Origin of the sequence: Acidovorax sp. NCPPB 3576, from assembly GCF_028473605.1 — a bacterium.
GTDB lineage: Bacteria > Pseudomonadota > Gammaproteobacteria > Burkholderiales > Burkholderiaceae_C > Paracidovorax.
On the sequence record NZ_CP097267.1, the window covers coordinates 57,672 to 168,878 of the forward strand.

At 68.0% G+C, this 111,207-nt stretch carries 109 protein-coding genes (2 of these 109 running past the window's edge); 53 read left to right on the top strand and 56 right to left on the bottom strand.

Annotated features, from left to right (window positions below):
* The 5 genes in view from M5C98_RS00305 to M5C98_RS00325 are tightly spaced (at most 14 nt apart) and all read right to left on the bottom strand, a layout consistent with a single transcriptional unit that may run on beyond the window.
* Positions 1-22: the 5' portion of a transposase gene (locus M5C98_RS00305; RefSeq protein ID WP_272550289.1), read on the bottom strand. It extends 1,742 nt beyond the left edge of the window; only the first 22 of its 1,764 coding nucleotides appear in the window; its start codon is at positions 20-22; its stop codon lies off the left edge, out of view.
* 14 nt (positions 23-36) lie between these two features.
* Entirely contained in the window at positions 37-954 is a 918-nt protein-coding gene (locus M5C98_RS00310) for a hypothetical protein (RefSeq protein WP_272550290.1), read from the bottom strand.
* 5 nt (positions 955-959) lie between these two features.
* Positions 960-1,277 (bottom strand): IclR family transcriptional regulator, encoded by a 318-nt coding sequence (locus M5C98_RS00315; protein ID WP_272550292.1) that lies wholly within the window; start codon positions 1,275-1,277, stop codon positions 960-962.
* Positions 1,274-1,483, bottom strand: coding sequence for a hypothetical protein (locus M5C98_RS00320; protein ID WP_272550293.1), 210 nt, complete (start codon positions 1,481-1,483; stop codon positions 1,274-1,276). Before M5C98_RS00320 ends, M5C98_RS00315 begins: the two co-directional genes overlap by 4 nt.
* Positions 1,480-1,683, bottom strand: a complete 204-nt coding sequence (locus M5C98_RS00325; protein WP_272550294.1) for a helix-turn-helix domain-containing protein — start codon at positions 1,681-1,683, stop codon at positions 1,480-1,482. The genes M5C98_RS00320 and M5C98_RS00325 overlap by 4 nt, the downstream gene beginning before the upstream one ends.
* Positions 1,684-1,826: 143 nt before the next feature.
* On the opposite strand from M5C98_RS00325, the gene M5C98_RS00330 reads away from it, so the two are divergent.
* The 16 genes from M5C98_RS00330 (at position 1,827) to M5C98_RS00405 (ending at position 12,489) form a co-directional block, all read left to right on the top strand.
* Positions 1,827-2,291 (top strand): helix-turn-helix domain-containing protein, encoded by a 465-nt coding sequence (locus tag M5C98_RS00330; RefSeq protein WP_272550296.1) that lies wholly within the window; start codon positions 1,827-1,829, stop codon positions 2,289-2,291.
* 27 nt (positions 2,292-2,318) lie between these two features.
* Positions 2,319-2,672, top strand: coding sequence for a hypothetical protein (locus tag M5C98_RS00335; RefSeq protein WP_272550297.1), 354 nt, complete (start codon positions 2,319-2,321; stop codon positions 2,670-2,672).
* Positions 2,669-3,160 carry a DUF4124 domain-containing protein gene (locus M5C98_RS00340; protein ID WP_272550299.1) on the top strand — a complete coding sequence of 164 codons (492 nt, stop codon included), beginning with the start codon at positions 2,669-2,671 and terminating at the stop codon, positions 3,158-3,160. Before M5C98_RS00335 ends, M5C98_RS00340 begins: the two co-directional genes overlap by 4 nt.
* A gap of 52 nt (positions 3,161-3,212) precedes the next feature.
* Complete coding sequence (locus tag M5C98_RS00345) at positions 3,213-3,572, top strand: DUF6232 family protein (RefSeq protein WP_272550300.1); 360 nt, start codon at positions 3,213-3,215, stop codon at positions 3,570-3,572.
* 10 nt (positions 3,573-3,582) lie between these two features.
* Positions 3,583-3,777 carry a hypothetical protein gene (locus tag M5C98_RS00350; protein WP_272550302.1) on the top strand — a complete coding sequence of 65 codons (195 nt, stop codon included), beginning with the start codon at positions 3,583-3,585 and terminating at the stop codon, positions 3,775-3,777.
* A gap of 118 nt (positions 3,778-3,895) precedes the next feature.
* Positions 3,896-4,411, top strand: a complete 516-nt coding sequence (locus M5C98_RS00355) for a hypothetical protein (RefSeq protein WP_272550303.1) — start codon at positions 3,896-3,898, stop codon at positions 4,409-4,411.
* A gap of 156 nt (positions 4,412-4,567) precedes the next feature.
* Positions 4,568-5,071 carry a glycoside hydrolase family protein gene (locus tag M5C98_RS00360; protein ID WP_272550304.1) on the top strand — a complete coding sequence of 168 codons (504 nt, stop codon included), beginning with the start codon at positions 4,568-4,570 and terminating at the stop codon, positions 5,069-5,071.
* On the top strand, positions 5,068-5,574 hold the full coding sequence (locus M5C98_RS00365; RefSeq protein ID WP_272550305.1) for a hypothetical protein: 507 nt from the start codon (positions 5,068-5,070) through the stop codon (positions 5,572-5,574). Before M5C98_RS00360 ends, M5C98_RS00365 begins: the two co-directional genes overlap by 4 nt.
* Positions 5,575-5,588: 14 nt before the next feature.
* Positions 5,589-5,921, top strand: a complete 333-nt coding sequence (locus tag M5C98_RS00370; protein ID WP_272550306.1) for a hypothetical protein — start codon at positions 5,589-5,591, stop codon at positions 5,919-5,921.
* Positions 5,918-6,238 (top strand): hypothetical protein, encoded by a 321-nt coding sequence (locus M5C98_RS00375; protein ID WP_272550308.1) that lies wholly within the window; start codon positions 5,918-5,920, stop codon positions 6,236-6,238. Before M5C98_RS00370 ends, M5C98_RS00375 begins: the two co-directional genes overlap by 4 nt.
* Positions 6,239-6,241: 3 nt before the next feature.
* Positions 6,242-6,787, top strand: a complete 546-nt coding sequence (locus tag M5C98_RS00380) for a DUF3486 family protein (protein WP_272550309.1) — start codon at positions 6,242-6,244, stop codon at positions 6,785-6,787.
* On the top strand, positions 6,787-8,247 hold the full coding sequence (locus M5C98_RS00385; RefSeq protein WP_272550310.1) for a terminase large subunit domain-containing protein: 1,461 nt from the start codon (positions 6,787-6,789) through the stop codon (positions 8,245-8,247). The genes M5C98_RS00380 and M5C98_RS00385 overlap by 1 nt, the downstream gene beginning before the upstream one ends.
* A 5-nt stretch (positions 8,248-8,252) precedes the next feature.
* Positions 8,253-9,746, top strand: coding sequence for a DUF935 domain-containing protein (locus M5C98_RS00390; protein WP_272550311.1), 1,494 nt, complete (start codon positions 8,253-8,255; stop codon positions 9,744-9,746).
* Positions 9,706-10,944: a phage minor head protein gene (locus M5C98_RS00395; RefSeq protein ID WP_272550312.1), complete on the top strand. Its 1,239-nt coding sequence runs from the start codon at positions 9,706-9,708 to the stop codon at positions 10,942-10,944. The genes M5C98_RS00390 and M5C98_RS00395 overlap by 41 nt, the downstream gene beginning before the upstream one ends.
* Before the next feature lie 99 nt (positions 10,945-11,043).
* The gene (locus M5C98_RS00400) at positions 11,044-11,589 is read left to right on the top strand and encodes a phage virion morphogenesis protein (protein ID WP_272550313.1); all 546 of its coding nucleotides are present in this window, start codon (positions 11,044-11,046) and stop codon (positions 11,587-11,589) included.
* 207 nt (positions 11,590-11,796) lie between these two features.
* Positions 11,797-12,489, top strand: coding sequence for an aspartate/glutamate racemase family protein (locus tag M5C98_RS00405; protein WP_272550315.1), 693 nt, complete (start codon positions 11,797-11,799; stop codon positions 12,487-12,489).
* Between the two features lie 39 nt (positions 12,490-12,528).
* Here the strand turns inward: M5C98_RS00405 and M5C98_RS00410 are convergent, their stop codons facing one another.
* Entirely contained in the window at positions 12,529-13,725 is a 1,197-nt protein-coding gene (locus tag M5C98_RS00410; RefSeq protein WP_272553395.1) for an MFS transporter, read from the bottom strand.
* A gap of 373 nt (positions 13,726-14,098) precedes the next feature.
* Between M5C98_RS00410 and uvrA the strand changes: the two genes are divergently transcribed.
* The 9 genes from uvrA to M5C98_RS00455 all read left to right on the top strand — a co-directional run bounded on the left by uvrA (position 14,099) and on the right by M5C98_RS00455 (position 20,842).
* Positions 14,099-17,191 (top strand): excinuclease ABC subunit UvrA, encoded by a 3,093-nt coding sequence (uvrA, locus tag M5C98_RS00415; RefSeq protein ID WP_442867212.1) that lies wholly within the window; start codon positions 14,099-14,101, stop codon positions 17,189-17,191.
* A gap of 118 nt (positions 17,192-17,309) precedes the next feature.
* Positions 17,310-18,203: a DUF6402 family protein gene (locus M5C98_RS00420; RefSeq protein WP_272550316.1), complete on the top strand. Its 894-nt coding sequence runs from the start codon at positions 17,310-17,312 to the stop codon at positions 18,201-18,203.
* A complete protein-coding gene (locus tag M5C98_RS00425) occupies positions 18,203-18,625 on the top strand; it encodes a hypothetical protein (RefSeq protein WP_272550318.1) in 423 nt (140 codons plus the stop codon). Before M5C98_RS00420 ends, M5C98_RS00425 begins: the two co-directional genes overlap by 1 nt.
* A complete protein-coding gene (locus tag M5C98_RS00430) occupies positions 18,622-19,026 on the top strand; it encodes a hypothetical protein (RefSeq protein ID WP_272550319.1) in 405 nt (134 codons plus the stop codon). Before M5C98_RS00425 ends, M5C98_RS00430 begins: the two co-directional genes overlap by 4 nt.
* A 3-nt stretch (positions 19,027-19,029) precedes the next feature.
* Positions 19,030-19,176 (top strand): DUF6402 family protein, encoded by a 147-nt coding sequence (locus M5C98_RS00435; RefSeq protein WP_442867213.1) that lies wholly within the window; start codon positions 19,030-19,032, stop codon positions 19,174-19,176.
* Positions 19,176-19,580: a hypothetical protein gene (locus tag M5C98_RS00440; protein ID WP_272550321.1), complete on the top strand. Its 405-nt coding sequence runs from the start codon at positions 19,176-19,178 to the stop codon at positions 19,578-19,580. Before M5C98_RS00435 ends, M5C98_RS00440 begins: the two co-directional genes overlap by 1 nt.
* Before the next feature lie 20 nt (positions 19,581-19,600).
* Complete coding sequence (locus M5C98_RS00445) at positions 19,601-20,023, top strand: hypothetical protein (protein ID WP_272553397.1); 423 nt, start codon at positions 19,601-19,603, stop codon at positions 20,021-20,023.
* Positions 20,023-20,421: a hypothetical protein gene (locus M5C98_RS00450; protein ID WP_272550323.1), complete on the top strand. Its 399-nt coding sequence runs from the start codon at positions 20,023-20,025 to the stop codon at positions 20,419-20,421. The genes M5C98_RS00445 and M5C98_RS00450 overlap by 1 nt, the downstream gene beginning before the upstream one ends.
* A gap of 28 nt (positions 20,422-20,449) precedes the next feature.
* On the top strand, positions 20,450-20,842 hold the full coding sequence (locus M5C98_RS00455) for a hypothetical protein (RefSeq protein WP_442867214.1): 393 nt from the start codon (positions 20,450-20,452) through the stop codon (positions 20,840-20,842).
* 26 nt (positions 20,843-20,868) lie between these two features.
* Here the strand turns inward: M5C98_RS00455 and M5C98_RS00460 are convergent, their stop codons facing one another.
* From M5C98_RS00460 to M5C98_RS00470, 3 genes are all read right to left on the bottom strand, one after another.
* The gene (locus M5C98_RS00460; RefSeq protein WP_272550324.1) at positions 20,869-22,332 is read right to left on the bottom strand and encodes a DUF1501 domain-containing protein; all 1,464 of its coding nucleotides are present in this window, start codon (positions 22,330-22,332) and stop codon (positions 20,869-20,871) included.
* A gap of 26 nt (positions 22,333-22,358) precedes the next feature.
* Positions 22,359-24,263 carry a DUF1800 domain-containing protein gene (locus M5C98_RS00465; RefSeq protein WP_272553401.1) on the bottom strand — a complete coding sequence of 635 codons (1,905 nt, stop codon included), beginning with the start codon at positions 24,261-24,263 and terminating at the stop codon, positions 22,359-22,361.
* 244 nt (positions 24,264-24,507) lie between these two features.
* Positions 24,508-25,527 carry an alpha/beta hydrolase gene (locus M5C98_RS00470; protein WP_272550325.1) on the bottom strand — a complete coding sequence of 340 codons (1,020 nt, stop codon included), beginning with the start codon at positions 25,525-25,527 and terminating at the stop codon, positions 24,508-24,510.
* Positions 25,528-25,750: 223 nt separating this feature from the next.
* Here M5C98_RS00470 and ompR point away from each other — a divergent pair, with 223 nt between their 5' ends.
* From ompR to M5C98_RS00485, 3 genes are all read left to right on the top strand, one after another.
* Positions 25,751-26,506 carry an osmolarity response regulator transcription factor OmpR gene (gene ompR / locus M5C98_RS00475; RefSeq protein WP_272550327.1) on the top strand — a complete coding sequence of 252 codons (756 nt, stop codon included), beginning with the start codon at positions 25,751-25,753 and terminating at the stop codon, positions 26,504-26,506.
* A complete protein-coding gene (locus M5C98_RS00480) occupies positions 26,503-27,924 on the top strand; it encodes an ATP-binding protein (protein ID WP_272550328.1) in 1,422 nt (473 codons plus the stop codon). The genes ompR and M5C98_RS00480 overlap by 4 nt, the downstream gene beginning before the upstream one ends.
* A gap of 137 nt (positions 27,925-28,061) precedes the next feature.
* The gene (locus M5C98_RS00485; RefSeq protein WP_272550329.1) at positions 28,062-29,168 is read left to right on the top strand and encodes a serine hydrolase domain-containing protein; all 1,107 of its coding nucleotides are present in this window, start codon (positions 28,062-28,064) and stop codon (positions 29,166-29,168) included.
* 58 nt (positions 29,169-29,226) lie between these two features.
* On the opposite strand, the gene M5C98_RS00490 is transcribed toward M5C98_RS00485, so the two are convergent.
* Positions 29,227-31,197 (bottom strand): methyl-accepting chemotaxis protein, encoded by a 1,971-nt coding sequence (locus M5C98_RS00490; protein ID WP_272550330.1) that lies wholly within the window; start codon positions 31,195-31,197, stop codon positions 29,227-29,229.
* A 105-nt stretch (positions 31,198-31,302) separates the two neighbouring features.
* On the opposite strand from M5C98_RS00490, the gene M5C98_RS00495 reads away from it, so the two are divergent.
* The 5 genes from M5C98_RS00495 (at position 31,303) to M5C98_RS00515 (ending at position 35,146) form a co-directional block, all read left to right on the top strand.
* Positions 31,303-31,626 (top strand): ArsR/SmtB family transcription factor, encoded by a 324-nt coding sequence (locus tag M5C98_RS00495; protein WP_272550331.1) that lies wholly within the window; start codon positions 31,303-31,305, stop codon positions 31,624-31,626.
* A 54-nt stretch (positions 31,627-31,680) separates the two neighbouring features.
* Positions 31,681-32,187 carry an arsenate reductase ArsC gene (locus M5C98_RS00500; RefSeq protein WP_272550333.1) on the top strand — a complete coding sequence of 169 codons (507 nt, stop codon included), beginning with the start codon at positions 31,681-31,683 and terminating at the stop codon, positions 32,185-32,187.
* Positions 32,188-32,194: 7 nt separating this feature from the next.
* Entirely contained in the window at positions 32,195-33,226 is a 1,032-nt protein-coding gene (gene arsB / locus M5C98_RS00505; RefSeq protein ID WP_272550335.1) for an ACR3 family arsenite efflux transporter, read from the top strand.
* Positions 33,216-33,929, top strand: coding sequence for an arsenical resistance protein ArsH (arsH, locus tag M5C98_RS00510; protein ID WP_272550336.1), 714 nt, complete (start codon positions 33,216-33,218; stop codon positions 33,927-33,929). Before arsB ends, arsH begins: the two co-directional genes overlap by 11 nt.
* Before the next feature lie 266 nt (positions 33,930-34,195).
* Positions 34,196-35,146, top strand: a complete 951-nt coding sequence (locus M5C98_RS00515) for an EamA family transporter (RefSeq protein ID WP_272550337.1) — start codon at positions 34,196-34,198, stop codon at positions 35,144-35,146.
* Positions 35,147-35,192: 46 nt separating this feature from the next.
* Here M5C98_RS00515 and M5C98_RS00520 read toward each other — a convergent pair whose 3' ends face one another.
* The 4 genes from M5C98_RS00520 to pyrF form a co-directional block, all read right to left on the bottom strand.
* Positions 35,193-36,158, bottom strand: coding sequence for a succinylglutamate desuccinylase/aspartoacylase domain-containing protein (locus M5C98_RS00520; protein ID WP_272550338.1), 966 nt, complete (start codon positions 36,156-36,158; stop codon positions 35,193-35,195).
* 5 nt (positions 36,159-36,163) lie between these two features.
* Positions 36,164-37,141, bottom strand: a complete 978-nt coding sequence (locus tag M5C98_RS00525; protein WP_272550339.1) for a Bug family tripartite tricarboxylate transporter substrate binding protein — start codon at positions 37,139-37,141, stop codon at positions 36,164-36,166.
* A gap of 131 nt (positions 37,142-37,272) precedes the next feature.
* A complete protein-coding gene (locus M5C98_RS00530) occupies positions 37,273-38,166 on the bottom strand; it encodes a LysR family transcriptional regulator (RefSeq protein ID WP_272550340.1) in 894 nt (297 codons plus the stop codon).
* Between the two features lie 41 nt (positions 38,167-38,207).
* On the bottom strand, positions 38,208-39,032 hold the full coding sequence (pyrF, locus tag M5C98_RS00535) for an orotidine-5'-phosphate decarboxylase (RefSeq protein WP_272550341.1): 825 nt from the start codon (positions 39,030-39,032) through the stop codon (positions 38,208-38,210).
* 76 nt (positions 39,033-39,108) lie between these two features.
* Between pyrF and M5C98_RS00540 the strand changes: the two genes are divergently transcribed.
* Complete coding sequence (locus M5C98_RS00540) at positions 39,109-40,026, top strand: DMT family transporter (RefSeq protein ID WP_272550342.1); 918 nt, start codon at positions 39,109-39,111, stop codon at positions 40,024-40,026.
* 86 nt (positions 40,027-40,112) lie between these two features.
* Here M5C98_RS00540 and M5C98_RS00545 read toward each other — a convergent pair whose 3' ends face one another.
* The 6 genes from M5C98_RS00545 to def all read right to left on the bottom strand — a co-directional run bounded on the left by M5C98_RS00545 (position 40,113) and on the right by def (position 44,669).
* Complete coding sequence (locus M5C98_RS00545; RefSeq protein WP_272550343.1) at positions 40,113-41,306, bottom strand: phosphoglycerate kinase; 1,194 nt, start codon at positions 41,304-41,306, stop codon at positions 40,113-40,115.
* 101 nt (positions 41,307-41,407) lie between these two features.
* On the bottom strand, positions 41,408-41,743 hold the full coding sequence (locus tag M5C98_RS00550) for an AzlD domain-containing protein (protein ID WP_272550344.1): 336 nt from the start codon (positions 41,741-41,743) through the stop codon (positions 41,408-41,410).
* On the bottom strand, positions 41,740-42,561 hold the full coding sequence (locus M5C98_RS00555) for an AzlC family ABC transporter permease (RefSeq protein ID WP_272550346.1): 822 nt from the start codon (positions 42,559-42,561) through the stop codon (positions 41,740-41,742). Before M5C98_RS00555 ends, M5C98_RS00550 begins: the two co-directional genes overlap by 4 nt.
* Entirely contained in the window at positions 42,558-43,625 is a 1,068-nt protein-coding gene (locus M5C98_RS00560; RefSeq protein WP_272550347.1) for a methionyl-tRNA formyltransferase, read from the bottom strand. The genes M5C98_RS00555 and M5C98_RS00560 overlap by 4 nt, the downstream gene beginning before the upstream one ends.
* A gap of 22 nt (positions 43,626-43,647) precedes the next feature.
* Entirely contained in the window at positions 43,648-44,163 is a 516-nt protein-coding gene (locus M5C98_RS00565; protein ID WP_272550349.1) for a hypothetical protein, read from the bottom strand.
* Positions 44,160-44,669 carry a peptide deformylase gene (gene def, locus M5C98_RS00570; protein WP_272550350.1) on the bottom strand — a complete coding sequence of 170 codons (510 nt, stop codon included), beginning with the start codon at positions 44,667-44,669 and terminating at the stop codon, positions 44,160-44,162. The genes M5C98_RS00565 and def overlap by 4 nt, the downstream gene beginning before the upstream one ends.
* A gap of 201 nt (positions 44,670-44,870) precedes the next feature.
* Between def and M5C98_RS00575 the strand changes: the two genes are divergently transcribed.
* Positions 44,871-46,079, top strand: coding sequence for a LysM peptidoglycan-binding domain-containing protein (locus M5C98_RS00575; protein WP_272550351.1), 1,209 nt, complete (start codon positions 44,871-44,873; stop codon positions 46,077-46,079).
* A 69-nt stretch (positions 46,080-46,148) separates the two neighbouring features.
* The gene (gene dprA / locus M5C98_RS00580; protein ID WP_272550352.1) at positions 46,149-47,333 is read left to right on the top strand and encodes a DNA-processing protein DprA; all 1,185 of its coding nucleotides are present in this window, start codon (positions 46,149-46,151) and stop codon (positions 47,331-47,333) included.
* A gap of 46 nt (positions 47,334-47,379) precedes the next feature.
* On the opposite strand, the gene argC is transcribed toward dprA, so the two are convergent.
* Positions 47,380-48,312 (bottom strand): N-acetyl-gamma-glutamyl-phosphate reductase, encoded by a 933-nt coding sequence (argC, locus tag M5C98_RS00585; protein WP_272550353.1) that lies wholly within the window; start codon positions 48,310-48,312, stop codon positions 47,380-47,382.
* Between the two features lie 167 nt (positions 48,313-48,479).
* On the opposite strand from argC, the gene sucC reads away from it, so the two are divergent.
* The 7 genes from sucC (at position 48,480) to M5C98_RS00620 (ending at position 55,676) form a co-directional block, all read left to right on the top strand.
* Complete coding sequence (gene sucC / locus M5C98_RS00590) at positions 48,480-49,640, top strand: ADP-forming succinate--CoA ligase subunit beta (protein WP_272550354.1); 1,161 nt, start codon at positions 48,480-48,482, stop codon at positions 49,638-49,640.
* 15 nt (positions 49,641-49,655) lie between these two features.
* Positions 49,656-50,552, top strand: a complete 897-nt coding sequence (gene sucD, locus M5C98_RS00595; RefSeq protein WP_092742583.1) for a succinate--CoA ligase subunit alpha — start codon at positions 49,656-49,658, stop codon at positions 50,550-50,552.
* Between the two features lie 127 nt (positions 50,553-50,679).
* Positions 50,680-51,372 carry a TerC family protein gene (locus tag M5C98_RS00600; protein ID WP_272550355.1) on the top strand — a complete coding sequence of 231 codons (693 nt, stop codon included), beginning with the start codon at positions 50,680-50,682 and terminating at the stop codon, positions 51,370-51,372.
* A gap of 290 nt (positions 51,373-51,662) precedes the next feature.
* Positions 51,663-52,469, top strand: a complete 807-nt coding sequence (locus M5C98_RS00605; protein WP_272550356.1) for a Stp1/IreP family PP2C-type Ser/Thr phosphatase — start codon at positions 51,663-51,665, stop codon at positions 52,467-52,469.
* Positions 52,470-52,523: 54 nt separating this feature from the next.
* Positions 52,524-53,186 carry an FHA domain-containing protein gene (locus M5C98_RS00610; protein ID WP_272550357.1) on the top strand — a complete coding sequence of 221 codons (663 nt, stop codon included), beginning with the start codon at positions 52,524-52,526 and terminating at the stop codon, positions 53,184-53,186.
* A 241-nt stretch (positions 53,187-53,427) separates the two neighbouring features.
* Complete coding sequence (locus M5C98_RS00615; protein WP_272550358.1) at positions 53,428-53,934, top strand: pilin; 507 nt, start codon at positions 53,428-53,430, stop codon at positions 53,932-53,934.
* A 56-nt stretch (positions 53,935-53,990) separates the two neighbouring features.
* A complete protein-coding gene (locus M5C98_RS00620) occupies positions 53,991-55,676 on the top strand; it encodes a PglL family O-oligosaccharyltransferase (protein ID WP_272550361.1) in 1,686 nt (561 codons plus the stop codon).
* Positions 55,677-55,693: 17 nt separating this feature from the next.
* On the opposite strand, the gene moaC is transcribed toward M5C98_RS00620, so the two are convergent.
* A complete protein-coding gene (moaC, locus tag M5C98_RS00625; RefSeq protein WP_272550362.1) occupies positions 55,694-56,209 on the bottom strand; it encodes a cyclic pyranopterin monophosphate synthase MoaC in 516 nt (171 codons plus the stop codon).
* Positions 56,210-56,377: 168 nt separating this feature from the next.
* Here moaC and M5C98_RS00630 point away from each other — a divergent pair, with 168 nt between their 5' ends.
* Entirely contained in the window at positions 56,378-57,925 is a 1,548-nt protein-coding gene (locus M5C98_RS00630; protein WP_442867306.1) for a M48 family metalloprotease, read from the top strand.
* Here the strand turns inward: M5C98_RS00630 and M5C98_RS00635 are convergent.
* The 3 genes from M5C98_RS00635 to M5C98_RS00645 form a co-directional block, all read right to left on the bottom strand.
* Complete coding sequence (locus tag M5C98_RS00635; RefSeq protein WP_272553403.1) at positions 57,893-58,249, bottom strand: phage holin family protein; 357 nt, start codon at positions 58,247-58,249, stop codon at positions 57,893-57,895. The two genes, M5C98_RS00630 and M5C98_RS00635, sit on opposite strands and share 33 nt — an antisense overlap.
* A 114-nt stretch (positions 58,250-58,363) precedes the next feature.
* Positions 58,364-58,849 carry a hypothetical protein gene (locus M5C98_RS00640; RefSeq protein WP_272550363.1) on the bottom strand — a complete coding sequence of 162 codons (486 nt, stop codon included), beginning with the start codon at positions 58,847-58,849 and terminating at the stop codon, positions 58,364-58,366.
* 110 nt (positions 58,850-58,959) lie between these two features.
* Positions 58,960-59,718 carry a TerC family protein gene (locus tag M5C98_RS00645; protein ID WP_272550364.1) on the bottom strand — a complete coding sequence of 253 codons (759 nt, stop codon included), beginning with the start codon at positions 59,716-59,718 and terminating at the stop codon, positions 58,960-58,962.
* Between the two features lie 525 nt (positions 59,719-60,243).
* Between M5C98_RS00645 and M5C98_RS00650 the strand changes: the two genes are divergently transcribed.
* Positions 60,244-60,681 carry a DUF3717 domain-containing protein gene (locus tag M5C98_RS00650; protein WP_272550366.1) on the top strand — a complete coding sequence of 146 codons (438 nt, stop codon included), beginning with the start codon at positions 60,244-60,246 and terminating at the stop codon, positions 60,679-60,681.
* Between the two features lie 93 nt (positions 60,682-60,774).
* Complete coding sequence (locus M5C98_RS00655; protein ID WP_272550368.1) at positions 60,775-61,086, top strand: DUF2007 domain-containing protein; 312 nt, start codon at positions 60,775-60,777, stop codon at positions 61,084-61,086.
* A 138-nt stretch (positions 61,087-61,224) separates the two neighbouring features.
* On the opposite strand, the gene M5C98_RS00660 is transcribed toward M5C98_RS00655, so the two are convergent.
* Both M5C98_RS00660 and purB read right to left on the bottom strand, forming a co-directional pair.
* Positions 61,225-61,785 carry a YaeQ family protein gene (locus M5C98_RS00660; RefSeq protein WP_272550369.1) on the bottom strand — a complete coding sequence of 187 codons (561 nt, stop codon included), beginning with the start codon at positions 61,783-61,785 and terminating at the stop codon, positions 61,225-61,227.
* Between the two features lie 86 nt (positions 61,786-61,871).
* Positions 61,872-63,251: an adenylosuccinate lyase gene (purB, locus tag M5C98_RS00665; protein WP_272550370.1), complete on the bottom strand. Its 1,380-nt coding sequence runs from the start codon at positions 63,249-63,251 to the stop codon at positions 61,872-61,874.
* Between the two features lie 103 nt (positions 63,252-63,354).
* Between purB and M5C98_RS00670 the strand changes: the two genes are divergently transcribed.
* Positions 63,355-63,969, top strand: coding sequence for a glutathione S-transferase family protein (locus M5C98_RS00670; RefSeq protein ID WP_272550371.1), 615 nt, complete (start codon positions 63,355-63,357; stop codon positions 63,967-63,969).
* A gap of 323 nt (positions 63,970-64,292) precedes the next feature.
* On the opposite strand, the gene M5C98_RS00675 is transcribed toward M5C98_RS00670, so the two are convergent.
* The 7 genes from M5C98_RS00675 to M5C98_RS00705 form a co-directional block, all read right to left on the bottom strand.
* Positions 64,293-64,901: a glutathione peroxidase gene (locus M5C98_RS00675; RefSeq protein ID WP_272550372.1), complete on the bottom strand. Its 609-nt coding sequence runs from the start codon at positions 64,899-64,901 to the stop codon at positions 64,293-64,295.
* A gap of 154 nt (positions 64,902-65,055) precedes the next feature.
* Complete coding sequence (locus M5C98_RS00680) at positions 65,056-66,258, bottom strand: HD-GYP domain-containing protein (RefSeq protein WP_272550373.1); 1,203 nt, start codon at positions 66,256-66,258, stop codon at positions 65,056-65,058.
* Positions 66,259-66,436: 178 nt separating this feature from the next.
* Entirely contained in the window at positions 66,437-71,449 is a 5,013-nt protein-coding gene (locus tag M5C98_RS00685; RefSeq protein ID WP_272550374.1) for a hypothetical protein, read from the bottom strand.
* Positions 71,450-71,650: 201 nt separating this feature from the next.
* A complete protein-coding gene (locus M5C98_RS00690; RefSeq protein ID WP_272550375.1) occupies positions 71,651-74,773 on the bottom strand; it encodes an efflux RND transporter permease subunit in 3,123 nt (1,040 codons plus the stop codon).
* 90 nt (positions 74,774-74,863) lie between these two features.
* Complete coding sequence (locus tag M5C98_RS00695) at positions 74,864-76,036, bottom strand: efflux RND transporter periplasmic adaptor subunit (protein ID WP_442867215.1); 1,173 nt, start codon at positions 76,034-76,036, stop codon at positions 74,864-74,866.
* A 74-nt stretch (positions 76,037-76,110) separates the two neighbouring features.
* A complete protein-coding gene (locus M5C98_RS00700; protein ID WP_272550378.1) occupies positions 76,111-77,586 on the bottom strand; it encodes an efflux transporter outer membrane subunit in 1,476 nt (491 codons plus the stop codon).
* A 17-nt stretch (positions 77,587-77,603) separates the two neighbouring features.
* On the bottom strand, positions 77,604-78,365 hold the full coding sequence (locus M5C98_RS00705; RefSeq protein WP_272550379.1) for a CerR family C-terminal domain-containing protein: 762 nt from the start codon (positions 78,363-78,365) through the stop codon (positions 77,604-77,606).
* Positions 78,366-78,565: 200 nt separating this feature from the next.
* Between M5C98_RS00705 and M5C98_RS00710 the strand changes: the two genes are divergently transcribed.
* Positions 78,566-80,416 (top strand): methyl-accepting chemotaxis protein, encoded by a 1,851-nt coding sequence (locus M5C98_RS00710; RefSeq protein ID WP_272550381.1) that lies wholly within the window; start codon positions 78,566-78,568, stop codon positions 80,414-80,416.
* Positions 80,417-80,491: 75 nt separating this feature from the next.
* Here the strand turns inward: M5C98_RS00710 and M5C98_RS00715 are convergent, their stop codons facing one another.
* The 4 genes from M5C98_RS00715 to M5C98_RS00730 are packed head-to-tail and all read right to left on the bottom strand — an operon-like array spanning position 80,492 to position 84,987.
* Complete coding sequence (locus M5C98_RS00715) at positions 80,492-81,388, bottom strand: amidohydrolase family protein (RefSeq protein ID WP_272550382.1); 897 nt, start codon at positions 81,386-81,388, stop codon at positions 80,492-80,494.
* Positions 81,385-82,566, bottom strand: a complete 1,182-nt coding sequence (gene ssuD / locus M5C98_RS00720) for an FMNH2-dependent alkanesulfonate monooxygenase (RefSeq protein ID WP_272550383.1) — start codon at positions 82,564-82,566, stop codon at positions 81,385-81,387. The genes M5C98_RS00715 and ssuD overlap by 4 nt, the downstream gene beginning before the upstream one ends.
* A complete protein-coding gene (locus M5C98_RS00725; protein ID WP_272550384.1) occupies positions 82,563-83,735 on the bottom strand; it encodes a sigma-54 interaction domain-containing protein in 1,173 nt (390 codons plus the stop codon). Before M5C98_RS00725 ends, ssuD begins: the two co-directional genes overlap by 4 nt.
* 40 nt (positions 83,736-83,775) lie before the next feature.
* On the bottom strand, positions 83,776-84,987 hold the full coding sequence (locus M5C98_RS00730; RefSeq protein ID WP_272550385.1) for an acyl-CoA dehydrogenase family protein: 1,212 nt from the start codon (positions 84,985-84,987) through the stop codon (positions 83,776-83,778).
* 429 nt (positions 84,988-85,416) lie between these two features.
* Between M5C98_RS00730 and M5C98_RS00735 the strand changes: the two genes are divergently transcribed.
* Genes M5C98_RS00735 through M5C98_RS00745 form a run of 3 tightly spaced genes read left to right on the top strand, consistent with a single transcriptional unit; the run spans position 85,417 to position 88,121 of the window.
* Complete coding sequence (locus M5C98_RS00735) at positions 85,417-86,415, top strand: aliphatic sulfonate ABC transporter substrate-binding protein (protein WP_272550386.1); 999 nt, start codon at positions 85,417-85,419, stop codon at positions 86,413-86,415.
* A gap of 7 nt (positions 86,416-86,422) precedes the next feature.
* Positions 86,423-87,265 (top strand): ABC transporter permease, encoded by an 843-nt coding sequence (locus M5C98_RS00740; RefSeq protein WP_272550387.1) that lies wholly within the window; start codon positions 86,423-86,425, stop codon positions 87,263-87,265.
* Positions 87,266-87,272: 7 nt separating this feature from the next.
* Positions 87,273-88,121 carry an ABC transporter ATP-binding protein gene (locus M5C98_RS00745; RefSeq protein ID WP_272550388.1) on the top strand — a complete coding sequence of 283 codons (849 nt, stop codon included), beginning with the start codon at positions 87,273-87,275 and terminating at the stop codon, positions 88,119-88,121.
* Positions 88,122-88,307: 186 nt separating this feature from the next.
* On the opposite strand, the gene M5C98_RS00750 is transcribed toward M5C98_RS00745, so the two are convergent.
* The 9 genes from M5C98_RS00750 to M5C98_RS00790 all read right to left on the bottom strand — a co-directional run bounded on the left by M5C98_RS00750 (position 88,308) and on the right by M5C98_RS00790 (position 97,532).
* Positions 88,308-88,970, bottom strand: a complete 663-nt coding sequence (locus M5C98_RS00750; protein WP_272550389.1) for a methionine ABC transporter permease — start codon at positions 88,968-88,970, stop codon at positions 88,308-88,310.
* On the bottom strand, positions 88,942-90,156 hold the full coding sequence (locus tag M5C98_RS00755; RefSeq protein WP_272550390.1) for a methionine ABC transporter ATP-binding protein: 1,215 nt from the start codon (positions 90,154-90,156) through the stop codon (positions 88,942-88,944). Before M5C98_RS00755 ends, M5C98_RS00750 begins: the two co-directional genes overlap by 29 nt.
* The gene (locus tag M5C98_RS00760) at positions 90,153-90,983 is read right to left on the bottom strand and encodes a MetQ/NlpA family ABC transporter substrate-binding protein (protein WP_272550391.1); all 831 of its coding nucleotides are present in this window, start codon (positions 90,981-90,983) and stop codon (positions 90,153-90,155) included. The genes M5C98_RS00755 and M5C98_RS00760 overlap by 4 nt, the downstream gene beginning before the upstream one ends.
* The gene (locus M5C98_RS00765) at positions 90,980-91,795 is read right to left on the bottom strand and encodes a MetQ/NlpA family ABC transporter substrate-binding protein (protein WP_272550392.1); all 816 of its coding nucleotides are present in this window, start codon (positions 91,793-91,795) and stop codon (positions 90,980-90,982) included. Before M5C98_RS00765 ends, M5C98_RS00760 begins: the two co-directional genes overlap by 4 nt.
* A 92-nt stretch (positions 91,796-91,887) precedes the next feature.
* Positions 91,888-92,718, bottom strand: coding sequence for a MetQ/NlpA family ABC transporter substrate-binding protein (locus M5C98_RS00770; RefSeq protein WP_272550393.1), 831 nt, complete (start codon positions 92,716-92,718; stop codon positions 91,888-91,890).
* Positions 92,715-94,094: an LLM class flavin-dependent oxidoreductase gene (locus M5C98_RS00775; RefSeq protein WP_272553404.1), complete on the bottom strand. Its 1,380-nt coding sequence runs from the start codon at positions 94,092-94,094 to the stop codon at positions 92,715-92,717. Before M5C98_RS00775 ends, M5C98_RS00770 begins: the two co-directional genes overlap by 4 nt.
* Before the next feature lie 66 nt (positions 94,095-94,160).
* Positions 94,161-94,985, bottom strand: coding sequence for a MetQ/NlpA family ABC transporter substrate-binding protein (locus M5C98_RS00780; protein WP_272550394.1), 825 nt, complete (start codon positions 94,983-94,985; stop codon positions 94,161-94,163).
* Positions 94,986-95,014: 29 nt separating this feature from the next.
* Complete coding sequence (locus tag M5C98_RS00785) at positions 95,015-96,280, bottom strand: SfnB family sulfur acquisition oxidoreductase (RefSeq protein ID WP_272550395.1); 1,266 nt, start codon at positions 96,278-96,280, stop codon at positions 95,015-95,017.
* Positions 96,281-96,290: 10 nt separating this feature from the next.
* Complete coding sequence (locus M5C98_RS00790; protein WP_272550397.1) at positions 96,291-97,532, bottom strand: SfnB family sulfur acquisition oxidoreductase; 1,242 nt, start codon at positions 97,530-97,532, stop codon at positions 96,291-96,293.
* A 386-nt stretch (positions 97,533-97,918) separates the two neighbouring features.
* Here M5C98_RS00790 and M5C98_RS00795 point away from each other — a divergent pair, with 386 nt between their 5' ends.
* Together M5C98_RS00795 and M5C98_RS00800 are read left to right on the top strand one after the other, a co-directional pair.
* Positions 97,919-99,112: an XRE family transcriptional regulator gene (locus M5C98_RS00795; protein WP_272550398.1), complete on the top strand. Its 1,194-nt coding sequence runs from the start codon at positions 97,919-97,921 to the stop codon at positions 99,110-99,112.
* Entirely contained in the window at positions 99,112-99,597 is a 486-nt protein-coding gene (locus M5C98_RS00800) for a DUF4411 family protein (protein ID WP_272550400.1), read from the top strand. The genes M5C98_RS00795 and M5C98_RS00800 overlap by 1 nt, the downstream gene beginning before the upstream one ends.
* A 147-nt stretch (positions 99,598-99,744) precedes the next feature.
* Here the strand turns inward: M5C98_RS00800 and M5C98_RS00805 are convergent, their stop codons facing one another.
* The 9 genes from M5C98_RS00805 to glnE all read right to left on the bottom strand — a co-directional run.
* Positions 99,745-100,515 (bottom strand): ABC transporter ATP-binding protein, encoded by a 771-nt coding sequence (locus M5C98_RS00805; protein ID WP_272550402.1) that lies wholly within the window; start codon positions 100,513-100,515, stop codon positions 99,745-99,747.
* Between the two features lie 17 nt (positions 100,516-100,532).
* Complete coding sequence (locus tag M5C98_RS00810; RefSeq protein ID WP_272550403.1) at positions 100,533-101,858, bottom strand: acyl-CoA dehydrogenase family protein; 1,326 nt, start codon at positions 101,856-101,858, stop codon at positions 100,533-100,535.
* Between the two features lie 33 nt (positions 101,859-101,891).
* Positions 101,892-103,223, bottom strand: a complete 1,332-nt coding sequence (locus tag M5C98_RS00815) for an ABC transporter substrate-binding protein (RefSeq protein WP_272550405.1) — start codon at positions 103,221-103,223, stop codon at positions 101,892-101,894.
* Positions 103,224-103,284: 61 nt separating this feature from the next.
* Positions 103,285-104,340, bottom strand: a complete 1,056-nt coding sequence (locus M5C98_RS00820; protein WP_272550406.1) for a branched-chain amino acid ABC transporter permease — start codon at positions 104,338-104,340, stop codon at positions 103,285-103,287.
* Between the two features lie 4 nt (positions 104,341-104,344).
* Positions 104,345-105,241 carry a branched-chain amino acid ABC transporter permease gene (locus M5C98_RS00825; RefSeq protein ID WP_272550407.1) on the bottom strand — a complete coding sequence of 299 codons (897 nt, stop codon included), beginning with the start codon at positions 105,239-105,241 and terminating at the stop codon, positions 104,345-104,347.
* Positions 105,241-106,158, bottom strand: a complete 918-nt coding sequence (locus tag M5C98_RS00830; protein ID WP_272550408.1) for an ABC transporter ATP-binding protein — start codon at positions 106,156-106,158, stop codon at positions 105,241-105,243. Before M5C98_RS00830 ends, M5C98_RS00825 begins: the two co-directional genes overlap by 1 nt.
* Before the next feature lie 122 nt (positions 106,159-106,280).
* Complete coding sequence (sfnG, locus tag M5C98_RS00835) at positions 106,281-107,435, bottom strand: dimethylsulfone monooxygenase SfnG (protein ID WP_272550409.1); 1,155 nt, start codon at positions 107,433-107,435, stop codon at positions 106,281-106,283.
* 47 nt (positions 107,436-107,482) lie between these two features.
* Complete coding sequence (msuE, locus tag M5C98_RS00840; RefSeq protein WP_272550411.1) at positions 107,483-108,061, bottom strand: FMN reductase; 579 nt, start codon at positions 108,059-108,061, stop codon at positions 107,483-107,485.
* Between the two features lie 433 nt (positions 108,062-108,494).
* Positions 108,495-111,207, bottom strand: the 3' portion of a protein-coding gene (gene glnE / locus M5C98_RS00845; RefSeq protein ID WP_272550412.1) for a bifunctional [glutamate--ammonia ligase]-adenylyl-L-tyrosine phosphorylase/[glutamate--ammonia-ligase] adenylyltransferase. Its footprint extends 110 nt past the window's final position; 2,713 of the gene's 2,823 nt are visible here — the last part of the coding sequence; the start codon falls outside the window, past its right edge; its stop codon occupies positions 108,495-108,497.

Here is a 111,207-nt window from a genome sequence, read left to right on the forward strand (position 1 = left end):
TCAGGGCAGGGCTCAGACTCATGGCGCAACAGCAGCTCAGTTCGCCTTGGCGGGGGTGGATGTGTTGACGGGGTTGGCCTTCGCCCAGCGCTCCCATTCGGGCGTGGTGTCCACCGTGGGCAGGTTGAATTCCTCGCGCAGAGCGTTCAGCTCAGCCAGGGCCTGGCCCACCATGCCGGCCATGTGCAGACTCTGGTCCTGCTCGGCGTTGTTCAAGGCGATGAGCGCCTGGCGCAGCCCGCCCTGGATCACGCCCAACAGCTCGGCCTGGATGTCGCCCGCTTCCTTAAGCACGCGTTTGAGCTCATCGGCCGGGGGAAGGCGCTTGATGAGGCGCACCTCTTCATGCAGCTCGGTGTTGACGGCCTCCTGCCGCTCGGCGCGGGCCTTGTGCTTCTCGGACTCGGAGCGGGCCTTGCGCACTGCGGCACGCAGTTCCTTGACCGACATGCCCCCCAGGTCGTCCAGCGCCAGCTCGCCGGTCTGACCCAGTTCGGAAAGGTCATCGAGCTGCTCGTCGTCGAGCGGCAGGAGTTCGACCAGCTTGGTCACGCCGAGCGCACCCAAATGCGTCGTTGACGACGCATTTGCAAATCGGCGCGTCACTGTCATGTAGCGCTGGGCAGTGACGGGAACGATGCCCAATCGCTCCAAAGCGGGTAAGAAGTGACCGTGCGGGCTTGCCTCGCGCAGCATCAGCAGATAGCCGCCCAGCTCGAAGATGCCGGCGCCGATGCGGCGAATAGCATCCTTTGCAGAGTTCTCCAGCACGGCCGGGTTGGTGGAACCTGTGTAGTTGAGCTGCAGTGCCAGCGCGGCCACCCGCTCGTTCTGCTGCGTGGCGGCCAGGGCCGTGCCGGCGGCCTGGCTGCGCATGGCTTCCATGTCAGCTGCGAAGCGCTCCTGGTCGATGGGGGCGTCTACGGCCGTAGCGGCCTTGGTGGTCTTCTTCATGGCGATCAATCGGGGTTGCGGGTGTATCGGTTGCGGGCTTCATCGACGCGGCGTGCGGCCGTGTCGATGGCGTTGAAAACCTTGATGGCCTGCTGCGGCAGGCGGGGCGTGAGGCGCCAGTGGCCAGTAGCGTCATCGCGCTCGGCCAGGCCTGCGGTGCGCAGGTTGTCCAGGTCTCGTGTGATAACGCTGGGCGAAGCCTTGAGCAGATCGGCCAGACGGCTGGGCGGGTAGCCGTGAACGACGTCGCCAAAGAGCGCCAAGGTGAGGTGCAGGATCCGCTGCTGGGCAGCGTTGGTGTAGTCAGTTGCACGGGTGGTCATCGCTGAGCCTTGCTGCCCTCGGCAAGCCCGTAATCGAAGCCGGCGCGCCACGCGTCGTCTTGGGCACTGCCCGCCGGGTAGTTGCTGGGTTGCGGCTCGGTTCCGTCGATCGCTTTCTCAAGACCACGCAGGGCGCCGGTCTTCCACTCCGGGCTGCGTGGGCAACGCCGGATCTCGGCGTTGTAGATGTGCTGAGCGGACTTCATGCGGATGCCCCTGCGCGATCGCGGCGCAGCTTGGGCCCGGCCGCCTTGGTGGGCCAGATCTTCTCCGCCGGCAGGCCGATGACCTGGACGATGTGCTTGGCGATCCGGTCGCTCTTGGCCTTGCCATTGATGACGTGCGACACCATCGATCGCGACACCTTCAGTTCTTCGGCAAGCGCTGTGGGCGTGGTGCCCTTCATTCGGATGGCTGCTTTGATTTCTTCTGGGTGCATGGTCTGTTACCCTTCGACTCAACTTGTTTAGGTGCAGCAGGGATTTGCTACGTTGAGTCGATTATGGGAAAGAAATCTTTCCCTTGCAACTAGTTTGTGGGAAATATTTCATGACCATTGGGGAGAGGCTCCGTTCGGAGCGAGAACGTCTGGGCTTAAGCCAGCCCAATTTCGCTGCCACCGTTGGCACAACCAAACAGACGCTGTTTTCTTGGGAGACTGGGAAGACCGCGCCTGACGGTTTTCAACTCGCGGCACTTGGTGCGATTGGCGTGGACGTGCTGTACGTTGTGAGCGGCGAAAGAGATCCAGCTGCTCCAGCGTTAGATGTGTCGGAGCGGGTTCTGATCGACAACTACCGCCGTTGCAACGGAGAAGCGAAGGCACACCTTGTGCAAACTGCTGCTCTCTTGGCCGCTGGTATTGCAGCGCCTGAGCAGCCAGTTCGTCGCAAGCAGCCAACTCCCTCAGCAGCTGTAAACATGCGCAACATGACTATGACCAGCAACTCTCCCGGCAGCGTTCAGGTCGGTTACGCAGGAGGCAAGGTTTCGGTCAAAGGCAAAGGGGGATAGATCTTGGGAGAGCTACCTAAGCAACTCTTGGCATGGGCCGCCAAGCTGTTGCCAAGAATGAAAAATGAAGGGGCCGGAGCTGTGCAGATTGGAAAGGTGGAGGGAAATGTTTCGACGAACCACTTCACCATCACTGTGATTGCACCGAAGCCAGAACCAGGACCAGAAGCTCCAGCAGCCCCCTTGTCTTTGACGTCTCCCGAGCAGCGCGAAGTGCTGCGCTTGATACGCCAACTGCAAGACAACAAAGGGGTGTTTCTCTTCATGGAAAGAACCTTTGGAACGCGGATGGTGATTGATTTGGAGCCTGCCCAGCTATTGCGCGTGCGGCGTTACGTCGAGACAATCCATCGCCGAACAAAAGGGAGGGAAAAGGCATGATCAAACTCACTCTGCTGATTGCAGCCATGGCAGTTGCACCCGCAACATGGGCTATCAACAAATGCACCGGTGCCGACGGAAAGACAGTTTTTCAGGATGCCCCCTGCGTGGGAAAAGGGGAGACTGTCAACGTAAAGCCAGCGAGCGGCAACGCTCCTGCAGCGTCTGCTCAGAGCCCGTTAAGCGCAGCCCAAAAGGAAGGGGCTTTTGGAGAGACCTGGCGGCGAAGAACCGATCTGGAACAGCATCTAATTCGCAATGCCCGGGCCGAATTGCAAACTCACTTTTTGCGTTGTGAGCAGCAGCAGCAAGCCCTTTCCCAGCGCAAAGCACTAGCCAACAACAATCTCGCTGGTGCAACCTTCGAGCAATCTATTTCGGCTGAAATGCAGGCAGCGGCGACCACCTGCGACACGAAGGCGCGAGACCTCCGCGCTAGATTGGAAAGCCTTGAAAAGGAACTGCGCGAATTGACAGCATCGAAGTAGCCGGCAATCACTGCCGCGACATAACCAGAATCTACAAGGGGGGAATTCAAAAATGGAAGAGCAAGTTTTCTTTGAACGCGAGGGCGTCAAGGTCACGAATGCAAGGTTCGTCGTAGGTGCGCAAACCTTCGCGATGAGCAACATCACCTCGGTCAATCCGGCGACGGAGCCGCCCAGCCGATTCGTACTCATCCTTGTACTGATCGTCGGGGTGTTGATCGCTTTCACCTCACCGATCTTTGGTGGCATCGTGGTGGCAATCTGTGCACTGTTCTTGTACCTGCAAAAGACCAAGTTCCACGTGATGCTGCACACCGCTGGCGGTGAGACCAAGGCGCTTACGACCAATGAGCTGGACTACTTCAACCAGGTAGTCGGCGCGCTGAATCAGGCCATCGTCCATCGCGGCTGATAGGGCTGCCATGTCCGACACAAGCGAGGAATACCTCAAGTTCAAAGCATGGCTGCAGCAGCCTGGATCACTCCCCGAGCCGCGACCTGAGTTGCAGGGGATGGCTGCTGTCCAGGCCATCATGGAGGGCAGCTTCTGGGCCGCCTGGCAGGCTGGATATCGGGAAGGTTTGTCGCAACGCTCAACTGGGGCGGAAAATGACTGAGGTGGTATGGGTGGCACTCATCAGCGCTGGTACCGCGCTGGTCACTGCCCTGTTGACCCAACTCCTAGCCACACGAGCAGCCCATAAACAAGCAGACCGTGCAGACAAGAGAGAAGCGTTGCAATGGCAACGAAGCGAGGCGTTAAGGCGGGAGGAACTGCAGCGCAAGGATGCACAGGACACGCTGACTTGGGAGCGTGCCGACGAACTACGAAAGCAGGCCCTGCACGACGCTCGTTTGCGTGAACTGTGGGGCCATGTACTGACGGCACGTTGGCAGGTGATGGATTCGCTGGAGCGGGTCTCGGTGAAGGGCAAGGCACTTCCCAAATCTGCCGACGTATCTGCTGCAGCATCGTCGACCAGCGCCGCAGCGCAAGCCTACGCCGCAGCGCTGCTTGGACTAGCAGCCGTGCGCCCGAGCGCGAAGGAGTTCTACGCCGCCACTGTGACGCTCGATTTTGCGTTGCGCGCAGTGCGCGAGAACCCTGGTAACGCTGATCAACTGTCAGCCCAGGTGACCGAAGCCGGGACAGCCTGGAATGCTTCATACAAGGTTTTGGAAAATGCAGTGGCGCAGATGGCTGATGGATTGGTAGAACCAAACACCGTGGGTGAAGTAGAGCAAGCGTAGGCCGTCGCGGAGTACGGCAGCGCAGTGCTTCACGATTCGTGTCAGTTCGAAATTCGGCATTGAAGACGATGCCCGTAGCGTAGGTCCATCACGCCCCTTCTGGACTTTTAAGCGCTTTACTTTCCGCACACTCGCGCGCGCGGCATCCTGCCGTGCATGGATAAAAACCGCACCACCGTCGCCGCTCTGGTCGTCTCCGCCGCTTCGCTGGTGGGCATCGCGGGCTATGAGTCTTATCGGGGCAACGCCTACCTCGATTCGGGCAATGTCGCCACCATCGGCTACGGTGCTACGGCGGGCGTCAAGCTCGGCGACACAACCACGCCGGCCCGTGCCCTGATCAGGCTGCACGGCGACGTTTCCGAGCACGCCCGGGCCATTCAGCGGTGCATCAAGGCACCGCTTTTTCAATACGAATTCGATGCGTATCTGAGCCTGGCCTACAACATCGGCGCAGGCGCCTTCTGCAATCCCGCCAAGCCGGCCGCGCCGCCGACCTTGATCGATCTGATCAATGCGCAGCGCTACTCCGAAGCCTGCGCCCGGATCCGGGAATTCAACAAGTATCGGAACCCCAAGACCGGACAGCTGGAGCCACTGCGTGGGCTCACCAACCGCCGGGAGCTGGAATACCGCACTTGCATCGGGGATGCACCATGAAGCTGCGCATCGCCGCGGCCGTGGCGCTCACCCTAGCCGTTGTCCTGGGCGTGCGGGCCTGGAATGCACACCTGCTCCAGCAGGGGGATTCGCAGGGCTCTGCACGGGTGCAGTCGGCCTGGGACAAGCAGGAGGCCGACCGCAGCGCGGCCACGGCGCGTGACAACGCCACCAAGTTCAGAAACTCCGAAAGGGTTGCCAATGAAGACGCCAAACGCGAGGCCGCGCGCCTGGTGCGCGACGCTGCTGCTGCCGCTGCTGTTCGCGGCCTGCACCACGAGATTTCCCGCCTCAACAAGCGCACCGATCCCTACCCAGCAGGTGATGCCGGCATTGCCGCCTGCACTCGCGATGCCGCCACCGCCCGAGAGCTTTTCGGACACAGCGCGCAAGCGTATTCAGACCTGGCAGCAGCAGCTGACGGACTCCGCGACCAAGTGACTGGGTTGCAGGAATTTGCGCGCAGCGTCTGCCGTGCGCCCACCACCGAGATCGCCCGATGATTTTTGAGCTGACGATGACCAACCTCATCTCCTTGGCAGGCCTGTTCCTGGGCGCGCTGTGGGCGCTGCTCAAGGTGATCGGGCTGCAGGCGGAGAAGCGGGCGAATGAAAAGTTTGAGGCCCTGCACGTGTCCATCGGCAAGCTGGGCGACGACTTGCGCCGGGAGGCCGATGCAGCACGGCAACTGGAGACGTCGTTTCTTCGATTCCAGGCGGAGCTGCCCCGCGACTATGTGCGCCGCGACGACTTCGTGCAAGCCGTGGGCGGCATCAATACCCGTATCGATAACTTCGCGCTCCGCATGGAGCGCGCGCTGGACAACAACCGCAGGGGGGAGCATCTGTGAGCCACTATTCGCCTGACATTCTCAAAGTGCGCCGCGAGGCCATCCGTTGGCATTTGCTGTCGGCCATCAATCTTTCGCGCCCTGTGGGCATCTACACCGAGGCCTTGCTGCCCATCGTGCAGTCGGTGTATGTGGATGCCACCCACCAGGAGATTCGGCGCGAGCTGGACTACCTCGAGGCTCGCGAGATGTGCGCCATCGTGCGCGATCCGCTGGACCGCTGGTCCGTGGACCTGACGCGCACTGGCATCGACTTCGTGGAGTACACGATCGATGCGCAGCCGGGAGTGGCGCGCCCCCGCATCACGCAGGGTTGACCGATGGCGCCGCGTAGCAAGGTGCACACGTTGCCGCCAGAGCTCAAGGTGTGGCTTGATGCGGAACTCGTCAAGCGCGGATTCAGCGATTACGTTCAGTTGGCGGCAGACCTGCAAAGCCAGGGCGAGAGCGTCTCCAAGTCCGCGCTGCACCGTTACGGTTCGCAGTTCGAAAAGCGCATGGCGCAACTGAAGATGAGCACGGAACAAGCCCGTGCCCTGGTTGACGCGGCGCCGGACGACGAGGACAAGCTGGGAGCGGCCGTCGTGCGCATGACGCAGGAGCGCATCTTCGGCCTGTTGATGGAGCTGGACATCGACCCCGAGAGCGTGGACGTGAACAAGCTGTTCAAGAACGCGGCCGAGATCGGCAAGGCGTCGGTGACCCAGAAGAAGTTCAGCCAGGCCGTGCGCAAGGAGATCGAAGAAGCGGCCCGCAAGAAGGCCCTGGAAGACGCCGCGCAGCAGGCCGGTGAAACCGGCCGGCAGCAGGGACTTTCCACCAGCGGCGTCGAGGCGCTGCGCGCGGCGATCATGGGGCAGCTGTGATGCAACCGACCCAGATTGCGCAGGCCACGCGCATCCTGATGCAGTACCAGGTGGACTGGATCGCGGACAAGTCGCAGGTCAAGATCATGGAGAAGTCGCGCCGCATCGGCATCAGCTATGCCGAGGCGGCCGACGACGTGCTCTACGCAGCCAGCGCCGAGGGCGCCAACGTCTACTACATCTCGTACAACAAAGAGATGACGGCGGGCTTCATCCAGGACTGCGCCACATGGGCCCGGGCTTTCAACGCGGCCGCGGGCCAGATCGAAGAGTCGGTGATCGAAGAAGAGGACAAGCAAATCCTCACATACACGATCAAGTTCGACAGCGGCCACATGATCCAGGCGTTCACCAGCAGCCCGCGCAACTTGCGCTCCAAGGGCCGGCCTGGTGAGCGCCTGGTCGTGGACGAAGGCGCTTTCCTGGATGACATCAAGGAGGTGCTCAAAGCTGCCATGGCCATGACGATGTGGGGCGGGCAGATCCGCATCATCAGCACCCACGACGGCGACGACAACCCCTTCAATGAGCTGATCAACGACGTGCGGGCCGGCAAGTTCCCCTACAGCGTTCACCGCGTCGATCTGGACGATGCGCTGCGCGACGGGCTCTACCGCAAGATCTGTGCGGTCACTGGCCAGGAGTGGTCCCTGGAGCGCGAGGTGGAGTGGCGCCAGACCATGATCAACCGCTACAAGCCCAACGAGGACGAGGAGCTTTTCTGCATTCCGTCCAAGGGCGGCGGCGCCTGGCTGAGCCGCGCACTGATCGAGGCTCGAATGCGCGCCGCACCGGTGATTCGCTTCACGGGCACCGCAGATTTCAACAACGCTCGGCCCGATCTGCGCGAGCGCGAAATGCAGGATTGGATCGATGAGCACCTGATACCGCTGCTGCGGTTCGTTCCCGAGTTGCGGCATGCACTAGGCATGGACTTCGGGCGCAGCGGCGACTTGTCTTGCATCGCCCCGGCCGAGATCGCCTCGAACCTGCGGGTGCGCATCCCATTTCTGGTGGAGCTCAAGAACGTCCCTTACAACCAGCAGTTGCAGGTGTTGTACGCCATTGCCGATGCACTGCCGAGGCTATCAGGCATGGTGATCGACAGCCGGGGCAATGGCAGCTATGTGGGGGAAGCCGCGCACGACAAATACGGCTCGGTGGTCCAGCGGCTCATGCCCACCGAAGGCTGGTACCGCGACAACATGCCGCCTTACAAAGCGGCCTTTGAAGACGACACCGTGGAGATCCCCAAACATGACGGCCTGCTGCAATCCCACCGGGCCATCCGGCTGGTCCGCGGGGTGCCACGCATGCCCGAGGGCAAGACGACCGATGGCGGTCACGGCGACAACGCAATGGCCTGCGTATACGCGCACGCGGCGACACGCATGAATTTTGGCCCGGTGCACGCCGCGAGCCGTCCCCGCCGCAGCGCGCTATCTCTTGAAGGCTATTGAGCACCATGTCCCGAGGCATCTATGTGTCCCCCACCGAGTTCGTCTCGTTCGCCGAGGCTCGGCAGGGTTCGACCTTGTCTAAGCAGATCGCAACGCGCGAGCGCAGCACCGACTTGGCAGGCTTCGGCTTCCTGTTGCCCAACCCCGACCCGATCCTGAAGCGCCAGGGTAAAGACATCAGCGTATACCGCGATCTGCGCAGTGATGCGCATGTGGGCGGCTGCATTCGTCGACGCAAGGCCGCCGTGAAGGCGCTGGAGTGGCGGGTGCAGCGTGGCAGGGCCAGCGCACGTGCAACGCGCCTGGCGAACGATCTGCTCGCCACCTATGACATGGACACGCTGATCAACGAAATCACCGAGGCGGTGCTGTTTGGCTGGCAACCCCTCGAACTTGTGTGGGGCACGCGCAATGGGGCGAACGTACCGCTGCAGGTAATTGGCAAGCCACCGGAGTGGTTCTTCTTTGACACCCAGGCGCAACTGCGTTTTCGCAGCCGCGAGCAGCCTATGCTTGGCGAGACGCTGGAGCCGCGGAAATTCCTACTCGCACGCCAAGAGGCCAGCTACGCCAATCCCTACGGACATGCGGATCTGTCCATGTGCTTTTGGCCGGCGATTTTCAAGCGGGGCGGGCTCAAGTTCTGGGTGACGTTCACCGAGAAATACGGTACGCCCTGGTTGGTGGGCAAGCAGCCACGTGGCACGCCTGGGACCGAGGTGGATGCGCTGCTGGATAAGTTGGAGGCCATGATTCAGGACGCGGTGGCGGCGATTCCTGACGATTCGAGCATCGATATCCTGGAGGCCGGCGACAAGGGGGCCAGTGCTGACCTCTACGAACGGCTGCTGATGTTCTGCCGCTCCGAGATCAGCATCGCGCTGTTGGGCCAGAACCAAAGCACGGAATCCAACAGCAATCGCGCCAGCGCGGAGGCAGGATTGGAGGTGGCCAAGACGATCCGCGATGGTGATGCCACTCTGGCGGCGGCCACCATCAACCAATTGCTGCGGTGGGTGACCGACGTGAACGAGGGCGAGCAATCACCAGCCCCCACCTTCGAGTTGTTCGAGGAGGAAGACGTCAACACGGAGCAGGCCACGCGCGATGAGACGCTGAGCCGCGCAGGGGTGCGCTTCACGCCGGCTTACTGGCAGCGTGTTTACAAGCTGGAAGCTGGCGACCTCGAAGTGGCTATGCCGCTCGAGCCAGCGACTGGCGAGCTACCCGTGGCCTTTGCCGAGCGCGACGTGAAGCAGGCCACCAGCGACACTTTGGCAGCGCTTGGCACGGCAGGCGCGCCGGTGGTGGACAACTGGGTCAAGCAACTGCGCGAACTGGTGGACACGTACGACGAACCCCAGGCACTGCAGGACGCATTGCTGGATGCCTATGCCGATCTGTCCACGGCTGACCTGACCGAGCTAATGGCGATGGCTTTCGAGCTGGCCCATTTGCGTGGGCGCGATCAAGCGGCGCAGGAGGCTGGCCGTGGCTGAACTCGGATCTGTGGCCCTGAGCACGGTGGAAGGAGCGCGCCAGCAGTTCCAGGAACAGATCGAGTTCCTTCGGCGCAAGCTGAATCTGCCCAGCGAGTCCTGGCGTGACATTCAACGCGCGGCCCACGACCGCGCTTTCATGGTGGCCGGTGCCGCCAAGGCCGACCTGCTGGCGGATTTGCGCAAAGCGGTGGACCAGGCTGTTCAAGGCGGCAGCATCGGGGAGTTCCGCAAGCAGTTTGCCGACATCGTTGCAAAGCGCGGCTGGACTGGCTGGACGGGCGAAGGAAGCCAAGCTGGCGAAGCGTGGCGCACGCGGGTGATCTACAAAACCAACCTGGCCACGTCCTACGCGGCCGGGCGCCGCGCGCAGTTGCTGGACCCTGCATTGCTTAAGCGCCGCCCGTTTTGGCGCTATGTGCACAGCGACAGCGTGGTGCACCCCAGGCCAATCCATAAGCAGTGGGGCGACATGCGGCTGACCCTGCGCCACGACCACCCTTTCTGGCAAAGCCATTTCCCACCAAATGACTTTGGATGCGAATGCCGCGTGGTGGCAGTGTCGGCGCCTCGCGAGGGGGACTCCAGCGAGCCGCCGGACGGGTGGGATGCCGTCGATCCGCGCACGGGCACGCCTGCAGGGGTTGGCGAAGGCTGGGACTACGCACCAGGTGCGCGGGCTGACGACGATCTGCGATCGTTCGTACAGGACAAGCTGATCGACTACCCCCCAGCCATCGGCAAGGCACTGTCGGCCGATGTCAATCGCTATATCAACGCCGAGGATCTGGTGCCCGACTTCGTGCGTGATGTGCTTGCAGATCGACAGCGGCGCGACCCGCTGTGGCTGGGGTTTGTGGAGCGTGCCGACTGGGTCGGCTCTGCAGCTGGTGCCGACGTGCGCGGCTACACGATCCTTCTTCCTGCCGAGGCGCCTCGGCATGTCGATGCCTCGCACGGCTTTGATGGCTCAGGCCAACGCCCTGCCATGCCGCAGGACTATGGACAGCTTGAGTCGGTGCTCAACGATCCCGATGCGCTGCGCGCAGGCGAGAAATCGCGCAACGGCAATCCCACGGTGGTGGCCACCAAGGCGATCAACGGAGAAACGTTCAGGGCGGTGTGGGAGGTGTTGGCAGGCAAACGCAATCGGTCGCTGCAACTGAGCTCGCTGGTGATCAAAACGGCTCAGAAATGACAAGGCCTCGCGCTCCGACCACAACGTTCAAGACGAAACCGGTGTTGACTACCGGGGGTCGATGCACAAGGCAGTGCGGATCTTACGAGGAGTGCTTCGATGGCGCAAATGATTGAATTGACCAGCCGCAACGGGCTGGATTACCTGCATGGCCTGCTGGAGAGGGGGCAGGACATGCGGCCTTTGCTGATGGAGATCGGCGAAGACTTGACCGAATCCACCAAGCAGCGGTTTTCCTCGGCCACGGGCCCGGATGGCACGGCCTGGGCACCGAACAGCGCGCTCACCCTGGCCCGGTACAGCTCAATGTTTGCACGCAAGAAGGATGGCGAGTTGACAAAGAGGAGCGCGCAGAAGCTGGCCGGCAAGAAGCCATTGACCGGGGAGACCAGAGCACTGGCCACGACGATCAACTACCAGGTCCGCGATGTTGGCGCGGTAGGCATCGGCAGTCCCATGGTCTACGCGGCCACACAACAGCACGGTGCGAAGTCGGGTGAGTTCGGCTTCGGGCTGTACACCACCCGTGTGGGGAGCTTCCCGATCCCGTGGGGCGACATACCCGCCCGGCCATTTCTGGGCGCATCGGATTCAGACAAGGCAAACATCGTCAGTCTGGTGCAGAGCTACCTGATGGAAGGCTGATTGCGGTCCGAATTGGAAAAAGGCGCCAATCCAGCGCCTTTTTTTCTTGAGCTCCGCTATTTCCCGTCAGGAAAGAGAATTGCAGAGTTCCGAGCCCACCTCGCCCCAGTTCTTCCCGGAACTTCCCATTTATCGCGCCTCCCTCTCTTCCTTTATCTCACTCCCGTTCAAGAACCCCAGTTCCAAGGGCATCTGAGCCCCCTCCCCATGACCGCACCCACCCCCGTATCCGCATCGGCACCGCCGCGCATCGCGCTGATCCATGCCCTGCCGCATTCCGTCGAACCCATCAACGCCGCCTTCGAGGCGCAGTGGCCCGATGCGCTGCGCATGAACCTGCTGGACGACAGCCTCTCGGCCGACCTGGCGCGCTCGGGTGCGGGGCTGGATGCGGCCATGCACGACCGGTTCCTGCGGCTGGCGGACTACGCCGTGGGCACGGGTGCGCAGGCGCTGCTGTTCACCTGCTCGGCCTTCGGGCCGTGCATCGAGGCAGTGGGGCGCCGGCATGCGGGGCTGCCGGTGCTCAAGCCCAACGAGGCCATGGTGGACGACATCGCGCAGGCCGCCGGGCCCGGTGCTGGCGAAGGGCCCGTGGGCCTGATCGCCACCTTCGCGCCCACGCTGGCCTCGATGCCACCGGAGTTTCCCGCGCACGTGGCGCTGCGCACGGCCCTGGCCGATGGCGCGCTCGACGCGCTGAACCGGGGCGATGCGGCGCTGCACGACCGGCTCATCGCGGAACAGGCGCGGACGCTGCAGGCCCAGGGGTGCCGCCGCATCGCGCTCGCGCAGTTCAGCATGGCGCGCGCGCGGGGGGCGTGCGAGGCGGCCACGGGGCTGCCGGTGTTCACCACCGTGCACAGCGCCGTCGCGCGGCTGCGCCAGCGGCTGGGCTGAAAAGAGAAAAAAGTGGAAAGGCCGGCGGCGCAGGCGCGCTCAGTGCCCCGCCGGCGCACCGCCCGCCTGCCGGCCCACCGGCCGCAGGCCCCAGCTGGCGGCCAGCCACACCGCGCACAGCAGCGCCGTCACGGCAAAGAGCTGCGGCGTGCCGGCCCACTTCGCCAGCGCGCCGCCCAGGGCGCCCCCGGCGAACAGGCCCAGCGACTGCAGCGTGTTGTAGGTGCCCAGGGCCGCGCCGCGCAGGTGCGGCGGCGCCATGCGCGAGACCAGGCTGGGCTGGCTGGCCTCCAGCGCGTTGAAGCCGCAAAAGAACAAGAACAGCAGCAGCCCCAGCGCCCACAGCGCAGGCACGGCGCCGGCTGCGGCCACGCCGCCCAGGCCCAGCTGCACGAGCAGCACCAGCCCGATGGCGGCCAGCAGCGACTCGCGCAGGCGGCCGCGCCGCTCCAGCGCGAACAGCCCGCCCATCATGGCGAACGACAGCACCACGGCGGGCAGGTACACCTGCCAATGCGCGGCCTTGGGCAGCCCCGCCTGCACCAGCAGCGCGGGCACGGCCACCCACATGGCCATCTGCACCGTGTGCAGCACGAACACGCCCAGGTTCAGCCGCAGCAGGTCGGCATGGCGCCACACCTCGGCCAGGCGCCCGCGCGGGGCGTCGGCATGGCGCGCGGGCTCGGGCGGCACCACCCACAGCACCACGGCGATGCCGCTCAGCGCCAGTGCGCAGGTCAGCCCGAACAGGCCGGCCAGGCCGATGTGCGCGGCCAGCACGGGGGCCGCGACGAGCGCCACGGCGAACATCAGCCCGATGCTGCCGCCCACCAGCGCCATGGCCTTGGTGCGCACGGCATCGCGGGTCTGGTCGGCCAGCAGCGCCGTCACGGCGGCCGACACCGCGCCCGCGCCCTGCAGCGCCCGGCCGGCCAGCAGCCCGGTGAGCGAGTCGGCCAGCGCCGCGAGCAGGCTGCCGGCGGCGAACACGGCCAGGCCCAGCACGATCACGCGCTTGCGCCCGAAGCGGTCGGACGCCATGCCCAGCGGCAGCTGCAGCACCGCCTGCGTGAGGCCGTAGATGCCCATGGCCAGGCCGACGAGCGCGGGATCGTCGCCGCCCGGGTATTTGCGCGCTTCGAGCGCGAACACGGGCAGCACGAGGAACAGCCCCAGCATGCGCAGCGCGAAGATCAGCGCCAGCGCGAGGCTGGAGCGGCGCTCCAGCGGCGTCATGGCGGTGGCGTTGGACGGGGGCGAGGCGGTGGCGCCTGGACCTGGAGGGTGGGTGGAGGAATCCGGCACGGTGGGTGCGCTGAGGGCCTGAAGCCAAAGCCGCGATTCTCGCCCATCGCCCGCGGGCCGGAACCGGCGCCACCGCGCAGGCATTGACGGCCTGGCGAACCCGTTTTCGCCGTTGCAGGCCCAAAAGGCCATCATGCCGGCGGATTCATTGCCCTGATTGCTATCAAATCAGGAGTAAATGATTTTTTGACCCGACGCCGAACCATCCCCCGCCCGGGAGCAGGGGCCGGGTTGCCCTGCGGACGGCCCGCGCCGGGGGCGTGGCCTATCATGGTGGGTTTCCCCGCCCAGAGCCGCGCCCACCGTGAACCACTCCCCCTTCTCCCGGCCCGCCGACGATGGCGACGCCCCTGCGGCCCCGGCCGCCGGCCGCTACCTCGGCGCCGCCCTGCAGCAGGCGCGCATCAGCATCCGCGGGGCGCGCACGCACAACCTCAAGAACATCGACCTGGACATCCCGCGCAACCAGCTCGTGGTGATCACCGGGCTGTCGGGCTCGGGCAAGTCCAGCCTGGCGTTCGACACGCTCTATGCCGAGGGCCAGCGCCGCTACGTGGAGAGCCTGTCGGCCTATGCGCGGCAGTTCCTGGGCCGGCTGGACAAGCCCGACGTGGACCTGATCGAGGGCCTGTCGCCGGCCATCTCCATCGAGCAGAAGGCCACCAGCCACAACCCGCGCTCCACCGTGGGCACGGTGACCGAGATCCACGACTACCTGCGCCTGCTGTACGCGCGCGCCGGCACGCCCTACTGCCCCTACCACGGCCTGCCGCTGGCCGCCCAGACGGTGAGCCAGATGGTGGACGCCGTGCTGGCCCTGCCCGAGGACACCCGCCTCATGGTGCTGGCCCCGGTCGCGCGCGACAAGAAGGGCGAGTTCACCGAACTCTTTGCGCAGATGCAGGCGCTGGGCTACGTGCGCTTTCGGGTGGACGGCGCCCTCTACGAATACGAAAGCCTGCCGCAGCTCAAGAAGACCGAAAAGCACGACGTGGACGTGGTGATCGACCGCCTCAAGGTGCGCGCCGAGATGCAGCAGCGCCTGGCCGAAAGCTTCGAGGCCGCCTTGCGCGTGGGCGCCGTGGAGGGCAACGGCCGCGTGCTGGCGCTGGAGATGGATGGTGGGCAGGAGCACCTGTTTTCCAGCAAATTCGCCTGCCCCGTGTGCAGCTATTCGCTGGCCGAGCTGGAGCCGCGCCTGTTCTCGTTCAACTCGCCCATGGGCGCCTGCCCGGCCTGCGACGGCATCGGGCAGCAGGAGGTGTTCGATCCCACGCGCGTGGTGGCCTTTCCGTCCTTGAGCCTGGCCAGCGGCGCCATCAAGGGCTGGGACCGGCGCAATGGCTACTACTTCGCCATGCTGGAGAGCCTGGCCAAGCACTACCGCTTCGATGTGGAGGCACCCTACGAATCGCTGCCCCTGCCGGTGCAGCAGGCCGTGCTGTACGGATCGGGCGAGGAGGAGATCGCCTTCAACTACGTGCTGGACAGTGGCGCCAACAAGGGCAAGGCCATCGTCAAGAAGCACCCCTTCGAAGGCATCCTGCCCAACATGGCGCGGCGCTACCGCGAGACCGATTCGGTGGTCGTGCGCGAAGAACTCACCCGCTACCGCAGCACCCAGCCCTGCCCCGAATGCCATGGCGCGCGGCTGCGGCTGGAGGCGCGCCACGTGAAGGTGGGCGAGGGCGAACAGGCCCGTGCCATCTACGAGGTGAGCCACGCCACGCTGGCCGACGCGCACGCCTGGTTCTCGCACCTCAAGCTCACCGGCGCCAAGGCCGAGATCGCCGACAAGGTCGTGCGCGAGATCGGCACGCGCCTCACGTTCCTCAACGACGTGGGGCTGAACTACCTGAGCCTGGACCGCAGCGCCGAGACGCTCTCGGGCGGCGAGGCTCAGCGCATCCGCCTGGCCAGCCAGATCGGCTCGGGCCTGACCGGCGTGATGTACGTGCTCGACGAGCCCAGCATCGGCCTGCACCAGCGCGACAACGACCGCCTGATCGCCACCTTGCAGCACCTGCGCGACATCGGCAACAGCGTGATCGTGGTCGAGCACGACGAGGACATGATGCGCGCCGCCGACCACGTGATCGACATGGGCCCCGGCGCCGGCGTGCACGGTGGGCGCGTGATGGCGCAGGGCACCTACGACGCCGTGCGCAGCCACCCCGATTCGCTCACGGGCCAGTACCTGTCGGGCACGCTGTCCATTCCCGTTCCCCCGCGCCGCACGCCCTGGCTGCCCGTGATGGAGGGCACCCCCACCGCCCCCGAGGCGGCCAGGAAGGGCAAATCGCGCTTCCCCGAAACCGAGGCCAGCAAGCGCCGTGCGGAGCAGCGCGCGGAGCGCCAGGCCGAGCACCGCGCCACCCAGGGCCGGCTGCAGGCCCTGCGCGTGGTCGGCGCCACGGGCCACAGTTTGAAGAACGTGAGCGTGGAGTTTCCCGTGGGCCTGCTCACCTGCGTGACCGGCGTCTCGGGCTCGGGCAAGAGCACGCTCGTCAACGACACGCTGTATGCCGCCGTGGCCCGCCAGCTCTACCGCGCGCACGACGAGCCCGCGCCGCACGATGCCATCGAGGGCATGGAGTATTTCGACAAGGTCATCAACGTCGACCAAAGCCCCATCGGCCGCACGCCGCGCAGCAACCCCGCCACCTACACCGGCCTGTTCACGCCCATCCGCGAGCTGATGGCCGAGGTGAACACCGCCAAGGAACGCGGCTACGGCCCCGGGCGCTTTTCCTTCAACGTGGCCGGCGGCCGCTGCGAGGCCTGCCAGGGCGACGGTGTGGTGAAGGTGGAGATGCACTTTCTGCCCGACGTGTACGTGCCCTGCGACATCTGCCACGGCCAGCGCTACAACCGCGAGACGCTCGAGGTCCTGTGGAAGGGCAAGAACATCGCGCAGATCCTCGACCTCACGGTGGAAGACGCGTTTGCCTTCTTCAAGGACGTGCCGACCATCGCGCGCAAGCTGCAGACGCTGCTGGACGTGGGCCTGTCGTACATCCGCCTGGGCCAGGCCGCCACCACGCTCTCGGGCGGCGAGGCCCAGCGCGTGAAGCTCGCGCAGGAATTGAGCAAGCGCGACACCGGCCGCACGCTCTACATCCTGGACGAGCCCACCACCGGCTTGCACTTCGCGGACATCGACCTGCTGCTCAAGGTGCTGCACCAGCTGCGCGACGCGGGCAACACCATCGTCGTGATCGAGCACAACCTGGACGTCATCAAGACGGCCGACTGGATCATCGACATGGGCCCCGAAGGCGGTGCCGGCGGCGGCACCGTGGTAGGCGAGGGCACGCCCGAAGACCTGGCCGCCAACCCGGCCAGCCACACCGGGCGGTATCTGGCGCGCTACCTGCCGTCCACAGCGCAGGGCTGATCGATGGTTACGTTACTTTCGGTGGCAAATCAGTTGCCCCGAACCGCGCCGTGCGCCGGTTTTTACCCCCAGAATCCGCGGTTCTAAAAGCAACCGAAGACGGAACGGGGGAGGTCCCATGAACAAGGGCATGGTCCAAGTGGACCAGGAGCGCCTGCGTGCGCAGCTGGAGAAAAAACTGCCGCCCAAGGTGCGGCTCTTTCAACTGGATGACATCCCGGTCGTGATGCGCTCGCGCATGGGGTGGCCGGTGGCGGCGGCGTTGATGGAGCGGTGGTTTCGGGGGGCTGCGTTTGAGATGCCGGGTCCCATGAAGCGGGGTGAGGCCGTCAGCCGGCCTAGCACTCTCAACGCGGCGCAATTGGATGAAAACACTGTTTCCATGGCATGGGCGCGTGGTTTCGCGAGGGTGAACGCCGCCATGGCAAAACTGCAGTCCCAGTGGGCCACTCCTGCTGGCGTGGCGCAATTGAAAAAAATCGTCAGGGAACAAGGCTTGGGCCGCCCGGGAACGCAAGTGTGGCGACTGGGCGACCTGTCAAAGCCCGCGAAAATTCTGGACGAAACCTGTCAAGTGAATTACCTGGGGTTTGGCCGACTCAGCGATCCTCTGGACGATTTCTATGGGGCCATGGGCGAGGCCACCCTGAAGGTGGCCGTGTCAGGCATGGTGACGCCGAAAGGAACCGGAAAGGCTTCGATTGCCATTGATGAATTGGGTTTCTATTTGCGAGACGCCTACGATTTCAACGATGGCGAAAATTCTTTTCTTTCGCAACCCCTGGGTTTCTGGGGTTTCAGGGGTGTCGAAAGACTCCAGTGGGGTTCTGGCGTTTCCATCTCCGAGCAATGGGTCCAGGAAACAGATGCTCAAGTGCGAAGCCACACCTACCTAGTGCAGAACACGGATTTTCGTCGCTGGCGTGCGTTACACAGCAGGGGTGGCGATTTCATCGTCCTGTCGAATGTGCACCGCGTGCAGCTTCCTTTTCCGATTTACATGGAGTGGTGATGCCTCTGAGAGATTTGAAAAAAGTGCCGTGTATTGTTTGGTGTCTCGCCATTAACGCATTGCTCTTCGCAGGGTGGAATGTCTATGCCCCCACCTTCGCATACAGCGACAACAGCCCGCACATGACATACCGAGTGGATGTCTACAACGCCTCGATCCTTCAAAGAATCATCCACTACGACTTCAGAATGCCTGCGATCGTGCGGCTGTACCGGGTGGAGCCCAGGACGCTACTGGCCCAAAGCCAAGTCGTCGATATGAGTGGGGGAGATGGCCGTATCAGTTGGCATACCGCTCCCCCGCTCGATTTCAACGAGGTGTATGCGGGCCATGGCGTGCTGTTCGAGAACATACCCTCCGAATGCACAACCCAGGCGCCGCCGCCGAGCTGCCTGAATCAGCCAGAAACGAAATCACGATGAAGCAATCTGCCTTGCGCAAGGTTCCTTGCATTGCTTGGTGCCTGGCGTTGAACACTGTGCTGTTTCTCGCGTGGTACGCGTCCACGCCGACGCTCCACAACCGCTACAACAGTCCCTTGCACATCTATCGGCTGGAAATCTACGATGCATCCTGGTGGCAGCGTCTGCAGCACCTGGATGCAAAGAAGCCTTCCATCGTCCGTCTCTACCATTCCGATTCCCAGGCGTTGTTGGGGACCAGCCCAGTGGTCGATCTTTGGCGCAACGATGCCATCGCCTGGAGCGTGAACTCGCCGGGAGACGACAACCATGTGCGTGTGGGGAAGGACGTGCTGTTCGACAAACTTCGATCCGAGTGCGCGCCGCCGTCTCCCTTGCGCATCTGCGAGCCGCAGCAATGAGCGATGTCTCGCGGCGGTGGTCACACTTGCCTTGTGCAGAACGAAGACTTTCGCAAATGGCGCACGGCGCATGGGCGCGGCGACGACTTCGTCGTCCTATCCGACATGCACCGGGTGCGTCTTCCCTTTCCGATCCAGCTGGAATGGTGATGAAACTGTCAGGTCTTCGTAAAGTCCCTTGTATCGTTTGGTGCCTTGCACTGAATGCATTTGTTTTTTTGGGGTGGTACGCGGCGACACCCACTTTCTTCGACAGTGAGAGCAGCCCTCACCGCGTTTATCTCCTTGAGTTCTACAAGGCATCGATCATTCAGCGTGTCATCCATTACGACTACAAGATGCCTTATGTGGTGCGTCTTTACCGGGTTAATTCCAGGACATTGCTCGGTGAAAGCGAAGTGGTCGATCTCTGGATGAATGGCGAGACCAGTTGGCATTTGGATGCGCCGGTAGCCACTAACAAAGTTTACGTAGGGCGGGATGTGTTCTTCAACAACATTCCTTCCGAATGCACGGACCCTACTTTGCCACCAGATTGCCCTGCCAAGAAGTGAAGCAGATCAATGCCGGACTCATGATTTTCTCTTGTAGAGATGGTGAAAAACCTGTTTGCAATAGAGGCTCGTGCTTCGTCTGGTGCTTGGCGGTGACGGCCCTCTTTGTCATGGCTTGGTACGCCATGACGCCCACATTTTTCGATAGCGAAAACAGCCCGCATCGCGTTTACCGTCTGGAGTTCCATAAAGCATCTCCCTTGCAAAGAATCGCCCATCTCGATTTCAAGATGCCCTATGTCGTGCGCTTGTACAAGATCGAGCCCAAGACGCTGCTGGGTGAAAGCGAGGTGGTCGATCTCTGGCTGAACGGCGAAATCACGTGGTATCTGAATTCTTCGGTGGACCGGAATGAAGTGCGCGTCGGCAGGGATGTCTTGTTTGAAAAAATCCCAGCGGAATGCACACCTGCGTCACCGTTGGTCAGTTGTCCCAAGCCTTGATGCGCCCTTTGAAAAAAATCCCGTGTGTCGTGTGGTGCCTGGTGCTGGGTGGTTGTGTTGTTTTGGGGTGGCGCGCCACTTCCCCTACGTTCCTGTACAGCTACAACAGTCCTCATGAAATCTATCGCCTTGAGTTCCATCAGGCATCGATCCTGCAGCGCATCGTCCACCACGATTTCAGGATGCCTTTCGTCGTCCGGCTATATCGCGTTTCGCCCAAAACGCTGTTGCGAGAAAGTGAAGTCGTGGACCTTCAAGGTGGAGGGCAGTTCGACTGGCACCTTGATCCACCAGTCGCTACCAACAAGGTGTACGTAGGCAATGAAGTGGTGTTTGAGGGCATCCCCTCGGAATGTGGCGACTCACCGCTTGCCAGTGGGTGTCCCGCCAAGCCTTGATGAAACCGCGCCGGCCGTGAGCGAGTCTGTGCAAATCAAGAAAACCACCCTCGGATGGGGTGCGGCCTTGGCAGCCCTTGCTGCTTTGGCTTGGTATGCCTCAACACCGATTTTTTTCGACAGCGAGAACAGTCCGCATCGGGTTTACCGACTGGAGTTCCACAAATCATCGATCCTCCAGCGCGTCTTTCACCATGACTACAAGATGCCTTACGTGGTGCGTTTGTACCGCTTGGATTCCAGAACTTTGCTGGGTGAAAGCAGCGTGGTCGATCTATGGCTGAATGGAGAGACCTACTGGTATCTGGACCCGCCGATGGACATGAAGAGAGTGCGTGTGGGGCGCGATGTGCTTTTCGAAAACGTCCCCTCCGAATGCACGGACCCGACACGGCCATCGGATTGCGGCCCCCACAACTGACGCTTGCTAACCCACCGCGCCACCCATCACCCCAAAAAACCCAGATTCACCGGATACGCCGCTCCCCCGAAATTCCCCAGCCTCGGCAGCACGCCGGTCATCTCGGTGTTTGCCACCCCGAACCACCGCGCCATCGTGGCCGCGTACTGGTCCACCGCGGTGCTGGGCAGCAGGCGGCCCTGGCCCACGTGCCACTGGTCTTCGCTGCCGCTGCCGTTGCCCACGCTGATGGGCGGCGGCGTGCCGTAGAAGGCCGCGCCGCGCACGGCGCCGCCGACCACGAAGTGGTGGCTGCCCCAGCCGTGGTCGGAGCCGTCGCCGTTCGACGTGAGCGTGCGCCCGAAGTCCGACGCGGTGAAGGCGGTCACCTTGTCGGCCACGCCCAGCTCCACGGTGGCGTTGTAGAACGCGGTCATGGCGCTGCTCACGCGGTCCATCAGCACGGCCTGGCCGGAGACCAGGTTGTCGTGCAGATCGAACCCGCCCAGGGACACGAAGAACACCTGCCGCCGCGTGCCCAGCGCGCCGCGCGCTGCGATCAGCCGCGCCACGATCTTGAGCTGGTCGGCCAGCGGGTTGCCCGTCGGGAACGCGGTGGACACGCCCGTGCCCGCCAGCGCGGCGGAGATCTGCCCTTCCGAGCCGATGGAGCGCTGCGTCACGCGCGCGTATTCGGCCTCCATCGCGTGGGCGCTGGCGGCCTGCACCAGCTCGCCCAGCACGCCGCGCACGGCGCTCGATCCATAGACGTTGTTCTTGACCCCGTTGATGGGCACGGCGCCGCTGGTGCTGATCTGGTACTGCAGCGCCTGATCGCCCGAAAGGAACACCGCGTTGCCGCTGGCCGAGATGCAGGTGAACAGCGAATTTGTGTTGGCGGACAGCGCCAGGTCGCCCAGGTTACCGCCCCAGCCCACGGTGGAGCCTTCGGCGCCCTGCGATTGCCACACCGACTGCTGGTCGTTGTGCGAAAAGAGCTTCGGGGGCAGCGGATAGGTGCGGCGGTCGGCACTGGCGTACTGCGCCCGCGTGAGCGGCACCACCAGCGGACCCACGTTGAGCTGCACCGCCGCGCGCCCGCTGTTGAACAGGCCGGCCATGCCGGTCATGGCCGGGTGCAGCGCGTACTGCAGGCCGCCCGCGATCGCGCTGGCTGGCTGCAGCACCGTGCCGCCCAGCGCACCGCGCCCGAGCGCGATGCCGCCCGCGGCACCGTCCGCACCGCCGCCGCGGATGGTGGCGTACTGGGCGTAGCGCGCGCTGTCGTAGGGCACGACGGTGTTGGCGTAGTCGTTGCCGCCGTACAGGAAGACGCACACCAGCGCCTTGTAGTCGTTGGCTTCGAACGCCGCGGCCTCGCCTAAAGCGGCGAGGTTGAGGGCGAACGGCAGCGCGGTGCCGGTGGCGGCCAGCTGGGCCGAGCGCCGCAGGAAGGCGCGGCGCGTGTGGCGGGACGGGTCGATGAAGGAGGTGGACGGGTTCGTGGGCATGGGCGTGTTCCGTGGGGCAGGGGCGGTCACTTCTGCACGAGGTATTCGGGGCTGGCCATCACCAGCAGCACGGCCGCGGCGACGCGGTTGAGCTGGACGGCGGCGGTGCTGCTCGCCGTGACGGGCGTGGTGTTCAGCGCGGCCACGATGCGGCCCTGTGTGGCGGCGGACACCTGGCCTGCCGACAGCAGCAGCACCGCCTTGCGCACCAGGGCCGTGGCGTCGGCCACCAGCGGCAGCAGGTTGGCGTAGGTGCAGGCGATGTCGAAGCCGTTGCTCGCGTTGCTGGCGTTTTGCGGCAGGTCGGGCGCGTTCACGAAGATGCCGTTGCGGATGGCGTTCTGCATGAAGTTCAGGTAGCCGCTCACGCTGGTTTCGTTGACGATCTGGAACTCCGGCGCGACCTGGCCGTTGGCGGCCATGGCGGTGGCAGGCGGCACGTAGCCAGGGCGAAAGAAGTTGAACACCGATCCCGCGCGCATCGGGCTTTGCCCCAGGCGCGTGGCGGGGTCGCTCAGGTCGCCGATCTTCCAGCTGCCCTGCGCGGAGCGCAGCCCGAAGGTGCGGCCCCATTGCACGAAGCGCACCATGGGCTCGCGCAGGCGGCCGAACTGCGGGTTCGAGAGCCCCGTGGCGCTGCGCGCTTCGGCATCGAGCAGCACGGCGGCCACCACCGCGCGCAGGTCGCCCCGGGTGCCGCTGCCGTTGTTGGCGAACGCCGCCGCCACGCGCGCCACGTAGGCCGGGCTGGGGTTGCTGGTCACCAGGCGCTGGATGAGCTGGCGGCCGATGAAGGGGCCGACGTTGGGGTGGTTGAAGAGGGTATCGAGCGCCGTCTTGAGCGCCGCCTCGCCGGGCGTGCCGCCGCCGACGGTGGTGCCCAGGAAGGTCGCGGCCAGCGTGGAATGCCGGCTGGCGGTGAGCACCATCGGCAGCCGGGCCTGCTGCGGGCTGGGCACGGTGCTGGTGCCCACGGTGGTGGGCTGGTTCTGGCTGCGGTCGTAGTCGTAGCCGGTGAACACGCGCGCCAGGTTGCTCACGTCGGCGGCGGTGTAGCTCTCCAGCCGGTTGCCGCTGCCGTCGCGCTGCTCGGTGCCGTCGGCGTTGAGCTGGTACAGGCCCAGCGTGAACAGCTGCATCACCTCGCGGGCGTAGTTCTCGTCGGGCTGGCGGCCGGTGCGCGCGTCTTCCTTCTGGTTGCCGCGCGTGTTCAGGTACACGCCCATGGCCGGGTTCAGCGTCACGGCCTCCAGCAGCGCGCGGAAATTGCCGAGCGCGTGCGTGTTGAGCACGTCCCAGTAGCCGGCGGCGAGAAAGGCGTTCCAGGTCTGGTCCAGGCCGTTGACCGAGACCACCATGATCTCCGACAGGGCCAGCGCCACCCGCTTGCGCACTGCGTCGCCCGCGGTGAACAGCTGGTTCCACAGCATGAAGTCGGCCGGGTAGGCCGCGTTGTACAGGCGCGTGTCGGCATTGGCCACGCCGTAGCCGCGCTGGGTGAGCCAGTCGGTGCCCGTCGTGCCGATGGGCTGGGCGAACTGGTCGGCCAGCCAGGCGGCGTAGCCCCGGGCGCGCACCTCGGCGATGGCCTCGTCGGTGGCCGAGAACTGCGCCTGCAGCAGAAAACGCGCGGCCTCCTCGTCGGTGGCCGGGGCGTTCACGGCGCCCGTGCCGCCGCCCGAGGGCGCCGGGCTGGGGGCCGGGGTGCCCGCGGCGGGCGGCGCGCTGGTGCCGCTGTCTTCGCTGCCGCCCCCGCCGCCGCAGGCCGACAGCAGGGCGGCCGCCAGCGCGGCGGCGCCGGCGGCCGGGGCGCCAGGGGAGGGGGTAACCGAGGGCGAGTGAGAGGGGGTGGGCTGCGGGGCCGGCGAGGGGCCTGGCGGGGAGGCCGCAGGGCGGTCGGAGCTGAGGGCGGGTGCCGCGGGGGTCAGCATCATGGGCGTCTGTCCCGGGCGAACGGGAAGGGGGCGGATGGGGACACGGGGCATCGCCGGGGCATCGGGGTGACGGCGGCGCGCGAGGAGGGGCGAGAATTTTGGGAACGGCGCGCCCGTGCATTCCGATGACCGGCCGATGCAGCTGTTACATCCGGTCTGTGTCTGGTTGTTACCGCCGCAGCAGGGGCTCCCTCATTCTGCTTCCTCGAGCGCCATGCCCGGCCGGCGCCCGGCCGCGCTGTCAGCGCCCCAGCCGCCGCGCCACCTCGTCGTCCAGCGATGCCATGAACGCTTCCACGGCGCGCGTGTAGTCGCTGTCCAGGCCCAGGGTGCCGTTGATGTCGCCATGCGAGAGCGCCTGCGGCAGCACCTCGGCGCGGCCGCCCGTCTCGCGCACGCGGCGGGCCATGTGCACGGCCTGCTGGCAGGGGTGGTCCGGGCGCACGGTCGAGCACACGAACTGGAACGGCGCCGCGCCCGGCACGAGCTGGTCGTAGGGCGACAGCGCCGCCCAGTAGGCCGGGTTGTCGCCGAAGGCCTCGTCGTAGAGCGCGGCGTGGGGCGCCCCCATGAGGGCGGGCAGGTCCAGCACCGCGCTGTCCAGCGACACCGCGCCCAGCCAGGGCGCCGCGCCCGCGCGCTGCGCCAGCGCCGGCTGGGCGTTCAGCAGCGCCACCAGGTGCGCGCCCGCCGAATGGCCCATGAGCACGGTCCGGGTGCCGTCGGCCCCCCACTGCGCCGCCCGCTGCTGGACCGTGGCGAGGGCCGTGGCCACGTCGTGCGCCTGCAGCGCCACGCCCGTGTCCGGCAGCAGCCGGTAGTTGACCGACACCAGCACGAAGCCGAGCGGCACCCAGCGCGCCACCTTCTCCTGCACCACGCGCTCCATGGCCTTGTCGCCCGTGCGCCACGCGCCGCCGTGGACCATGAAGAGGATCGGCGCCCGTGGCCCGGCGGCCGGCCGCGCGGAGGCGGGCGGCAGGTACACGTCCATGCGTTGCAGCGGGTCGTTGCCGTAGGGCTCGTCGAAGAGGCGCTGCACGCCTTCGGGCAGCCGCGAAATGCTGCCGGTGCCGTCATGCAGGAATCCCGCGGCCTTCAGGCCACCGCCCCCGGCGAAGCGCCCCTGCCACGGGCTTTGGGCCTGTGCCGGCGGCGCCATCGCGGCGGCAAAGGCCAGCAGCAGCGCGGCCACGGCCGGGCGGAACAAAGGGGGTGAAACGCGGCAGGGTTGTGGGTGGACAGTGGCGTGGGCGGTCATGGCATCGGGCTCCGTGGGTTTTCAGTGGCTGCATTGCGAAGGGGGCAGGGCGCTGCGCCCTGCTCGCCACTGTGCCGCGCCACCGTTCCAAAACGATGGCCCGCGCATGCCAAGGTATGACAAACCATGACCGCTGCGCCAGGGGCTGTCATGGCCTGACACGGGCATGCCGATGGCGCCGCGGGCCGGCCCTACCATCGCGGTCAATCACAGGGGTTTTTCCATGACCGATGCGCTGGGCCGGATTCTGGTGGCCGATGACGAACCCGACCTGCGGGCGCTGCTGGAGCGCTACCTGGGCGACCACGGCTATGCCGTGCGCACGGTCGATGGCGCCGGCCCGCTCGACCGGCTGCTGGCGCGCGAGCGCTTCGACGTGCTGGTGCTGGATGTGATGATGCCGGGCGAGGACGGCCTGGCCATCTGCCGCCGCCTGCGCGCGCAGGGCGAGACCATTCCCATCCTCATGCTGACCGCCCGCGGCGACCCGGTGGACCGCATCGTCGGCCTGGAGATGGGCGCCGACGACTACCTGCCCAAGCCCTTTCAGCCGCGCGAACTGCTCGCGCGCATCCAGGCCATGGTGCGGCGCCAGCGCATGCTGGGTGCGCACGCCGGCCCCGCGCCCTCGGCCGGGCGCGTGGCGTTCGGCGATTTCACGCTGTGGCTGGACGAGCGCCGGCTGGAGCGCGCGGGGCAGGACCTGCCCATCACCACCGCCGAATTCGCGCTGCTGCGCGTGCTGGCCGGCCACCCGCACCGCCCGCTGGGGCGCGACCGGCTCATCGCGCTCGCCCACGGGCCGGCGCATGCCGCCACCGACCGCAGCATCGACGTGCAGGTCATGCGCCTGCGCAAGCTGATCGAGGCGGACCCGGCCCGGCCGCGCTACATCCGCACCGTGTGGGGCGTGGGCTACGTGTTCGTGCCGGATGCCGCGGCCCCGCCGCCGGCCGATGGCGCGGAGGCCGCCCCATGAGCGCGCCGGCCGGCTCCGCGTCCGGTGCGCGCCGCGCGCGCTGGCCGCGCAGCCTGCTCGGTCGGCAGTGGCTGCTGGTGGCGGCCCTGGTGGTGCTGGGCCAGCTGTGTGCGGCCTGGCTGGCGCGGCAGATGATCCTGCGCCCCCGCGCCGACCAGGTGGCCGAGGGCGTGGCCCGCCAGGTCGATGCGCTGCGCGCCGGGCTGGCCGCGCTGCCGCCCGCGCAGCGGGCGGCGTTCGCCGACGCCTTCAACCACCGCGCCCGGCAGCTGGCCGGCACGGCCGCTGGCGCTGCGCCCGGTGCACGGCCCTCGCCCGTGGAGCGGACTTTCATGCAGGCCGTGGAGCGCCGCCTGGCCGCCGATGCCGGCAGCACTGGCGCCGACACCGCCCCCCGCTGGCGGCGCGACGAGGCCGGCGGGCTCGTGCTGCGCGTGTCCTTCGACGGCGCGGACCACTGGCTGGGCCTGCCCGGCCTGTTCCCCACGCGGGAGGCCACGGGCGCCTGGCTGATGGCCACGGCGGCCGGCATGCTGCTGGCGCTGGCCGGGGCCTGGTGGCTGCAGCGGCACCTGCACCGGCCGCTGGCGCGCGTGGTGGCGGCGGCCCGGCGCATCGCACGCGGCCAGCCGCCACCGCCCCTGCCCGAGGAGGGCCCCGAGGAACTCGCCACCGTCAGCCGCAGCATCAACGCCATGGCGCTCGCCCTGGCCCGCGCCGACCACGACCGCGCGCTGATGCTGGCCGGCGTGTCGCACGATCTGCGCACGCCGCTCACCAAGCTGCGCCTGGGCGTGGAGATCGCGCAGCCCCGGCTGGATGGCGACCTGGCCGCCAGCATGGCGCGCAGCATCGACGAGATGGATGCCATCGTCGGCCAGTTCCTCGACTTCGCCCGCGTGGGCGAGGCCGAGGCCCCGGTGCGCGAATCGCTCGACGCCCTGGCCGACGCCGTCGCCCAGGCCCAGGCGGACCACGGCCGCACCGTGCGCGTGGAGCCGGGCGGCGCCCCGCCGCTGCCCCTGCGCCCCCAGGCCCTGCGCCGCGCCGTGGACAACCTGGTGGAGAACGCCTGGCGCCACGGCGCCGCCCCCGTGGTGCTGCGCACGGGCGGGGCCGCGCCGGGGGCGGCCGCGTGGATCGAGGTGCAGGACGGCGGCCCGGGCATCGCGCCGCAGGACCTCGCCCGCGTGCGCGAGCCGTTCGCGCGCGGCGGCGCGGCGCGCTCGGGGTCGCCGGGGGCGGGGCTGGGCCTGGCGATCGTGGAGCGCGTGGCGCGGGCGCACGGGGGCGCGCTGGAACTGCATGGCGCGCCCGGGCAGGGGCTGCGGGCGCGCATCGTGCTGCCGCGGGACACCGGCGCCGGTGGTCTGGAAGAGGGTTCAAGCAAAATAGGGCCCCAGCGCAATCAGGACTAGGGCATGTCGCTATTAAATCAATAGCATTGTCCGGGCCGGTTTGCACCGCCGCAGCGGTCCTGGCTCCTGGCTCCGGCAGGAGGGAGCCGGGCCGCTGAGCCCGTTCCACGCCCCACCACGCTGCCCCTTCCATGCCCATGCCTTTGCGAACCCTGTGCGGCGCGGCCTTGCTGCTGCTCGCCAGCGCATGCACGGCCGTCCCACCGGCTTCGACGGCGCCTGCGCCCGCCACCTTCCCCGGCGCATCGTGGGAGCCCCAGCCCGTCGCGGAACAGGGGCCGGCCTGCCGCCGCAGTCTCGAAGCCGCCGGCGACGACCTTCGCACCCTGGACACGACCGCCCTGATGGCGGTGCAGGACGGCCGGGTGCTGTTCGAGTACGGCCCGGTGGAGGCGGTCAGCATCGTGTTTTCGGTGCGCAAGAGCGTGCTGGCGATGCTGTACGGCAAGTATGTGGCGAACGGCACCATCGACCTCGGCCGCACGCTGGCGGACCTGGGCATCGACGACACGGGCGGCCTGCTGCCGATCGAGCGGCAGGCGACATTGCGCGACCTGCTCACGGCGCGGTCGGGCATCTACCATGCGGCCGCCAACGGGGGCGACGACGCGGCGGCCGCGCCGGCGCGCGGCTCCCAGGTGCCGGGCCGCTATTTCCTCTACAACAACTGGGACTTCAATGCCGCGGGCACGGCGTTCGAGCGGCTGACCGGCCGTGGCATCTACCAGGCCTTCGCGCACGATCTGGCCGCGCCGCTGCAGCTGCAGGACTTCGACCCGGCGCGCCACGTGCGCAGCGGCGACGCCCGGCGTTCCGAGCACCTGGCCTATCCCTTCTTCCTTTCCACGCGCGACATGGCGCGGCTGGGCCATCTGATGCTGCAGCAGGGCCGCTGGCGCGGGCAGCAGATCGTTCCGGCGGACTGGGTGGCGCAGATCACGCGGCAGACGACCCCCGCCTCGCAGATGCACCCGGCGCACACCGCGCGGCGCGGCTTCGGGTACGGCTATTTGTGGTGGCTGCTGCAGGAGCCGCCGGACTCGCCCCTGGCAGGCGCCTACATGGCCTGGGGCGTGCACGGCCAGTACCTCCTGGTGGTGCCGAAACGGCAGATGGTGATCGCGCACAAGCGCCAGGTGCCGGTGGCGGGGGACTGGAACGTCAGCTGGGTCGGGCCGAAGGCGTTCTTGCACGCCGCCCGCCTGCTGGCGGCCGCGCCTTGCCGGGCCGGCGAGGCGCCCTGATCGGCCCGCGAACAGCAACGAAAAAGGCCGCTGGCGCAATCGGTACTAGGGCATATTGCTATTGAATTTGTAGCGAATCACCCGGCTGCGCCACCGCATCCCCGGCCCCCAGCCGGAACACCCCCGCCGCCCGCACCAGTTCCTCCGCCTGCGCCCGCAGGCTGTTCGCCGCGGCGGCCATCTCCTCGACCAGCGCGGCGTTCTGCTGGGTGGCCTGGTCCATCTCGGTGACGGCCTCGCCCACCTGGGAGACGCCCAGCGACTGCTCGTGGCTGGCCGCGCTGATCTCGCCCATGATGTCCGTCACGCGGCGGATGGCGGTGACCACGTCGGTCATGGTGCTGCCCGCCTGGTCGGCCAGGGCGCTGCCCTGCGCCACCCGCTCCACGCTGGCGCCGATCAGCGCCTTGATCTCCTTGGCCGCCTCGGCGCTGCGGCCGGCCAGGCTGCGCACCTCGCCGGCCACGACGGCGAAGCCCCGGCCCTGCTCGCCCGCGCGGGCGGCTTCCACCGCGGCGTTCAGCGCGAGGATGTTGGTCTGGAAGGCGATGCCGTCGATCACGCCGATGATGTCGCCGATCTTGCGCGAGGCGGCGTGGATGCCCTGCATGGTCTCCACCACGCGCGTGACCACGGCGCCGCCCTGCACGGCCACGGTGCTGGCGTGTTCGGCGAGCTGGTTGGCCTGCCGCGCGCTGTCGGCGTTCTGGCGCACGGTGGCGGTCATCTCCTCCATCGAGGCGGCGGTTTCCTCCAGGGCGCTGGCCTGGGCCTCGGTGCGGGCCGACAGGTCCATGTTGCCCTGGGCGATCTGGGCGCTGGCGGTGGCCACGCCCTCGGAGCCGCTGCGCACCTGCGCCACCATGGGCTTGAGGCGCGCGCGCATCTGCTGCTGCGCGGCGATGAGCCGGCCCACCTCGTTGCTGCCGTGGGCGGTGTCCTCGCCGCTCAGGTCGCCCGCGGCCACGGCGCTGGCCAGGTCCACGGCCTGCGCCAGCGGCCGGGTGATGGATCGCACGAAGACCGCCGCCAGCCCGCCCGCGAGGCCCAGCGCCAGCGCCATGGCCAGCGCGGCGACACCCAGGGCGCGCTGGTGGCGGGCCACGCGCTGCTGCAGCGCGGCGTCCAGGCTGGCCATGGCGGTGGCGTTCAGGGCGCTCAGCGCCTCGATGGTGGCCGAGAGATCGTCGAAGTAGTCCTTGGCGGGCAGGGTGATCTCGGTGGCCTGGAGCAGCCCCCGGTCGGCCAGGCCGCGCGATGCGGCCACGCGCTGGCGCACGGCCGGCACCTGGGCGCCCAGCGCCTGCTGCAGGCCGGCATCCCCGGCCATGGCGCGGTCGAAATTGCGGAAGGTGCTTTCCTCCAGCTCGCCCACGCGCTGCTGCAGCGCCTGCAGCGAGCCCTTGCCCTCGGGCGGCAGGCTGGCGCGCGCCAGATACCCGGCGCCCTGGCCGCGCAGCAGGCCGATTTTTTCGCCCAGCAGTGGGGCGTGGACCAGCGAGGCCTGGATCAGGTCCTGCGTGGCGGTGTCGGGATCGGTCTGGAAGCCGTAGGCGTGCAGCAGCTCCTCGCTCACCCGCAGCAGGTCGGCCACCAGCTGCGTGTGCTGCGCCAGGGCCTGCGCGGCGGGCAGCGCGCGGGCCGCCACGGCCTGCTCCAGCGCGCGCCAGGCCTGCGCCGCGTCGGCCCAGGCCTTGACCTGCGCGGCGGGTGCCGCGGCGGCCGCCATCTGCCGGTCGGCCTCGGCCAGGGCCTGGTTCATCGCATCGCGCACGGCGGGCCGGCGCGCGCCCAGCACCTCGTCCCCGTTGAGCATGGCGGCCGACAGGCCCCGGTGCACCTGCAGCCACTGCGCGGCCTGGTTGACCGCGATGATGGCCGGCGCGCCCGTGCTCTCATGGCGCGCGTCGCCGATCTCCTGCAGCGCGCCGCGCACGTACAGCCCGGTGGGCAGCGCGGACATCAGCACGGCGATCACGCCGAGGATCAGGAATTTCTGAAGCAGGGTGAGGCGGTGGAGGAGGGGCATTTTGTGTAAACAAATGTTTGGTTCTGGGGTTTAGCAAGACATGTGCCTTGGTTTCTTCTCCTTGTTTTCAGCTTAATATTTCAATGATTGTTGTATAGTCGAATCATGAACGAATCCGATGTTGTCCGAGCCCTCGCCGCCTTGGCGCAGGAAGTGCGCCTGCGGGTTTTCCGGGCGCTGGTGGTCGCGGGGGAAGAGGGGCTCACGCCCGGCGCCCTGGCCGAGCGGCTGGAGATCGCGCCCAACACCCTGTCCTTTCACCTCAAGGAGCTGACCCACGCGGGGCTCATCAGCCAGGAGCGCCAGGGCCGCAATCTGATCTACCGCGCCGCCTATCCGGCCATGAACGCGCTGCTGGCCTATCTCACCGAGAACTGCTGCCAGGGCGCGCCGTGCCTTCCCGAGACCGCTGCATCCTGCCGCTGCTAGTGGTGCCTGCCAGCCCAGGCCACCCGTCGAAACGCCATTCATCCGGAGCCTTCCATGAGCGACACCCCGCAAGCCTTGAACGTCCTCTTTCTGTGCACCCACAATTCGGCCCGCAGCATCCTGGCCGAGGCCCTGCTCAATGACATGGGCCGGGGCCGCTTCCGTGCCTTCTCCGCCGGGAGCAGCCCGCGCGAACACCAGCAGCCCCATCCGCTCGGCATCCAGGTGCTGCGCAGCGCCGGCATTGCGACCGAAGGCCTGCGCAGCAAGAGCTGGGACGAGTTCGCCGCGCCCGGCGCGCCCGCCATGGACCTGGTCATCACCGTCTGCGACAACGCGGCGGGCGAGGCGTGCCCGATCTGGCCGGGGCACCCGGCCACGGCCCACTGGGGCTATGCCGACCCCAGCGAAGGCGATGGCACCGACGCCGAAAAGCGGGAGGCGTTCCGCCAGACGCTGCACGCGATGAAGCGGCGGCTGGACCTGCTCGTGGCCTTGCCACAGGACAAGCTGGCCCAGGCCGTGCTTCAAACCAGCGTCCGCCAGCTGGCCACCGATTGAGGACGCAATGCAGAAATCCGGCATGGGCGCGTTCGAGCGCTACCTCACGGTGTGGGTGCTGCTGTGCATCGCCGTGGGCATCGGCTTGGGCCAGGTCTTTCCCGGAGCGGCCCGCACCCTGGGCGGCTGGGAGGTCGCCCGGGTGAACCTGCCGGTCGGCCTGCTCATCTGGGTGATGATCGTTCCGATGCTGCTCAAGGTGGACTTCGCGGCCCTGGGCGACGTGCGCCACCACCTGCGCGGCATCGGCGTCACCTTGTTCGTGAACTGGCTGGTCAAGCCGTTTTCCATGGCCTTCCTGGGGTGGCTGTTCATCCGCCAGTGGTTTGCGCCCCATCTGCCGGCGGACCAGATCGACAGCTACATCGCCGGGCTGATCCTGCTGGCCGCGGCGCCCTGCACGGCCATGGTGTTCGTGTGGAGCCGCCTCACGGGCGGCGATCCGCTCTTCACGCTGTCGCAGGTCGCGCTGAACGACATCATCATGATCGTGGCCTTCGCGCCGCTGGTGGCCTTGCTGCTGGGCCTGTCGGCCATCGCCGTGCCTTGGGACACCTTGCTGACTTCGGTGGTGCTGTACATCGTCATTCCGGTGGCACTGGCGCAATGGGGGCGGCGGGCCCTGCTCGCGCGGGGGCCGGCCGTGTTCGAGGCGGCGCTGCAGCGCATCGCGCCGTGGTCCATCGCGGCCTTGCTGCTCACGCTGGTGCTGCTGTTCGCCTTCCAGGGCGAGGCGATCCTGGCGCAGCCGCTCGTGATCGCGCTGCTGGCCGTGCCGATCCTGATCCAGGTGCTGTTCAACTCGGCGCTGGCCTACGGGCTCAACCGGGCGGCCGGAGAAAAGCACGCCATCGCCGGCCCGTCGGCGCTGATCGGCGCATCCAATTTCTTCGAGCTGGCCGTGGCCACCGCCATCGGCCTGTTCGGCTTTCACTCGGGGGCGGCGCTCGCCACCGTGGTGGGGGTGCTCATCGAGGTGCCGGTGATGCTGCTGGTGGTCAAGGCCGTGAATGCTTCCAAGGGCTGGTATGAATCCTGATCTTCCGAACGTCGATGCCGCGTTGCTGCACCCGGTCGATCCTGAGCGGCTGTTTCCCGCGCAGCGCTCCACCCATGCCCCGCGCATCCTGCTGCTGTACGGCTCGGTGCGCGAGCGCTCCTACAGCCGGCTGCTGACCGAAGAGGCGGCGCGGCTGCTGCGGGCGTTGGGCGCCGAGGCGCGCATCTTCGATCCGCGCGGCCTGCCGCTGCCGGATTCGGAGCCCGAGGACCACCCCAAGGTGGCCGAGCTGCGCACCCTCGCCCAATGGGCGGAAGGCATGGTCTGGACCTCGCCCGAACGCCATGGCGCGATGACCGGCATCCTCAAGATGCAGATCGACTGGATTCCGCTGTCGGTCGGCGCGGTGCGCCCCACCCAGGGCAAGACGCTGGCGGTGATGGAGGTTTCGGGCGGCTCGCAGTCCTTCAATGCCGTCAACCAGATGCGGGTGCTGGGCCGCTGGATGCGCATGGTCACCATCCCCAACCAGTCGTCCGTGGCCAAGGCGTTCCTCGAATTCGACGAGGCCGGCCGCATGAAGCCGTCGAGCTACTACGAGCGCGTGGTGGATGTCATGGAAGAGCTGGTGAAGTTCACCCTGCTGACGCGCGACGGTGCGGCCTACCTGGTGGACCGTTACAGCGAGCGCCGGGAAAGCGCCGAGGCGTTGTCGCAACGGGTGAACCAGCGCGGCCTCTGAGCGGCAGCCGAGCGGCCGGGCGCAGTGCGGGCCGAGATCGGCGTCCCGCCACACTGTCCCGCGCGGCCACACGGAAACCGGGGCCGTGTTGAATAATCGATCTCTCCCGCCCCCCTTTTCCCCGACTTCTTCCCCCGCCCCCTTTTCTGCGCCGGCCTGCCGGCGAACCGCCGCATGCCCTGTCCCGTGCTTCCTTCCGCCTTCGCCGCGCTGCCGCGCCCTGGACGACACCGCTGGCCCTGCCTGCCGGGCCGCAGGGAGGCCGCATGAGCGCGGCGGCCCGGGCGCCGGCCGGCGATGCCATGGCCACGCGGGACGTGCTGGCTGCGCTGGCGGTGGTGGTCATCTGGGGCATCAATTTCGTGGCGATGAAGTGGGGCCTGCGCTACTTCACCCCGTTCCAGCTCGGCGCCGTGCGGTATGTCATCGCGGCGCTGCCGCTGGTGTTCTTCCTGAAGCCGCCGAGCCTGCACTGGCGCTGGGTGCTGCTGTTCGGGCTGTTTCAGGGCGTGGGGCAGTTCGGTTTCGGCTTTTTTGCCCTGAAGCTGGGCATGACGGCGGCGCTGGCCAGCGTGCTGATGCAGACGCAGGTGTTCTTCACCGCGCTGTTCGCCTTCGGCATCCTGCGCGAGCGGCCCGGGCGGCCGCTGGTGCTGGGCATGGCGATCGCGGCCGTGGGCCTCCTGTGCTTCGCCATGAACTTCATCGGGCCGGGCGCCACCGGCACGGGCGTGGGCGGTGCGACGCTGGTGGGCATCTGCCTCACCCTGTGCGCGGCTGCGTCCTGGGCGGTGTCCAACATCGTCTCGCGCATGGCGCAGCGGGCATCGCCGGGCTACAACCCGCTGTCGTTCGTGGTCTGGAGCAGCCTGGTGCCGGTGCTGCCATTCGCGGCGCTGTCGGCCCTGACCGATGCGGACGCGGGCCGCTGGCTGCACTGGGACGCCTGGGCCGCGCTGCCGCCAGTCGCCTGGGGCTCGATCGCCTACCTGGGCTGGGTGGCCACCATCGTCGGCTACGGCCTGTGGACCGGGCTGCTCACCCGCTACCCGGCCAACCGCGTGGCGCCCTTCAGCCTGGGCGTGCCGGTGGTGGGGCTGGCCGCGGGACTGCTGGCGCTGGGCGAGGTGGTCACCGCGTGGCAGTGGGCCGGCGTGGCCTGCGTGGTGCTGGCGCTGGTGTGCGTGGTGCTCGGGCCGCGCTGGGCGCGGCGCTGACCGGGCACTGCCGCCCGTTCAGCCCCGGCTCTGCGGCCGGCCACCGCTACAGCGGCCGCCGGTGGGCGTAGCGCACCACCGTCACCCCTGCCCGCGCCTGGCGCGTGGAGGGCATGACGAGCACGCAGTCGTCGTACGGCGTGGCGACGGGCTCGCCGTCGTTGTCGCCGATCACCGTGCCGGCCTTGGCGATCACCTCCAGGCCGGTGAACGGCTGCGTGAAGCGGAAGGCGCTGCTTCGGGCGACCACCGGGCCGGTCACCTCCAGCACCCACTGGCGCGGCGCATCGGGCTGGCGCCAGCCGGGCAGCAGCGCGGCCAGCGCCTGGGGGCTGAGCACCTGCGCCGCCGCGAGGAAGCGCACGCATTGGTCATAGGCCACGGTGCGGCTGGACAGCGCGCCATGGAAGCCGCATTCCACCAGCAGCGAGCGCTTGTCGCCGGCCTGCGCGTCGGGCAGGCCGAAGTGCCCGTAGTCGCGCATGCGCACGCCGTCCTGGTGGCCCGCATCGGCCACGATGTGCTCGGGCGCGCCCATGCGGCGGGCCAGCTCCAGGTTGCGCGGGTGCAGGCCGGTGAGCAAGAGCGGCGCCCCGGGCTCGTGCATCGAATGCAGGTCCAGCAGCCAGTCGGCGCGCGCCACGAAGGGCCGCAGCGCGGCGGCGCGGCGGCGCTCGCGCGTGTCGCCGGCCTCCATGCGCTCGTCGGTCCACTGGCGGTTCATGTCCTGGTCGGTGAAGCGCGAGGCGTCGTGGTCGGCCGGATCGAAGCGGTCGAAGGCCTCCAGGTTGCAGAACGCCAGCGTGAGCGCGCCCTGCTGCGGGCGCAGCCCCGCCGCCAGCAGGCCCTGCAGCGCCCAGGCGCCGCACAGCTCGTTGCCGTGCACCAGGGCGCTGATGAGGGCATGGCGGCCGGGCAGGCCGGAGTCGAAGTGCCACACGCCTTCGGTGCCGGTATTGCCGGCGCGCCAGGGCGTGAGGTCGGGGGCGGGGAGTGCGAAGGTCCGGGGCATAAAAGTCACTCCTCGATCTTGGCGAATTCGACGATCTTCTGGTACTTGGCCACTTCCGAGGCGATGAACTGGTCGGCGTTCACGCTGGTGGAGGCCACGGTCGAGCCGGTGGCTTCCATTTTCTTGCGGAAGTCGGGCGACTGCAGCGCCTCGTTCAGCGCCTTCTTGAGCTTGTCGTGCACGGGCTTGGGCAGCTTGGCCGGGCCCATGAGGGCGAACCACACGCCGATGTCCACGTTCTTGTACTGCGGCAGCTCGGCCAGCGCGGGAATGTCGGGCGTGATGGCCGAGCGCTTGGCCTCGGTCGTGCCCAGCGCGATGACCTTGCCGCTCTTGATGTGGGGCAGGCCGCTGGAGAGCACGAACACGCCGAACTCCAGGTTGTTGCCCAGCAGGTCGTTGGTGAGCGGGGCCACGCCGCGGTAGGGGATGTGCGTCATGAACAGCTTGCCCTGCTCCTTGACCATCTCGCCCGCCAGGTGCAGCGAGGTGCCCACGCCCGAGCTGCCGTAGCTGTACTTGCCGGGGTTCCTGGACACCAGCTGGGTGAACTCGGCCGCGTTCTTCACGCCCGAGCCGGTGGAGGCCACCAGCACCAGGGGCTGCGAGGCGATCAGGCCAATGGCGGTGAAATCCTTCACGTCGTACTTGACCTTCTTGGTCACGAGCTTGTTGATGGCGATCTCGTTGCTCGCGCCCACGAGCAGCGTGTAGCCGTCTGGCGCGGCGCTGGCCACCTTCTGCGCGCCGATGGCGCCGCCCGCGCCGCCCACGTTCTCGATCACCACCGGCACGCCCAGGCGCGCGCCCAGTTCCTGCGCCACCGTGCGCCCGGTGAGGTCGGTGCTGCCGCCGGGCGGGTAGCCGACGACGATGGTGATGGGCTTGCTCGGGTAGCTGTCCTGCGCGGCGGCGGGGCCGGCGGCCAGCAGGGCGAGGCCGCACAGCAGCAAGGTGCGGCGGAAGGCGGGTTGGGCATGCATCGGAGTCTCCTGGTGGGGTGTGGGCCGATTGTGCGAAGGCAGGCAGGGCGCGGGGGTGCCGAGTCGGCACGCCATGGTGCTGTTTCGGCACGCGGGCGCCAAGGGGGTCAACCCGATGCCGGCGCGGGCCGTCACCGCGTGGCGATGGCGTGCCAGATCGCCTCGGCCTGCGTGCTCAGCCGGCGCTTGGGCCGGTACAGCCGCACGTCGAACTTCGCCTCCATGCTGCGGTCGCCCGCCTTGGCCAGCCGGCCGGCCTTGCAGTCGGCATGCACCATGGACCACGGCAGCCAGGCCACGCCCAGTCCCTTGTGCACGTATTCGTATTGCGCATCGGCCGAGTCGCATTCCACCGTGCGCTGCAGGCGCTGCGTGACCGGGTGGTGCGCCAGCTGGTCCTCCACCAGCCGGCCCAGCGCCAGCGTGCGCGCGTAGGCCAGGTAGGGAATGGGGCCGGCGCCCGCCAGCGGGTGCAGCGCCGCGCCCTGCGCCGTGGCGCGCGACACCGGCACCAGCCGGTCCGAGGCCAGGGTGATGTGCGAGAACTGGCGCGCATCCAGCCGGATGGCCAGCGCCGGGTGGTGGTAGGCGATGGAGAAGTCCGCCTCGCCGCGCTCCAGCAGGGCCACGGTGTCGGCCAGCGCGCGGGTCAGGATGCACAGCTCGCAGTCCTTCATCACCGGGCGCAGCCGCACCAGCAGGTCGGCCACCACGGTGCGGGCCAGGGTGCGGCCCGTGGTGAGCGTGACGGTGCGCGCCTGGCGCCCGGCCACCGCGCGCAGTTCCTCGTGCGACTGCGCGAGGTTGCGCGCCATCTGCTCGGCCGTGTCCAGAAAGACCTGGCCCGCCGCCGTCAGCCGCACGGGGCCGCTGCCGGGCTCGACCAGCGGCGTGCCGGCCCAGGCCTCCAGCGCGCGGATGCGGCGCCCGAAGGCCGGGTGCGTCACGTGGCGCAGCTCGGCCGCGCGCGTGTAGCTGCGCTCCTGCGCCAGCACGATGAAGTCTTCCAGCCACTTGAGCTGCATGGCCGGCGGGGTGGTGAGGGGGCGGTGAAGCGTGCCGCAGGTCAGGCGCGGGCGGCGTTCAGCGTGTCCCGCGTGGCCAGGGCCACGGCGCGCGCTGCCGCGGCGTAGCCGTCGCCATCGGCCGCGTACAGGATGGCGCGCGAGGAATTCACGAGGATCGGGCCGCCGTCGCGCCGCCCGGCCCGCACCGTGGCCGCCGCATCGCCGCCCTGCGCGCCCACGCCGGGAATCAGCAGCGGCAAGGTGGGCGCGAGGCGGCGCACGCGCTCGATCTCGGCCGGGTAGGTCGCGCCCACCACGAGGCCCAGCTGGCCGTTGGTGTTCCACGGGCCCTGCGCCAGCCGCGCGACGTGCTCGTACAGCAGCGGCTGCCCGTCCACGCTGGCCAGCCGCTGGTTCTGCAGGTCGTCGCCGCCCGGGTTGGAGGTGCGGCACAGCAGGAAGGCGCCCTTGCCGTGGTAGGCCAGATAGGGCTCGATGGAGTCGAAGCCCATGAAGGGCGAGAGCGTCACCGCATCGGCGCCATAGCGCTCGAAGGCCTCGCGGGCGTACTGCCCGGCGGTGGAGCCGATGTCGCCGCGCTTGGCGTCCAGCACCACCGGCACGTGCGGCGCGGTGGCGCGCATGTGGGCCATGAGGCGTTCGAGCTGGTCTTCGGCGCGGTGCGCGGCGAAATAGGCGATCTGCGGCTTGAAGGCGCAGGCCAGGTCGGCGGTGGCATCGACGATGGCGGCGCAGAAGTCGTAGATCTTGCGGGCGTCGCCGCGCATCGCTGCGGGAAACCGGTCGGGTTCGGGGTCCAGGCCCACGCACAGCATGGAGTCGTTCTGCGCGGCCGCGCCCTGCAGCATGTCGATGAAGGTCATGGGGCGCGATTTTAGGGTGCGGGGCCGGCCCGGGCGCCGCGAGCGCCGACGCGCCCGTCCCGGCACAATGCCGCGCATGCCCGCCCTGTCCCCCCGCCAGCTCGTCGCCCTGATCCTCGTCACCCTCATCTGGGGCTTCAACTGGCCGGTCATGAAGCTCGGCGTGGCGGGCTTTCCGCCGCTGGCCTTCCGCGCGATCTCGCTGTGGCTCGGCCTGCCGGTGCTGGCCCTGGCGCTGGTGCTGCTCAAGGCCCCGTTCGCCGTGCCGCGCGCGTACTGGCTGCCGCTGGCGGGACTGGGCATCGTCAACATGGTGCTGTGGCACGCCTTCAGCATCACGGCCATTCCGTCGCTCTCGAGCGGGCGCGCGGCCATCCTGGGCTACACCATGCCGATCTTTTCGGCCGTGCTGGGCGCGCTGTGCTTCGGCCACCGCCTGGCGCCGCGCGCCTGGGCGGGCGTGGCGGCGGCGGCCGGGGGCGTGCTGCTGCTGCTGTGGCACGAACTCAGCCAGCTCGGCGGCCGGCCCGTCGGCGTGGGGCTGATGCTCACCGCCGCCGCCTGCTGGGCGCTGGGCACGCAGCTGCTGCGGCGCAGCACCCTGCCGCTGCCGGTGCTCACGCTGTCGTTCTGGATGACGGTGCAAAGCGCGGTGGTGCTGAGCCTGCTGTCGCTGCTGCTGGAGAGCGACCGCTGGCATGCCCCGTCCGCCGTGGGCTGGGGCGCCATCGCCTTCAATGCGGTGCTGGTGCTCGGCTTCGCGCAGCCGGCCTGGTTCTTCCTGGTGCGCGGCCTGCCGCCCGTGGCGTCCACGCTCAGCGTGATGATGATCCCGGTGCTGGGCGTGTTCAGCGGCGCGGTCTGGCTGGGCGAGCGCCTGCACTGGCAGGACTGGGCCGCCGTGGCGCTGATGGTGCTGGCGATCGCCTCGGTGCTGTGGCCGCAGCGCCCGGCGGCCACAGCGGGTGCGGCGGGTGCGGCGGGTGCAGTATGAAAAGTGCCTCCAGCGCAATAAACACTAGGGCATGTTGCTATTAATTGAATAGCAAGCAGGCATGCGGGCGTGCACCCGCAGCCGGTTCAGCCCTGGGCGCGTTTTTGCAGGATCTCGAAGGCCGGCAGCGTCTTGCCTTCCAGCACTTCCAGGAAGGCGCCGCCGCCCGTGGAGATGTAGCCCACGTCCTTCTCGATGCCGTACTTGGCGATGGCCGCCAGCGTGTCGCCGCCGCCCGCGATGCTGAACGCGCTCGATTCGGCGATCGCCTGGGCGATGGCCTTGGTGCCGTTCTCGAACGCGGCGAACTCGAACACGCCCACCGGGCCGTTCCACACGATGGTGCCGGCCTGCTTGAGCTGCGCGGCCAGCTTCTTCGCGGTCTCGGGGCCGATGTCCAGGATCAGGTCGTCGTCGGCCACGTCGGCGGCGGCCTTCACCGTGGCGGGCGCATCGGCCGAGAAGGTCTTGGCCACCACCACGTCGGTGGGGATCGGCACCTCGGCGCCGCGCGCCTTCATGGCGTCGATCACGGCGCGGGCCTGGTCCAGCAGGTCGGGCTCGGCCAGGCTCTTGCCGATCGGAAGGCCGGCAGCCAGCATGAAGGTGTTGGCGATGCCGCCACCCACGATGAGCTGGTCCACCTTGTCGGCCAGGCTCTTCAAGATGGTGAGCTTGGTCGAGACCTTGCTGCCCGCCACGATGGCCGCCAGCGGCCGTGCGGGGTGCGCCAGGGCCTTGGTGATGGCGTCGATTTCGGCCGACAGCAGCGGGCCGGCGCAGGCGGTCCTGGCGTATTCGGCGATGCCGTAGGTCGTGCCCTCGGCGCGGTGCGCGGTGCCGAAGGCGTCGTTCACGTAGATGTCGCAGAGCGCGGCCATCTTTTTCGCCAGCGCGGGGTCGTTCTTCTTCTCGCCGGGGTTCACGCGGCAGTTCTCCAGCAGCACCACCTGGCCAGGCTGCACGGCCACGCCGTCCACCCAGTCGGTCACCAGCGGCACCTCGCGGCCCAGCAGCTCCGACAGGCGCCGGGCGATGGGGGCGAGCGAGTCGGCGGGCTGCAGCGTGCCCTCGGTCGGGCGGCCCAGGTGGCTCGTCACCATGACGGCGGCGCCGGCATCCAGCGCCATCTGGATGCAGGGCACCGAGGCGCGGATGCGCGTGTCCTCGGTGATGTGGCCGGCGTCGTCCTGCGGCACGTTCAGGTCGGCGCGGATGAACACGCGCTGGCCACGGGCCTGGCCTTGGGCGCAGAGGTCGGAAAAGCGAAGGATGTGCATGGATCGATCAGGCCGGCGGGCGGCGCGGGGAGGGTGGAAAACTGCGCCGCATTGTAGGTGCGGCCCCGTGCCCGGCCGTGTCGGCCGGCGCCGCCCGTGGGCTACCAGCCCAGGCCGATGTGCAGCGGCAGGTACACCACCATGCCCACGACGATGGTGCCCAGGATGCCGCGGCGCCAGAAGTAGTAGCCCGCGGCGCACAGCACGGAGGGCAGGCGCGCGTCCTGCAGCGTGCCGATCAGCTCGCCCTGCGCCATGAAGATCTCCGGCGCGATCACCGAGGCCAGCGCGGCCAGCGGCGCGTACTTGAGGCCGCGCTTGAGCCAGTCGGGCAGGGGCAGTTCGCGATCGGGAATCATGAAGAACGCGCGCGACACCAGCGTGATGGCGGCCAGGCCCAGGATGGCGATGGTCGGCTCGATCCAGGACCAGCTCATGGGTGGCGCTCCTCGCGCAGCGGCACCACGTCGCCGTCCTGCACGTGCTTTTTCTCCTCGGGGGGCAGCACGCTCTCGGCCGGCACCAGCAGCACCTGGGGGCGGCGCAGGTGGCGGTCCACCGCCTCGATGATCAGGCCCACGGCCACGGCCGCCGCGATCGCCACGAGGATGTTGAGCTTGAGCGGCAGCGCGAACGCCGCGATGGCCGCCGTCATGGCCACGCCCGTGGCCAGCCAGGTGGCGCGGTCGAACAGCATGGACAGCATCACGCCCAGCAGCGCCAGCACGCCGGCAAAACCCAGGCCCCACGACAGCGGAACCACGTTGGCCAGCAGGATGCCGGTGATCGACGGCACCTGCCAGGCCACCCAGTTGATCGACGCGGCGCCCCAGAAGTACGGTACCTGCTCGGGCTGCGGCACGGGTTTGGGAAAGCGCTTCATGAAGGCGACGAAGATCACGTCGCCGCTGAAATACCCCACCGCCAGCCGCTGTCGCAGCGGCAGGTGCGCGAAGTAGCTGCGCCACAGGCTGCTGAAGATGACGAAGCGCAGGTTCACGCACGAGGCCGTGAGCCACACCACCCACAGCGGCGCGCCGACGGCCATCAGCGGAATCACCGTGAGCTGCGCGCTGCCCGCGTACACCGCGAGCGACATGAAGATCGCCATCGGCACCGACATGCCGCTCTTGACCATCGCCACGCCGGTCACCAGCCCCCAGGCGCCCACCCCCACGCAGGTGCCGAACATGTCCAGCACGCCCTGGCGGTACGAGGGATGCCGCACGAGGGTGCCGAGGGGTTGTGCGCTCATTCCCGCGCCTTGGCCAGCGCGCCGCCCCCCAGCACCATGCCGGGTGCGAGCGCGAAGCCGCGCAGGAAATCGGCCACCGGCAGGCGCTTGCCGCCCGCGCGCTGCAGCGTGGTCAGGCGCAGCGTGCCGTGGCCGCAGGCCACCGTCACGCCGGCGTCGTTCACGGACAGAATCTGGCCGCAAGGCATGGAATCCGCCGGCATCGTGCTATCGATTTCATAGCTCCACACCTTGATTGCCTCGCCGTCCAGCGTGGTCGATGCGCCGGGAAACGGGTCGAAGGCGCGGATGCGCCGGCCGATCGCCTCGGCGGGCAGGGCCCAGTCGATGGCGCTCTCGGCCTTCTCGATCTTGTGCGCATAGGTCACGCCCTCAGCGGGCTGCGGCGTGGCGGCCAGGCCCCCGCGGGCGGCCAGTTCCAGCGCCTCGACGATCATGCGGCCGCCCAGGTCGGCCAGCCGGTCGTGCAGCGCGGCCGTGGTGTCTCTGGGGCCGATGGCGGTCTTTTCGATGAGCAGCATGTCGCCCGTGTCCAGGCCGGCATCCATCTGCATGATGGTCACGCCCGTCTCGGCATCGCCCGCCTCGATCGCGCGGTGGATCGGTGCGGCGCCGCGCCAGCGCGGCAGCAGGCTGGCGTGGATGTTCAGGCATCCCAGTCCGCGGGCCCCCACGCTCCCCGCTGCGCGTGGTTCGCTGCCCCCCGGGGGGGCCTTCGCGCCTTCGGGCGGCCGTGCGGCGCTCATCCAGTCCAGCACCCATTGCGGCAGGATCAGGCCGTAGGCGGCCACCACCATGGCATCGGCCCCGGCGGCAACCAGCGCATCGCGCGCGGCGGTGGCGTCCTCGGGGTACTTGCCGTCCAGGCGCAGGCTGCGCGGCTGCGCCACGGCAATGCCATGCTCCAGCGCGCACTGCTTGACGGGCGAGGCCTGCAGCTTCATGCCTCGGCCAGCGGGGCGGTCGGGCTGGGTCAGGACGAGGGGAACGGTGAAGCCGGCGTCCAGCAGGCGCTGCAGGGCGACGCGGGCGAAGTCGGGCGTGCCGGCGAAGATGATCTTCATGAAGGCGATGCGGCGGGCGGCGTCAGAACCCCAGCAGGTCGCGGGGATCGGGCTCGTCCGTGAACATCACCTTCACCACCACGCCGCGCGGGTCGATGTGCACGTGGCCGAAGCGCCGGGTGCCCAGGTCGTCGCGGAAGCGGTAGGTCCAGATGTCGCCATCGAAGCGCGCCACGCGCTCCACCAGCATCGGCGGGCCGAAGGTGCGGCGCACGTCGTCCACCGTCCAGCCGGCCGGGATGCCGGCGAGGTTGTTGAAGGTCAGCACCTGGTCCGTTCGCACGAGCCGTCCGCCGGCGTCGAAGTCCATGTGATAGACCTGCCGGCCCGCGGGCTGGGTGGTGTACAGCAACCGTTCGCCGCCGCCGGGCAACGGCGTGACGGAGACCGGCGGGCCCAGGTTCTGCAGCACCTCGGCGCGCGAGGCGCCGGGCTTGACGAAGTCGGGCGAAGCGCAGGCAGTGAGCGCGAGCGCCATGCCGATGGCGGCCACGCCGCGCGCCAGGGAAGACAGGGAAAGGGAGCGCCAGGCGATCATGAGCGTGCCTCACGTTGTTGCTTGAGCATCTTGGTCTTGATGCGGTTGCGTTTGAGGGGCGAGAGATATTCGACGAACACCTTGCCCAGCAGGTGGTCCATCTCGTGCTGGATGCACACCGCCAGCAGGCCTTCGGCCTCGACCACGCGGGATTGGCCCTGGGCATCGAGCGCCCGCACATGGACCGAAGTCGATCGCTCCACGCCGTCGTAGATGCCGGGGACCGACAGGCAGCCTTCTTCGCCGACCGTCTTCTCGTCGCTGGCCCAGACGATCTCGGGGTTGATGAAGACCTGGGGCTGATCGTGCCCTTCGGAGACATCGATGACCACGATGCGTTCGTGCACGTCCACCTGCGTGGCGGCCAGGCCGATGCCGCTCGCGTCGTACATCGTGGCCGTCATGTCGTCCAGCAGCGCGCGCACGCGGTCGTCCACGGTTTGGACCGGCTTGGCGACGGTGTGCAGGCGAGGATCGGGGTAACAGAGAATAGGAAGAATAGCCATGGCGAGCCCGGAAAGATGTCGCTATTTTCGCCACTTTTGACGGGAGTGGCCGCCCGCCGCCGCAATAATCGTTGCCCAATCAAGGGCTTGGGCTGAGAATCCGAGAAGGTTTGTAACGTATCAACCGGCGAGTTTTGTGACCAACAAACACACGCTGGCGCCAGCGAGGGGCGTTTCGCAATGCATGACAAGAGGAACAACATGACGGCATCCACAGGCTTGCGACCCACGGCGTTGGGGGCGCTGGCTTTTCTGGCCGCAGCCCTGCTGACCAGCCCGGCGCATGCCCAGAACTACCCCGTCACCACGGATCAGCGGGCCACCGCCCAGCAGGTGGCATCCAGGGGCGTGCCGATGTCGGAACTGGCCGCCAACGCACCGGACACCTATGTCGTCAAGCGCGGCGACACCCTCTGGGGCATCTCCGGCATGTACCTGCAGCGCGCCTGGCGCTGGCCCGAACTCTGGGGCATGAACCTGCAGGCCATCCCCAATCCGCACCTCATCTTCCCCGGCCAGACGCTCTACCTGGAAAAGGTGGACGGCTATGCCCGCCTGCGCACCAGCCCGTCGGGCCAGGTGCCCAGCGACACCGTGCGCGTTTCGCCCCGCACCCGCACCGACAGCCTGGCAGGCACCGCACTGCCCACCCTGCAGCCCCACCTGATCGAGCCGTTCCTCGTCGAGCCGCTGGTGGTGGACGAACTCACGCTGCAGCAGGCCCCGCGCATCGTCGCCACGGTCGATGAACGCGTGCTCATGGCCAGCGGCGACCGGGCCTACGTGCGTGGCGCCACGGGCAATCCGCTGCGCTTGGGCCCTGGCGTGCCGCGCCAGTACCGCGTGTTCCGCAATGCCATCCCCATGAAGGACCCCGAGTCCGGCGAGATCCTGGGCTACGAAGCCCAGTACGTCGGCAAGGCCGAGCTGGTGCGTGGCGAGACCACCGAGGAAACGCGCGATTCCAAGGGCGAAGTCACGGTGGACGTGGTGCCCGCCACCGTGGACCTGAGCAGCGCCAAGGAAGAAATGCGCGCCGGCGACCGCCTGCTGCCCGCCCCCGCCCGCGGCTATGCCAGCTACACGCCGCGTGCGCCGCAGGCCCCGGTGGATGCGCGCGTCGTGTCGCTGTATGGCAGCTCTGCCGTGGCCTACGCCGCGCAGAACCAGGTGATCGCCATCAACCGCGGCACCCGTGACGGCATCGAGGCCGGCCATGTCCTCACGCTGCTCACCAAAGGCGAGCGCATCAAGGACAAGACCGACGAGGACAAGGTGATGATCAAGCTGCCCAGCGAGGCCAACGGCGTGGGCATGGTGTTCCGCACGTTCGATCGCGTCTCCTATGTGCTGCTGCTGCAGGTGCAGCAGGGCGTGCGGGTCGGCGACCGCCTCGTCAATCCGCAGTAACAAGCCCTGCGGCCCCTTGTCCAAGGGGGCGTCTTTGCTGACGCCCCTTGGAATACCTCTTTGACCTCCATGGATCGTGATGAATTGGCCGCCTGGCTGCGGCTGGCGCTCACGCCCGGCGTCGGCAATGGCGCCGCGCGCCGGCTGCTGGCCGCGTTCGGCCTGCCGCAAAACCTGTTCACCGCATCGCAAGCCGCCCTGCAGGCCTGCGCCACGCCCGCCCAGGCGCGGGCCCTCGGCACCGTGCCGCCCACGCTCGACGCGCTGGTCGAAACCACCTGGCAATGGCTGAACGGCGCTGCGTCGGGACAGCCGGCCCGGCAGATCGTCACGCTGGGCGATCCGGCCTATCCCCCGGGCCTGCTGGCCACCGAAGATCCGCCCCTCATGCTCTACCTCATGGGGCCACCGCGGTTTCTGAGCCAGTCGGCGCTCTGGACGACCGAGCGCTGCGTGGCCATCGTGGGCAGCCGCAATCCCACGGCGCAGGGCGCCGACCATGCGCGGCAGTTCGCGCGTGCGCTGCGCAGCGCACACCTGTGCATCGTCTCCGGCCTGGCGCTCGGGGTGGATGCCGCGGCGCACGAAGGTGCGCTGGACGGTGGGGCAAGCAACGAGGCCGGTGACCTGCCCGCGACCATCGCCGTGGTGGGAACAGGGCTGGACCGCGTCTATCCGCGCAAGAACCTGGACCTGGCCCACCGCATCGCGCAAAACGGCGTGCTGGTGAGCGAATACCCGCTGGGCACGCCGCCGCTGGCGGGCAATTTTCCGAAGCGCAACCGCATCATCGCGGGGCTGTCTCAAGGCACGCTGGTCGTGGAAGCCGCGCTGGCTTCGGGCTCGCTGATCACGGCCCGGCTGGCGGCCGAGCAGGGGCGGGAGGTGTTCGCCATCCCTGGCTCGATCCATGCGCCGCAGTCCCGCGGTTGCCATGCTTTGATCCGGCAAGGCGCCAAGCTGGTCGAGTCCGCACAGGATGTGCTGGAAGAGTTGCGTCTGGCGCCGCCCGGGGTGCCACTGGCTGCCTCCACGGCCGAAGCGCTCTCGCTGGAGAGCGATGAAGAGGAGTCCACGGGAGAACACGCAGCGCTGCTGCAGGCATTGGGGTTCGATCCCACCGGACTGGATGCCCTGGTGGCGCGCACCGGCATGGGCGCGGCGTCGCTGCAGGTGGCCTTGCTCGAGCTTGAATTGGAGGGGCAGGTGGCCCGATTGCCCGGAGGTCTCTTTCAGCGCATGGGGCGGGCTTGAGGCCGGCCGCGCTGACGGCAGCGCCGGCCTCGCCACCCACCACCCATCACAAGCCCAGCATCAGCTTCAGGTTCTGCACCGCCGCGCCGCTTGCGCCCTTGCCGAGATTGTCCAGGCGGGCCACCAGCACCGCGTGGCGGTAGGTTTCATTGGCAAACACGCGCAGTTCGAGCTGGTTGGTGTCGTTGAGCGCCAGGGCGTCCAGCTTGCCGTCGTCCGTCGGCGGCAGCACCTTGACCCATCGGTCCGGCGTGTTGCTCTTGTCGTAGTGCGCAACCAGGGCGTCGTGCAGGTCGGACGCCTTGGGCGCGCCGGGCAGCAGGTCCAGGTGCAGCGGCAACTGCACGAGCATGCCTTGCTGGAAGTTCCCCACAGCCGGCACGAAGATCGGCCGGCGGGTCAGGCCGGTGTATTTCATGATCTCGGGCAGATGCTTGTGCGACAGGCCCAGGGCATACAGCTCGAACGCCGGGGCGGCGTTTTGCTCGTAGGCCTCGATCATCGAACGGCCACCGCCCGAGTAGCCGCTCACCGAAGGCAGGGCCAGCGGGAAATCGACCGGCACCAGGCCGGCTTCCACCAGCGGGCGCAGCAGCGCAATCGCACCCGTGGCATAGCAGCCGGGGTTGGCCACCCGCGTGGCAGATGCCACCGCATCGCTCTGGCCCTCAGCCAGTTCGGGAAAACCGAACACCCAGCCCGCCACGGTCCTGTGCGCCGTGCTGGCGTCGATCACCTTGATGCGGTGGCCGTTGGCCTTTTCGATCTCGTCCACCATGGCGACCGTCTCCCGGGCGGCATCGTCGTGCAGGCACAGGATCACCAGGTCCACGCCGGCGATCAGTTCACGCTTGGCGGCCGGGTCCTTGCGCCGCTCGGGCGCGATGCTGACCACTTGCACCTGCGGCATCGCCTGCAGGCGTTCGCGGATCTGCAGGCCCGTGGTGCCGGCTTCGCCGTCGATAAAGACTTTGGACATGGAATGCTCCTGCAAAAGATGGCCGTGGGGCCCGCCGTGGTACGTGGCATCCGCAAGGGATGGTGCATCGCAGCATGATACAGTCGCCGGTTGCCATGTCACCCGCCCGCGGCCAGACATCTGCTCATGGCAAACGGGTTACCAACATCCTTCCCGAGAGAGACCTCATGAAGATTCACGAATACCAAGGCAAGGAAATCTTGCGCAATTTTGGTGTGCCCGTTCCGCGCGGCATTCCTGCTTTCACGGTGCAGGAAGCCGTAGAAGCTGCCCAGAAGCTCGGCGGCCCCGTGTGGGTGGTCAAGGCCCAGATCCACGCCGGTGGCCGTGGCAAGGGCGGCGGCGTGAAGGTCGCCAAGACCATCGACGATGTCAAGCGCATCTCGGGCGAAATCCTGGGCATGCAGCTCAAGACGCACCAGACCGGCCCCGAAGGCCAGAAGGTCCGCCGCCTGTACATCGAAGACGGCGCCGACATCAAGAATGAACTGTACGTCTCGCTGGTGACCGACCGCGGCACGCAGAAGGTCGCGCTGATCGTTTCGAGCGAAGGCGGCATGGACATCGAGGAAGTGGCGCACTCCACGCCCGAGAAGATCATCACCGAGATGATCGATCCCCTGACCGGCATCACCGTCGAGCAAAGCAAGAAGGTGGCCGCAGCCATTGGCCTGACCGGCGCTTCCATCGACCAGGCCGTGGACATCTTCGCCAAGATCTACAAGTGCTACATGGAGACGGACGCTTCGCTGGTGGAAATCAACCCGCTGAACTGCGACTCCAAGGGCAACCTGATGGCGCTGGACGCCAAGTTCAACTTCGACGCCAACGCGCTGTTCCGCCATCCTGAAATCGTGGCCTACCGCGATCTGGACGAAGAAGATCCGGCTGAAGTGGAAGCCTCCAAGTTCGACCTGGCCTACATCAGCCTGGACGGCAACATCGGCTGCCTGGTGAACGGCGCCGGCCTGGCCATGGCCACCATGGACACCATCAAGCTGTTCGGCGGCGAGCCGGCCAACTTCCTGGACGTGGGCGGCGGTGCCACCCCCGAGAAGGTCACCGAAGCCTTCAAGATCATGCTCAAGAACCCCAAGGTCGAAGGCATTCTGGTCAACATCTTCGGCGGCATCATGAAGTGCGACACCATCGCCACCGGCGTCATCACCGCCTGCAAGGCCGTGAACCTGAACGTTCCGCTGGTCGTGCGCATGAAGGGCACCAACGAAGAGCTGGGCAAGAAGATGCTGGCCGAATCCGGCCTGCCCATCATTGCAGCAGACACCATGGCCGAAGCTGCGACCAAGATCGTTGCTGCCGTCAAGTAAGCCCGGAGAACACACATGTCGATCTACATCAACAAAGACACCAAGGTCATCACCCAGGGCATCACGGGCAAGACCGGCCAGTTCCACACGGAAAAGTGCCAGGAATACGCGAACGGCAAGAACGCCTTCGTGGCGGGCGTGAACCCGAAGAAGGCCGGCGAGTCGATCTTCAACATTCCGATCTACGCCTCGGTCAAGGAAGCCGCATCGCAGACCGGCGCCACCGTGTCGGTGATCTATGTGCCGCCCGCAGGCGCTGCCGCTGCCATCTGGGAAGCCGTCGAGGCCGACCTGGACCTGGCCATCTGCATCACTGAAGGCATCCCAGTGCGCGACATGCTCGAAGTGCGCAACAAGATGAAGGCCAAGGAAGCCGCCGGCGGCAAGAAGACCCTGCTGCTGGGCCCCAACTGCCCTGGCCTCATCACGCCCGACGAAATCAAGATCGGCATCATGCCCGGCCACATCCACCGCAAGGGCCGCATCGGCGTGGTCTCGCGTTCGGGTACGTTGACGTATGAAGCCGTGGCCATGCTGACAGAAGTCGGCCTGGGCCAGTCGAGCGCCGTCGGCATTGGTGGCGACCCCATCAATGGTTTGAAGCACATCGACGTGATGAAGGCCTTCAACGACGATCCCGACACCGATGCTGTCATCATGATCGGCGAAATCGGTGGTCCGGATGAAGCCGAAGCCGCTCAATGGTGCAAGGCCAACATGAAGAAGCCGATCGTGGGCTTCATCGCCGGCGTGACCGCTCCTCCCGGAAAGCGCATGGGCCACGCGGGCGCGCTGATCTCCGGCGGTGCCGACACGGCCGACGCCAAGCTTGCCATCATGGAAGAGTCGGGCTTCATCATCACCCGCAATCCTTCCGAACTGGGCAAGCTGCTCAAGGCCCAGCTGAAGTAATCCGTAAGCAAAACTACGGACGAAAGGGGTCGGCAGCCCCGATAAACTGCGTTCTCCCATAAAAGAAGAGGCGCCCGAAACCCTGGTTTCGGGCGCCTCTTTCATTCATAACACGGAGATATCTCGCATGGAATTCCTGCACACGACCGACTTCTGGATCGGTCTCGTCAAGATCGTCTGGATCAACATCATCCTGTCCGGCGACAATGCCGTGGTCATTGCACTGGCCGCGCGTTCGCTTCCCCCGCACCAGCAGAAAAAAGCCATTTTTTGGGGCTCTGGCGCGGCCGTGGTTCTGCGCATCGTGCTGACCGTGGTGGCTGCCAAGCTGCTGGAGCTGTCGTTCCTGCAAATCATCGGCGGCTGCCTGCTGCTGTGGATCGGCCTGCAATTGATGACCGATGGGGACGAAGACGGCGAAGGCGCCCAATCGGGCGGCGGGCTCATGACGGCCGTTCGCACCATTTTGATTGCCGACCTGGTGATGAGCCTGGACAACGTGATCGCTGTGGCTGCCGCAGCGCATGGCAACATGGTGCTGCTGATCCTCGGTTTGGCGATCAGCATTCCACTCGTCATCTTCGGCAGCACGCTCATGATCAAACTCATGGAGCGCTTTCCCATCATCATTCTGTTCGGCGCAGGTTTGATCGGTTGGGTGGGCGGCGAAACCATCGCCAGCGATGCGGCACTGCACGACGTGGTGTTGGCCCATCCTTCCTTGCACTATGTGGCCGCCGTTCTCGGGGCGCTGTTCGTTGTGGGGGCGGGTAAATTCTTGCAGGCGCGCGCTCAGCAAAATTCGGCGGCAGCGAGTTAGGGGCGGATTTCATTCATTCCGGGCTGCGCGGGCGGTAGGGGCCGCAAGGCTCCGTTTGCTTTCGCCGTGCGCCTTCGGCCTGTCATGGCGCGGGGCGCCACTTTCATCTGCAAGCCAGGGGACGAAAAACTTGGCGTCTGCAAATCCTGCGGCCTTCTAAGCGATAGGTCCGTCGTCTATGATGCGGAACGAGACGCAACAGGGTACGACATGGGGGATTTTCAAAAAACCGTAATGGAGGCTGTGCCCACCGCTGGCGCAGTATTGCTTCTCCCTGCACCGGGTGAAGCATGACCTTGGGAATCAAGCTGAACTACCAGTTTTGTGCCCGGACCGACCAAGGCCGGGTGCGCTCGAACAACGAAGATGCCGTGATCGCCGACGCCAGCGCCCAGTTGGCGGTGCTGGCCGACGGCATGGGGGGCTACAACGCGGGCGAAGTCGCCAGTGGCATGGCCACGGGACTGATTCACGACCAAATGACCCAGTGGCTTGCCCAGGCGGGTGCCCACGCTGCGCCGACAGAAGTGCGCAAAGCCCTGGAAGACTGCGTGGAGCGTGCCAACCACGCCATCTTCGATGCATCGCTTTCCCATCCTCAATACTCCGGCATGGGCACCACCGTGGTCGCCGGCATTTTTCTGGGGGATCGCCTGATCCTCGGTCATATTGGCGATTCCCGGTGCTATTGCCTGCGCCGCGGCGTGCTGAGGCAGATCACACGCGACCATTCGTGGCTGCAAGAACAAGTGGATGCCGGCATCCTCACGCCGCAAGAAGCCGCGATATCGGGGCAACGCAATCTGGTGACGCGTGCCCTTGGCGTGGAAAGTGCTGTACTGGTGGAAATCAATGAGTTCCTCGTAGAGCCGCAGGATCTGTTCGTAATGTGTTCAGATGGCTTGACCGACATGGTCGAAGACGATCAGATTCAGGCGCTGGCGCTGGTACAGGAACCCCTGGAGGACAAAGCGGCCCACCTGATCGAGGCCGCCAATGCCCGGGGTGGCCGCGACAACATCAGCGTGCTGCTGGTTCAGGCGGGAACCATTGAGAGAAAGCGCGGCCTGATGTCGCGATTTTTGCGTGCCGATTAGATTTGAAATCAGCCACCCGGCCGACCATACCAATTAAAGAATGAGGAATTGATCATGCCGAAAATGATCGTGTCGATCGACGGAGTCGTCATCAAGGAAGTCCAATTGACGAAAGAGCGCACGACCCTCGGCCGGCGCCCCTATAACGACATCGTTATCGATAATTTGGCGGTCAGCGGCGAACACGCCGTGCTCCATGTGTCGCCTGACGAGGTCGAGATCGAAGACTTGGGCAGTACCAATGGAACGCATGTGAACGGACAACCCGTCAAGCGTCAGCCGCTGCGCAACGGGGATACGGTGGAAGTGGGCAAGTACAAGATCCGCTTCCTGCAGGAAAACGACGGCGAGAACTTCGAGAAGACGATGATTTTCAAGCCGGGCATGGTGCCCCCCCGGCCGCTGACGTCTCGCTCTGCACCGCTCTCCGGGGCCGGGTCGTCTCCCGCTGCGGTACTGAGCGCGTCCATTCGGGTCTGTTCAGGGGCTGCGGCAGGGCGCGAGGTGGCATTGGTCAAGGTGGTGACCACCATTGGCAAGCCCGGCGTGGCGGTTGCATCGATCACCAAGCGGCACCATGGGTTTGTTCTGTCGCACGTGGAAGGCGCGCAACGCCCTCAGTTGAATGGCACGGTGATGGCGGATGAGCCGGTACTCTTGAAGAGTGGTGATCGGTTGGCCCTTGCAGGGACGGAGATGGAGTTTGTCCAGGGCTGATCGGTTTGCGTCAGTTGGTTTGCGATGCGTCGTGATTCGTAACTCGCGCATCTGCTTGTGACAGGGGTGGCGGACAAATTTGTCAGAAATGCAGGGAGTTGGACGGTTTGGGCCGAGGCTTTTGGCTCTTGCCCCTGTTTTTTGGATGAGCCGTCTTGGCATGGAACCTGCTGAGTTGTAGGCGGACCTGGAGAATTCTTCTGCAGGTTTTTATTTGCAATCGACCTCCTAGGAGAGATATATGAAGCGCAATTTGCAAAAGGGTTTCACCCTGATTGAATTGATGATCGTGGTGGCGATTATCGGTATTTTGGCTGCCGTGGCCCTGCCGGCTTACAAGGACTACACCATCAAGGCACGTGCTGCTGAAGTGGTGTTGGCTGCTTCGCAATGCCGCACGACCATCAGCGAAGCCGTGCAAACGATGCGTTCTGACTTTGTTCCTTCGACGACCAATGCTTGGGGTTGCGAAGCGAATACCGCCAACGCCGCTGGTTCCGGCCCGACCAAAATGGTCCAGAGCATCACGACCACGGCCGATGGCGTGATCACGGTGACGCCTAACTTCACCGCTCTTGGTATCACCACGAACGCGCCTACCGGTACCTTGACCCTGACCCCTTACCTCAACAGCACTACGGCCTTGGTTCCCTCGACCAATGCTGCGCACCGCGGCGTGCAGATTTCTGAATGGCGCTGCACCTCCTCGGGCGACATGGCGAAGTACGCGCCTGGCTCGTGCAAGTAATCAACGAATTGATTCGATGAGAAACCTCCCTTCGGGGAGGTTTTTCTTTTTACGTGATGTCTTCCTTGAAGTCGCTGCGGATGATTTTGGGGCATGCGGGCCTGTTACTGGCCTGGATTGCCCCCGATCAAGTTCCTCCCTGGACCACCTACCACCATGAGTTCTTCATGGTGGTCGGAGTATTTCTTTTGATGCCGTGGAAGCATCTGCTGGTATTTCCGCCGCGCATTGCGATACTTATGCTCCTCTGGGTGATCTGCATTCTTCTGCAGGCCCCGATGCATGGCTTGTCGCGGGATGACATGGCTGCAGGGCTACTCTTCGCCGTACTTTTTGGAATGGCCGCTCAACAGGGCGCGCAGGCTGCTTCCACAAGTCTCCACCATGACCTGACCTACTCGGTCCGCTCCTGGTGTCTGGTCATTCTCGTTGCGGCTGTGATCAGTGCGGTGATCGGTCTGGCGCAATGGTCCGGTGCCAACCTGGGCCTCTGGATGCTGGAAAGCGGGGGCCGCGCCTATGCCAACTTCGGGCAACCCAACCATTTAGCGACGTTGCTGGTCATGGCTATTGCTGTCCTGGTCTATCTGGACGGGCGAGGTTCCCTGAACCGCTTGGTGCTGGTGGGGATAGCGATGTTGCTGTGCTGCGCGTTGGCGGTGTCGGAGTCCCGCACGGGAGCCCTCAGCCTGGCTCTCTTGTGCTTGCTGCTGGTGGTTTTTGGCCGGCGCGCGGGGCTTTCAAAAACCCTTTGGTGGTTGCTGCCCTGTTTTCTCGTGTTCCTGCTCATCTATATCCACTTGGACCGTATTGCGCCCTGGTTTGGCGGGACGGCACTGAGAACGGGAATAGGGTTGAATCCCACCGGGCGCCTGGAAATTTGGAAGCAGATGCTGTGGTCGCTTCAGCAGGAACCCTGGCTAGGTTTTGGCTGGCTGCGTTTGGGCGCGAGTCATTTTGCTGCCGCTTCTGTTTTTCTGTCGATCCTGAATATAGACCATGCCCATAACCTCCTGCTGGATCTGCTGCTGTGGTTCGGCGTACCGCTTGGAGGATTACTGATCGTTGCTGGTGGAGGTTGGTGCGCACGAACGGTAGTGGATGCACTGGGCAAAAAAATGAGCACGAATTCTCTGTGCTGCGTCGCGATCATTTTGCCCATCGCGGTGCACAGCATGCTGGAGTATCCATACGCCTATCTCTATTTCTCTCTGTCGGCAGGTTTCTTCGCTGGCGCACTCGAAGCGGAAATTGGTTGTGCAAGAGAGTTTTCAAAGAGTACCAAAAGAATCTATCAAGGGATGGTTTTGGCTGTCCTGGCAGTTTGCGCATTCATTGCTGTGGAGTATCCGAAGATCGAAGAAGATTACCGGGCATTGCGCCTGGAAAATCAATTCATCACCAGTGCCGAACAGCGCCATACATACCATTCGCCTCCCAGGTTGTTGACCCAATATGGCGAACTGATTGCAAGCCAGCGCAATGATGCCCAGGCCCCTGATGCGGGCAAATCTCCGGAGCTGGCACGCCGGCTGGCAGAGCGGTTTCCATGGCTTTCCACCCACCTTCACTATTACCTTGCCTTGGTCCGAAAGGACCGCTGCCAGGAAGCGGCGGAGCAATGGAAGGTGTATAAAGTACTGTTTGGGCGGTTCGGTGTCCTCAAGGCAGAAGAGCAGATCGAAAAATGGTCCTTGCAGGCCGCCTGCCCCTCAAGCCGCGCTGAGGCAATGAAACCTTGACCCTGCGGACGCGGGACTCAGCGGACTGAAGAGGCGGGCTCTAAGAAACTGCCTGACTTCCCTCCGCGCTTTTCCAGCAGGCGGACACCCCCGATGACCATGCCCTTGTCTGCGGCTTTGCACATGTCGTAGATGGTCAGGAGCGCCACCTGGACGGCAGTGAGGGCCTCCATCTCCACTCCGGTGGCGCCTACTGTCTCGACGGTCGCCGTGCACAGCACAGCGCTTTCGTGCGTGCGCAACTCGAATTCCAGCGCAACGCGTGTGAGGGCCAGCGGATGGCACAGCGGGATCAGATCGCTGGTTTTCTTGGCGGCCAAGATACCGGCGATTCGCGCCACGCCCAGAACGTCCCCTTTCTTGGTAGACGCGGACTCGATGAGTGCTAGCGTTTCCGCCAGCATCTCGATGTGGCCGCAGGCGATGGCGATGCGGTGCGTGGCCTGCTTCGCGCCGACATCCACCATGTGGGCCTGCCCTTGGGCGTCGAAGTGGGTGAGGGAGGGGGGAGGGGTGGTGGGGATATCGCTCATACGGGAGGAGGGGCCAGGCGAGCCCTTCGCTGGCACGGAACGTTCTGGGGCCAGGGCATCATACGATCATGTGTAGCGGCCAGGGCCGGGGTGGCGTGGCCGAATCAGTGCAGGAGACTTTGCGTGCCATTTGATCGAAAACGGCCTCTGGTGCTTGTGCGTCAGGCGGTGGCCGCTTCCCTTTTCATCGTGAGCGGTGTGTGCGGCACGACCGCCGTGCATGCGCAAGCGGGCCTGCCCACGCTGGGCGACAGCTCCGACCTCACCACCGCCCAGGAGCGCCAGCTCGGTGACCGCATCATCCGCGAGCTGTACCGCGACCCGGACTACATCGACGATGCCGTGCTCAACGAGTACGTGGACAGCATCTTCCAACCCCTGGTGAAGGCGGCCCGCGAGCGCGGAGAGCTGTCCCCCGAACTCGACGAGCGCTTCGCCTGGGAGATCCTGCTGGGCCGGGACCGCACGGTGAATGCCTTTGCGCTGCCGGGCGGCTACTTCGGCGTGCACCTGGGATTGATCGGTGTGGTCTCCACCCGCGATGAGCTGGCCTCCGTGATGGCCCACGAACTCAGCCACGTCACGCAGCGCCACATCTCGCGGCTGATCACGCAGCAGAACCGGCAGACGCCACTGATGCTCGGGGCCCTGGTCCTCGGTGCGCTGGCCGCCAGCAAGAGCCCGAACGCAGCGCAGGCGTTGATGATCGGTGGCCAGGCGGTGGCGGTGCAGAGCCAGCTCAATTTTTCGCGCGACATGGAGCGCGAGGCCGACCGCATCGGCTATGGGCTGATGGCGCCTGCGGGTTTTGCGCCGCAGGGGTTCGTGGCCATGTTCGACAAGCTGCAGCAGGCCAATCGCATCAACGACAACGGCAGCTGGCCCTACCTGCGCAGCCACCCGCTGACCACCCAGCGCATCGCAGACATGCATTCGCGGATACCGCCAGGGGGTGGCGCCGCCGCTGCACCGGCCACGCCGACGCTGGAACACGTGATGATGGCCGCCCGCGCCCGCGTGCTGGCGCGTCCGGGCGTGGATGTCTGGCGGCAGTGGACGACGGAGCCGCTGGGCACCGGCTTCGCTGCCCAACCACTGCCCCGCCGGGCGGCGGCCTGGTACGCGGCGGCGTTGAGCGCCAGCCAACTGCAGGATGTGCCTGCGGCGCGCACTGCGCTGCGAGGGCTGATGGAGGCGGTGCGCGGCGATGCGCCGGCAGTGCGGCAGGCGAAATTGCTCAGCGCAGAAGTCGAGTTCGCGGCCGGGGACTTCCAGGCCGCACTGCAGCAACTGCCGCCGCAGGCGACCCCGCCTTCCTCGGCGCACCCGACCGCCCAGGCCGGTGCGTCGCCGGGACGGCCGGAGATGCTGCTGCGCACGCAGGCCCTGCTGCGCACGGGCAATGCCCAGGAAATGACGGGCCCGCTGCAGACGCGGGTGGCGACGCATCCGCACGATGCCACAGCGTGGCATTTGCTGGCGGCGGTGTGGCAGCAGCAGAACCACCCGCTGCGCGCGGTGCGGGCCGAGGCCGAGGCGCATGCGGCGCGCTATGACTACCAGGCGGCGGTGGACCGCTTCAAGGCGGGCCAGGATCTGGCCCGCAAGAGCGGCAGCCGGGGGGGCGATGCGGCCGACTACATCGACGCGTCGATCATCGAGACCCGGCTGCGGGCCGTCGATTCACTTCTTAAGGAACAGGCCGCCGAGCGCTGATTCGATGAGCACGCCCAGCACCGAGTAGATCAGCGAGCCGATCAGCGCAGCAGCGAAGCCCCGCACCTGGAATCCGTCGCCCAGCACCGTGGCGGCGGCCCAGAACATGAGCGCGTTGATGACGAAGAGAAAAAGCCCGATGGTGAGCACGGTGACCGGCAGGGTCAGCACCACGAGCACGGGCCGCAGCACGACATTGAACAGGCCGATGACGAAGGCGGCGATGAGCGCGCTGGTGAAGCTTTTCACCTCCACCCCGCTGTACACATAGGCCACGAACAGCAGCGCCGCAGCGCTGAGCAACCACTTGAGGAGGAGTTTCATCATGGCGCGGGAGCATAGCAGCACCCGCGTGCCTTGGATGGAGTCTGGCGGGAGTGACCCGTCGGCTGCGCCGCTTGCAAAAGGGCGCGTTGATCCTCTCGCCTGAGAGAAGCCTTATTCCGCCACGAACATGAACATCGCACCCAGTCCTGCCAGCGTGCCCGGCAGGGACCAGCGGCGCGGCGATGGCTTGCGCGTGACGTTGACCGGCGCAGCCGCGGGCTGCTGGGCGACTTGCGCAGGCGCAGCCACCGCCTCGTCTTGCTTGGGGCGGCGCGCGTCGATCACGGGCACGGCGCCGTGTTCCGCCTGCAACTGGGTGAGCAGGTCGGCCAGCGGGCCTTTGGCCAGCACGGTGCTGACCGGCACGCCCTCGGCATGCAGCCATGGAAGGATCTGGCCGAACAGCTTGTCGGCCCACTTGGTGCGCCAGTTCTCGCGGGCGCTGTGGCTCACCCACTTGCTGATGCGGTGCGTCATGCGCGGCGCGCAGGCCACCAGCACCCATTGCGTTTTCTCTGCCGAGGCGCGGGAAGACAGGGGCGCCAGGATCTGGCGGGCCTGCTCGGCGTCGTCCACATACACGATGACTTTGTTCATGGGGCTTCCTTGTGACCTGGCGGGGGTGCCTTGAAGAATTCGGTGGTGGCCGGGGTGAAATGGCAGAGCGCATGGCGCCCGTGCCGTTTCACCCGCCGTGCTTCGCCTGCTCAGCCGTGGGTGGCCGGAGCCGCTGCTGCGCGGCGCGAGACGATGACCTTGCCCACGATCAGCACCAGCAGGGCGCCGGCGATGTGCGCGGCCCAGTACAGCGTGTCGGAGATCACGGCCAGGCCTTGCGCGTCGAGCGTGCCCAGCTTCGGAGCCCAGGTCCAGCGCTCGGTGTTGACGAAGATCGGGTCGGTGACCAGCATGCCGCCGGCGATCCAGCCCAGCAGCATGCCGCCGACGGTGATGATGACGGGGAAGCGCTCCATGAGCTTGATGACCAGCTGGCTGCCCCAGACGATGATCGGGATCGAGATCAGCAGGCCCAGCACCACGAGCAGCATCGAGTGCTCGCCGGCGTTCTGTGCGGCACCGGCGATGGCGATCACGTTGTCCACGCTCATCACCAGGTCGGCCACGATGATGGTCTTGATGGCCGCGAACAGCTTGTCGCTGCCTGCCACGTCGCCATGGCCGTCTTCGTCCGGTGCCAGCAGCTTGATACCGATCCACACCAGCAGCAGCGCGCCCACGAACTTGAGGAACGGCAGTGCCAGCAGCGTCATGGCGAAGGCGATCAGCACGACGCGCAGGATGATGGCGCCCGCGGTGCCCCAGATGATGCCCTTGGTTCGCTGGGCGGGTGGCAGCTTGCGGCAAGCCAGCGCGATGACGACCGCATTGTCGCCACCCAGCAGGATGTCGATGATGATGATCTGCCCCAACGCGACCCAGAACTCGGGTGAAGTCAAGAAGTCCATAAATTCCTCAAAAGCAATGGCCGGGAGGAGGAACCCGCTACCCCTGTAGCGCCGGGCCCCTCCGGGAACGGGGGCTGGCTGCGCAGGTGACCTGAGGCACGCCCGCGTTGCGCGGTGCGTTGTTCGATAGGGACGGCCTTGATCAGCCCGCGCAGGGCCCATCAAAGGTCTCGCTCGATCCGCCATGCCTTTGCATGGGCGGACCCGGCCTGCCGGAAGCTTGCGCTTCGTACTGACGACAGGACCGACAAGCCCAGCCGCCCCGGGCGATGTGCCTGCCGGATGTCTGCTGGGTTGGGAGCTACTCCCCTTCGAAGCCGGCATTGGAACACAGCGGCGAGTGGCCGTGCAAGCGAGCGTGTCGTGCGCCCTGGATCGGGTTAAAGCCAAATGTGCTCTTTGCCGCCGGATTGATTGCCTTTGTTGCTATTAATTAATGAGCATCTTGCATGGCGGCGCGGGCGCCGGCGACCGCGACAGAGGGGCGCCCTCGCGGCGGTATGATCGGCCCCCCTTTCGCACACCATGGCCGTCCTGCACATCACCGACATCGAAGCCGCCATCAACCATTGGCGCGCCCGGTCGCCGTCGCCCGACGGGGTGACGCTGGCGCCCGAGCTGGTGGCGCTGGCCGAGGTCTATGCGCTGATGGTGTACTGGCACGAGGACGAGGCCGACGAGGCGGGCTTTCCCCCGGCGGCGATGGCGGCCTGGCGGGCCTGGTACGAGACCACGCCCGACACCCCGTGCATCGCCATCTGCTCCACCAGCCAGGGCGACGAGCAATGCAAGGGCTGCGGCCGCAGCTTCGCCGAGGTGCAGCATTGGCTGGCGATGACGCCGGTCGAAAAGCGCACCGTGTGGCGAAGGATCACGCTGGAAAGTTCGGCATGGCGCTTCAATCGCTATGCGGAGCGCGCCGCGGAAGGCAGCAAGCCGGCCGATATCCAGGCCCCTGCCTGACCCTACCGTTGCCGCGATCGGCGCCGGCCCGTGGGGCCGATTGCGCTGGCTTCCCACCTTTACGCGCCGCTGCACAGCGGCTATGGTGGGTTCATGCTCCGCTTGACCCAGGCCCCCAACATCGCGATCGCCATCCTGTGGGCCGATCTGCTGCGCGAGGGCGGCATGCCGGCGTCGGTGCAGCGGCAATACCTGGGTGCCGCCGCCGGGCACCTGCCGCCCGACCAGTGCCTGCCCGAGATCTGGCTGGAGCACGATGAGCATGCCGCCCGCGCGCGGCAACTGCTGCAGGCATTGCAGGATCTGCCCCAGCGCCGCTGGCTGTGCGGGTGCGGCGAAATGGTGGAAGGTGGGTTCGAGCAGTGCTGGCAGTGCGGCGCGCTGATGCCGCAGCCGGCGGAGTGACCATCGAAGCGGGCGACATGCCACGCGTGCGGCGCTCACTTTTTAATAGCAATACGCCCTAGTCAAGCATGCGCTGGAGGGCGATTGGGCTTCAAGCCCCGGGGCCTGCGGCGCGCTTGCGCAGCGTCTGGCGGCTTTTCACTTCCAGCGCTCGGGCTCCACATGCACGCTGCCCAGGTTGCTGCTCAGGGTGAGCGCGCCTTCCTGCACCGTGGCCTGCAGTTGCATGCTGCGCTCCGCGAGCGCGGCCAGGGCCTGCGAGGCCTCGGCGGGCAGCCGCCACACCTGCAGCTTTTCCAGGCGCGACAGCTTCGTCTGGATGCCTTTCCACCACACCTCGGCCGCGTGATGAAAGCAATACACGATCACGGCGTCCGACTTGCTGCAGGCCTTGGTGAGCGGCTTGTCCTCGGGCTGGCCGACTTCGATCCACACGCGCTTGCGGCCGGTGAAGTCGGTCAGGGAGACGTCCGGATCGTCCGGGTCGGACAGCCCCGCGCCGAAGGCCAGGGTGCCGTCGCCCTGGCACACGGCCTGCAGTTGGTGGGCGTTAAGGGCCAGCGCCGCCAGCCGCACCATCATGCGCTCGTCGGTCTCGCTCGGGTGGCGGGCCAGCGTGAGCGAATGGTCGGCGTAGTAGCTGTTGTCGATGTCGGCGATCTGCAGGTTCGCCTTGAAGATGGTGGACTTGATGGCCATGGGCTGGTGCTCACAAAAATATAGCAGTCCGCGCCCGATGGAGGGGCGCGGACCGGCAAAAGGGCTTCAACCCGGGCGGAGGGCGGTCAGACGCGGCGCGCCAGCTCGGCGGCCTTGCCGATGTAGCTGCCGGGCGTCATGGCGAGCAGGCGCTCTTTTTCGGCCTCGGGAATCTCCAGGCTGCGGATCAGCCCGTGCAGCGCCTCGGCCGTCACGGTCTTGCCGCGGGTGACTTCCTTGAGCTTTTCATAGGCGCCCGGCACGCCGAAGCGGCGCATCACCGTCTGGATCGGCTCGGCCAGCACTTCCCACGAGGTGTTCAGGTCGTCCGACAGCGCCTCTTCGTTCAGTTCCAGCTTGTTCAGGCCGGTCATGAGCGAGGTGTATGCCAGCGCGGCGTAGCCCAGTGCCACGCCGATGTTGCGCAGCACGGTGCTGTCGGTCAGGTCGCGCTGCCAGCGGCTCACGGGGAGTTTTTCGGACAGGTGCTTGAGCAGCGCGTTGGCCAGGCCCAGGTTGCCTTCGGCGTTCTCGAAGTCGATCGGGTTGACCTTGTGCGGCATGGTCGAGGAGCCGATCTCGCCGGCCTTGAGCTTTTGCTTGAAGTAGCCCAGGCTCACATAGCCCCAGATGTCGCGCGACAGGTCGATGAGGATGGTGTTGGCGCGCGCCACGGCGTCGAACAGTTCGGCCATGTAGTCGTGCGGCTCGATCTGGATGCTGTAGGGCTGGAAGGTCAGGCCCAGGCCCAGGGGCTCGGGCGTTTCCACCACGCGCTTGCTGAAGGCTTCCCAGTCGAAGTCGGGCCAGGCGGACAGATGGGCGTTGTAGTTGCCCACGGCGCCGTTCATCTTGCCCAGCATCTTGACGGAGGCCACGCGCTCGCAGGCAGTCTGCAGCCGCACCACCACGTTGGCGAGTTCCTTGCCCACGGTCGTGGGGCTGGCCGTCTGGCCGTGCGTGCGGCTCAGCATGGGCACGGCGGCGTACATGTGGGCCATCTCGCGCAGCTTGAGCACGATGCGGTCCAGGCCCGGCAGTACGATCTGGTCGCGCCCGGAGCGCAGCTGCAGGGCGTGGCTGGTGTTGTTGATGTCTTCGCTGGTGCAGGCGAAGTGCACGAACTCGGCGGCTTTTTCCAGTTCGGGACGGGCCTCGAACTTGCCCTTGAGCCAATATTCCACGGCCTTCACGTCGTGGTTGGTGGTCTTCTCGATGTCCTTGATGGCGGCCGAATCGGTTTCGGAAAAATTCTTCACCAGTCCCAGCAGGTAGGCACGGGCCCCCGTGGTCAGGGGCTTGAACTCGGCAAAGCCCGCATCCGACAGCGCGATGAACCAGGCCACCTCCACCTGCACCCGGCGGTGCATGTAGCCGTGTTCGCTCATGATCGGGCGCAGGGCGGAGAGTTTGGCGGCGTAGCGGCCGTCGAGGGGCGAGAGGGCGGTGATGGTGGACAGGCTCATGGGCGGGGATTGTAGGTGGCGCTGCCTGTAAGCTATCGAAGGCAAGACTGCCCATAAAATCGGCGGCCTTGCTCCCGTCCCCTGCCGTGCCCGGAAGAACACCATGAAATTGATCGGATCCTCAGCCAGCCCCTATGTGCGCAAAGTGCGCATCGTGATGGCCGAGAAGAAGCTGGACTACCGCTTCATCGAAGAAGACGTCTGGGCCGACGACACCACCATCGCCACCTCCAACCCGCTGGGCAAGGTGCCGTGCCTGGTGATGGAAGGCGGCGAGGCCGTGTTCGACTCGCGCGTGATCGTCGAGTACCTGGACACGCTCTCGCCCGTGGGCCGGCTCATTCCCACCCAGGGACGCGAGCGTGCCGAGGTCAAGACCTGGGAGGCGCTGGCCGACGGCGTGATGGACGCGGGCGTGCTGGCGCGGCTGGAGTCGCGCTGGGCCGGCCGCCAGGAGGGCGAGCGCAGCCAGGCGTGGATCGACCGGCAGCTCGGCAAGGTCGAGGCGGGCATCAAGGCCATGGCCCAGGGCCTGGGAGAGAAGCCCTACTGCAGCGGCATCCACATGAGCCTGTCCGACATCGCCGTGGGCTGCGCACTGGGCTGGATCGGCTTTCGCTTTCCGGAGATCGAGTGGCGTGCGGAGCATGCCAACCTCGCCCGCCTGCTCGACAAGCTGGAGCAGCGTGTGAGCTTCGCCGACACGCGGCCCGCCTGATCGCGCCGCTGCGGCCGAAGAAAACGCAGCGCCCACAAAGCCAAAAGCGCGCAACCTGCGAAAGGTTGCGCGCTTTATTTTTGGCGGAATAAAAAAGTTGCGAAGCGTCCCGAAACGAATTAGAGAGGGAGGGAGGAGAAGCGCTTCAGGGTTTCAGTCGAACCACCAGGGATCAAAAGGCTTCGCAACAGTAAAGGGTTGATCGGGGAGCGGGCGTTGCCGCCTGCACTGGTTACTAGAGTAGTGGCGATCCGGAGAAGTTCCAGAGGGCTGGCGGTTAAAAGCATCAGAAAATGTAACCATTCCCGTATCACGGAACCGCGTCAGAACGGTGACGATTTCGGGCGGCCCGAGTCCAGTTGCTGCTCGATGGCGCGCAGCAACCGGGGGTCGCCTGGCTCCACGGCGCTGGCGAAGCTGCCTGCCACCTTGCCGTCGCGGCCCACCAGGTATTTGTGGAAGTTCCAGCGCGGCGCTTCGCCCGATTGCGCCTTCAACTCGCGGTAGAGCGGCGACGCGTCGGCTCCGACGACCCGGCTCTTGGCGAACATCGGAAACTTGACGCCGAACGTGTTCTCGCAAAAGTCGGCGATCTGCGCGTTGCTGCCGCCTTCCTGGGAAAAATCGTTGGAAGGAAACCCGAGCACCACCAGGCCCCGGTCCTTGTAGCGCGTGTGCAAGGCCTCCAGCCCCTGGTACTGCCCCGTGAAGCCGCAGTAGCTGGCCGTGTTGACGATCAGCAGGACCTTGCTGCGGTACTGGCACAGCGGCTGGGGCAGCTCGTCCTGCAGGCGCAGCGGCGTGTGGCGCAGCAGGGGCGGGCAGGTTCCGTCTTCCGTCGTGGCCGCAGGGCCTGCGGCCTGCACGGGAAGCCCGGTCAGGGCCAGTGAAGCGGCAACCGCCAGGGCAAGGCACAGGGATCGGCGCAGCATGGGAGTCTCCTTGTGAAGGGGTGCTACGGGCGGGTCGGAACGTTGGTGGAGCCGCGCACTGCAGCGGTTGGCGGACAAGTTTGGCGCAAATCGGCCAAAAAGTCCCGCCCTGCGCTCTTCGGGGCCCTCGAGCGCCCCTGGTTGGCCTGCGGTGTCAGACCAGGCTCAGCAGGCGGTTCAACTGAAGTTGCACGCGCACATCGCGCTGGGCCACGGCGCCGGTCACTTTCCAGGCCGGTTGCGCGGTGTCGCGCGGAATGAGTTCGCCGGTGGGCATGCCATTGCGGTTGAGCACGACGGCCACGCGCGGGGTGGTCGCGCTGCCGCCGCGGCGCAGCGTCACGGCGATTTCCTGGCTCACCAGCCGCACGAAGGCGCCGGGTGGATAGACCCCCAGGGTTTTCACCAAGGCCGAGCCGGCCTCATCCACCTGGTGCGACTCGTCGTAGTAGCTCGCCTGCATGGCAGCAGTGACGGGCATCGGCGCGCGCGAGGCGCGGGGCGCCAGCCGGGCGCCGAACACGTCGGCGCGCTGGATCAGCCGGGCGATCTGCTGGCCCTCGCTCTTGTCGGCCAGCGCCCCCGGCGAGCGGTGGTGGTGGCAGCGCACGGCCTCCAGCCACACCGGATCGTGCACGCCCAGTTGGCGCAGCAGGGCTTCGGAGCGGGCGGCATGGCTTTCCACGGCGGCGATCTGCTCCGAGGTGAGCGGCTGGGTCTGCACGGCCAGCTGGTCCTGCAGCGCCGTCATGGCGATGTTCATGGACAGCGCGGCGCGCCCGGTCTGCATCACGCGCTCCACCGGCCAGCGCAACTGCTCGACCGCGACCAGCATGCACACGCAGGCCACGAGCATGGCGTGGGTGCCGCTGTACTGGCGTGTCTCGTGGCCCGAGAGGTAGATGAGGGCGAGCAGGACCGCGTCCGGGCTCTGGCGGCAGTGCAGGGCCAGTTCGCGGTGCAGCGCATCGAAGCGGTCGGGAAAATCGATCGCCTGCGGCGCGCGCAGCAATTGCGTGGCCCGCAACTGCAGGCCCGGCCAATCGGGCGGGCCGCCTTCGACGCGATCGCGCGAGGACTGCGCCCCGGCGCTGATCTTCATCGAGGCGATCTGGCCGAGCGAGGTGTCGGACATCAGCATCTGCTGCAGCTGCGCCAGATAGGCGCGGTGGCTGTCGCCCGATTCGTCGGTGTCCACGCACAGCTGCAGGCCGCGCGACAAAAGGACGTCCAGCTCGTTGCGCGTGCGGATCACGTAGCCTTTTTGCGCCAGCAGCACGCCATCGGCCCCGCGCAGGATGAAGGGGAGCGGGAAGCCGAGCTGGATCGATTCGATGTTCAGCGCAACGAGGTTCATGGTGAGTCGCCGCATTATGGGCGCACGGGTGCCCCCTGAAAGCCGGCGCAATGGCGGGAACCCGTCGCTGTTTGCCGCTTCCTGGCCGCCCGCCGGGGCTTGGCGTGCGCGGCGGGCCCGTTCATGCGGCCCGCACGGGTTTCGATGGGCGCGATGCCCAAGCGCCTGCCCAACTCAATCAAGGCACCGGTTTGGACGGTGTGGCGCTGGAGCCGGTGGTGGGGCGCTGCGGCGGCAGAGGCAGCATGGTGCTGGTCCGATTCTCTGCAGCAGGCGTTCGGCCCTCCGGCGGGGTCGTGGGGGGCGTTGGCAAGACGTAGGCTCCCGGGTTCACGGTGGACGGGATGGGGGCTGGGAAGGTGCTCCGACGGGCCGGGGCTCGCGGCTTGTCGGCGCCTTGACCCCCGTCGGGCAGCCACTCCCGGAAGGAGGGGGTGGGTGGCAGGGGCAGCGGGTGGTGGGGGTGATCGTCGCCATACGGCTGGGGGCTGAACAATTGACCCAGCGTTGGGCGGCGTTTGCGGGCAGGCGGCTCCACGACCGGTACCGCGGGTTCTTGAACGGCTGGTTCTTCGGTCACCGGGTCCGTGGGCTCCGGCTTGTTCACACCGTCGCTGGCCTTGGTGAAGAGGCTTTGCGCGTGATGCTCCGCCTGGGCGGCGATCTTGTGGGCCTGGGCTTCGGCGCGGGCGCGCCAGAGGTCTTCGGGACGGGTGGCCGGGCCTGGTGCGATCTCGGGATCGGGCACCGGGTGCTGCGCCGCTGGGGAAAATTGCGGGGACCAGCGGGTGGAATGGTCTTCGGGGGCCGCCGCGTGCTGCTGTGCGGCGCGGCCGACCTGCTGGGAGCCATGGGGCAGGAACTCATGCAGATGGGTGGATTCCCCGGCCGCCTTGCCTTGCAAGACGCTGAGGGTGGCGCTTTGCGACACCTCGTCCTTGGCCTTCGTCTTGAACTGCAGGTTGTTGGCGATCCAGGCATCGTGGCTGTTCAACAGGGTGCGCACCTTCGCGCGATAGCCGTCGGCCTTGGCCTTCTGGGCCTGCGCGATGGCCTCCTGACGCGCCGCGTCGACCTTCTGGGCTGCCGCGGTGGCGAGCAGGTCTGTCGCGATCGCCTGCTGTTCCAGCGCCCGGGCTGGCTGGCCTGCCGCGGTGGCTTGCCGGGTGGCTGCGATGGCCAGCTGGCCTTGTGCCGTGTTCTGCCTGGCCGCCGCCGTGGCCTGCTTGGCGGCTTGCGCGGCCTTCTCGCCCACGTCGGTGGCCTGCTGGATCAGGCCCTGCAGCTTGTCGTAGGACTCGGCCGCCAGAGGGCGCAGCTTGGTCACCACGGAGAACGTCATGCCGGGCGCGCTGGCCTGCGCGGCCTGCACCAGGGTTTTCTGCAGGCGCAGCCAGGCGCGGCCGGTTTTCTCCTCTGCGGGGTCTTTCGGAAACCCGTCGCGCGCCGCCATGACCGAGACGAACTCGTGCATCCGGGGTTCCAGTTCCGCCAGAAAGTCGTCCAGGTCTTCGAACTCCCGGATCATCTGGGTCTGGTCCGCCCAGGTTTCGCCGTGGCGGGTCGTCACGCGCAAGGTGGTGTCCACGCCGCTGTTGGCCAGCTGCTTGCGAAATTCCAGGCCGGCCCCGCGCGCCTGGGCCGCCTTTTCAGGATCGTGCCTGGAGGCGGGCACCAGCCCCAGGCTGGCGTTGGCGCTCGCGCGGACATCGGCCCGGTGCTGCGCCGACAGTTTGTACTCTTCCACATTCAGCCCCGAGCGGCTTTCCGTCTGCACGGACCGGGAGCGCTGGTTGCTGCTGGCCATCCCCGCCTGCACGCCAACGCCGATGGCGCGCCGCGTGGCCTTGCGGTCGTCTTCGTCGCGGTCCCGGGACCCGCGCGCGCGCACCATGGCATTGGCGCCAACGGCCATCTCGGACGTGCGCGTGCGCTTGGTGTTGGACAACTCGGCCACGGCCAGTTCGGGAAAGTGCTTGAGCAGGTGGGCCAGCGGGTCCGACTCGGTGCCGCCGTCCGGTGGCAGGTTGCCGCCTTGGGTCATCGCAATGAGCGCATCCGCGAAATGGCGCCGCAAGGTGTCCTCGTGGGAGGCCGTGCGCTGCATGCGCAGGCTCACGCCCTGGGTCTGCGAGGTTTCCCCGCCCGCCTCCAGGCGCATGTCGAACCGCAGGGCAATGCCTGCCTCGCTGTCGTCGCCCAGGTTGAACTCATGGTCCTTGTGGCCCAGTTCGCCCCGCAGGCCCAGGCTGAGGCCGATGTTGGCGTTCTTGGAGTCGGCGGTCGCGATCTGCATCTGCATGGCCGCGCCGACCATGTTCAGGTCCATCGAGCGTTCGTGTCCCAGGCCGATGCCGGCGATCGGCGTGACCAGCTCCGGCGTGGCGGTGGTCACCGACACGGCCTTGCCCAGCTCCAGCTTGGCCAGCCGCGCATCGCTGCTCTTGAACTTCTCGCCCAGGCTGATGCGCTGCGCGAGCGACTTCATCACTTCGGCGGCGTCGGGCGGGCCGCGCAGGTCGTTGAACAGGGTCACCGTGTCGGACACGCACAGCTCGAACCGGTTCACGTGCACATCCCGCTGCAGGGCCTGCAGCGCGGGCGCGGCCTGCGCCACGGCATCGGCCACCGTGCGGTGCGCGCCGCTGCTGGACGCCGCGGCGGGGTCGGCCTGGGGCGGGCCCCACGGCACGGAGCGGGCCGCATCGACCAGGGTGCGCATCAACCGGCCTGCATCGTCGCCGGATTGCTTCATCTTTTTCCACGCGCTCTGCACCGACTCCGGCCACGACGCCTGAACGGTCTCGAAGGCCAGGTTGCGGGGCGGGCGCTCTCCTTCGGGCAGGGTTTGCAGCCAGTCGTGGGTGACCTTGTGTTCAATGGCCTCGAAGGTGTCGATGCGCAGGGACCGCAGGGCGGCTGCGGGCTTCACCTTGGCCAGCAGGTCGGCCGAGGCCGCCATGAGGTGGGCCAACGCCTGGGTTTGCGGAGATTCGGCGCCGGCCGCGGCCTTGGCGGCCGCGGCGATGTCCTTGAAGCCATCGATGGCCTCGTGGGCAATGTCATCGGTGCGCAGGCCGCGGGCGACCTGGGTGGGCCCCACCGAGGGCGACAGGGTGCCGTCGGCCAGGGCCCGCAGATCGATGTGATCGCCCAGCAGCCTCAGAAGGTGCCCGACATTGGGATGGGTGCTGCGCAGCGACTGCCAGTTGGCCGCGAGTTCGGGGGGCAGCCGGGCCATGCCTTGCGCCCCCAGATGGGCCTCCACTTTCTGGAAGAAGCTTTTGCCCAGGTGCTTGAGCGTGCTCTGGGGGGGCGGGGGCGTGTCCCCGCCCAGTCCCAGTTCCTTCAGCACCCCGAGCATCAGGGTTTCGGCCGGCTGCGCCCGGGCACCGGAGCGCGCCTGCAGGTCGGTGCGGATGTCGGCCGCCGTGCGGTGCAGCGATGCCACGGCCTCGTGGCGGCGCGGCAGCATGCCGTTCTCGCTGGCGGCGGCGGTCATCTTGCGCATGACCGACTTGCGCCACATCGTCGGCTGCGTACCGGGCAGCCAGGACGCGATGGCGGGCAGCGCGGGGGCCAGCAGCCCCTCCCAGTTCGCCGAGTTCTTGACGATGGCCTTGGGCAGTCCGCCCGTCAGCCAGTTCCGCAGCCGCCCCATCCGTCCCGAGGCGGCGCGCTCGTTGCGCTGGGCGGTCTGGTCGAGGGCCCCGTCGCTGAACTGAATCAGCCGCTGGCGCACCCGGTCGTAGCTGGAGCCTTTTTCCTTGGTCACGAAGCCGTTCTGCAGGCACTGGAACGCCTCGCGCTGCACCTCAGCCCGCTCGGGCGAAACCGTCGGGGCATTCCTTGAATGGACGTGCTCGACCGCATGTTCGACCGCGGCACGCAGCAAGGCGATGTCTGCCTTGGCTTCGGCGGCCCCGGCGCCCTCCTGCGGAGCCGACTGCGATGCAATCAACGCCGACATGGCCACCTGCAAGGCATCCTGCCGTGTGCCCGCAGCGGGCGGGACCGTCATCTTGGCCAGCATCCGCTGGCCGCCTTGCGGCAGGGCGATCGCGCTGACCAGCCGCAACAGCGGGGGCTCGGCCGGGCGGGTCTGCGGGTCCTGGCGGGCCGGCAGCAAGGCGTCGTTCACCAGTTCGACCAGGTGGGCGGGCGAGCTGTGCGCCAGCTCCTCCATCGCCTGCACCAGGCCCTCGGGGTCGGTGGAAAAAGCGTCGCGGGAACTGTTGACCAACAGCTCGACGCCCAGCACGTCCGGCACTTTGGCGCCGTGGTTCAGGGCGGCGATCAGGGTGCCGGTCGCTGCCTGCAGGCGCTCTTGCAAGGGCTCGGGCACGCTCTCCAGGAAGGCGGCCACCATCGTCGCACTGGCCGCGGTGGCCTGGTCCTTCGCGCGCTGTTCGGCCACCTTGCTGGCGTCGTTCAGTTGCTGCAGCGCCCCTTCCGTGTTCACGCGCTCTCCGTCGGGCAAGGACGCCTGGGTGGCGAGGTGGATCGTCGCCTTGGCCTTTTCGGCGTGCACCAGGCCTTCCAGGTGGCTCAGGACGATGGTCTCCGGCCCCGCCGTGCTGCCTTGGCCGCTCTGGCTGCCTTTGCTGGCGTTCAGCCCCTGGACGTCGTAGAACATGTCGAGCGCGTCGCTGGGCACGCTGGCGGGGCCCTTGCCCAGCGACAGCACGGACAGGGCCTGCTGGGTCCAGTACTTCGCCTTGCCCGCGATGCCGTCGTAGGGGCCCGGCTCCTCGGCGTCGAGGGCCTGCCCGGTTTCCACCTGGTGCAGCGCCTGCTGCACGGCCTGCGCCAGCCCGGTCTTGTCGGCATGCGGCAGCGGCACCCGTCCGTCCGCCTCGAACCGCGGCGCCTGCACCTGGTTGTGCCGCACCACCGGATGCTGGGTCTGCGTGCCCACCATCAACGGCCCCAGGCTGGCGTTGGCGGTGGTCTTGCCGCCCTTCCAGAGGCCCTTGAGCTTGGACAGGACGGTCCGGTCCGAGCGCTGCGCCATGTTGGCGGTGGTGTAGATCGCCGCTGATCCGCTCTTGCCGCGCGCGGGCAGGCCGTCGGGGCCTCGCAGGCTGGTGGGGCTGCGTTCCGGGGAGTCGGAGGCCGGGGAGGACGCACTGGCAGGCGTGGGCAAAGGCGTGGCGACCTGCCGGATTTCCCCCGAATTGTTGGCACGCATGGACTTGTCTCCCCTGGCTTTTATTGGATTCCATGGTTGTATACAAGTCCTCGTGGAGGCGGCGGCCATGCGAAGCCATTGGCCCGCAGGCGAACCGGCCGCCGCCACGAGCCGGCTGGGGCGCACACTTTGTGTTACCAACAATTGGGCTGCACGCAGGCCCGCGCTTTGCCGGGAGGCCGGCAAAGCCCTGCCGGCGCCTTAGAGCGAATGCGGCAGGTCGGGTGCGCGGGGCGTCGGGGGTGCCTGAGGGGGCTGCGGTGGCGGCACCGGCCGCCGCATCACCCGGCGCTGGAACCACTGCGCGAAGTCGTCCACGTAGGTGAACACCGCCGGCACCACCAGCAGGCTGAGCACGGTCGAGGTGATGAGCCCGCCGATCACCGCCACCGCCATGGGCGAGCGAAAGCTCATGTCCGCGCTGCCCAGCGCCAGGGCGATGGGCATCATGCCGGCGCCCATGGCGAGCGTGGTCATGATGATGGGCCGCGCGCGCTTGTGGCAGGCGTCCAGCAGCGCGTCCCAGCGGTTCATACCCTGATCGCGGCGCGCCACGATGGCGTACTCCACCAGCAGGATGGAGTTCTTGGTGGCGATGCCCATCAGCATGATGAGCCCGATGAGCGAGGGCATCGAAAAGCTCTTGCCCGCCACCAGCAGCGCCACGAACGCCCCGCCCAGCGACAGCGGCAGCGCCGCCAGGATGGTCACCGGCTGCAGGAAGTCCTTGAACAGCAGCACCAGCACGAGGTAGATGCAGATCACGCCCGTGAGCATCGCCAGGCCGAAGCTGGCGAACAGCTCGCCCATCATCTCGGCATCGCCCACGTCGATCAGGCGCACGCTCGCGGGCAGCTGGGCGACGGCGGGCAGCTGCTTGACGGCCTCGGTCACCTCGCCCAGGCCGCGCGCGCCCAGCTCGATCTCGAAATTGACGTTGCGCGAGCGGTCGTAGCGGCTGATGACGGCCGGCCCGCCCGCCACCTCCAGCGTGGCGACCTCGCCCAGCCGCACCGGCCCGCGGGCGCCCGGCACCGTGAGGCGCTCCAGCACCGACAGGTCTTCGCGCGCCGCGTTATCCAGGCGCACGACGATGGGCACCTGCCGCTGCGCCAGGTTCAGCTTCGGCAAGTACTGGTCGTAGTCGCCCACCGTGGCTACGCGCAGGGTCTCGGCGATGGCGCTGCTGGTCACGCCCAGGTCGGCGGCGCGCGCGAAGTCCGGGCGCACGGCGATCTCGGGGCGCACCAGGCTGGCGGTGGAACTCACGCCGCCGATGCCCGGGATGGTGCGGATGCCGCGCTCGACGGCCTGCGCGGCCGTCGCCAGGGCCTGCGGGTCTTCGCTGGCCAGGGCCAGCACGTACTTGTCGTTGGAGCCGCCCAGGCCGATCTTCACGCGCACGCCGGGCAGGTCCTCCAGCGCGGCGCGCAGCTGCTGCTCGATGACCTGCTTGCGCGGGCGCTCGCCGCGCGGGTCCATGCGCAGCGTGAGCGTGGCCTTGCGCGGGTCGCCCACGCCCGCCCCGGCGAACGGGTCGGCGCCGGCCGAGCCGCCGCCGATGGTGGTGTAGATGCTCTTCACATGGCCCACGCGCTGCACGCGCTCGGTGGCCTGCGCCACGGCCACGCGGGCGTCGGCCAGCAGGCTGCCGGGCGGCAGCTCCAGGTTGACCTGGGTCTGCGCGTTGTCGTCGGCCGGGATGAAGCCCGAGGGCAGCAGCGGGATCAGCGCGATCGAGCCGGCGAAGAACAGCAGCGCCCCCAGCAGCGTGATCACGCGGTGCCGCAGGCACCAGGCGGATGCGCGCATGTAGGTGTTCAGCCAGCCCGGCTCCTTTTCCTGCGCCACCATGGGTTTCATGATGTAGGCCGCCATCATGGGCGTGAGCAGCCGCGCCACCACCAGCGAGGCGAACACCGCCAGCGCCGCCGTCCAGCCGAACTGCTTGAAAAAGCGCCCGGCGATGCCGCTCATGAACGCGGTGGGCAGGAACACCGCGATCAGCGTGAAGGTGGTGGCGATCACCGCCAGGCCAATCTCGTCGGCCGCCTCCATCGCCGCCTGGTAGGGCGACTTGCCCATGCGCAGGTGGCGCACGATGTTCTCCACCTCCACGATGGCGTCGTCCACCAGGATGCCCACCACCAGCGACAGCGCCAGCAGCGTGATGATGTTGATGGAAAAGCCCAGCAGGTGCATGCCGATGAAGGCCGGGATGACCGACAGCGGCAGCGCCACGGCCGAGACGATGGTCGCGCGCCAGTCGCGCAAAAACAGCCACACCACGACCACGGCCAGGATGGCGCCTTCGTACAGCAGGCGCATGGAGCTGTCGTACTCGTCGCTGGCGATATCCACGAAATCGACCGTGCGCGTGAGGTGCAGGTCGGGCCGCTCGGCCTGGAGCTTGTCCAGCGCCCGCTGCACGCCCGCGCCCACCTCGACCTCGCTGGCGCCGCGGCTGCGCGAGACCTCGAAGCCGATCACCGGCTTGCCGTCCAGCAGCGCGGCGGTGCGCTGCTCGGCCACCGTGTCGCTGATGGTGGCCACCTGGTCGAGCCGGATGTGGCGGCCGTCGGTGAGCGGGATGTCCATGGCGCCGATCTCCTGCGCCGTCTGCACGGTGGCGATGGTGCGCACGGGCTGCTCCGCCCCCCCGAGGTCGGCGCGGCCGCCCGCGCTCTCGATCTGCACCTGGCGCAACTGGCGCGACACGTCCGCGGCCGTGGCCCGCAGGGCCTGCAGCCGCAGCGGATCGAGCGACACGCGCACCTCGCGCGTCACGCCGCCCACGCGGTTGACCGCACCCACGCCCGGCACGGCCAGCAGCCGGCGGGTGAGCGTGTCGTCCACGAACCACGACAGCGCCTCGTCGTCCAGGCGGTCGGATGCGATGGCGAACGCCAGGATGGGCTGGGCCGAGAGTTCGAGCTTGGCGACGATGGGGTCGCGCAGGTCGGCCGGCAGGTCGGCGCGCACGCGGCTCACGGCCGAGCGCACGTCGTCCACGGCTTCCTGCACCGGCTTTTCGAGCTGGAACTCGGCCGCGATGGTGGCCGTGCCGTCCACCAGGGTCGAGGTGATGTGTTTCAGGCCCTGCGTGGTGGCGATGGCGTTCTCGATCTTGCGCGCCACGTCGGTTTCCAGCTGGCCCGGCGCGGCGCCCGGCAGCGACGCGGTGACCATGACCACGGGCAGGTCCATGTCGGGAAAGTTCTGCACCTTCATCGCGTGGAACGACAGCATCCCCGCGAAGGAGAGCAGCACGAAGAGCATCGCGGCCGGAATCGGGTTCCGGATGGACCAGGCGGAGAGGTTCATGGCAGGTCCTTGCGGGCGGCAGCAGGGCCGCGGTGGCAACCGGGCAAAAGCATGTTTTGCTCCTTATTTAATAGCATGATGCCCTAGTGTTTATTGCGCTGGAGGCACTTTTTGTGCAGATCCTGCGGGAGCCGGCGCTGCGGCCTGCACCCGCACCAGGTCGCCGTCGTTCAGGAACGCGCCGCCGCGCTCGACCACCGTCACGCCCGGCTGCAGGCCCGAGACGATCTCCACCCGGTCGCCCGTGCGCTGGCCGGTCTGCACGCGGCGCATCACCACGCGGCTGCCCTCGCCGATCTCGAACACGCTGCTGAAGCCGTCGCGCACCACCACCGACGACTGCGGCACGCTGAGCGCGTCGCGCTGGCCGAGCAGAAAATCGCCCCGCGCGAACATCCCTGCGCGCACATCGGGGTGCAGTGGCAGGTCCACATAGACCAGGCCGTTGCGCGTCTGCGGATCGACCGTGGGGGCGATCATGCGCACGGTGCCCGGCACCTGCGCGCCGCTGGCGGCCGTCACGATCACCTGGCTGCCGGGGCGGATGCGCGGCAGGTCGCCCGAGGTGACCTCGGCGCGCCATTCCAGGCGGCCCTTGCGCACCATGCGAAACAGTTCGGTGCCCGCGCCCAGCACCGCGCCCACGGTGGCCGTGCGCGAGGAGATGATGCCGCTGTCCGGCGCCAGCACCTGGGCGTGCTTGAGCCGCAGCTGCTGCGCGTTGAGCGCCGCCTGGGCGGCCTCCACGCGGGCCTGGGCGGTCTCGCCGGCGGTCGAGTATTGCTGGATCTGCTGCTGGCTCAAAGCGCCGCTGGCCTGCAGCGTGCGGGCGCGCTCGGCGTTGGCCGCGGCTTCGGCGGCGCTGGCGCGGGCCTCCAGCAGGCTGGCCCGGGCCTGGGCCACGTCGGCCTGCAGCGTCTCGGGCGCGAAGGTGGCCAGCACCTGGCCGGCGCGCACCGTGTCGCCCACGTTCACGCGCACGTCGGTCAGGCGCAGGCCGCTGCTTTCGGTGCCGATGCTGGCCTCCTGCCACGCGGCGACGTTGCCGTTGGCCGGCAGGCGCTGCGCCAGCGAGGTGCGCGTGGGCTGCGTGGTGGTGACGGTGAGTGCGGGCCGGGGCTCGCCGGCCTTGGCGCTCTTGGCGTCGTCCGCCGCGCGCGAGGGGCCGGCGGCCATCAGCGCGCCGGCGGTGGCGAGCACGCACACGGCCAGCACGGCCAGCGCCGCGGGGAGGGAGGAGGGGGTGAGTTTCATGCGCTGCATGGGGGTTCCGTTCATGCGGTCAACGACGACGACTGAAGAAAAAGCGGGCGGTGCGTGCGACGGTGCATGGCGGCTCACCGTGCGGGCGCTGCGGAAGGGGCCAGGGTCGAGGCGGGCAGCGGCGCCGCTGCAGCCGCCTGCGGGGTGGCTTCGGCCTCCCAGCCGCCGCCTGCGGCGCGGTACAGGCCGATCCAGGCCGCCATGCGCTCTTGCCGCAGGGTGATCAGCGCAGTCTCGGAGGCCAGCGCCGTGCGGCGCGAGTCCTCCAGCTCGACCAGGCTCGCCAGCCCGCCGCGCCAGCGCGCCTCGGTGGCGGTGAACGAGGCACGGTAGCCGTCCGCGGCGCGCTGGGCATCGGTGCTGCGCGCCGCGGTGCTGGCCAGGCGCACCAGCGCCTGCTCGACCTCGCTCACGGCCTGGCGCACCGTGCCGCGGTACTGCTGCACGGCCGCGTCGTACTGCGCTTCGGCGGAATCCACCTGCGCCGCGCGCCGGCCCGCATCGAAGATCGGCAGCGACAGCCCCACCGGCCCGATGGACCAGGTGTTGGAGGTGATGCTGGCCCCACCCGTGCGCACCCAGCCGCGGCCTACCGAGCCGCTGAGCGTGAGGCGCGGCAACTGCTGGGCGCGGGCGCTGCCCACGTCGGCGCTGGTGGCCGCCACCTCGCGCTCGGCCGCGTACACGTCGGGCCGCTGGGCCAGCACGCGCGCCGGCAGGGCCTCGATGGCAAAGAGCGCGTCGGGCACCGGCGCCAGCGGCGCGGCGGCGGCGCGGGCGCGCAGCGCGGGTTCGTCCTGGCCGGTGAGGGCCACCAGGGTCTTGAGATCGATCTCGCAGGCCATGCGCTGCTGCTCGGCGCGCACGCGGCCTTCGGCCTCGCTGGCCTGCGCCAGGGCGAGCGTGGCGGGCGCGGTGAAGCCGGCCTGCTCGCTCAGGCGCGACAGCTGCGCGGTCTGCCCGCGCGAGGCCGCATCGGAGGCCGCCACCTCCGCCAGCGCCAGGCACTGGCGCCAGCTGCTGTACTGCGTGGCGACCTCGGCCGCGACGGAAACGCGGGCCTCGTGCCACTGCGCCTGGGCACCGGCCAGCCGCTGCAGCGCGGCCTGGTTGGCTGCGGCATTGCCGCCGAACAGGTCCACCTCCCAGCTCGCCTGCAGGGCCGCCTGGGCCGTGCTGGCCAGGCCGCCGACCTGCTCGTTCACGCCCCGGCTGGCACTGGCCTGCCCGTCCAGCGAGGGGAGCAGCGCGGCGCGCGCGGTCACCCGCGCCGCGCGGGCCTGGGCCAGGCGCGCCCGGGCCTGCGCCACGCTGGGGCTGATGTCCTGCGCCGAGGCGATCAGCTCGGCCAGCAGCGGGTCGCCGGCGCGCTCCCACCAGCGGGCCAGGTCGGCCACGCTGCCCTGGTGGGGCAGCGGCGCCTGCCAGCCGGCGGGCGTGGGCGCCTGTACGCGCGGGGCGGGGCTGGGCACGGCGCAGGCGGCCAGCCACAGAGGCAGGGTGAGGGCCAGCAGGGCGCGGGCGGTGCGGTGCGGTTGGGGTGTGTTCATGTCGGAAGAAGAAAGGCTCAGCGCGGCGGGTGCGCGGCGGGCCGGGCCGGCGCGGCGGGGCGCCGCGAGCGGATGGCGGTGGAGGGCGTGGCCGTGCGCAGCGCCTGCTCGGCCGCCACCATGGCCAGCGCGTATTCGGTGAGCCGGGCGGTCCAGGCGTCCACGGCTTGCGGGGTGGCCAGCAGTTGCGGCTCCATCATGGCCAGCACTTCCTGCTGGCACCAGATCTGAAAGGCCAGGCCGGTGATGGCCAGCACCAGCCGGTGCAGGTCGTCGTCGGGGCGGGCCACGCCCAGGTGCCGGCCCAGCAGCCGCACCATGGCGTCGTGGGGCTGGCGCACGTCCTGCTCGATTTCCTTTTCCCACTGCGCGGTGGGCTCCAGCATCTCGCGGATGTGCAGCCGCATGAACTGCCGGGCCATCTCGCCGTGCTGCAGCGGTGCCAGCACCCCGCTGAAGTAGCGCTGCATCGCCTCGCGCAGGTCCAGGCCGTCGCGGGTGAAGTCCGCCACCAGCGAGGGCATGTCGCCGAACGGCTCGGAAAACAGCGCGGCATACAGCGCGGCCTTGTCGCCGAAGTAGTAGCTCACGGCCGCCACATTGGCCTGGGCGGCCTGCGCGATGGCGCGGATCGATGTCTTGGCATAGCCGTGCTCGGCGAACAGCCGCAGCGCCGCGTGCAGCAGCCGCAGGCGGGCCGTGGGGGTGCCGGCGGCAGGATCGACGGCGAGGTCGGCAGCGGCGCCGGCCGGGGCGGCAGAGGGGCTTGTGGAAGACATCGCGGCGGATTAGACCACGATAAATCAAACGTTTGTTTTAAATTTGGCGAGCCCGCTGCTGCGCTGCAGCGCGTGGCCGGGCGGAAACACCTATCGAAATGGATGCGGTAACCGACGTATTTCGTCGGCTTTTCTGGCAAACTTTTTGTTGCAAATGGCAGTTTGGGTCCGTCTTGGGCCGGTTCGATCAAGGGGTCCGCATGTTCAGGAATCTTTCCATCCGGGTGGCGCTGCTGCTGGTGCTGCTGTTCTTCACCGGCGCGCTGGTGGTCTCGGCGGGGGTGGGCTGGATGGGCACGCGTGCCGGGGTGGTGGCCGGCGAGGTGCAGGACCGCACGGCCCGCGACATGCTCGCGCTCAAGCAGGCCGAGATCCGCATGCTGGACAACCGGGTGGCCCTGGCCGTAGGCCACCGCAACGTGCTGCGCGGCGACCCGCCCGAGAGCGTGCGAACGCAAACGGCCCGCGCCGAAAAAGCCATGCAGGAGGCGCGCACCATCCTGCAATCCATGGCGCAGGGCCTGCCCGCCGACTGGGCGCAGGAACGCCAGCTTTCCATGCAGATGCTCACCGCCTTCGACGCCTACGCCGCCCTGGTGCAGCGCGGCGCCGTGGGCCTGGCGGGCGGCAAGGATGTCGAATACAGCGGCAACGAAATCGTTGCCCAGCGCAACAAGCTGCTGGCGGACATGGATGGGCTGATGAAGCAGCTCTTCGATGCAGAAAGCCAGCGCGGCAACACCCTGCAGGCGCAGTCGGTGCGGCTGCTGCAGATCGCCGAGATCGCCGCCGGCGTGCTGGTGGTGGTGGGCGTCGTGCTGGCGGTCCTGTGCTGGGTGTTCATCCGCCGCAACGTGCTGGCGCCGCTGGACGACGCCGGCGCGCTGCTGGAAAAAGTGGCCCAGGGCGACCTGACCACGCGCATCGAGGTGCGCTCGTCCAACGAGATCGGCCGCCTGATGGGCGCCGCGCGCACCATGCAGGAGGGCCTGGCGCGCATGGTCACGCAGGTGCGCCAGGGCGTGGAAGAGATCCACACCGGCTCGCGCGAGATCGCGCTGGGCAATGGCGATTTGAGCGGGCGCACCGAGCAGCAGGCCGCGTCGCTGGAGGAAACCGCCGCCAGCATGGAGCAGCTGTCGTCCACCGTGAAGCAGAACGCCGACAGCGCGCGCCAGGCCAACCAGCTGGCCGCCAGCAGCATGGCGGTGGCCCAGCGCGGCGGCGCCGCGGTCGGCGAGGTGGTGGCGACGATGCAGGAGATCGCGGGCAGCTCGCGCCGCATCGCGGACATCGTCGCGGTGATCGACGGCATCGCCTTCCAGACCAACATCCTCGCGCTGAACGCGGCCGTGGAAGCGGCGCGTGCCGGCGAGCAGGGCCGGGGCTTCGCCGTGGTGGCCAGCGAGGTGCGGGCCCTGGCCCAGCGCAGCGCCACCGCCGCCAAGGAAATCAAGGGCCTGATCGACGAGTCGGTGGGCAAGGTGGGCGCGGGCTCTGCCCAGGTGGAGCGCGCGGGCGCGACCATGCAGGAGATCGTGGCCTCGGTACAGCGCGTGACGGACATCATGGGCGAGATCTCGGCCGCGTCCACCGAGCAGTCCTCGGGCATCGACCAGGTGAACCAGGCCGTGGTGCAGATGGACCAGGCCACGCAGCAGAACGCGGCGCTGGTGGAAGAGTCGGCGGCGGCGGCCTCGTCGCTGGAAGAGCAGGCCAAGCGCCTGCGCGAGGCCGTGTCGCAGTTCCGCGTGGAGGCGGGTGCGGTGCCGCTGGCGGCGCCAGCACCTGCGAGCCGCCCCCTGCCTGCCGCGCCACGCAGTGCGGCCCCGGTGGCGGCCCGCCCGGCGCCTGCGCACCCGGCTGTATCGGCTTCTCCTGCGGCGGCATCGGCAGCACCGAAGCCTGCCGCGAAACCCGCTGTGAAAGCCCCCGCGCTGTCCGCCCCGGCGGCCAAGCCCAAGGCCGCACCGGCCGCATCCAAGGCTGCAGCACCGCGCCCGGCCACCGCGCCGTCATCGCGCTCGGACGACGACTGGGAAACCTTCTGATGCCCCGCTGGAAAACACTATTAAATTGATAGCTAATGGTGGTTGATGGAAGGGCGCTGCAGGCCGATTCGATGCTTAGACTTTGACCGCGTGGGCCGGCGTGCTTTGGATGCCCAGCAGCCGCGCCGCATTGCCGTACAGCACCCGGTCGATCACGCTCTCGCGCAGGCCCAGCGCCAGGGCGTCCTCGATGGACTGGCCGATCGGCCGGAACGGGTACGACGAGCCGAACAGCAGCTGGTCGCCCAGAAAGCCGTTGGCCGCCTCCACATAGGCCTGGCTGCCGGGCTGGAACAAATACATGTCGGGCACCAAAAACACGTTGTCGTAGCGAAAGGCCAGGCCGATGGCCTGCTGCACGTTGGGCCACCAGCCGTGGTAGGCCACGATGGGCAGCTGCGGAAACGCCTGCGCCACGCGCGCGACCGGGGCCGGGTCGTTGAAGTGCAGGTCGGGCGAGGTCGGCCCGGTCATCAGGAACACGGGCACGCCCAGCTGCTGCGCCCGCTCGTAGATGGGAAAGTACACCGCATCGTCCGGGTGGCGCGGCGGCTGGCCGAAGCCCGGTTCGATGCCGATGCCCGCCAGGCCCAGCACCTTCACGGCGCGCTCCACTTCGGCCAGCGCGGCGGCCTCGCCCTGCAGCGCCGGGTCCACCGCACCGATGCCGATCAGCTCCGGCTGGCCCTGCACGATGGCATGGATGTCGTCGTTGGGCAGGTGCTGGCCGGGCGTGTGCCGGCCCACCACCACGGCGTGCGACAGACCGGCATCGCGCACCTCGGCCAGAAAGCCTTCGGGCGTGCGCGAGCGGGTGAAGTGCGCGTCGTCGCCGCGCGTGCCCACGCGCCGGTTCAGCCAGCGCGCCAGGTCTTCACCGGGCGAGCCGGGCGTCTTGCCGAAGAAGTCGTGCAGGTAGGCGGGCCGGCAGCGCATGTCGATCACGCGCGGAGTCGTCGTGGGCGCGCTCATCGCACGGCCTCCGGCACGGGGGCGGCGGCCGCAGGCCGGCTCGCACGGATATCGAACGCGCCGCCGGTCAGCGACTGGTCGCGCAGCGTCACCGCCTGCTTGCCGGGCAGCAGCGGAAACACCAGCTCGGCGAAGCGGATGGCTTCTTCCAGGTGCGGGTAGCCCGAGAGCACGAAGCGGTCCACGCCCACGTCCACGTATTCCTGCAGCCGTTCGGCCACCTCCTGCGCATTGCCCACCAGCGAGGTGCCCGCGCCGCCACGCACCAGGCCCACGCCGGCCCACAGGTTGGGGCCCACCACCAGCCGGTCGCGCCGGCCGCCGTGCAGCGCGGCCATGCGGCGCTGGCCTTCGGAGTCCATGCGCGCGTAGTTCTGCTGGGCGCGGGCGATGTCGTCGTCGGTCAGGCGGCTGATGAGGCGGCCGGCATCGGCCCAGGCCTCTTCGCTGGTCTCGCGCACGATGACGTGCAGGCGCACGCCGAAGCGCAGCGGGTGCCGGTCGAGATCGCGGCCTGCGGCGCCGGCGTGTGCGCGCACGTCGGCGATTTTTTCCGCCACGGCGGCGGGTGGCTCGCCCCAGGTCAGGTAGGCATCGACATGGCGCGCGGCCAGTGCGTGCGCGGCAGGCGACGAGCCGCCGAAGTACAGCGGCGGGTAGGGCTGCGTGGCGGGCGCGAAGAAGTTCTGCGCGCCCTGCACCTTGAGGTGCCGGCCTTCGAAATCGACCTTCTCGCCCAGCAGCAGGCGGCGCCAGAGGGTCAGGAACTCGTCGCTGGCCGCGTAGCGCTCGTCGTGGCTGTAGAACACGCCGTCAGCCGCCAGCTCGGTCGCGTCGCCACCGGGCACCACGTTCAGCAGCAGGCGGCCGGGGCCCAGCGCCTGATCGAGCGAGGCGGCCTGCCGCGCTGACGCGGTGGGGTTGCCGAGCGAGGTGCGCAGGGCCACCAGCAGCTTGATGCGCTGGGTGACGGGCACCAGGCTGGCGGCGGTCACCCACGGGTCCAGGCACGAGCTGCCGGTGGGAATGAGCAGGCCGTCGTAGCCCAGTTGCTCGGAGGTCACCGCGATCTGGCGCAGGTAGGCATTGGTGGGCGCGCGGCCGAAGTCGGAGGTGCCCAGGTAGCGCGTGTCGCCCGAGGTGGGCAGGAACCAGAAGAGGTCGGGGGTCGGACTCATGGGGAAGGGCTTTCGGAATCGGTGTCGGAGGGGAATTCGGCAGGGGGCGCGCCCGCATCGGCGCCGGCGCGGCGCGGCGCGCCGACCTCGCCCAGGCGGATCAGCCGCGCGCGCACCACGTTGCGGCTCAAGGCCAGCACGCGTGCGGCCTCGCTCTGGCTGTAGTGGCACCAGCGGAAGACTTCCAGCAGCACGGCGTCTTCCACCGTCTGGTAGAGCGCGGGCACATGCGCTTCGCACAGCTGGCGCACGGCCTGGCGCAGCAGCGGCAGGCCGGGGGGCGACGGGCTGGGGGCCTGCGGCGGCGCTGCTGCCGCCGGGGCTTCGGGCTCGGTGCCCGGCCGCGCGGTGCCGGACAGCCGCAGGTCGGTGGCGTCCAGCGTGCGGCCATCGCCCAGCAGCAGCGTGCGGTGGATGGTGTTCTCCAGCTCGCGCACGTTGCCAGGCCAGGGCGCCTGCTGCAGCGCGCGCTCGGCCGCGGGCGTGAGCTGCGGGCGCGGGTAGCCCAGGCGCCGGCTGTAGGCGTCGATGAAATGGCGCGCCAGCGGCACGATGTCGCCCGGGCGCTCGCGCAGCGTGTGCACCTCCAGGCTCACCACGTTCAATCGGTAGTACAGGTCCTTTCGAAAGCGCTGCTGCAGCACCAGTTCCTGCAGGTCCACCGACGCGGCGGCCACGATGCGCACGTCGATGGGAATGGGCTGGCGCCCGCCCACGCGCACCACCTCGCGCTGCTGCAGCACGCGCAGCAGCTTGTTCTGCACGGCCAGCGGCAGGTCGTTCACCTCGTCCAGGAAGATGGTGCCGCCGTGGGCCTCCTCGAACCAGCCGGGCTGCGCGCCGAAGGCGCCGGGAAAGGCGCCGCTTTCATGGCCGAACAGCTCCGAGTCCACCAGCGCCTCGGAAAACGCGCCGCAGCCCACGGCCACGAAGGGCGCGGCGCTGCGGGGGCTGCGGCTGTGCAGGTAGCGTGCGATCAGCTCCTTGCCGGTGCCGCTCTCGCCGGTGATGAGCACGCCGGCGTCGCTGGGCGCCACCTGCTCCACCTCGGCCAGCAGCGCCTTGGAGCGCGGGTCTTCGAAGATCCACGCCAGGCCGGCCTCGGGGGCGGCGGGCGTGGCGGTGGCGGTGCGGGCCGGTGCGGCGGGCCATGCGGGGAGGGTCGCCATGGTCTTCAGCCTGGAGTTTGAAAGCGATCGTGCCGGGCGATCACGAATAGAACGACGGTGCCGGCACCCTGGCGTGCAGCGCCCAGTCGCCCAGCTCCTGCAGCTTGTAGTCCACCGGGTCGTGCAGCGTCTGCGTGCGCAGGTTGCGCCAGAAGCGGTCCAGCCGCAGCGCGCCGTGCGTGGCGCGTGCGCCGGTGGTCTCGAAGAGCCGGCTGGTCACGTCCAGACCCACGCGGGTGGAGGCCACCTTGGCCGTCGCCACGGCCACGGCCACGCGGCCCCGGCCTTCGGCGTCCAGCGCGTCGCCTTGCGTCCAAGCGGCGTCGAACGTGGCGGCGGCCTGCGCGGCCAGCAGGCGCACGCTCTCCAGCCCCACGAAGAATTCGCCGTAGTGCGACTGGATGTAGGGGTCTTCGCTGGCGCGCTCGGCGGGCGAGCGGAACCAGGGCCGCGACTCGTTCAGCGTGTAGTGCCGCGCCTGCGCGAACGCGCCTTCGGCCAGGCCCAGGAACACATGCACGAAGATCAGCTGCGCCAGCAGCGGCCGCAGCGACGAGCGCGGCGTGGTCAGCGGGCCGGGGTCGCGCAGCAGCTCGTTGCCTTCCACGCGCACGTTCTCGAACAGGGCGCTGCCGCTGTCGGTCTGGCGCTGGCCGAAGCTGTTCCAGTCGCCGTTCAGGGTGATGCCTGCGCGGGCCGTGGGAATGGCGGCGATCAGCAACTGGCCGGTGTGTTCGTCGATGCCCGAGGCGACCAGCATCTCGGAATCCAGCGCGCCGGAGCAAAAGCTCTTCTTGCCCGAGAAGTCGTACCAGTCGCCGATGCGGCGCACCGCGGTGCGCGTGTCCAGCGGGTTGAGCGCATTGCCCCAGAACCATTGCTTGCGCGCCGTCTGCTCCAGCCACGGCACCCACTGCTCGGGCCGCGCGAACAGGCGCACGGTGGCCAGCAGCAGGTGGTGAAAGCCGTAGACGTGGGCCAGCGAGCTGTCGGCCTGCGCGAGGGTGCGCACCGTCTGCAGCGTGGTGGCCCAGTCGGCGCCCTGGCCGCCGTGCGCGGTGGGGATGGAGAGCGACAGCAGGCCGCTGGCGCGCAGCGCATCGCGCTCGGCCTTCGGCGTGCCGCCGCGGGCATCGCGCTCGGCGGCGGTGGCGGCGAACCGGTCGGCCAGCGTCTGGGCCGTTTGCAGAGGCGAGGCGGGCGTGGGGGGCGGGGCTTCGGGCGGGTGCAGTTGGGGGTCGCGTGAGGACATGGGTGGGGCGCCGGCAAAGGGGTGGGGGCGGTCAGGCCAGGGGCGCCCGCCGCCGCGAGTGGGTCCAGTGTGCGGAGTTGCGCGGGCTTGGCCACATGCGGAATTCGCGCGTGCTTATGCGGTTTTTGGCCGATGCGCGCGCCGCGGCCTGCCGGGCGGCCATAGGGCGCGGTGCGCCCTGCGTCGCCGTGGGCTGGGCCGGCCCGCCGCGCCATGCGCGCAGCGGCCTGCTGCGTGATTCGTGCGCAATTTGCTGCTTCCCTGCGGCGGCTGGTGCAGGCCAGCCGGCCGGTTTTCAGGGGCGCGTCAGCGGCATGTCAGAGGCGGCAGGTTTCTCATAAAAATAGACGAATAACGTTCTTGGCCGTGCGGCAAACCGCGCCCGATACTGCGCCGCACCATCACCGCATTCACCGGGAACCCACCACCATGCAACGACGCACCCTGCTGTCGGCCGGCGCCGCAGCGCTGGCCGGGCCACTGGCCTCGCACACCGCGCACGCCGCGCAGCCGCTGAAGGAACTGCGCCTGGACTACGCCACCTATTCGCCCTCCAGCCTGGTGCTGCGCCGCTTCGGCTGGCTGGAAGAGTCGTTCAAGCAGGACGGCACGGCCGTGAAGTGGGTGTTCAGCGCGGGCAGCAACCGCGCGCTGGAGTATTTGAATGCGGGCAGCATCGACATCGGCTCGTCGGCCGGGCTGGCCGCGCTGCTGTCCAAGGCCAACGGCAACCCGATCCGGGCACCGTACATCTTCTCGCGCCCTGAATGGACGGCGCTGGTGGTGCGCAAGGATTCGCCCATCCAGTCGGTGAAGGAACTCAAGGGCAAGAAGGTCGCCGCCACCAAGGGCACCGACCCGTACCTCTTTTTGCTGCGTGCGCTGCAGGTGGCCGGTTTGAAGCGCAACGACGTGGAGATCGTCGCGCTGCAGCACGCCGACGGCCGCACCGCGCTGGAGCAGGGCCGCGTGGACGCCTGGGCGGGGCTCGATCCGCTGATGGCCGCCAGCGAGCTGGATGCGGGCTCGCGCCTCATCTACCGCAACGTGGCGTTCAACACCTATGGCTTTTTGAACGTGCGCGAAGAGTTCCTGGCCCAGCGCGCCGCCGAGACGCGCCGCGTGCTGGCCGGCTACGAGCGCGCCCGCCAATGGATCCTGGCCCACACCACCGAGGCGGCCAAAATCCTGTCGGAGGAGGCCAAGGTCAGCCTGGAGGTGGCGCTGCTGCAGCTGAAACTGCGCACCGACCTGTCCAACCCGCAGCCTTCGCAGGAACACATCGCCGCGCTGCAGGGCGCCGCCCCGCTGCTCCTGTCCGAAGCCCTGGTGCGGCCCGGCACGGCGTTGAACCAGGTGGTGACCGACCTGGTGGACACGCAGTTCGCACGCAGCGTGACGAACGCGCCGGCGGCCTCGCCGGCCTGACCGCGCCATGTCCGCCCACCCGCAGGAATGGTCCGGCATCGGCCCGGCCTTGGAGCCCGTCCGCACCGCACCGCGCCGCCGGGGCTGGAGCGCGCTGGGCATGGGCTGGATCCTGCCGGCCGTAGTGTTGGCCGTGTGGGAAGGCGCCGTGCGCGCCGGCTGGGTCCGCCCGCACCTGCTGCCCGCGCCCACGGAAATCGTCCAGACCCTGATCGCCTTTGGCGGGCAGGGCCTGGCCAGCCATGTGCTGGCCAGCAGCGCGCGCGTGGCGGCGGGCTTTGCCATCGGCACCGTGCTGGCGATCGCCATCGGAGCGCTGGTCGGGCTGTCGCGCCGGGCCGAAGGGCTGCTGGACCCCACTTTCCAGGCGCTGCGCGCCATCCCGTCGCTGGCCTGGGTGCCGCTGCTGCTGCTGTGGCTGGGCATCGACGAGGCGTCCAAGATCGCCTTGATTGCCATCGGCGCGTTCTTCCCGGTCTACATGGGCGTGGCCTCGGGCTTTCGCGACGTGGACCGCAAGCTGGTGGAGGCCGCGCGCATGCACCGGCTGGGTTCTGTGGCCATGGTGCGCCGCGTGCTGCTGCCGGCGGCCCTGCCGGCGGTGCTGACCGGGCTGCGCAACGGCCTGAGCCTGGCGTGGATGTTCATGGTGGCGGCCGAGCTCATCGCCGCCACGCGCGGCCTGGGCTATTTACTGACCGACGGCCGCGAGATGGGCCGCGCCGACATCGTGCTGGCGGCCATCGTGCTGCTGGCGCTGCTGGGCAAGATTACCGACACGGGCATGGCCTGGCTCGAACGCCGGTGGCTGTCCTGGCGCGACACCTACGACACCGCTGCGCGCGATTGAGACGACGATGAATGCATTGCAAGACGCCGCGGCCCCTGCGGCCACCATTGCAACGGACGGGCCGCTGCGGCAGGCCCAGGATGCGAATAGCGGGCCGCTGCTGCAGGCCCAGGATGCGAATAGCGGGCCGCTGCTGCAGGCCCGCGTGCGCCGCAAGGCCTACGGTGACCAGCCCGTGCTGCAGAACGTGCAGCTGGACATCGCCCCCGGCGAGGTGGTCAGCCTCGTGGGCGCGAGCGGCTGCGGCAAGAGCACGTTGCTGCGCATCGTCGCGGGGCTGGACACGCAGTACGACGGCCACGTGCGCCTGGCCGGCGAGCCGCAGCAGGGCATCACGCAGGACATCGGCTTCATCTTCCAGGAGCCGCGCCTGTTCCCCTGGCTCACCGTGGCCGAGAACGTGGCGTTCGATCTGGGCCGCGCCGGGCGCAGTCACCCGCAGGTGCGCGAGCTGCTGGCCGAAGTGGGGCTGGCGGGCTTCGAAGACCGGCTACCGAAGCAGCTGTCCGGCGGCCAGGCGCAGCGCGTGGCCATCGCCCGGGGCCTGTTCACGCGGCCGCGCCTGCTGCTGCTGGACGAGCCCTTTTCCGCCGTCGATGCCTTCACCCGCGCGCGGCTGCAGCAACTGCTGGCCGAGGTGGCGCGCCGCCACGGCCTGGCGCTGCTGCTGGTCACGCACGACGTGGACGAGGCGCTCATCCTGAGCGACCGCGTGGTGGTGCTGGAGGCGCGCGCCGGGGCTGAGCTGCAGGTGATCGACAACCCGCTGCCCCGCCCGCGCCGGCGAGAAGACGCATCGCTGGGTGTCCTGCGCGTGCGGGTGCTGGACGCGCTGCGGCACGCCCACGCGTTCTGACGGGCGGGCCGGGGCGCAGTGGCGCATCCTGGCACTATATTTTTGATAGCAATACGCCCTAGTGGATCATGCGCTGGAGGCCGATTTGGCTTGTAAAACCCCTGGAAGACGGGCTGCTGACGCGCATCCCGTTTCCCCAGGGGCGCAGCCAGCGCCACGGCGGCTCCACCGGTCACCCACCACTGGCTACCGGCTGCGCAGCCAGCGCACCCACCGGTCGCCGCCGAACTGCACCAGCGACACCAGCGCGATCAGCACGGCGATGACGATCAGCATCACCTGCGTGTCGAAGCGCTGGTAGCCATAGCGGATCGCCAGGTCGCCCAGGCCGCCCGCGCCCACCGCGCCCGCCATGGCGGACGAGCTGATGAGCGCCACCAGCGTGATGGTGAAGCCGCCGACGATGCCGGGCAGCGCCTCGGGCAGATAGACGTGCCAGACGATGTGCCACTTGCGGCAGCCCATGGCCTGCGCGGCCTCGATCAGGCCCGGGTCCACCTCGCGCAGGCTCACCTCGGCGATCCGCGAGAAGAACGGCGTGGCGCTGATGGCCAGCGGCACGATGGCCGCCCACACGCCGATGGTGGTGCCCGTGACCAGCCGCGTGAACGGAATCAGCGCCACCAGCAGCACGATGAAGGGCGTGGCCCGAAAGCCGTTGACCACGCTGCCCACCCCGCGGTGGATGCGCGGCGAGGCGAGAAAGCCCCCGGGCGCGGTCACGATCAGCAGCACCGCCAGCGGAATGCCCGCCACGAAGGCGATGGCGGCCGAGGTGCCCACCATCGTCAGCGTGTCGGCCAACGCCTGGGTGTAGCGCTCAAAGGGAATGCTCAACGTCAGCGACATGGCCGATCACCTCGATGGAATGGGCAATGGCGCCAGGGCCTTGCACCAGGGATGAAAGCGGGGGCAGCGCCACCGCGCCGGGAACGGACAGCAACAGCCGTCCCTGCGCGTGGCCGCGGATGCGGTCGATGCCGCCATGCACCAGGCGCACCGGGCTGTGCAGGGCCTGGGCGATGCGCGCGAAATCGGGCTCCAGCCCGCCCTCGCCGGTGTAGCCCAGCCGCACGATGCGTTGATAGCTGCCGTGCGCCGGTGGCTCGGCCTGCAGCCGCGCCTGCAGGTCGTCGGGCAGGCCGTGCTGCAGCGGCGCCAGCAGCGCGCGCGTGGCGTCGTGCTGCGGCGCGCCGAACACCTTCCACACCTCGCCCCGCTCGGCGATGCGGCCCTGCTCCAGCACCAGCACCTGGTCGGCGATCTCGCGGATCACGCTCATCTCGTGCGTGATGAGGATGACGGTGATCCCCAAGCGCCGGTTGATGTCCCGCAGCAGTTGCAGGATGGAATGCGTGGTCTCCGGGTCCAGCGCCGAGGTGGCCTCGTCGCACAGCAGGATCTCCGGCGCCGTGGCCAGCGCCCGGGCGATGCCCACGCGCTGCTTTTGCCCGCCCGACAGGCGCGCGGGGTAGGTGCGGTGCTTGTCCGAGAGGCCCACCAGGGCCAGCAGTTCCTCCACCCGCTGGTGGATGGCGGCGGGCCGCCAGCCGGCCACGCGCAGCGGCAGTGCCACGTTGTCGTACACCGTCTTGGCGGCCAGCAGGTTGAAGTGCTGGAAGATCATGCCGATGCGCCGGCGCAAGGCCACCAGGCCATCGTCGTCCAGCGTGGCGATGTCGGTGCCATCCACCCGCACGCGGCCCGAGGTGGGCGACTCCAGACGGTTGATGGTGCGCAGCAGACTCGACTTGCCCGCGCCGCTGCGCCCGATGATGCCGAAGATGCTGCCGGCGGGGATCTGGAGGCTGATGTTCTCCAGCGCCGCCACCGGCCCGGCGGACGACGCGTACACCTTGCCGAGCTGCTCGAAGACCACGGAGCCCGAAGGTGCGCCGGCCTCCGCCGATGGTGCGGGCGGCGGTGCCGCCCCGGCGCGGGGCTGCGGTGCCCCGGCAGGCGCCGCGGCGGGGGAGGGGGCCGTGCCGGCAGCGCTGCGCCAGACGGGTGAAGGGGAGGCGGCGGTCAGGCTCATGGCGTCTTCCAGGGCAGCGTGTACAGCTGGGGGTCGTTGTTGAAGCGTGCGGAAACCACCTCGCGCACCTTGCGCGACTGCTGGAACAGCTGCACGAAGCGGGCGATCTTCGGGTCCTGCACCTTGTCCTTGCGCGCGACGAAGCCCATGGCATAGAACGAGTCGTCGATGCCCGAATACAGCAGCGCGCGGCTGGCCTGCTCCTTCTTGCCGGCGTTGACGAAGTAGCTGGGCCACACCACGGCCAGGTCCACGTCCTGCAGCGAGTGGATGAGCTGCGGGCCTTCGATCTCATAGAAGCGCAGTTTCTTGGGGTTCTCGACCACGTCGTTCACGCTGGCGCCCACGGCGTTGCCCTGGCGCAGCTTGATGAGGCCGGCTTTCTGCAGCAGGAGCAGCCCGCGCCCCTGGTTCACCGGGTCGTTCGCCACCGACACCTTGGCGCCCTCGGGCACGTCCTGCAGCCGCTGGATGCGGTTGGAGTAGATGCCGATGTTCTGCAGCAGGCCCAGGCCCACCAGCTGCAGCTGGTAGCCCCGTTCCTGGATGGCGTTGTTCAAAAACGCTTGGTGCTGGAAGAAGTTCAGGTCGATGTCGCCGTTGTTCACCGCCTCGTTGGGCAGCGTCCAGTCGGTGAACTCGACCAGCTTCACCTCCAGGCCCTGCGCGCGGGCCTCGGCCACCACGGCCTCCACCGCGTCGGAGGTGACGCCGGGCGTGGAGCCGATGCGGATCACGTCGGCCGCGTGCGCGGTGAGGGCGGAGGCAGCCAGCAGCCATCCCAGGGCTGCGGCCTTGAAGTAGTAGAAGCGGGGCGCGCGCATCATTGCTGCGTCCAGGTCAGCACGTACAGGCGCTTGTCGCCCGCGAAGGCGCGGTCGATGGCGGCCTTCACCGCGTCGGAGTTCTGGAACACCTTCACGAACTTCTGGATCACCGGGTCCTGCGTGCGGCTGGCTTTGGTGACGAACTGGATGGCGAAGCGCGCGTCTTCCACGCCCGAGTACGCGAGGCCGCTGGACGGATCGAACGCCTTCGATGCCACGATGAAGTGCGGATAGCCCTGGGCGATGTCCACATCGCCGGTGATGCGCACCAGCTGCGGGCCTTCCACCTCGACGAACTTCAGCTTCCTGGGGTTCTGCACGATGTCGTCCACCGTGCCGACGAAGCCCACGCCGGGCTTGAGCTGGATGAGCCCCGCCTTTTGTAGCAGCAGCAGGCCGCGGCCCTGGTTCACCGGGTCGTTGGCCAGGCCGACCTTGCCGCCCACCGGCACCTCGTTGATGGTCTTGTGCTTGAGCGAATACAGGCCGATGTTGGCCAGGAAGCTCGTGCCCGCGCTGGCCAGCTTGAAGCCGTTCTTCTGGATCGCGTTATCGAGGAAAGGCTGGTGCTGGAAGAAGTTGATGTCCAGGTCGCCCGAGTCCACCGCCACGTTGGGCGTGGTCCAGTCGGTGAACTCGGTCACCGTGACGTCGATGCCCTGCGCCTTGGCATCCTTGGCCGCGGCCGCGATGGCGTCGGCATAGACGCCCGGCAGCACGCCGATGCGCAGCTTGTCCGCCGCATGGGCGGGCAGGGCGCCCAGCACGGAGAGGGCGAAGAGGGGGGCGAGAAAGAGGCGATGGAGTGGCATGTCAGGGGCCGCGGCAGGCGGTCGTTGGGGTGGGAGGAATCGAAGGTGAGGAAGGCGTCGGGGGCGTGGGGGGGGGCGAGTTCAGGGATGCGTCAATGCGCGGCCTTGGCGAGCCACGGCAGGCTGTAGAGCCGCTCATTGCCGGCGAAGGATTTGCCGATCTGCGCGCGCACGGCGGGCGAGTCTTGATAGACCTTCACGAAGCGCTGGATGCGCGGGTCCTGCGCGTTGTCCTGGCGCGCGACTAAGCGAATCGCATAGGCCAGATCGTCGATGCCCGAATACAGCAACGCGCTGCCCGCCACCTGCGGACGGCCGGCATTGACGTAGTGGGCCGGATAGCCCTGGGCCAGGTCCAGGTCGTCGAGCGCGCGCACCAACTGCGGGCCTTCGATCTCGGCAAAGCGCAGCTGCTTCGGGTTGGCCACGATGTCGTTCACGCTGCCGCGCGCGCCCACGCCGGGTTTCAGCTGAATGAGCCCGGCCTTTTCCAGCAGCAGCAGGCCGCGGCCCTGGTTCACCGGGTCGTTGGCAACGCCCACGCGGGCGCCTTCTTTCAGGTCGGCAAAGCGCTGCACCTTGAGCGAATACAGGCCGATGTTGGGCAGCAGCCCCGTTGCCACGCTGACGAAGGTGTAGCCGCGCTCGCGGATGGCGTTGTCCAGAAAGGCCTGGTGCTGGAAGTAATTGAGGTCGATGTCGCCCGCGGCCAGCGCGGTGTTGGGCGCGGTCCAGTCGGTGAACTCGATGACCTTCACGTCCAGCCCCTGCTGGCGCGCCTCCTGCGCAGCCACCTGCACGGAATCGGCCAGCGAACCGGGCGTGACGCCGATGCGCAGCGGTGGCGCGGGTGTTTGCGCGGTCGCCGCCGCGGCAGCGAAGGCCGCGAGCAAGGAAAGAAGGCGTCGGGCCAGGCGTTTCATGGCTGTGCTTCCAGCGCGGGATGGGCTTGGGGTGCCAGGTGGGTGGCTGCGCTGGCAGGCCGGCGCCGGAACGCATCCGCCGCATGCCGGGCCGGCAGCCGGTCGCCCTCGCCGAAGAGGCGGCTGCGCAGCGTGCCTTCGGCGTATTCGGTCTTGTAGGCGCCCCGGCTCTGCAGCTCGGGCACCACCCAATCGATGAAATCCTCGTAGCTCTCGGGCACCACGGTGCGGCTCAGGTTGAAGCCGTCCACGCCGGTCTCGGCCACCCACGACTGCAACTCGTCCGCCACCTGCTGCGCATCGCCCACGATGGCGGGGTAGCGGCCGCCCAGCGCGAAGAGTTCGAGCAGCTTGCGGCGCGTCCAGCCCTGCTGCTGGGCCGTGCGGCTGACCGATTCGATGGCATTGCCGGGCGAGTAGTCCACCGGCGCGTCCAGGTCGTACTGCGCGAAGTCGATGCCCGTGCTGGCGGCAAAGTGGGCCAGGCCCGCCTCGCGGCTGGCATAGCGCAGGTAGTCCGCGTGCTTCTCGCGCGCCTCGGCCTCGGTGCGGCCCACCACCACCGCCGCGCCCACGAAGACCTTCACGTCATCGGGCCGGCGGCCGGCCCGCACCAGTTGCTCGCGCAGGGCCTGCACGGTCTTGCGCGCGGCCTCTTTGTTGGGGGGCGAGATGAACACGCACTCGGCATGGCGCGCGGCGAACTGCTGGCCCCGGCCCGAGCTGCCGGCCTGGAACAGCACCGGCGTGCGCTGCGGCGACGGCTCGCTCAGGTGGTAGCCCTCCACATCGAAATAGCGGCCGTGGTGCTGCACTTGGTGCACGCGCGCCGGGTCGGCGAACACGCGCGCCGCCTTGTCGCGGCGCACCGCGCCGTCTTCCCAGCTGCCTTCCCACAGCTGGTAGAGCACCTCCAGGTATTCGTCCGCGCGCTCGTATCGCTCGTCGTGCGGCAGCTGCTGCGGCTGGCCCATGGCGCGCGCGGCGCTGTCCAGGTAGCCGGTGACCACGTTCCAGCCGATGCGGCCTTGGGTCAGGTGGTCCAGCGTGGAAAAGCGCCGCGCCAGCAGGTAGGGCGCCTCGTACGACAGGTTCACCGTCACGCCGAAGCCCAGGTGCTGCGTGGCGGCGGCCATGGCCGGCACCAGCAGCAGCGGGTCGTTCACCGGCAATTGGATGGATTCGCGCAGCGGCACGTCCACATTGCCCTGGTACACGTCGTAGGTGCCCACGATGTCGGCCAGGAACAGTCCGTCGAACAGGCCCCGCTCCAGCGTGCGGGCCAGGTCGGTCCAGTAGGGCAGCGTGCGGTAGTCGGTGCTGCGGTCGCGCGGGTGCGTCCACAGCCCGTGGTTGATGTGGCCCACGCAGTTCATGTTGAACGCGTTGAGCAGGATGTGGCGCGTGGCTTGTGTCACGGTCGTTCCTTGTGCGGGGGGGGCTCAGCGCTTCAGCCAGGCCAGGCGGTAGAGCTTCTGGTCGTTCAGGTAGAAGGCGTGGATCGCCTTGCGCACCGCGTCGGAGTTTTGGTAGATGTTCAGGAACTGCGCGATGCGCGGGTCCGCCGCCTTGTCCTTGCGCGCCACGAACTGGATGGCCCAGGAGTCATCCTCATTGCTGGTGTAGGCCAGCCCCCGGGTCGCATCGAACGCCTTCGACGGAATGATGAAATAAGGAAAACCCTGCGCCAAGTCCACGTCCTGCGTGGCGCGCACCAGTTGCGGGCCTTCGATCTCGATGAACTGCAGGTTCTTCGGGTTGGAACGGATGTCGGCCTGCGTGCCGAGCAGCCCGGTGTCCGGGCGCAGCGTGATCAGCCCGGCGTGCTGCAGCAGGCGCAGAGCGCGGCCGATGTTGACGGGGTCGCTGGCGATGGCGACCTTGGCGCCGTTGGGCACGTCGGCCAACGATCTATGTTTGGTGGAATACAGCCCCAGGTACGACAGGATGCCGGGCTGCACGCTGACGAAGTTGAAGCCCTTGCTGCGCACGGCGTTCGCCAGGTAGTTGCTGTTCTGGTAGTAGTTCAGGTCGATGTCGCCCGACTCCAGCGCCACGTTGGGGGTCGTCCAGTCGGTGAACTCCACCACCTGAATGTCCAGTCCCTGGGCCTTGGCCTCCTTGGCGGCCACCTCGACCGAGTCGGCGAAGATGCCCGGCACCACACCGATCTTGAGCGGTGCGGCCAAGGCGCTGCCGGCGAACAGGGCCGCGCCGATGAACGTGGAGAACGTGAAAAGAGCGTGCAGAAAACGGCGTGGCTTCATGATCGTCGCTGGGTTTTGAAGAGAAAAAATCAGATCGCGCCGTGGCGCGGCGGAATGCGGCCGTTGAGGTGGAAATTGCCGATGGCGTGGTACTTCCAGCGCACCGGGTCGTGCAGCGTGTGGGTGCGCGCGTTGCGCCAGAAGCGGTCCAGGCCCTTCTGGCCCGTGGTGGCCGAGGTGCCGCCCAGCTCGAAAAGGCGCGTGCCCGCGTCCAGCGACGCCGTTGTGGTGAGCGCACGCGCCTCGGCCACGGCGATGGAGGCCTCGGCCACGCTCTGCTCGGTGGGGTCGGCCTGGGCCGCATCCACGAAGCGGCCGGCGCGGCGCACCAGGGCCTCGGCCGCGCGCAGCCGCACGGCGGTCTCACCCACCTGCTGGATCAGCAGCGGGTCGTCGGCGGCGCGCTCCACGCGCGCATCGATCCAGGGCCGGGCATGCTCGCGCACGAAGGGCAGCGTGGCCGCGAGGGCCCCCCGCGCCAGCCCCAGGTCGATGGCCGCGTGCAGGATCTGCGCCAGCGGGCCGATCGTGGTGGGTCGCTCGAACGAGGCCAGAAACGGCACCACCCATTCGGCCTCGACCCGCACGTCGTCGAACTGCACCGAGCCGCTGCCCGTCACGCGCTGGCCGAAGCCGTCCCAGTCATCGGTGACGTGCACGCCCTCGGCGGTGCGTGGAACGAAGGCAAGGTAGGTCACGTCGCGCCCGTCTTCCCTCGCCACGACCAGCGTGGGAATCCAGTGCGCATAGAGCGCGCCGGTGCAATAGAACTTGCGCCCCTGCACCCGAAAGCCCTCGCCATCGGGCACCAGGCGGGTGCGGCGCTGGAAGTCCTGGTGGCCGATCTCCGCCAGCGCATTGCCGAAGCGATCGCCTGCCAGCACGCGGCCGTAGAAGAAGCGCTTTTGCGCGTCGGTGCCGCCCACGCGCAGCACCTCCAGCGCGTAGAAATGGTTCTGCGGAATCTGGCCGATGGAGCCATCGGCCGCGCTGACCAGCGCCGTGACCTCGGCCAGCGTGCCGGCCGATACGCCCGGGCCGCCGTACTCGCGCGGCACGGTGATCGACCACAGGCCGCTGGCGACGAAATCGTCCAGCGCGTCCCAGGGCAGCAGGCGCTCGCGGTCACGCTGGGCCGCGCCGGGGGCGATGCGCGCGGCATAGCGCTGCGCGGCGGCAATGGCCTCGGTGTCGGTGGCGATGCGATGCGGCGGCCGGGCCGCAGGCAAGGCCGGGGCGGGCTCCGCCGGCGTGGACGCGGCTGCGAGCGGTTCAATGGATTGCAACAAGGCCATGGGTTCGCTTTCAGTTCCAGGAATGCCGCGCGGGCAAGGCGCCATTCAGGCGGTGGTTGCCGATCAGGTGCAGCTTCCAGCGCACCGGGTCGTGCAGCGTGTGCACGCGGGCGTTGCGCCAGTGGCGGCCCAGGTTGGGCGCGGCGCGCGTGGCGGCCGAGCCGGCCAGTTCGAACAGCTTCTCGCTCGCCTTCAGCGCGATGCGCGTGGTCAGCACCTTGGCCTCGGCCACGGCCACCGAGGCGCGGGCGCTGTCCTCCGCGGTGAGGGTGTCCTGTGCGGCCAGGGCGTCGAACAGCTGGCCGGTCTCGCGCAGCACCTCGCGTGCGGCATGCAGGTCGATCTGCAGGCGCCCCACGTCGGCGATCACGTAGGGGTCGTCGTGCGCGTGCTGCACGCCCGAATCGACCCAGGGCCGGGCGCGCTCGCGCACGAAGCGCTGCGCATCGGCCACGGCCGCTTCGGCAATGCCCTGGTCGATGGAGGCCTGCAGCAGCTGCGAGGTAGGGCCGTAGAGCCCTGGCCGGTCGGCCAGTTGCCACAGCGGCAGCACGTCGTCGGCAGCAACCGGCACGTCGTCGAACACGACAGTTCCGCTGGCGGTGGTGCGCTGGCCGAAGGCGTCCCAGTCATCCACCACGACGACGCCCGGCGTATCGCGCGGCACCCAGGCCTGCACGGCACGGCCCGCGTCGTCGATGGCGCGCACGGGAATGCGGTGCGCGAAGAGCGCGCCCGTGGAATAAAAGCGCTTGCCCGTGAGGCGCAGGCCGTGCGGCGTGGCACGCAGGCGCGTGCCGCTTTGCAGGATGGTGGCCGCGCCGTCCACCTTGCGCTCGGGCCCGGCATTGCCCAGCCGCCGGCCGGCCAGCACCTCGCCGTAGAAGCGCTGCTTCTGCGCCTCGGTGCCGATCTCGCGCAGTACGCCCAGCACGCCGAAATGGTTCTGCGGAATCTGCCCGATGGACGGGTCGGCCGCGTTCAGGATCACGAACACCTCGGCCAGCGTGGTGTAAGAAACCTGCGCGCCGCCGTAGGCGCGGGGCACGGTGATGGCCCCTAAGCCGCTGGCGGACCAGCGTGTGAGTTCATCCCAGGGCAGGCGGCGATCGCGGTCGCGCTCGGAGGCGCCGGGCTCGAATTCAACCACCAGCCGGTGCGCGGCGGCGATGGCTTGCGCATCGGTGGCGATCCGCGCCACGTCGGTAGGAATCTCGGGCAGGTGTTGTTGCAGTGCCGGTCTTGCAGTCATGCCCTGATTGGAGAGCGAGACGGCGCTGCGTGGTGCGAAGGAATCGGCGCATCGATATGCGGGATTCGTTGTGGGGTTGCGCTGCTGAGGGTGCGCGTCGGACAGGTTGCCGCTGATGGGCTTTGTGCCACGTTCGTTGCGGCGCGTCCTTTAGAGGCTGGATGTGCCGTTTGCGGGCGTTCAAGTCATGTCGACATGAAAGACTTCAAAAGTTAGCTCCGTCATTCCCGCCCCACGACCCTGCGGTAAGAGCCAGCAACCAGTGCCAAGCGACGGTCGTTTTTACCGAAATTTGCGTGTTCACTTGTATTGCTGACAGGTATGCAAAATTAACATGTGGCGAGAAAACAGCAACGACGCGGCGTAGTGCAGAATTGAAGATTCTTATGGCTAAACGAGTTCTTGCAAAAGTAAAACCGGAGGTGCTTTCGTGGGCGCGCGAATCCGCGGGCTTTGAGTTGCACGAAGCGGCCACTGCGATCGACATTCAAGAAGCGCGGCTTTCTGAGTGGGAGCTCGGGTTGAGCGCCCCAACAATTCCTCAACTCCGCACATTGGCCACCCTTTACAAGCGGCCGCTCAGCGTGCTCTTTCTGCAGGAAGTGCCTACTGGTTTTCAAGTCCTGAGCGACTTCCGACGTCCGGGTCGCGGCCCCATGCGCTACTCACCAGAACTCACGCAGGAAATTCGGATTGCTCATCAGCGGAGGGAGTTGGCAAAGGAACTGCTTGCCGACATAGGAGAGGACGCCCTTGCGGTTCGGGCACTCCTAGACTTGAAGATGGACCCGGAGGCGGCAGGCAAGGTGGTAAGGGACTTTCTTAAAATATCGGATGCTGCCCTGAATAAATTTGGAGGCGATGCTGAAGGTCGAATCGCGCTCAACTTCTGGCGAGCCGCCATTGAACGGGTCGGAGTACTCGTCTTTCAAGCCACACGGGTCAGTGCAACTGAGGCATCCGGTTTTGCCTTGTCCTATCCAGACCTACCGGTGGTAGTGATCAATCGCAAGGATCCCCCTACGCGAAGACTCTTTTCCTTGCTCCACGAGTTCGCGCACGTCCTTCTGCAACAAAGCGGTGTCTCGGATTTGGAAATTGATATCTCGAAGCCCGTTGTCCAACCTGCTATCGAATTATTCTGCAATGCAGTTGCGGCTGCTTCGCTCATGCCACGCGACGTTCTTCTCCTTGACCCTGTGATTTCGAGCCACGGACGCTCGCACGAATGGACCGATGAGGAGATCGCCTCTATCGCAAAGCGATTTGGTGTTAGCCGCGAGTCATTGATCATTCGCCTAATTACCCTTCAGCGAACCGACTGGCCTTTTTTTCAACGAAAGAGGACGCAGTACCGCATCGAGTACGAAGAACAGAGGCAACGGCAAGCCGCTGCACCCCCGAAGCCAATTCCCCGAAACATGCCTCAGGAGGCGCTTTCGAATTTTGGACGCCCGTTCATTGGGCTAGTGATAGGAAACTACTTTCAGGATCGACTGACCTTGAGCGAGGTATCTGGCTATTTGGGTCTTCGTACTAAGCACGTCGAAAAACTGCAACGCTTGGCTTTCGGGATGTAATGCCGTCGAAACAAATTGCCCGCTATAGCATCGATTCAAGCTCGCTGATTCACGCGTGGTGGCGCGCGTATCCACCCGAGAACTTCGCATCATTTTGGGTACGGCTAGATGAAATGGCTGATGCTGGAATCATCGTCGCCTCTGTTGAAGTCCACAATGAACTCAAGAAGAAGGATGACGATATTCACGAATGGTGCAAAAAGCGATCGCCTAACTTCTGCGTCGAGATTGACGAGAATCAACAGGATCACCTTGCGCATATCCTTGGCACCTATCCACGACTAGTCGACACAGTAAAGGGACGCTCAGAAGGTGACCCGTTTGTCATCGCACTTGCGCGGTCGTTCGAGTCGCCCCTTTGCGTAATTTCGCAAGAAGGGCCGGGCAAGAAGAACAGCCCTAAGATTCCGGACGTCTGCTTAGCCGAGCGCATCCAATGTGTGAACTTGGTCGACTTCATTCGCGCTGAAGCGTGGCGCTTCTAGATTTTTCCGGTGCTGCCTTGATGGGCCGTGTCCACGTAGCCGGCCACGCCGCTCCAGTTACCTCCAAGTCGATGAAGGTCACGCCGCCCGATTCGGTCAGCCGTGGCCCCAGCCGCCGTGGCAGCGAAGACCCGCATGACACACGGCTCAAGCTGCGAGCGCCTGCGCACTCTCCCCAAAGTAGAAGTACCGAATGCCGTCCCGCTCCCGCAGCGCATCCGCCGGCTCCGACAACACCGCCCGCCCCGCATCCAGCACCGTAGCCCGATCCGCATACTGCAGCGCCACCGCAGAGTTCTGTTCGGCCACCAGCAGCGTCAAACCCTCCTCGCGGTTCAGCCGCTTGAGCTGCGCGAAGATCTCCTGCACCACGCGCGGCGCCAGGCCCATCGAGGGCTCATCCAGCACCAGCAGGCGCGGGCGCGACATCAGCGCGCGGCCGATGGCGGTCATCTGCTGCTCGCCGCCGGATGCCAGGCCCGCGGGCGTGCGCCGCTTGTCCCGCAGGCGCGGAAAGAGGGCGTACACCCGCTCCAGGTCGTGCACGATCTCGCCGCGCCGCGCGCTGCGGCCCAGGGCGCCGGTGACCAGGTTGTCTTCCACCGACAGGCTGGGAAAGCAGTGCCGGCCTTCCAGCACCGGCACCAGCCCGGCGCGCACCAGGGTGGCCGGGCTGGCGTGTGCCACGTCCTGCCCGTCGTAGGTGATGCGTCCGGCGGTGACCTGCCCGCGCTCGGCCGGCAGCAGGTGCGACACGGCCTTGAGCGTGGTGGATTTGCCGGCGCCGTTGGCGCCCAGCAGCGCGTGGATCTCGCCGGCGCGCACCTCGAAGCCCACGCCGTGCAGCGCAGCGATGGCGCCCTGGTAGACGGCCTGCACTGCATCGACGGTGAGTAGCGCGGGGGGCGGGCTCGCCATGGCGTTCACTCACCCACTCAGGCCGCGCGGGCCAGGGGTCGCGCCTGCGCCGCATTGGCCGCACCGGTATCGGTCGGCGTCACAGCCACCGCCGTGGGCCGGCCGGGGCCGGCGCCGATCTGCCACACGTAGGGCGGCTCGGTGCCGTTGATGTGCCAGTCGCCCACGATGCGCGCCTTGTAGATCACCGGGTTGTGCGACGCCACGGTGCGCGCGTTGCGCCAGTGCCGGTCCAGCGACTGCGCGCTGCTGGCGGCCGATGCGCCCAGCCCGTTGAAGAACTGGCTGGCGGCGCGCAGCACCAGGTCGGTGAGGGCCACCTGGCCCTGCGCGGATTCCAGCTCGGCCTCGATGTTGGCCTGCTTCTCCTGCTCGGGCGTGCCGTGCCAGTGCGCGTCGTAGGCGCGCTGGGCGGCGAAGGCGGCGCGCACGGCGGTGGCTTCGGCCGCATAGGCGATGGCCGAGACCTCGCCCACCACCTGCTGCACCTGCACGTCCTGCGCCACACTGGGCGCGTTGCCGGTGCTGAAGATGCGCTTGCGGCCGCGCACCTGGGCGGCCGCGTCCCGCGTGATGGCGCGGGCGATGCCGGCCAGCGTGGCCAGGTGGAACAGTTGGTAGAAGGCCGTCTGGTACTTGAAGCGGTCGGCAAAGGCAAAGAGGTTCTCGGCCTCCACCTCGGCGTTCTCGTACACCGAGGTGCCGCTGCCGGTGGTGCGCTGGCCGAAGCCGTCCCAGTCGTCGTGGTGCGTCACGCCGGGCTGGCGCGCGCGCACGGCGGCGATCACGTCCAGGCCGTCCCCGTCGCCCGGGCCGTCGCGGCGGGCGTACAGGTCGATCCAGTCCGCGAAGATGCTGCCGGTGCTGTAGAACTTGCGGCCGTTGACCACCCAGCGCCCGTCCTCCTTTTGCGTCACGCGCGTGATCACGTCGCCGATGGTCACGTTGCCCACTTCGGTCCACGCGTTGCCGGCCAGATCGCCGTCTGCGAAGCGCCGCAACCACACGATGTTGGCCGCGTCGCGCGGGGCGTTGAGGCGGTCTTCGACGAAGGCGAAGTGCCCGCGCAGCGCCTGCACGATGTTGGAGTCAGCCTCGGCCAGTTCCACCAGCAGTTGAAAGAGCTGCGGCAGCGTGGCGCCGTCACCGCCGTGCTCGACGGGCACGCGCAGGGCGCCGAAGCGTGCGTCCTTGAGCCACTGGATGGCGTCATGGCCCAGCTGGCGCTGCTGCTCGCGCTGCAGCGCGGTGGCCTGGATGCGCGCGAAGATGGGGCGGTACTTTGCAGCAATGGCTTCGTAGTCAGGGCCAAGGATGGAAGGGGTGCGATAAAGGTCGGTCATGGCGTCGCTCCTGGTGGGAATGAAAGAAGAAGTTCAGTCGTCGATGCTCTGGCGCACCTTCACGTTCTTTTCCTTGGCATAGGCCAGGGACGACTTTTCGATGATCGGGCGCAGCAGCTTCCAGTCCGGCGCGATCCAGTCGGAGACGACCTTCCACTGCGTGCCGTCCCATTGCTGAAAGGCCACACGGCCGTCGCCTTCGTGGTTGTCCCAGGTCACGTGGATGGAATGGAACAGGCCCTTGGCGCCCAGGGCGGCGGCGCGGGCTTCGTCGATCTTCAGGTTCTCCAGGCCCCAGCGCACTTCGTCGCCGGTGAGGGTGCGCTTGCCGAACTTCGCCTGCGCGATGCGGATGGCTTCGACGTTCAGGATGCCGTTGAGCACGCCCAGGTTGTGATACACGCTGCCGATGCGCTTCTTGTCCTGCAGGTTGCCCTTGCCGGCGTCATACACCGTCTTCACGATGTCCTGCAGCACCGGGTACTGCGTGCCGGGCGCCACCGAGGTGATGGCGACGTAGCCCTTGGCCGCGTCGCCCGCGGGGATCACGTCTTCCTCGGAGTTGGACCAGATGTTGCCCACGATGCGGTCAGCCGGAAAGCCGGTCTTCTGCGCGGTCTTGAGCGCCACCGGGTTCATCACGCCCCAGCCGCGCAGCACCACGAAGTCGGGCTTGGCACGGCGGATGGTCAGCCACTGCGACTGCTGTTCGTTGCCAGGGTGCGGCACCTCGATCTGCTGCACCGTGAAGCCGTACTGCTTGGCCAGCAGCTCGTAGATCGGAATGGTCTCCTTGCCGTAGGGCGAGCCGTGGTACAGCACCACGATCTTCTTGCCCTTGAGTTGGTCGATGCCGCCAGCCTTCGTTCCCAGGTAGTTCACGATGCCCGAGGTCTCGCTGTACGGGTTGACCAGCAGCGGAAAGATGTACTTGAACACGCGCCCGTCGGTCGTGTCGGTGCGGCCATGGTTGATGGTGAGCAGCGGCACCTTGTCGGCCGTCACCCGGTCGATCAGCGCATAGGCGATGCCCACCGACAGCGGGTTCCACGCGGCGATGCCGGGGCGGGTCTTGAGGCGCTCGTACACCTCCACGCCGCGCTCCACCTCGTACTGCGTCTCGCCTTCCTCCCAGGTCAGCTTGACGCCGCCCACGCCGCCGTCGCGCGTGTTGACGAGGTTCAGGTAGTCGATGAAGCCGCCGAAAAAGCCCGTGCCGCCGGCCGCGTAGGGGCCGACGCGGTAGCTCTGCAGCGGGAAGAACTGTTCCTGGGGTTTGGCGGCCTGGGCCTGCGCGGCCTGCAGCCCGGCGAGCGCCAGCGCGGCGGCCAGCAAGGCGGTTTTCAGATGGCGGACGAGGGACATGCGATGCGCTCCTGTGGAGAGAAAGGAAGAGGGGAATGGCGGGGTGCGGGAAAGGAACCGGTCAGGCGCCCTGCGGGGGCGGCGGCCGCGTGCGCTGTAGCCGAGCGACTGCCCGTTCCCACAGCGCCGCCAGGCCGCGCGGCTCGGCGATGAGAAAGCCCACGATGATCGCGCCCAGGGCGATGCGCTGGCACAGCTCCAGCACGCCCGAGTCGAACCACTGGCCCAGCAGCAGGCTGCCCAGGCGCGAGAGCAGCAGCGGGAACACGACGATCAGGGCAGCGCCCAGGAAGGCGCCGCGCAGCGTGGCCAGGCCGCCAATGATGACGATGAAAAGGATCTGGAACGAGCGGTCGAGGTTGAAACCCGCCGGCTCCACCGTGCGCAGGTAGACGAAGCCCCACAGCACCCCCGCCACGCCGATCACGAAGGACGACAGCGCAAAGGCCAGCAGCTTGGCGCGCAGCACCGGCACGCCGATTACGCGGGCGGCCAGCTCGTTGTCGCGCACGGCGATGAAGTGGTGGCCGGTGGGCGTGCGGGTCACGCGCCAGACCAGCGCCGTCAGCACGGCCACCACGGTCAGTGCGAACAGGTAGCGGCCCGTGGGCGCGTCGAAGGCCACGCCCGCCACGGCGATGGGCGGTGCGTCGATCACGCCCGAGGGGTTGTGGTTGCTGAACCAGCCGAATTTCGTCAGGGCCCACTGCACGAAGAACTGCGCCGCCAGGGTCGATACGGCCAGGTAGAAGCCGCGCAGCCGCAGGCTGGGCAGGCCGAACACCACGCCCACCACCGTGGCGGCCACGCCGCCCAGCGCCATGGCCGCCAGCAGCGGCAGGCCCTCGACGCGCAGCTGAAAGTTGTAGGCCGCATAAGCGCCCACGGCCATGAAGGCGGCCGAGCCCAGCGACAGCTGGCCCGCGTAGCCGGTCAGCAGGTTCAGCCCCACGGCGGCCAGCGACAGGGCCAGGAAGGGGATCAGCAGCGCATCGAACACGTAGTCGGTGGCCAGCAGCGGCACCACGCCGTAGGCCAATGCCAGCGCGATGGCGGGCGTGGCCCACAGGGGCCAGAGGGTGCGAGGGGTGCCGGGTTGAAGGGTGGGGGTTGCCATGGCGTCAGGCCCTTTCCACCGGCCGCTGCCCGAACAGGCCACCGGGCCGCACCAGCAGGAACAGCAGCGCGGCGGCGTAGGCGAACCAGCTTTCGATGCCGCCGCCCACGTAGGCGCCCAGGTACACCTCGGCCAGCTTTTCCAGCGCGCCGATGACGAGCCCGCCCACGATGGCGCCCAGGATGGAATCGAACCCGCCCAGCACCAGCACCGGCAACGCTTTCAGCACCACCAGCGACAGCGAGAACTGCACGCCCAGCCGCGCGCCCCACAGCAGCCCGGCCACCAGCGCGATCACGCCCGCCGCGGACCACACGGTGGCCCAGATCACCGGCAGCCGCAGGCCCACGGCCAGCGCGGCGTAGGTGTCGTCGGCCACCGCGCGAAACGCCAGGCCCACGCGGGTGTAGCGAAAGAACGCCGACAGCACTGCGACCATGACTGCCGCCACGCCGGCCGCGAACAGGTCGAACGTGGAGACCAGCACGCCCGCGATCTCGATGGGTGCATCGGAAACGCCCAGCTCCAGCGAATGCACCTGCGTGCCCCACACCAGCTGGGCCACGCCCTCGATCACATACGATAGGCCCAGCGTGGCCATGAACAGCGTGATGGGCGGCTGGTTGACCAGCGGGCGCAGCACCACGCGTTCGATGGCCAGGCCCAGCACCACCATCAGCGCGAAGGTGATGGCCAATGCCAGGGCGAACGGCAATCCTCGCTCCACCAGGCTCACGAAGGTCAGCGCCGCGAACAGCAGTTGCGCACCCTGCGCGAAGTTGAGCACGCCCGAGGTCTTGTAGATCAGCACGAAGCCGATGGCCACCAGCGAATACATCACGCCGGACAGCAGCCCGCCGATCAGCACCTCGGCGAGGAAGGCGAAGTCGAAGCCTTCCATCACGGCGCCTCCGCGGGCGGCGTGGGGGCTGGCTCCTCGTGCGCCACGCCCAGGTAGGCATCGATCACGGCCGGGTCCTCGCGCACCTCGGCCGGTGTGCCGTCGGCGATCTTGCGGCCGTAATCCAACACGGCCACGCGGTCCGACAGGCCCAGCACGATGCCGATGTCGTGCTCGATGAGCACCACCGCCGCGCCGTGCCGGTCGCGCGCGGCGCGGATCAGCGCGGCCATCTCGCTCTTCTCGCCCGCGCTGGTGCCGGCCAGGGGTTCGTCCAGCAGCAAGAGGCGTGGGCGTGCCACCAGCGCGCGCGCCAGCTCCACCCGCTTTTGCAGGCCGTAGGAGAGGCCGCCGGCCAGCCGGTCCTGCACGCTGCCCAGCCCCAGGAAGTCGATGGCTTCGCGCGCCTGTTCGCGCGCATCGCGCCACTCGCGGCGCGCCCGGCCCCAGCCCAGCACCTGCTCGGCAAAGCTGGCCCGGGCCGCATGCACGCGGCCCAGGGCGATGTTGTCGCGCACGGAGAGGCCCTTGAACAGCGCCAGGTTCTGGAAGGTGCGCGCCACGCCCAGGTGCGCCAGCCGGTGTGTGGGCACCTGCGCGAACGACGCGCTGCCGATGTGTACGCGGCCGGCGTCGGGCCGGTACAGGCCGCAGATGATGTTGACCAGCGAACTCTTGCCCGCGCCGTTGGGCCCGATGATGGCCCGCAGCTCGCCCGGGGACACGCGCAGGTCGATGCCGCGCAGCGCGTGCACGCCGCCGAACGACAGGTCGATGCCCTGCAGTTCGAGCGCGGGCGGGGCGGCCGGTGGCAGGGTGCCGCCCGTGGCCGCGCCGGCGCGCTCGGCGCTGCGGCGTGGTGCAGCAGGTACCGTGGCGGGCGGGGCCAGGGTGCCGTCGAACAGGGTGCTGGACATGGTGGTGCGGGGCTTTCCGGGCAAGGCTGCGCCCGGCGCCGCGTCGCGCAGGCGAGCGGCGCAAGGGCGTGGGCGCCAGTGGAGGGTGGGCGGCGGCGGGTGGGGCGTTGTGCCTGTGCGGGTCAGGCGGCCACGGCCTCGGCGGGCTCGCCGATGGCGGCCCCGGCGGGTGCGCCCAGGCCCTGCGCTTCCAGCTCGCGCACCAGCGGCAGCACCTTCTCGCCGAAGTACTCGACCTCTTCGATGAAGTGCAGGAAGCCGGCCAGGATCAGGTCCACGCCCACGGCCTTGAGCGCCACGATGCGCTCGGCGACCTGGCGCGGCGTGCCGATGAGGTTGGTGCGAAAGCCGTCGTTGTATTGCACCAGGTCCTCGAAGGTGGATTTGGCCCAGTTGCCTTCGCCCTCGGGCGAGGATTGGCCGGCCTGCTTGGCCGCGTCGCCGAAGGCGTGCACCGCCTCCACGTGGGCGTGGTCGATGATGTCTTTCAGCACCGCGCGGGCCTCTTGCTCAGTGTCGCGGGCGATGACGAAGGCGTTGATGCCGATGCGCACGCGGTGGCCCGTCTCGGCGGCCTTGGCGCGGATGTCGTCGATCTGCTTTTTCACGCCCTCGGGCGTGTTGCCGTTGGTGAAGTACCAGTCCGACACGCGCGAGGCCATGTCGCGCGCGGCGCGCGAGCTGCCGCCCTGGAAGATCTCCGGGTGGGGTTTTTGCACGGGCTTGGGGCTCAGCGTGTAGTTGTTGAAGCGGTAGAAATCGCCCTTGAAGGTGAAGTTGTCCTGCGTCCAGATGCCCTTGAGCGCGCGGATGAATTCTTCGGACCGCCGATAGCGCTCGTCATGCTCCAGCCAAGGCTCGCCAATCGCCTGGAACTCGCCCTTGAACCAGCCGCTCACCACATTGATGGCGATGCGCCCGGCGCTGATGTGATCGATGGTGGCGATCTGCTTGGCCACCACGGCGGGGCTCCACGGCCCGGGCAGGATGGCGGCCAGCACCTTGAGCTTCGTCGTGGCGTGCAGCAGCGCCTGGCTGAACGACACCGACTCGTGCTGGTACTCGGCGCCGTAGCCGGCCGTGAAGCGGATCTGCGTCAGCGCGTAGTCGAAGCCGGCCCGCTCGGCCGCCTGCGCCAGGCGCTGGTTGTATTCCAGGCTCCAGTCGGTGCGCTGGGCGATGGTGCTGACCACCAGCCCGCCGCTGACGTTGGGCACCCAGTAGGCGAACCGGATGCCTTCGGAAGAGGCGGCGGAAGAAGTCGTGTCGTGGCTCATGGCGATGCTCCTGGACAGGGGAGAGGGAATGGGGTGGTCGGCGGGGTTCAGGCCGCCTGCGCCAGGCGCAGCGCGGGCGTGGCCTGCGGCGCGATGCCGACCAGGGGCGCCGCGCGCTGCACTGCCAGCACGATGCGCTCGCGCAGGGCGGCGCTGGCGATCTCGTAGCCCTGGAAGTCCTGCTCCGAGGCATACACGCCCAGCGGCAGCGTGCGCGCCTGGAAGAAGCTGAACAGCGGGCGCAGCTGGTGGTCGATCACCAGCGCGTGGCGGTCGCTGCCGCCGGTGGCGGCCAGCAGCACGGGCACGTCGATCAGCGCCTCGTGGTGCACGAAGTCGAACAGGTGCTTGAACAGGCCCGTGTACGAGCCGCGATAGACGGGGCTGGCCACGATCAGCAGGTCGGCCGATTCGATGGCGGCCAGCTCCGCTTCGACGGCGGCCGGCAGCTGGCTGCGGTAGAGCGCGCCGCCGATCTGCGGGGCCAGCGGCCCCAGCTCGATGGTGTGCGCCTCGATGGGCAGCACCTCGCTGAGGGCGGCGATCAACTCTTCCACCAGCACCAGCGTGCGCGAGGGGCGCTGCACATTGCCGGAGACTGCCACTACCTTGAATTTGCGCGTCATGGGATCGAACCTTCCTGGGATGCCCGGCGCGACCATCGCGGCGGGGGTATGGAATGGATTGAAGACCCAGCGGCGCGCCAGCGCTGCAAAGGAATCGGCGCATGCTTATGCGGAATCCGTGCGTGCGGGCAAGTGGTTGATTTGCAAGGGAAAACCCGCAATTCGGGCCGAAGGCCGGCGTGGCGGCAGGGCGCAGCCGCTTCGCCCCGGGTGCGGCAGGGTTGCCCGCCCAGCGGCAAATTGCGCAGTTTGCTGCGCAGGTGCTGGCGTGGGAGCAGGCCGCCGGCGTGGATGGCCCACCCGCCCGTGCGTGGGCACGCGCCTGTCGCACCGCCCTGTTGCACCGCCTTGTCGTTTGCTATTATTTATATAGCAACAAGGGCATGTTCCACTAGGGCGTGAAGGCGATAAGACCTCGAACGCCCGCCCGGGATCAGCCGGCGAACACCGCCTGCCACAGCGCCAGCACCGCGTCGCGTTCGGCCTGCAGCGTGGCGGGGTCCACGCGCGTGGGCTGCTCGTTCAGGCGGGCCCGGTGCTGCACCTGGCGCAGCGTGCGGTAGGCCGTGGCGGCGGCGGTGCCCACGCCGTCGGGCAGGAAGCCGGCAGCCTCGGCGCGCTGCAGCAGGGTGATGTTGCCCCGGTTCTCGCGCAGGCTGGGGTGCGTGGCGGACTGCGACAGCACCAGGTACTGCAGGGCGAATTCGACATCCACCATGCCGCCCACGCTGTGCTTGACGTCGAACTGCCCGGCCGGCACCGGGTGGGCTGCGCGCACGCGCTCGCGCATGGTGACGACTTCCTCGCGCAGCGCGGCGGGGTCGCGCGGCGCGGTGATGACGGCCTCGCGCACCGCGTCGAAGCGCTCGCGCAGGTTGCGGCCGCTGCCCGCCGCGGCCTCGCTGCCTTCGGGCAAAGGCGCGAGCGCGCCGGGCGGGGCCATGTCTTCGGTGCCCAGCAGGAAGCGCGCACGCGTCATGGCCTGGTGCTCCCAGGTCCAGGCGGTGTTGCTGCCGCGCCGTTGCTGGTAGTTGGCATAGGCGGTGAAGCTGGTCACCAGCAGGCCGGAGCTGCCGTTGGGCCGCAGGGCCGTGTCGATCTCGAAGAGGTCGCCCTCGGCGGTCTTCACCGTCAGCCAGTTGATGAGCTTGCGCACGAAGGCCGAATACACCTCGGGCGCGCGGTCGTCGTCGTCGTCGAACACGAAGACGATGTCCAGGTCGCTGCCGTAGCCCAGCTCCTTCCCGCCCAGCTTGCCGTAGCCGATGATGGCGAACTGCGGCACCTCGCGGTGGCGGTTCTTCAGGCGGCTCCAGCACCACTGCGCGGTCACGCGCAGCACGCTGTCGGCCAGGGCCGAGAGGTCGTCGGCCACCTGCTCCACGGTGATGCGGCGCTCCACGTCGCGCGCCAGCGTACGGAAGGTGTCGGCATGGTGGGCGCGGCGCAGCAGGTTCAGCAGGGTCTCGTCGTCGTCCTCGCCGGTCGATTGCAGCGAGGCGATGCGCAGCGCCAGTTCGTGCTCGAAGTCCTGCGGCACGAAGCGTTCGGCCAGCAGCGCGTCGCCCGCCAGCTCGTCGATCACGCCGGGGTGCTGCAGCATGTAGCGGGCGGGCCACAGCGCGGCGCCCAGCAGGTGCAGCAGGTGTTCGTGCACCGAGGGGCGCTCCAGCAGCAGCGCCAGGTAGATGTCGCGGCGCAGCAGCGATTCGAGCCAGCCGATCAGCCGCACCACGGCGTCCTCGTTGACCTGGCCGTCGGCCAGCCAGCGCGCGGTGCGCTGCACCAGCCGCAGCAGCCGCTCGCGCGACTCGTCGCTCAACGACTGCACGCGCGGGTGCGTGCGCCATTCGGCCACACGCTCGCGCACGGTGGGGGGCAACTGTTCCAGCACCGCTTCCAGCTCGGGCGCGGCCGGTGCGCCGGCGCGGGGGCCGCCGCAGCCGCCCTTGGTGCATTGCTTCTTGCCGGCACCGCCCAGCAGCGTGTCGAACTCTTGCGCCACCAGTTCGCGGTGCGCATCGAGCTGGTGCAAAAAGGCGCAGCAGCCCAGGCCCAGGGTCTGGGCGATCCAGGCCAGGTCGTCGTCGCGCGTGGGCAGCACATGGGTCTGCTGGTCGTCCAGGTACTGGATGCGGTGTTCGACCTGCCGCAGGAAGGTGTAGGCCGCGGCCAGCGCGTCGGCCGTGTCCTGCGACATGAGGCCGGCGCGGGCCAGCCGCTGCAGGGCCTCCAGCGTGGGGCGGCAGCGCAGTTCGGGAAACTGCCCGCCGCGCACCACCTGCAGCAGTTGCACGATGAACTCGATCTCGCGGATGCCGCCCCGCGAGAGCTTCACGTCGTTGGCGCGCTCGGGGTGGCCGGCGCTGCGCTTGGCCGCATGGTCGCGGATCTGCCGGTGCAGCGAGCGCAGCGCGTCGAACACGCTGTAATCCAGGTAGCGCCGGAAGACGAAAGGCAGCACCACGCCGCGCAGGGCCTGCACCGGCTCGCCGATGACGCTGCTGCGCGGTGCGACCACGCGGCTCTTGAGCCACGCGAAGCGCTCCCATTCGCGGCCATGCACCTGCAGATATTCCTCCAGTGCGGCCAGCGACACGGCCGCAGGGCCCGAGTTGCCGTTGGGCCGCAGCGCCAGGTCGACCCGGAAGACGAAGCCGTGCTCGGTGGTATCACCGATCAGGCCGTAGATGGCCTTGACGGCGTGGCCGAAGTATTCGTGGTTGGAGATGCGGTTGCGGCCCTCGGCGTTGCCGGCGGTCTCGCCGTCGTGTTCGTACACGTAGATCAGGTCGATGTCGCTGGACACGTTCAGCTCGCGCGCCCCCAGCTTGCCCATGCCGATGATCCACAGCTCCACCGGCTGGCCTTCGGGGCCGCGGGGGGCGCCGTGGCGCGCATCCAGTGCTTCCCGGGCCTGCGCGCAGGCCTGGTCCAGCGCCAGTTCGGCCAGCTCGGTGGTCGCCCGCGTGATGTCGGGCAGCGGCGCGCCCTGCTCGCAATCGAGGCGCATCAGCCGTTCCATCACCACCTGCCGCAGGATGCGCAGTGCGGCGCCGGTGTCGTGCCCGCGGGCCCGCAGGTCGGCCAGCGCCTCGGCCATGGTGGCCCGCGTGGGGGCGCCGGGCGGCAGCACGGAAAACTCG

Coding starts and splice junctions, on each gene's coding strand:
- M5C98_RS00310 (WP_272550290.1), bottom strand. CDS start 954: ATGAAGAAGACCACCAAGGCCGCTACGGCCGTAGACGCCCCCATCGAC.
- M5C98_RS00315 (WP_272550292.1), bottom strand. CDS start 1,277: ATGACCACCCGTGCAACTGACTACACCAACGCTGCCCAGCAGCGGATC.
- M5C98_RS00320 (WP_272550293.1), bottom strand. CDS start 1,483: ATGAAGTCCGCTCAGCACATCTACAACGCCGAGATCCGGCGTTGCCCA.
- M5C98_RS00325 (WP_272550294.1), bottom strand. CDS start 1,683: ATGAAGGGCACCACGCCCACAGCGCTTGCCGAAGAACTGAAGGTGTCG.
- M5C98_RS00330 (WP_272550296.1), top strand. CDS start 1,827: ATGACCATTGGGGAGAGGCTCCGTTCGGAGCGAGAACGTCTGGGCTTA.
- M5C98_RS00340 (WP_272550299.1), top strand. CDS start 2,669: ATGATCAAACTCACTCTGCTGATTGCAGCCATGGCAGTTGCACCCGCA.
- M5C98_RS00345 (WP_272550300.1), top strand. CDS start 3,213: ATGGAAGAGCAAGTTTTCTTTGAACGCGAGGGCGTCAAGGTCACGAAT.
- M5C98_RS00350 (WP_272550302.1), top strand. CDS start 3,583: ATGTCCGACACAAGCGAGGAATACCTCAAGTTCAAAGCATGGCTGCAG.
- M5C98_RS00360 (WP_272550304.1), top strand. CDS start 4,568: ATGGATAAAAACCGCACCACCGTCGCCGCTCTGGTCGTCTCCGCCGCT.
- M5C98_RS00365 (WP_272550305.1), top strand. CDS start 5,068: ATGAAGCTGCGCATCGCCGCGGCCGTGGCGCTCACCCTAGCCGTTGTC.
- M5C98_RS00370 (WP_272550306.1), top strand. CDS start 5,589: ATGACCAACCTCATCTCCTTGGCAGGCCTGTTCCTGGGCGCGCTGTGG.
- M5C98_RS00380 (WP_272550309.1), top strand. CDS start 6,242: ATGGCGCCGCGTAGCAAGGTGCACACGTTGCCGCCAGAGCTCAAGGTG.
- M5C98_RS00385 (WP_272550310.1), top strand. CDS start 6,787: ATGCAACCGACCCAGATTGCGCAGGCCACGCGCATCCTGATGCAGTAC.
- M5C98_RS00390 (WP_272550311.1), top strand. CDS start 8,253: ATGTCCCGAGGCATCTATGTGTCCCCCACCGAGTTCGTCTCGTTCGCC.
- M5C98_RS00400 (WP_272550313.1), top strand. CDS start 11,044: ATGGCGCAAATGATTGAATTGACCAGCCGCAACGGGCTGGATTACCTG.
- M5C98_RS00405 (WP_272550315.1), top strand. CDS start 11,797: ATGACCGCACCCACCCCCGTATCCGCATCGGCACCGCCGCGCATCGCG.
- M5C98_RS00410 (WP_272553395.1), bottom strand. CDS start 13,725: ATGACGCCGCTGGAGCGCCGCTCCAGCCTCGCGCTGGCGCTGATCTTC.
- M5C98_RS00420 (WP_272550316.1), top strand. CDS start 17,310: ATGAACAAGGGCATGGTCCAAGTGGACCAGGAGCGCCTGCGTGCGCAG.
- M5C98_RS00425 (WP_272550318.1), top strand. CDS start 18,203: ATGCCTCTGAGAGATTTGAAAAAAGTGCCGTGTATTGTTTGGTGTCTC.
- M5C98_RS00430 (WP_272550319.1), top strand. CDS start 18,622: ATGAAGCAATCTGCCTTGCGCAAGGTTCCTTGCATTGCTTGGTGCCTG.
- M5C98_RS00435 (WP_442867213.1), top strand. CDS start 19,030: ATGTCTCGCGGCGGTGGTCACACTTGCCTTGTGCAGAACGAAGACTTT.
- M5C98_RS00440 (WP_272550321.1), top strand. CDS start 19,176: ATGAAACTGTCAGGTCTTCGTAAAGTCCCTTGTATCGTTTGGTGCCTT.
- M5C98_RS00445 (WP_272553397.1), top strand. CDS start 19,601: ATGATTTTCTCTTGTAGAGATGGTGAAAAACCTGTTTGCAATAGAGGC.
- M5C98_RS00450 (WP_272550323.1), top strand. CDS start 20,023: ATGCGCCCTTTGAAAAAAATCCCGTGTGTCGTGTGGTGCCTGGTGCTG.
- M5C98_RS00460 (WP_272550324.1), bottom strand. CDS start 22,332: ATGCCCACGAACCCGTCCACCTCCTTCATCGACCCGTCCCGCCACACG.
- M5C98_RS00465 (WP_272553401.1), bottom strand. CDS start 24,263: ATGCTGACCCCCGCGGCACCCGCCCTCAGCTCCGACCGCCCTGCGGCC.
- M5C98_RS00470 (WP_272550325.1), bottom strand. CDS start 25,527: ATGACCGCCCACGCCACTGTCCACCCACAACCCTGCCGCGTTTCACCC.
- ompR (WP_272550327.1), top strand. CDS start 25,751: ATGACCGATGCGCTGGGCCGGATTCTGGTGGCCGATGACGAACCCGAC.
- M5C98_RS00480 (WP_272550328.1), top strand. CDS start 26,503: ATGAGCGCGCCGGCCGGCTCCGCGTCCGGTGCGCGCCGCGCGCGCTGG.
- M5C98_RS00485 (WP_272550329.1), top strand. CDS start 28,062: ATGCCTTTGCGAACCCTGTGCGGCGCGGCCTTGCTGCTGCTCGCCAGC.
- M5C98_RS00490 (WP_272550330.1), bottom strand. CDS start 31,197: ATGCCCCTCCTCCACCGCCTCACCCTGCTTCAGAAATTCCTGATCCTC.
- M5C98_RS00495 (WP_272550331.1), top strand. CDS start 31,303: ATGAACGAATCCGATGTTGTCCGAGCCCTCGCCGCCTTGGCGCAGGAA.
- M5C98_RS00500 (WP_272550333.1), top strand. CDS start 31,681: ATGAGCGACACCCCGCAAGCCTTGAACGTCCTCTTTCTGTGCACCCAC.
- arsB (WP_272550335.1), top strand. CDS start 32,195: ATGCAGAAATCCGGCATGGGCGCGTTCGAGCGCTACCTCACGGTGTGG.
- arsH (WP_272550336.1), top strand. CDS start 33,216: ATGAATCCTGATCTTCCGAACGTCGATGCCGCGTTGCTGCACCCGGTC.
- M5C98_RS00515 (WP_272550337.1), top strand. CDS start 34,196: ATGAGCGCGGCGGCCCGGGCGCCGGCCGGCGATGCCATGGCCACGCGG.
- M5C98_RS00520 (WP_272550338.1), bottom strand. CDS start 36,158: ATGCCCCGGACCTTCGCACTCCCCGCCCCCGACCTCACGCCCTGGCGC.
- M5C98_RS00525 (WP_272550339.1), bottom strand. CDS start 37,141: ATGCATGCCCAACCCGCCTTCCGCCGCACCTTGCTGCTGTGCGGCCTC.
- M5C98_RS00530 (WP_272550340.1), bottom strand. CDS start 38,166: ATGCAGCTCAAGTGGCTGGAAGACTTCATCGTGCTGGCGCAGGAGCGC.
- pyrF (WP_272550341.1), bottom strand. CDS start 39,032: ATGACCTTCATCGACATGCTGCAGGGCGCGGCCGCGCAGAACGACTCC.
- M5C98_RS00540 (WP_272550342.1), top strand. CDS start 39,109: ATGCCCGCCCTGTCCCCCCGCCAGCTCGTCGCCCTGATCCTCGTCACC.
- M5C98_RS00545 (WP_272550343.1), bottom strand. CDS start 41,306: ATGCACATCCTTCGCTTTTCCGACCTCTGCGCCCAAGGCCAGGCCCGT.
- M5C98_RS00550 (WP_272550344.1), bottom strand. CDS start 41,743: ATGAGCTGGTCCTGGATCGAGCCGACCATCGCCATCCTGGGCCTGGCC.
- M5C98_RS00555 (WP_272550346.1), bottom strand. CDS start 42,561: ATGAGCGCACAACCCCTCGGCACCCTCGTGCGGCATCCCTCGTACCGC.
- M5C98_RS00560 (WP_272550347.1), bottom strand. CDS start 43,625: ATGAAGATCATCTTCGCCGGCACGCCCGACTTCGCCCGCGTCGCCCTG.
- M5C98_RS00565 (WP_272550349.1), bottom strand. CDS start 44,163: ATGATCGCCTGGCGCTCCCTTTCCCTGTCTTCCCTGGCGCGCGGCGTG.
- def (WP_272550350.1), bottom strand. CDS start 44,669: ATGGCTATTCTTCCTATTCTCTGTTACCCCGATCCTCGCCTGCACACC.
- M5C98_RS00575 (WP_272550351.1), top strand. CDS start 44,871: ATGACGGCATCCACAGGCTTGCGACCCACGGCGTTGGGGGCGCTGGCT.
- dprA (WP_272550352.1), top strand. CDS start 46,149: ATGGATCGTGATGAATTGGCCGCCTGGCTGCGGCTGGCGCTCACGCCC.
- argC (WP_272550353.1), bottom strand. CDS start 48,312: ATGTCCAAAGTCTTTATCGACGGCGAAGCCGGCACCACGGGCCTGCAG.
- sucC (WP_272550354.1), top strand. CDS start 48,480: ATGAAGATTCACGAATACCAAGGCAAGGAAATCTTGCGCAATTTTGGT.
- sucD (WP_092742583.1), top strand. CDS start 49,656: ATGTCGATCTACATCAACAAAGACACCAAGGTCATCACCCAGGGCATC.
- M5C98_RS00600 (WP_272550355.1), top strand. CDS start 50,680: ATGGAATTCCTGCACACGACCGACTTCTGGATCGGTCTCGTCAAGATC.
- M5C98_RS00605 (WP_272550356.1), top strand. CDS start 51,663: ATGACCTTGGGAATCAAGCTGAACTACCAGTTTTGTGCCCGGACCGAC.
- M5C98_RS00610 (WP_272550357.1), top strand. CDS start 52,524: ATGCCGAAAATGATCGTGTCGATCGACGGAGTCGTCATCAAGGAAGTC.
- M5C98_RS00615 (WP_272550358.1), top strand. CDS start 53,428: ATGAAGCGCAATTTGCAAAAGGGTTTCACCCTGATTGAATTGATGATC.
- M5C98_RS00620 (WP_272550361.1), top strand. CDS start 53,991: ATGTCTTCCTTGAAGTCGCTGCGGATGATTTTGGGGCATGCGGGCCTG.
- moaC (WP_272550362.1), bottom strand. CDS start 56,209: ATGAGCGATATCCCCACCACCCCTCCCCCCTCCCTCACCCACTTCGAC.
- M5C98_RS00635 (WP_272553403.1), bottom strand. CDS start 58,249: ATGAAACTCCTCCTCAAGTGGTTGCTCAGCGCTGCGGCGCTGCTGTTC.
- M5C98_RS00640 (WP_272550363.1), bottom strand. CDS start 58,849: ATGAACAAAGTCATCGTGTATGTGGACGACGCCGAGCAGGCCCGCCAG.
- M5C98_RS00645 (WP_272550364.1), bottom strand. CDS start 59,718: ATGGACTTCTTGACTTCACCCGAGTTCTGGGTCGCGTTGGGGCAGATC.
- M5C98_RS00650 (WP_272550366.1), top strand. CDS start 60,244: ATGGCCGTCCTGCACATCACCGACATCGAAGCCGCCATCAACCATTGG.
- M5C98_RS00655 (WP_272550368.1), top strand. CDS start 60,775: ATGCTCCGCTTGACCCAGGCCCCCAACATCGCGATCGCCATCCTGTGG.
- M5C98_RS00660 (WP_272550369.1), bottom strand. CDS start 61,785: ATGGCCATCAAGTCCACCATCTTCAAGGCGAACCTGCAGATCGCCGAC.
- purB (WP_272550370.1), bottom strand. CDS start 63,251: ATGAGCCTGTCCACCATCACCGCCCTCTCGCCCCTCGACGGCCGCTAC.
- M5C98_RS00670 (WP_272550371.1), top strand. CDS start 63,355: ATGAAATTGATCGGATCCTCAGCCAGCCCCTATGTGCGCAAAGTGCGC.
- M5C98_RS00675 (WP_272550372.1), bottom strand. CDS start 64,901: ATGCTGCGCCGATCCCTGTGCCTTGCCCTGGCGGTTGCCGCTTCACTG.
- M5C98_RS00680 (WP_272550373.1), bottom strand. CDS start 66,258: ATGAACCTCGTTGCGCTGAACATCGAATCGATCCAGCTCGGCTTCCCG.
- M5C98_RS00685 (WP_272550374.1), bottom strand. CDS start 71,449: ATGCGTGCCAACAATTCGGGGGAAATCCGGCAGGTCGCCACGCCTTTG.
- M5C98_RS00690 (WP_272550375.1), bottom strand. CDS start 74,773: ATGAACCTCTCCGCCTGGTCCATCCGGAACCCGATTCCGGCCGCGATG.
- M5C98_RS00695 (WP_442867215.1), bottom strand. CDS start 76,036: ATGCAGCGCATGAAACTCACCCCCTCCTCCCTCCCCGCGGCGCTGGCC.
- M5C98_RS00700 (WP_272550378.1), bottom strand. CDS start 77,586: ATGAACACACCCCAACCGCACCGCACCGCCCGCGCCCTGCTGGCCCTC.
- M5C98_RS00705 (WP_272550379.1), bottom strand. CDS start 78,365: ATGTCTTCCACAAGCCCCTCTGCCGCCCCGGCCGGCGCCGCTGCCGAC.
- M5C98_RS00710 (WP_272550381.1), top strand. CDS start 78,566: ATGTTCAGGAATCTTTCCATCCGGGTGGCGCTGCTGCTGGTGCTGCTG.
- M5C98_RS00715 (WP_272550382.1), bottom strand. CDS start 81,388: ATGAGCGCGCCCACGACGACTCCGCGCGTGATCGACATGCGCTGCCGG.
- ssuD (WP_272550383.1), bottom strand. CDS start 82,566: ATGAGTCCGACCCCCGACCTCTTCTGGTTCCTGCCCACCTCGGGCGAC.
- M5C98_RS00725 (WP_272550384.1), bottom strand. CDS start 83,735: ATGGCGACCCTCCCCGCATGGCCCGCCGCACCGGCCCGCACCGCCACC.
- M5C98_RS00730 (WP_272550385.1), bottom strand. CDS start 84,987: ATGTCCTCACGCGACCCCCAACTGCACCCGCCCGAAGCCCCGCCCCCC.
- M5C98_RS00735 (WP_272550386.1), top strand. CDS start 85,417: ATGCAACGACGCACCCTGCTGTCGGCCGGCGCCGCAGCGCTGGCCGGG.
- M5C98_RS00740 (WP_272550387.1), top strand. CDS start 86,423: ATGTCCGCCCACCCGCAGGAATGGTCCGGCATCGGCCCGGCCTTGGAG.
- M5C98_RS00745 (WP_272550388.1), top strand. CDS start 87,273: ATGAATGCATTGCAAGACGCCGCGGCCCCTGCGGCCACCATTGCAACG.
- M5C98_RS00750 (WP_272550389.1), bottom strand. CDS start 88,970: ATGTCGCTGACGTTGAGCATTCCCTTTGAGCGCTACACCCAGGCGTTG.
- M5C98_RS00755 (WP_272550390.1), bottom strand. CDS start 90,156: ATGAGCCTGACCGCCGCCTCCCCTTCACCCGTCTGGCGCAGCGCTGCC.
- M5C98_RS00760 (WP_272550391.1), bottom strand. CDS start 90,983: ATGATGCGCGCGCCCCGCTTCTACTACTTCAAGGCCGCAGCCCTGGGA.
- M5C98_RS00765 (WP_272550392.1), bottom strand. CDS start 91,795: ATGCCACTCCATCGCCTCTTTCTCGCCCCCCTCTTCGCCCTCTCCGTG.
- M5C98_RS00770 (WP_272550393.1), bottom strand. CDS start 92,718: ATGAAACGCCTGGCCCGACGCCTTCTTTCCTTGCTCGCGGCCTTCGCT.
- M5C98_RS00775 (WP_272553404.1), bottom strand. CDS start 94,094: ATGAACTGCGTGGGCCACATCAACCACGGGCTGTGGACGCACCCGCGC.
- M5C98_RS00780 (WP_272550394.1), bottom strand. CDS start 94,985: ATGAAGCCACGCCGTTTTCTGCACGCTCTTTTCACGTTCTCCACGTTC.
- M5C98_RS00785 (WP_272550395.1), bottom strand. CDS start 96,280: ATGGCCTTGTTGCAATCCATTGAACCGCTCGCAGCCGCGTCCACGCCG.
- M5C98_RS00790 (WP_272550397.1), bottom strand. CDS start 97,532: ATGACTGCAAGACCGGCACTGCAACAACACCTGCCCGAGATTCCTACC.
- M5C98_RS00795 (WP_272550398.1), top strand. CDS start 97,919: ATGGCTAAACGAGTTCTTGCAAAAGTAAAACCGGAGGTGCTTTCGTGG.
- M5C98_RS00800 (WP_272550400.1), top strand. CDS start 99,112: ATGCCGTCGAAACAAATTGCCCGCTATAGCATCGATTCAAGCTCGCTG.
- M5C98_RS00805 (WP_272550402.1), bottom strand. CDS start 100,515: ATGGCGAGCCCGCCCCCCGCGCTACTCACCGTCGATGCAGTGCAGGCC.
- M5C98_RS00810 (WP_272550403.1), bottom strand. CDS start 101,858: ATGACCGACCTTTATCGCACCCCTTCCATCCTTGGCCCTGACTACGAA.
- M5C98_RS00815 (WP_272550405.1), bottom strand. CDS start 103,223: ATGTCCCTCGTCCGCCATCTGAAAACCGCCTTGCTGGCCGCCGCGCTG.
- M5C98_RS00820 (WP_272550406.1), bottom strand. CDS start 104,340: ATGGCAACCCCCACCCTTCAACCCGGCACCCCTCGCACCCTCTGGCCC.
- M5C98_RS00825 (WP_272550407.1), bottom strand. CDS start 105,241: ATGGAAGGCTTCGACTTCGCCTTCCTCGCCGAGGTGCTGATCGGCGGG.
- M5C98_RS00830 (WP_272550408.1), bottom strand. CDS start 106,158: ATGTCCAGCACCCTGTTCGACGGCACCCTGGCCCCGCCCGCCACGGTA.
- sfnG (WP_272550409.1), bottom strand. CDS start 107,435: ATGAGCCACGACACGACTTCTTCCGCCGCCTCTTCCGAAGGCATCCGG.
- msuE (WP_272550411.1), bottom strand. CDS start 108,061: ATGACGCGCAAATTCAAGGTAGTGGCAGTCTCCGGCAATGTGCAGCGC.